Source organism: Oceanobacillus sp. M60, from assembly GCF_053839645.1.
The window spans coordinates 576,485-691,827 of the sequence record NZ_JBSSNH010000002.1 but is presented as its reverse complement, the minus strand read 5'-3'; the positions used below and the strand labels follow the sequence as shown (position 1 = coordinate 691,827).

119 protein-coding genes, 6 tRNA genes and 1 riboswitch (1 of these 126 cut by a window edge) are annotated in these 115,343 nt (G+C 39.5%); of the genes, 94 read left to right on the top strand and 31 right to left on the bottom strand.

Annotated features, from left to right (window positions below; translation table 11 throughout):
* The 9 genes from sigK to ACW0TQ_RS07580 form a co-directional block, all read right to left on the bottom strand.
* Positions 1–200 carry the 5' portion of an RNA polymerase sporulation sigma factor SigK gene (sigK, locus tag ACW0TQ_RS07620; protein ID WP_042534895.1) on the bottom strand. The gene continues 508 nt to the left of window position 1, outside the view, so the window shows 200 of its 708 coding nt (coding positions 1–200); the start codon lies at positions 198–200; its stop codon lies off the left edge, out of view.
* A gap of 227 nt (positions 201–427) precedes the next feature.
* Entirely contained in the window at positions 428–778 is a 351-nt protein-coding gene (mnhG, locus tag ACW0TQ_RS07615) for a monovalent cation/H(+) antiporter subunit G (protein WP_319022568.1), read from the bottom strand.
* The gene (locus tag ACW0TQ_RS07610) at positions 771–1,049 is read right to left on the bottom strand and encodes a Na(+)/H(+) antiporter subunit F1 (RefSeq protein WP_042534890.1); all 279 of its coding nucleotides are present in this window, start codon (positions 1,047–1,049) and stop codon (positions 771–773) included. Before ACW0TQ_RS07610 ends, mnhG begins: the two co-directional genes overlap by 8 nt.
* Positions 1,049–1,525 carry a Na+/H+ antiporter subunit E gene (locus ACW0TQ_RS07605; protein WP_193064668.1) on the bottom strand — a complete coding sequence of 159 codons (477 nt, stop codon included), beginning with the start codon at positions 1,523–1,525 and terminating at the stop codon, positions 1,049–1,051. Before ACW0TQ_RS07605 ends, ACW0TQ_RS07610 begins: the two co-directional genes overlap by 1 nt.
* A 5-nt stretch (positions 1,526–1,530) precedes the next feature.
* Positions 1,531–3,015 carry a Na+/H+ antiporter subunit D gene (locus ACW0TQ_RS07600; protein WP_042534886.1) on the bottom strand — a complete coding sequence of 495 codons (1,485 nt, stop codon included), beginning with the start codon at positions 3,013–3,015 and terminating at the stop codon, positions 1,531–1,533.
* Positions 3,008–3,346 (bottom strand): Na(+)/H(+) antiporter subunit C, encoded by a 339-nt coding sequence (locus ACW0TQ_RS07595; RefSeq protein WP_212929077.1) that lies wholly within the window; start codon positions 3,344–3,346, stop codon positions 3,008–3,010. Before ACW0TQ_RS07595 ends, ACW0TQ_RS07600 begins: the two co-directional genes overlap by 8 nt.
* Complete coding sequence (locus ACW0TQ_RS07590; protein ID WP_379542619.1) at positions 3,346–3,777, bottom strand: Na(+)/H(+) antiporter subunit B; 432 nt, start codon at positions 3,775–3,777, stop codon at positions 3,346–3,348. The genes ACW0TQ_RS07595 and ACW0TQ_RS07590 overlap by 1 nt, the downstream gene beginning before the upstream one ends.
* Positions 3,774–6,194, bottom strand: a complete 2,421-nt coding sequence (locus ACW0TQ_RS07585) for a Na+/H+ antiporter subunit A (protein ID WP_212929078.1) — start codon at positions 6,192–6,194, stop codon at positions 3,774–3,776. Before ACW0TQ_RS07585 ends, ACW0TQ_RS07590 begins: the two co-directional genes overlap by 4 nt.
* 422 nt (positions 6,195–6,616) lie before the next feature.
* On the bottom strand, positions 6,617–6,757 hold the full coding sequence (locus tag ACW0TQ_RS07580; RefSeq protein WP_193064671.1) for a sporulation histidine kinase inhibitor Sda: 141 nt from the start codon (positions 6,755–6,757) through the stop codon (positions 6,617–6,619).
* Between the two features lie 1,146 nt (positions 6,758–7,903).
* Here ACW0TQ_RS07580 and ACW0TQ_RS07575 point away from each other — a divergent pair.
* From ACW0TQ_RS07575 to ACW0TQ_RS07525, 11 genes are all read left to right on the top strand, one after another.
* On the top strand, positions 7,904–8,419 hold the full coding sequence (locus ACW0TQ_RS07575; RefSeq protein ID WP_341173061.1) for a YqeG family HAD IIIA-type phosphatase: 516 nt from the start codon (positions 7,904–7,906) through the stop codon (positions 8,417–8,419).
* Between the two features lie 3 nt (positions 8,420–8,422).
* On the top strand, positions 8,423–9,535 hold the full coding sequence (yqeH, locus tag ACW0TQ_RS07570) for a ribosome biogenesis GTPase YqeH (protein ID WP_341173060.1): 1,113 nt from the start codon (positions 8,423–8,425) through the stop codon (positions 9,533–9,535).
* A gap of 83 nt (positions 9,536–9,618) precedes the next feature.
* On the top strand, positions 9,619–10,464 hold the full coding sequence (gene aroE / locus ACW0TQ_RS07565; protein WP_193064673.1) for a shikimate dehydrogenase: 846 nt from the start codon (positions 9,619–9,621) through the stop codon (positions 10,462–10,464).
* A complete protein-coding gene (yhbY, locus tag ACW0TQ_RS07560) occupies positions 10,451–10,741 on the top strand; it encodes a ribosome assembly RNA-binding protein YhbY (RefSeq protein WP_042534873.1) in 291 nt (96 codons plus the stop codon). Before aroE ends, yhbY begins: the two co-directional genes overlap by 14 nt.
* A 101-nt stretch (positions 10,742–10,842) precedes the next feature.
* Complete coding sequence (locus tag ACW0TQ_RS07555; protein ID WP_455725463.1) at positions 10,843–11,412, top strand: nicotinate-nucleotide adenylyltransferase; 570 nt, start codon at positions 10,843–10,845, stop codon at positions 11,410–11,412.
* Positions 11,399–11,980 carry a bis(5'-nucleosyl)-tetraphosphatase (symmetrical) YqeK gene (gene yqeK, locus ACW0TQ_RS07550; protein ID WP_193064674.1) on the top strand — a complete coding sequence of 194 codons (582 nt, stop codon included), beginning with the start codon at positions 11,399–11,401 and terminating at the stop codon, positions 11,978–11,980. Before ACW0TQ_RS07555 ends, yqeK begins: the two co-directional genes overlap by 14 nt.
* Entirely contained in the window at positions 11,977–12,333 is a 357-nt protein-coding gene (rsfS, locus tag ACW0TQ_RS07545; protein WP_042534866.1) for a ribosome silencing factor, read from the top strand. Before yqeK ends, rsfS begins: the two co-directional genes overlap by 4 nt.
* 5 nt (positions 12,334–12,338) lie before the next feature.
* The gene (locus ACW0TQ_RS07540; RefSeq protein WP_332093758.1) at positions 12,339–13,085 is read left to right on the top strand and encodes a class I SAM-dependent DNA methyltransferase; all 747 of its coding nucleotides are present in this window, start codon (positions 12,339–12,341) and stop codon (positions 13,083–13,085) included.
* Between the two features lie 109 nt (positions 13,086–13,194).
* Complete coding sequence (locus ACW0TQ_RS07535) at positions 13,195–13,803, top strand: helix-hairpin-helix domain-containing protein (protein WP_042534862.1); 609 nt, start codon at positions 13,195–13,197, stop codon at positions 13,801–13,803.
* A gap of 25 nt (positions 13,804–13,828) precedes the next feature.
* Positions 13,829–14,407 (top strand): ComE operon protein 2, encoded by a 579-nt coding sequence (locus tag ACW0TQ_RS07530; RefSeq protein WP_042534861.1) that lies wholly within the window; start codon positions 13,829–13,831, stop codon positions 14,405–14,407.
* Positions 14,404–16,695, top strand: a complete 2,292-nt coding sequence (locus tag ACW0TQ_RS07525; RefSeq protein WP_455725462.1) for a DNA internalization-related competence protein ComEC/Rec2 — start codon at positions 14,404–14,406, stop codon at positions 16,693–16,695. The genes ACW0TQ_RS07530 and ACW0TQ_RS07525 overlap by 4 nt, the downstream gene beginning before the upstream one ends.
* Positions 16,696–16,778: 83 nt before the next feature.
* Here ACW0TQ_RS07525 and ACW0TQ_RS07520 read toward each other — a convergent pair whose 3' ends face one another.
* Entirely contained in the window at positions 16,779–16,913 is a 135-nt protein-coding gene (locus tag ACW0TQ_RS07520) for a YqzM family protein (RefSeq protein WP_040980284.1), read from the bottom strand.
* 369 nt (positions 16,914–17,282) lie between these two features.
* On the opposite strand from ACW0TQ_RS07520, the gene holA reads away from it, so the two are divergent.
* The gene (gene holA, locus ACW0TQ_RS07515) at positions 17,283–18,287 is read left to right on the top strand and encodes a DNA polymerase III subunit delta (protein ID WP_256704826.1); all 1,005 of its coding nucleotides are present in this window, start codon (positions 17,283–17,285) and stop codon (positions 18,285–18,287) included.
* 76 nt (positions 18,288–18,363) lie between these two features.
* Here holA and rpsT read toward each other — a convergent pair whose 3' ends face one another.
* Positions 18,364–18,624, bottom strand: a complete 261-nt coding sequence (rpsT, locus tag ACW0TQ_RS07510; protein ID WP_455725461.1) for a 30S ribosomal protein S20 — start codon at positions 18,622–18,624, stop codon at positions 18,364–18,366.
* A gap of 349 nt (positions 18,625–18,973) precedes the next feature.
* Between rpsT and gpr the strand changes: the two genes are divergently transcribed.
* From gpr to ACW0TQ_RS07455, 11 genes are all read left to right on the top strand, one after another.
* On the top strand, positions 18,974–20,071 hold the full coding sequence (gpr, locus tag ACW0TQ_RS07505; protein WP_042534857.1) for a GPR endopeptidase: 1,098 nt from the start codon (positions 18,974–18,976) through the stop codon (positions 20,069–20,071).
* Positions 20,072–20,194: 123 nt separating this feature from the next.
* On the top strand, positions 20,195–21,379 hold the full coding sequence (locus ACW0TQ_RS07500) for a stage II sporulation protein P (RefSeq protein ID WP_193064679.1): 1,185 nt from the start codon (positions 20,195–20,197) through the stop codon (positions 21,377–21,379).
* 33 nt (positions 21,380–21,412) lie between these two features.
* Positions 21,413–21,718: a hypothetical protein gene (locus tag ACW0TQ_RS07495; protein ID WP_042534855.1), complete on the top strand. Its 306-nt coding sequence runs from the start codon at positions 21,413–21,415 to the stop codon at positions 21,716–21,718.
* A 124-nt stretch (positions 21,719–21,842) separates the two neighbouring features.
* The gene (gene lepA / locus ACW0TQ_RS07490) at positions 21,843–23,651 is read left to right on the top strand and encodes a translation elongation factor 4 (protein ID WP_368900647.1); all 1,809 of its coding nucleotides are present in this window, start codon (positions 21,843–21,845) and stop codon (positions 23,649–23,651) included.
* A gap of 382 nt (positions 23,652–24,033) precedes the next feature.
* Positions 24,034–25,215 carry a radical SAM family heme chaperone HemW gene (gene hemW, locus ACW0TQ_RS07485; protein ID WP_042534853.1) on the top strand — a complete coding sequence of 394 codons (1,182 nt, stop codon included), beginning with the start codon at positions 24,034–24,036 and terminating at the stop codon, positions 25,213–25,215.
* Between the two features lie 76 nt (positions 25,216–25,291).
* Positions 25,292–26,323 (top strand): heat-inducible transcriptional repressor HrcA, encoded by a 1,032-nt coding sequence (hrcA, locus tag ACW0TQ_RS07480; protein ID WP_256704823.1) that lies wholly within the window; start codon positions 25,292–25,294, stop codon positions 26,321–26,323.
* 83 nt (positions 26,324–26,406) lie between these two features.
* A complete protein-coding gene (gene grpE, locus ACW0TQ_RS07475) occupies positions 26,407–26,967 on the top strand; it encodes a nucleotide exchange factor GrpE (RefSeq protein ID WP_042534850.1) in 561 nt (186 codons plus the stop codon).
* A gap of 42 nt (positions 26,968–27,009) precedes the next feature.
* Positions 27,010–28,851, top strand: coding sequence for a molecular chaperone DnaK (gene dnaK / locus ACW0TQ_RS07470; protein WP_212929081.1), 1,842 nt, complete (start codon positions 27,010–27,012; stop codon positions 28,849–28,851).
* Positions 28,852–29,034: 183 nt separating this feature from the next.
* Positions 29,035–30,168, top strand: coding sequence for a molecular chaperone DnaJ (gene dnaJ, locus ACW0TQ_RS07465; protein ID WP_042534846.1), 1,134 nt, complete (start codon positions 29,035–29,037; stop codon positions 30,166–30,168).
* A 105-nt stretch (positions 30,169–30,273) separates the two neighbouring features.
* The gene (prmA, locus tag ACW0TQ_RS07460; RefSeq protein ID WP_256704822.1) at positions 30,274–31,215 is read left to right on the top strand and encodes a 50S ribosomal protein L11 methyltransferase; all 942 of its coding nucleotides are present in this window, start codon (positions 30,274–30,276) and stop codon (positions 31,213–31,215) included.
* 16 nt (positions 31,216–31,231) lie between these two features.
* Positions 31,232–31,999, top strand: coding sequence for a 16S rRNA (uracil(1498)-N(3))-methyltransferase (locus ACW0TQ_RS07455; protein WP_256704821.1), 768 nt, complete (start codon positions 31,232–31,234; stop codon positions 31,997–31,999).
* 73 nt (positions 32,000–32,072) lie between these two features.
* Here ACW0TQ_RS07455 and ACW0TQ_RS07450 read toward each other — a convergent pair whose 3' ends face one another.
* Positions 32,073–32,870, bottom strand: a complete 798-nt coding sequence (locus tag ACW0TQ_RS07450; RefSeq protein ID WP_256704820.1) for a Cof-type HAD-IIB family hydrolase — start codon at positions 32,868–32,870, stop codon at positions 32,073–32,075.
* Between the two features lie 230 nt (positions 32,871–33,100).
* Between ACW0TQ_RS07450 and ACW0TQ_RS07445 the strand changes: the two genes are divergently transcribed.
* The 31 genes from ACW0TQ_RS07445 (at position 33,101) to ACW0TQ_RS07295 (ending at position 66,537) form a co-directional block, all read left to right on the top strand.
* A complete protein-coding gene (locus ACW0TQ_RS07445; RefSeq protein WP_455725474.1) occupies positions 33,101–34,306 on the top strand; it encodes a Bcr/CflA family efflux MFS transporter in 1,206 nt (401 codons plus the stop codon).
* A 424-nt stretch (positions 34,307–34,730) separates the two neighbouring features.
* A complete protein-coding gene (locus ACW0TQ_RS07440; RefSeq protein WP_455725460.1) occupies positions 34,731–37,286 on the top strand; it encodes an AAA family ATPase in 2,556 nt (851 codons plus the stop codon).
* A 216-nt stretch (positions 37,287–37,502) separates the two neighbouring features.
* Complete coding sequence (gene mtaB / locus ACW0TQ_RS07435; RefSeq protein WP_455725459.1) at positions 37,503–38,864, top strand: tRNA (N(6)-L-threonylcarbamoyladenosine(37)-C(2))-methylthiotransferase MtaB; 1,362 nt, start codon at positions 37,503–37,505, stop codon at positions 38,862–38,864.
* Between the two features lie 15 nt (positions 38,865–38,879).
* Positions 38,880–39,545: a deoxyribose-phosphate aldolase gene (deoC, locus tag ACW0TQ_RS07430; RefSeq protein WP_193063951.1), complete on the top strand. Its 666-nt coding sequence runs from the start codon at positions 38,880–38,882 to the stop codon at positions 39,543–39,545.
* 111 nt (positions 39,546–39,656) lie between these two features.
* Positions 39,657–39,833 (top strand): 30S ribosomal protein S21, encoded by a 177-nt coding sequence (gene rpsU / locus ACW0TQ_RS07425; RefSeq protein ID WP_019377991.1) that lies wholly within the window; start codon positions 39,657–39,659, stop codon positions 39,831–39,833.
* Between the two features lie 14 nt (positions 39,834–39,847).
* Positions 39,848–40,294 carry a GatB/YqeY domain-containing protein gene (locus ACW0TQ_RS07420; RefSeq protein ID WP_193063950.1) on the top strand — a complete coding sequence of 149 codons (447 nt, stop codon included), beginning with the start codon at positions 39,848–39,850 and terminating at the stop codon, positions 40,292–40,294.
* Positions 40,295–40,526: 232 nt separating this feature from the next.
* Positions 40,527–41,861 (top strand): NfeD family protein, encoded by a 1,335-nt coding sequence (locus tag ACW0TQ_RS07415; RefSeq protein ID WP_212929082.1) that lies wholly within the window; start codon positions 40,527–40,529, stop codon positions 41,859–41,861.
* 27 nt (positions 41,862–41,888) lie between these two features.
* The gene (gene floA, locus ACW0TQ_RS07410; protein WP_040980627.1) at positions 41,889–42,884 is read left to right on the top strand and encodes a flotillin-like protein FloA; all 996 of its coding nucleotides are present in this window, start codon (positions 41,889–41,891) and stop codon (positions 42,882–42,884) included.
* Positions 42,885–42,911: 27 nt separating this feature from the next.
* On the top strand, positions 42,912–43,463 hold the full coding sequence (locus ACW0TQ_RS07405; RefSeq protein WP_212929083.1) for a hypothetical protein: 552 nt from the start codon (positions 42,912–42,914) through the stop codon (positions 43,461–43,463).
* Between the two features lie 121 nt (positions 43,464–43,584).
* Positions 43,585–43,884, top strand: a complete 300-nt coding sequence (gene yqfC / locus ACW0TQ_RS07400; RefSeq protein WP_084612996.1) for a sporulation protein YqfC — start codon at positions 43,585–43,587, stop codon at positions 43,882–43,884.
* 114 nt (positions 43,885–43,998) lie between these two features.
* Positions 43,999–45,216, top strand: a complete 1,218-nt coding sequence (yqfD, locus tag ACW0TQ_RS07395) for a sporulation protein YqfD (RefSeq protein ID WP_455725458.1) — start codon at positions 43,999–44,001, stop codon at positions 45,214–45,216.
* 2 nt (positions 45,217–45,218) lie between these two features.
* A complete protein-coding gene (locus tag ACW0TQ_RS07390) occupies positions 45,219–46,190 on the top strand; it encodes a PhoH family protein (protein ID WP_042534828.1) in 972 nt (323 codons plus the stop codon).
* A 253-nt stretch (positions 46,191–46,443) separates the two neighbouring features.
* Complete coding sequence (locus ACW0TQ_RS07385) at positions 46,444–48,561, top strand: HD family phosphohydrolase (RefSeq protein WP_052485091.1); 2,118 nt, start codon at positions 46,444–46,446, stop codon at positions 48,559–48,561.
* Positions 48,561–49,025 carry an rRNA maturation RNase YbeY gene (gene ybeY / locus ACW0TQ_RS07380; RefSeq protein WP_042534826.1) on the top strand — a complete coding sequence of 155 codons (465 nt, stop codon included), beginning with the start codon at positions 48,561–48,563 and terminating at the stop codon, positions 49,023–49,025. Before ACW0TQ_RS07385 ends, ybeY begins: the two co-directional genes overlap by 1 nt.
* Positions 49,015–49,377 carry a diacylglycerol kinase family protein gene (locus ACW0TQ_RS07375; RefSeq protein WP_042534824.1) on the top strand — a complete coding sequence of 121 codons (363 nt, stop codon included), beginning with the start codon at positions 49,015–49,017 and terminating at the stop codon, positions 49,375–49,377. The genes ybeY and ACW0TQ_RS07375 overlap by 11 nt, the downstream gene beginning before the upstream one ends.
* Positions 49,378–49,393: 16 nt before the next feature.
* A complete protein-coding gene (locus tag ACW0TQ_RS07370) occupies positions 49,394–49,528 on the top strand; it encodes a hypothetical protein (protein WP_281422728.1) in 135 nt (44 codons plus the stop codon).
* Positions 49,529–50,059: 531 nt separating this feature from the next.
* Positions 50,060–50,962, top strand: coding sequence for a GTPase Era (gene era / locus ACW0TQ_RS07365; protein ID WP_455725457.1), 903 nt, complete (start codon positions 50,060–50,062; stop codon positions 50,960–50,962).
* A gap of 334 nt (positions 50,963–51,296) precedes the next feature.
* Entirely contained in the window at positions 51,297–51,458 is a 162-nt protein-coding gene (locus ACW0TQ_RS07360) for a YqzL family protein (protein WP_139089150.1), read from the top strand.
* A 121-nt stretch (positions 51,459–51,579) separates the two neighbouring features.
* Positions 51,580–52,326, top strand: a complete 747-nt coding sequence (gene recO / locus ACW0TQ_RS07355; RefSeq protein WP_256704813.1) for a DNA repair protein RecO — start codon at positions 51,580–51,582, stop codon at positions 52,324–52,326.
* Positions 52,327–52,709: 383 nt separating this feature from the next.
* Positions 52,710–53,588, top strand: coding sequence for a glycine--tRNA ligase subunit alpha (gene glyQ / locus ACW0TQ_RS07350; protein WP_042534818.1), 879 nt, complete (start codon positions 52,710–52,712; stop codon positions 53,586–53,588).
* A gap of 1 nt (position 53,589) precedes the next feature.
* Positions 53,590–55,665, top strand: coding sequence for a glycine--tRNA ligase subunit beta (gene glyS / locus ACW0TQ_RS07345; protein ID WP_455725456.1), 2,076 nt, complete (start codon positions 53,590–53,592; stop codon positions 55,663–55,665).
* Positions 55,666–55,931: 266 nt separating this feature from the next.
* Entirely contained in the window at positions 55,932–56,561 is a 630-nt protein-coding gene (ccpN, locus tag ACW0TQ_RS07340) for a transcriptional regulator CcpN (RefSeq protein WP_455725455.1), read from the top strand.
* Between the two features lie 30 nt (positions 56,562–56,591).
* Entirely contained in the window at positions 56,592–57,401 is an 810-nt protein-coding gene (locus ACW0TQ_RS07335; protein WP_042534812.1) for a pyruvate, water dikinase regulatory protein, read from the top strand.
* A 400-nt stretch (positions 57,402–57,801) separates the two neighbouring features.
* On the top strand, positions 57,802–59,613 hold the full coding sequence (gene dnaG / locus ACW0TQ_RS07330; protein ID WP_455725454.1) for a DNA primase: 1,812 nt from the start codon (positions 57,802–57,804) through the stop codon (positions 59,611–59,613).
* A 27-nt stretch (positions 59,614–59,640) separates the two neighbouring features.
* Complete coding sequence (gene rpoD / locus ACW0TQ_RS07325) at positions 59,641–60,756, top strand: RNA polymerase sigma factor RpoD (protein ID WP_042534808.1); 1,116 nt, start codon at positions 59,641–59,643, stop codon at positions 60,754–60,756.
* A 173-nt stretch (positions 60,757–60,929) separates the two neighbouring features.
* Positions 60,930–61,481 carry a hypothetical protein gene (locus ACW0TQ_RS07320; RefSeq protein WP_052485090.1) on the top strand — a complete coding sequence of 184 codons (552 nt, stop codon included), beginning with the start codon at positions 60,930–60,932 and terminating at the stop codon, positions 61,479–61,481.
* 81 nt (positions 61,482–61,562) lie between these two features.
* A complete protein-coding gene (locus tag ACW0TQ_RS07315; RefSeq protein ID WP_042534806.1) occupies positions 61,563–61,964 on the top strand; it encodes a c-type cytochrome in 402 nt (133 codons plus the stop codon).
* A 97-nt stretch (positions 61,965–62,061) separates the two neighbouring features.
* Positions 62,062–62,805 (top strand): tRNA (adenine(22)-N(1))-methyltransferase, encoded by a 744-nt coding sequence (locus ACW0TQ_RS07310; protein WP_455725453.1) that lies wholly within the window; start codon positions 62,062–62,064, stop codon positions 62,803–62,805.
* The gene (locus ACW0TQ_RS07305; RefSeq protein WP_455725452.1) at positions 62,777–63,895 is read left to right on the top strand and encodes a Nif3-like dinuclear metal center hexameric protein; all 1,119 of its coding nucleotides are present in this window, start codon (positions 62,777–62,779) and stop codon (positions 63,893–63,895) included. Before ACW0TQ_RS07310 ends, ACW0TQ_RS07305 begins: the two co-directional genes overlap by 29 nt.
* A gap of 423 nt (positions 63,896–64,318) precedes the next feature.
* Positions 64,319–65,632, top strand: coding sequence for a DEAD/DEAH box helicase (locus ACW0TQ_RS07300; protein ID WP_042534800.1), 1,314 nt, complete (start codon positions 64,319–64,321; stop codon positions 65,630–65,632).
* An 11-nt stretch (positions 65,633–65,643) separates the two neighbouring features.
* Entirely contained in the window at positions 65,644–66,537 is an 894-nt protein-coding gene (locus ACW0TQ_RS07295; RefSeq protein ID WP_339177971.1) for a deoxyribonuclease IV, read from the top strand.
* 117 nt (positions 66,538–66,654) lie between these two features.
* On the opposite strand, the gene ACW0TQ_RS07290 is transcribed toward ACW0TQ_RS07295, so the two are convergent.
* Complete coding sequence (locus tag ACW0TQ_RS07290) at positions 66,655–66,942, bottom strand: DUF2624 domain-containing protein (protein ID WP_193063938.1); 288 nt, start codon at positions 66,940–66,942, stop codon at positions 66,655–66,657.
* Between the two features lie 168 nt (positions 66,943–67,110).
* On the opposite strand from ACW0TQ_RS07290, the gene ACW0TQ_RS07285 reads away from it, so the two are divergent.
* Positions 67,111–67,479, top strand: a complete 369-nt coding sequence (locus tag ACW0TQ_RS07285; protein WP_052485089.1) for a DUF4190 domain-containing protein — start codon at positions 67,111–67,113, stop codon at positions 67,477–67,479.
* A gap of 98 nt (positions 67,480–67,577) precedes the next feature.
* Here ACW0TQ_RS07285 and ACW0TQ_RS07280 read toward each other — a convergent pair whose 3' ends face one another.
* Positions 67,578–67,904: a hypothetical protein gene (locus ACW0TQ_RS07280; RefSeq protein WP_193063937.1), complete on the bottom strand. Its 327-nt coding sequence runs from the start codon at positions 67,902–67,904 to the stop codon at positions 67,578–67,580.
* A 132-nt stretch (positions 67,905–68,036) separates the two neighbouring features.
* Here ACW0TQ_RS07280 and ACW0TQ_RS07275 point away from each other — a divergent pair, with 132 nt between their 5' ends.
* The 11 genes from ACW0TQ_RS07275 (at position 68,037) to ACW0TQ_RS07225 (ending at position 76,160) form a co-directional block, all read left to right on the top strand.
* The gene (locus ACW0TQ_RS07275; protein WP_042534791.1) at positions 68,037–68,672 is read left to right on the top strand and encodes an NfeD family protein; all 636 of its coding nucleotides are present in this window, start codon (positions 68,037–68,039) and stop codon (positions 68,670–68,672) included.
* A 278-nt stretch (positions 68,673–68,950) separates the two neighbouring features.
* Positions 68,951–70,579, top strand: coding sequence for a Na/Pi cotransporter family protein (locus ACW0TQ_RS07270; protein WP_455725451.1), 1,629 nt, complete (start codon positions 68,951–68,953; stop codon positions 70,577–70,579).
* A gap of 418 nt (positions 70,580–70,997) precedes the next feature.
* Positions 70,998–71,072: transfer RNA gene (locus tag ACW0TQ_RS07265), tRNA-Asn, on the top strand.
* Position 71,073: 1 nt separating this feature from the next.
* A tRNA-Met gene (locus tag ACW0TQ_RS07260) sits at positions 71,074–71,150 on the top strand.
* Between the two features lie 31 nt (positions 71,151–71,181).
* A tRNA-His gene (locus ACW0TQ_RS07255) sits at positions 71,182–71,257 on the top strand.
* A 16-nt stretch (positions 71,258–71,273) separates the two neighbouring features.
* Positions 71,274–71,350 (top strand) — tRNA-Ile (locus ACW0TQ_RS07250).
* Between the two features lie 12 nt (positions 71,351–71,362).
* A tRNA-Ser gene (locus ACW0TQ_RS07245) sits at positions 71,363–71,455 on the top strand.
* A 53-nt stretch (positions 71,456–71,508) separates the two neighbouring features.
* Positions 71,509–71,581 (top strand) — tRNA-Phe (locus ACW0TQ_RS07240).
* Between the two features lie 269 nt (positions 71,582–71,850).
* Positions 71,851–72,462: a superoxide dismutase SodA gene (sodA, locus tag ACW0TQ_RS07235; RefSeq protein ID WP_042534787.1), complete on the top strand. Its 612-nt coding sequence runs from the start codon at positions 71,851–71,853 to the stop codon at positions 72,460–72,462.
* A gap of 101 nt (positions 72,463–72,563) precedes the next feature.
* The gene (locus tag ACW0TQ_RS07230; protein ID WP_341173047.1) at positions 72,564–73,841 is read left to right on the top strand and encodes an MFS transporter; all 1,278 of its coding nucleotides are present in this window, start codon (positions 72,564–72,566) and stop codon (positions 73,839–73,841) included.
* A 201-nt stretch (positions 73,842–74,042) separates the two neighbouring features.
* Positions 74,043–76,160 (top strand): peptidoglycan D,D-transpeptidase FtsI family protein, encoded by a 2,118-nt coding sequence (locus ACW0TQ_RS07225; RefSeq protein ID WP_455725450.1) that lies wholly within the window; start codon positions 74,043–74,045, stop codon positions 76,158–76,160.
* Positions 76,161–76,256: 96 nt separating this feature from the next.
* On the opposite strand, the gene ACW0TQ_RS07220 is transcribed toward ACW0TQ_RS07225, so the two are convergent.
* Positions 76,257–76,886: a hypothetical protein gene (locus ACW0TQ_RS07220; RefSeq protein ID WP_455725449.1), complete on the bottom strand. Its 630-nt coding sequence runs from the start codon at positions 76,884–76,886 to the stop codon at positions 76,257–76,259.
* A gap of 12 nt (positions 76,887–76,898) precedes the next feature.
* A complete protein-coding gene (locus ACW0TQ_RS07215; RefSeq protein WP_042534783.1) occupies positions 76,899–77,129 on the bottom strand; it encodes a hypothetical protein in 231 nt (76 codons plus the stop codon).
* A 380-nt stretch (positions 77,130–77,509) separates the two neighbouring features.
* Between ACW0TQ_RS07215 and rpmG the strand changes: the two genes are divergently transcribed.
* From rpmG to ACW0TQ_RS07175, 8 genes are all read left to right on the top strand, one after another.
* Complete coding sequence (gene rpmG / locus ACW0TQ_RS07210) at positions 77,510–77,659, top strand: 50S ribosomal protein L33 (RefSeq protein ID WP_040985278.1); 150 nt, start codon at positions 77,510–77,512, stop codon at positions 77,657–77,659.
* Positions 77,660–77,728: 69 nt separating this feature from the next.
* The gene (locus tag ACW0TQ_RS07205; protein ID WP_368900657.1) at positions 77,729–78,298 is read left to right on the top strand and encodes a 5-formyltetrahydrofolate cyclo-ligase; all 570 of its coding nucleotides are present in this window, start codon (positions 77,729–77,731) and stop codon (positions 78,296–78,298) included.
* 94 nt (positions 78,299–78,392) lie between these two features.
* Complete coding sequence (locus tag ACW0TQ_RS07200) at positions 78,393–78,563, top strand: hypothetical protein (RefSeq protein WP_175297070.1); 171 nt, start codon at positions 78,393–78,395, stop codon at positions 78,561–78,563.
* A gap of 209 nt (positions 78,564–78,772) precedes the next feature.
* Positions 78,773–80,320, top strand: a complete 1,548-nt coding sequence (locus ACW0TQ_RS07195) for a rhomboid family intramembrane serine protease (protein WP_455725448.1) — start codon at positions 78,773–78,775, stop codon at positions 80,318–80,320.
* A 138-nt stretch (positions 80,321–80,458) separates the two neighbouring features.
* Positions 80,459–81,904 carry a spore germination protein gene (locus tag ACW0TQ_RS07190; RefSeq protein ID WP_042536315.1) on the top strand — a complete coding sequence of 482 codons (1,446 nt, stop codon included), beginning with the start codon at positions 80,459–80,461 and terminating at the stop codon, positions 81,902–81,904.
* 67 nt (positions 81,905–81,971) lie between these two features.
* Positions 81,972–82,184 (top strand): YqgQ family protein, encoded by a 213-nt coding sequence (locus ACW0TQ_RS07185; RefSeq protein WP_042534778.1) that lies wholly within the window; start codon positions 81,972–81,974, stop codon positions 82,182–82,184.
* Positions 82,177–83,136 (top strand): ROK family glucokinase, encoded by a 960-nt coding sequence (locus ACW0TQ_RS07180; protein ID WP_455725447.1) that lies wholly within the window; start codon positions 82,177–82,179, stop codon positions 83,134–83,136. The genes ACW0TQ_RS07185 and ACW0TQ_RS07180 overlap by 8 nt, the downstream gene beginning before the upstream one ends.
* 220 nt (positions 83,137–83,356) lie before the next feature.
* On the top strand, positions 83,357–85,297 hold the full coding sequence (locus ACW0TQ_RS07175; RefSeq protein ID WP_193063933.1) for an LTA synthase family protein: 1,941 nt from the start codon (positions 83,357–83,359) through the stop codon (positions 85,295–85,297).
* A gap of 584 nt (positions 85,298–85,881) precedes the next feature.
* Here ACW0TQ_RS07175 and ACW0TQ_RS07170 read toward each other — a convergent pair.
* Positions 85,882–86,055 carry a DUF2759 family protein gene (locus ACW0TQ_RS07170; protein ID WP_084612994.1) on the bottom strand — a complete coding sequence of 58 codons (174 nt, stop codon included), beginning with the start codon at positions 86,053–86,055 and terminating at the stop codon, positions 85,882–85,884.
* A 142-nt stretch (positions 86,056–86,197) separates the two neighbouring features.
* Here ACW0TQ_RS07170 and ACW0TQ_RS07165 point away from each other — a divergent pair, with 142 nt between their 5' ends.
* Entirely contained in the window at positions 86,198–86,827 is a 630-nt protein-coding gene (locus ACW0TQ_RS07165; protein ID WP_042534771.1) for an MBL fold metallo-hydrolase, read from the top strand.
* An 87-nt stretch (positions 86,828–86,914) separates the two neighbouring features.
* Here ACW0TQ_RS07165 and ACW0TQ_RS07160 read toward each other — a convergent pair whose 3' ends face one another.
* From ACW0TQ_RS07160 to comGA, 8 genes are all read right to left on the bottom strand, one after another.
* Complete coding sequence (locus tag ACW0TQ_RS07160) at positions 86,915–87,157, bottom strand: DUF2626 domain-containing protein (protein WP_040985302.1); 243 nt, start codon at positions 87,155–87,157, stop codon at positions 86,915–86,917.
* Positions 87,158–87,310: 153 nt separating this feature from the next.
* A complete protein-coding gene (locus ACW0TQ_RS07155; RefSeq protein WP_193063932.1) occupies positions 87,311–87,679 on the bottom strand; it encodes a hypothetical protein in 369 nt (122 codons plus the stop codon).
* The gene (gene comGF, locus ACW0TQ_RS07150) at positions 87,651–88,118 is read right to left on the bottom strand and encodes a competence type IV pilus minor pilin ComGF (protein ID WP_193063931.1); all 468 of its coding nucleotides are present in this window, start codon (positions 88,116–88,118) and stop codon (positions 87,651–87,653) included. The genes ACW0TQ_RS07155 and comGF overlap by 29 nt, the downstream gene beginning before the upstream one ends.
* The gene (locus ACW0TQ_RS07145) at positions 88,069–88,407 is read right to left on the bottom strand and encodes a hypothetical protein (RefSeq protein ID WP_042534765.1); all 339 of its coding nucleotides are present in this window, start codon (positions 88,405–88,407) and stop codon (positions 88,069–88,071) included. Before ACW0TQ_RS07145 ends, comGF begins: the two co-directional genes overlap by 50 nt.
* A complete protein-coding gene (gene comGD / locus ACW0TQ_RS07140; RefSeq protein WP_193063930.1) occupies positions 88,391–88,822 on the bottom strand; it encodes a competence type IV pilus minor pilin ComGD in 432 nt (143 codons plus the stop codon). Before comGD ends, ACW0TQ_RS07145 begins: the two co-directional genes overlap by 17 nt.
* A complete protein-coding gene (gene comGC / locus ACW0TQ_RS07135) occupies positions 88,809–89,114 on the bottom strand; it encodes a competence type IV pilus major pilin ComGC (protein WP_042534761.1) in 306 nt (101 codons plus the stop codon). The genes comGD and comGC overlap by 14 nt, the downstream gene beginning before the upstream one ends.
* 12 nt (positions 89,115–89,126) lie before the next feature.
* Positions 89,127–90,167 (bottom strand): type II secretion system F family protein, encoded by a 1,041-nt coding sequence (locus ACW0TQ_RS07130; RefSeq protein WP_042534758.1) that lies wholly within the window; start codon positions 90,165–90,167, stop codon positions 89,127–89,129.
* The gene (gene comGA, locus ACW0TQ_RS07125; RefSeq protein WP_193063929.1) at positions 90,136–91,134 is read right to left on the bottom strand and encodes a competence type IV pilus ATPase ComGA; all 999 of its coding nucleotides are present in this window, start codon (positions 91,132–91,134) and stop codon (positions 90,136–90,138) included. Before comGA ends, ACW0TQ_RS07130 begins: the two co-directional genes overlap by 32 nt.
* A gap of 148 nt (positions 91,135–91,282) precedes the next feature.
* On the opposite strand from comGA, the gene ACW0TQ_RS07120 reads away from it, so the two are divergent.
* A complete protein-coding gene (locus ACW0TQ_RS07120) occupies positions 91,283–91,477 on the top strand; it encodes a YqzE family protein (RefSeq protein WP_042534755.1) in 195 nt (64 codons plus the stop codon).
* Positions 91,478–91,482: 5 nt separating this feature from the next.
* On the opposite strand, the gene ACW0TQ_RS07115 is transcribed toward ACW0TQ_RS07120, so the two are convergent.
* A complete protein-coding gene (locus ACW0TQ_RS07115) occupies positions 91,483–92,274 on the bottom strand; it encodes a YqhG family protein (RefSeq protein ID WP_042534751.1) in 792 nt (263 codons plus the stop codon).
* The gene (locus ACW0TQ_RS07110; protein WP_455725446.1) at positions 92,258–93,922 is read right to left on the bottom strand and encodes a DEAD/DEAH box helicase; all 1,665 of its coding nucleotides are present in this window, start codon (positions 93,920–93,922) and stop codon (positions 92,258–92,260) included. Before ACW0TQ_RS07110 ends, ACW0TQ_RS07115 begins: the two co-directional genes overlap by 17 nt.
* Positions 93,923–94,082: 160 nt before the next feature.
* Positions 94,083–94,172, top strand: a riboswitch (glycine riboswitch).
* A gap of 234 nt (positions 94,173–94,406) precedes the next feature.
* Between ACW0TQ_RS07110 and gcvT the strand changes: the two genes are divergently transcribed.
* The 3 genes from gcvT (at position 94,407) to gcvPB (ending at position 98,394) form a co-directional block, all read left to right on the top strand.
* On the top strand, positions 94,407–95,510 hold the full coding sequence (gene gcvT / locus ACW0TQ_RS07105; RefSeq protein WP_455725445.1) for a glycine cleavage system aminomethyltransferase GcvT: 1,104 nt from the start codon (positions 94,407–94,409) through the stop codon (positions 95,508–95,510).
* An 81-nt stretch (positions 95,511–95,591) separates the two neighbouring features.
* Positions 95,592–96,941 (top strand): aminomethyl-transferring glycine dehydrogenase subunit GcvPA, encoded by a 1,350-nt coding sequence (gcvPA, locus tag ACW0TQ_RS07100; protein WP_455725444.1) that lies wholly within the window; start codon positions 95,592–95,594, stop codon positions 96,939–96,941.
* Positions 96,934–98,394: an aminomethyl-transferring glycine dehydrogenase subunit GcvPB gene (gene gcvPB / locus ACW0TQ_RS07095; protein ID WP_455725443.1), complete on the top strand. Its 1,461-nt coding sequence runs from the start codon at positions 96,934–96,936 to the stop codon at positions 98,392–98,394. Before gcvPA ends, gcvPB begins: the two co-directional genes overlap by 8 nt.
* Positions 98,395–98,486: 92 nt before the next feature.
* On the opposite strand, the gene ACW0TQ_RS07090 is transcribed toward gcvPB, so the two are convergent.
* Complete coding sequence (locus ACW0TQ_RS07090) at positions 98,487–98,861, bottom strand: rhodanese-like domain-containing protein (protein WP_042534741.1); 375 nt, start codon at positions 98,859–98,861, stop codon at positions 98,487–98,489.
* A 476-nt stretch (positions 98,862–99,337) separates the two neighbouring features.
* Here ACW0TQ_RS07090 and ACW0TQ_RS07085 point away from each other — a divergent pair, with 476 nt between their 5' ends.
* Together ACW0TQ_RS07085 and ACW0TQ_RS07080 are read left to right on the top strand one after the other, a co-directional pair.
* Positions 99,338–101,902 (top strand): vitamin B12-dependent ribonucleotide reductase, encoded by a 2,565-nt coding sequence (locus tag ACW0TQ_RS07085; protein ID WP_455725442.1) that lies wholly within the window; start codon positions 99,338–99,340, stop codon positions 101,900–101,902.
* A gap of 94 nt (positions 101,903–101,996) precedes the next feature.
* Entirely contained in the window at positions 101,997–102,506 is a 510-nt protein-coding gene (locus ACW0TQ_RS07080) for a GrpB family protein (RefSeq protein WP_455725441.1), read from the top strand.
* Between the two features lie 284 nt (positions 102,507–102,790).
* Here the strand turns inward: ACW0TQ_RS07080 and ACW0TQ_RS07075 are convergent, their stop codons facing one another.
* Positions 102,791–103,564, bottom strand: a complete 774-nt coding sequence (locus ACW0TQ_RS07075) for an ABC transporter permease (protein ID WP_455725440.1) — start codon at positions 103,562–103,564, stop codon at positions 102,791–102,793.
* Entirely contained in the window at positions 103,551–104,525 is a 975-nt protein-coding gene (locus ACW0TQ_RS07070; protein ID WP_042534732.1) for an ABC transporter ATP-binding protein, read from the bottom strand. The genes ACW0TQ_RS07075 and ACW0TQ_RS07070 overlap by 14 nt, the downstream gene beginning before the upstream one ends.
* 691 nt (positions 104,526–105,216) lie before the next feature.
* Here ACW0TQ_RS07070 and mntR point away from each other — a divergent pair.
* Both mntR and ACW0TQ_RS07060 read left to right on the top strand, forming a co-directional pair.
* Positions 105,217–105,636, top strand: coding sequence for a transcriptional regulator MntR (mntR, locus tag ACW0TQ_RS07065; RefSeq protein ID WP_042536314.1), 420 nt, complete (start codon positions 105,217–105,219; stop codon positions 105,634–105,636).
* Positions 105,637–105,774: 138 nt separating this feature from the next.
* Complete coding sequence (locus tag ACW0TQ_RS07060) at positions 105,775–106,665, top strand: patatin-like phospholipase family protein (protein ID WP_042534728.1); 891 nt, start codon at positions 105,775–105,777, stop codon at positions 106,663–106,665.
* A 146-nt stretch (positions 106,666–106,811) separates the two neighbouring features.
* Here the strand turns inward: ACW0TQ_RS07060 and ACW0TQ_RS07055 are convergent, their stop codons facing one another.
* On the bottom strand, positions 106,812–107,195 hold the full coding sequence (locus ACW0TQ_RS07055) for an SA1362 family protein (protein ID WP_042534726.1): 384 nt from the start codon (positions 107,193–107,195) through the stop codon (positions 106,812–106,814).
* 284 nt (positions 107,196–107,479) lie between these two features.
* On the opposite strand from ACW0TQ_RS07055, the gene ACW0TQ_RS07050 reads away from it, so the two are divergent.
* The 11 genes from ACW0TQ_RS07050 (at position 107,480) to ACW0TQ_RS07000 (ending at position 115,211) form a co-directional block, all read left to right on the top strand.
* Positions 107,480–107,986: a YqhR family membrane protein gene (locus ACW0TQ_RS07050; RefSeq protein ID WP_042534724.1), complete on the top strand. Its 507-nt coding sequence runs from the start codon at positions 107,480–107,482 to the stop codon at positions 107,984–107,986.
* Positions 107,987–108,067: 81 nt separating this feature from the next.
* Positions 108,068–109,129, top strand: coding sequence for a M24 family metallopeptidase (locus ACW0TQ_RS07045; protein WP_042534722.1), 1,062 nt, complete (start codon positions 108,068–108,070; stop codon positions 109,127–109,129).
* A 21-nt stretch (positions 109,130–109,150) separates the two neighbouring features.
* A complete protein-coding gene (gene efp, locus ACW0TQ_RS07040) occupies positions 109,151–109,708 on the top strand; it encodes an elongation factor P (protein ID WP_042534720.1) in 558 nt (185 codons plus the stop codon).
* 228 nt (positions 109,709–109,936) lie between these two features.
* Positions 109,937–110,890 (top strand): stage III sporulation protein AA, encoded by a 954-nt coding sequence (gene spoIIIAA / locus ACW0TQ_RS07035; RefSeq protein WP_042534718.1) that lies wholly within the window; start codon positions 109,937–109,939, stop codon positions 110,888–110,890.
* The gene (gene spoIIIAB / locus ACW0TQ_RS07030; protein ID WP_042534717.1) at positions 110,859–111,371 is read left to right on the top strand and encodes a stage III sporulation protein SpoIIIAB; all 513 of its coding nucleotides are present in this window, start codon (positions 110,859–110,861) and stop codon (positions 111,369–111,371) included. Before spoIIIAA ends, spoIIIAB begins: the two co-directional genes overlap by 32 nt.
* A 33-nt stretch (positions 111,372–111,404) precedes the next feature.
* The gene (gene spoIIIAC, locus ACW0TQ_RS07025; protein WP_042534715.1) at positions 111,405–111,605 is read left to right on the top strand and encodes a stage III sporulation protein AC; all 201 of its coding nucleotides are present in this window, start codon (positions 111,405–111,407) and stop codon (positions 111,603–111,605) included.
* An 11-nt stretch (positions 111,606–111,616) separates the two neighbouring features.
* Complete coding sequence (gene spoIIIAD / locus ACW0TQ_RS07020; RefSeq protein ID WP_042534713.1) at positions 111,617–112,009, top strand: stage III sporulation protein AD; 393 nt, start codon at positions 111,617–111,619, stop codon at positions 112,007–112,009.
* A gap of 79 nt (positions 112,010–112,088) precedes the next feature.
* Positions 112,089–113,258, top strand: a complete 1,170-nt coding sequence (spoIIIAE, locus tag ACW0TQ_RS07015; RefSeq protein WP_042536313.1) for a stage III sporulation protein AE — start codon at positions 112,089–112,091, stop codon at positions 113,256–113,258.
* Between the two features lie 6 nt (positions 113,259–113,264).
* The gene (gene spoIIIAF / locus ACW0TQ_RS07010; protein ID WP_226895092.1) at positions 113,265–113,891 is read left to right on the top strand and encodes a stage III sporulation protein AF; all 627 of its coding nucleotides are present in this window, start codon (positions 113,265–113,267) and stop codon (positions 113,889–113,891) included.
* Positions 113,888–114,526: a stage III sporulation protein AG gene (spoIIIAG, locus tag ACW0TQ_RS07005; protein ID WP_042534710.1), complete on the top strand. Its 639-nt coding sequence runs from the start codon at positions 113,888–113,890 to the stop codon at positions 114,524–114,526. The genes spoIIIAF and spoIIIAG overlap by 4 nt, the downstream gene beginning before the upstream one ends.
* 13 nt (positions 114,527–114,539) lie before the next feature.
* Positions 114,540–115,211, top strand: a complete 672-nt coding sequence (locus ACW0TQ_RS07000) for a SpoIIIAH-like family protein (protein ID WP_084612991.1) — start codon at positions 114,540–114,542, stop codon at positions 115,209–115,211.
* Positions 115,212–115,343: the final 132 nt, after the last annotated feature.

Here is a 115,343-nt window from a genome sequence, read left to right as displayed (position 1 = left end):
TTAACCAGATGGGCTACGAGACGGAGATTATGTTCAATCAGTTTGTTTCTGGCTTCTTCATCTCCTTCCTGCATCAATTGGATGTATTTTGCTTCTTCCTTAGGGGATAGTGGCTGGGGGAAAGACTGGTTCTTGACATACGAGACGAAAAATAAAGCTTCTTTAATAAACAGTCCAAGTGCAGATAATATCATGGACAAATCCCATCACCTCCAAGAGTAAGCATCTTTCAACCTTCTAGGTAATTGCCTATAGCCTATTCTTATGTGTGGAAGAAGAAAAACGTGTCTGTCCATACAGAATGGAAAAGCTAAAAAGGAGAAAATAATTTTATTTTCCTGGCCAATTCGGGATTTTTATAAGGGAACGATTTATATAAAAAGCTCCAATTTCTCTTTAACAGGAGAAATCGGAGCTTTTATTTCATTTAATTTGATTGGTTTTGATCTGTATCGTACATTTCTTTTAAATCATCGGTTATTGTATTTTTATCGAGTTTTACTCCATTCCGGTAAGCTGATCTTGTAACCATCAGACTGGCTACCGGAGCTGTCAGGAATAAGAACAGAATAGCTAATAATATTTTTGCGTTCATTTCGCCCTGGGTTAAAAAGTGGATAAATACAGCCAGCATAATAAAAATAACACCTAACGTCGCACTTTTACCGGAAGCATGTGCACGACTGTAGACATCCTTTAGCCGGAGTATACCGATGGCGCTCACTACGGCAAAAAATACACCAATGACAACAAAGACAGTTACAATTGTTTCAATCATCGCGGTCAATGACAACACCTCTTTCCAGGAATTTTGAAAGGGTCAAGGTCCCGACAAAACCCAAAATAGTAAGTACTAGAACAATGTCAGAGAACACGGATGTGTCTTGTAAAATCATCAGTATCCCGATAAAACCGACAAGCAGAACACCAATAGCATCCAACGCCAAAATTCTATCCTGTGTAGACGGACCAATCATAACACGGATAAACAATAAAACGAGGGCGACGGAAAGTGCACTCAATGCAACAATCAAAATTGTATCAAACATTATTTCGTCACCTCCATGATTGCTTTTTCAAAAGAGTCCTGGATATCCTTGATCATAACTTCTTTATCTGGCACATCGATTGAATGTACATAAATGGTTTTGCTGTCATCTGAGAAATCCATGGAAATCGTTCCAGGAGTCAAGGTGATCAATGCTGCCAGGATAGAGATTTCAAAGTCTGATTCTAAACGTGTTCTGACAGCAACAATTCCAGGCTGATGATCTTGCTTCGGATTAAGCACTACTTTTACAACATCAATATTTGCTTTGATTAATTCAATCATAAACAAATAAATTAATTTCATAATCGCCCAGACTTTTTTTAAATAAAAATCAAACTTTAAGAAACGTCGTATAACAATTAAAATTAAAATCCCAATGAAATAACCGGAAAGAAAACTTACGAATGTATACTCATTTTGTAAAAACATCCAGAGTATCGCGAGCAAAACGTTTATTAATATTTGAAATGGCATAGCAACTACTCCTTCAGCACAGATTCAATATAATTTGTAGGATTCATAATATCTTCTGCAACTTCCATCGAATAGGTGAAAATTGGTTCCGCTGCAAATCCTAAAATAATGGTAAGTGCAACAAGCGGTAAGATCGGCAGTAACAGTTTTCCTACGGGAATCTTTGCTTGTGCCGCTGTATGCTTCTGCTTGCCCCAAAAAGCGTAACTGAAAATTTTCATCATAGAAAATAAGGTCAGAAGCCCAACCAGGAGCGCTACCGCAGAAATGACATACTGTTGTTCCTCAAAGCCCGCTAATATTATCGGGAACTTACTGAAGAACCCGCTTAACGGCGGAATACCTGCTAAGGAAATGGCAGTGATAAAGAACAGCCAGGCAAGCCAAGGATGGGTTCCAATCAATCCACCCATTTTCTTTAAATCGGTTGTTCCCGTAATTTTCTGTGTTGCTCCAGCAAATAAGAAAAGTGCTGTTTTTACAATCATGTGATGCGCAATATAGTAAATGGCGCCGGCAACAGCCAAAGGAGTAAAGATACCAAGCCCCATCACCATATAGCCGACCTGGCTGATAATATGATAGGAGAGAATCCGCTTGAAATCAAATTGCGATACAGCTCCAAGAACTCCGAATAACATGGTAAAACCGGCAACCGTAACAATTAATCCTTTGTGCGTAAAGCCTGTATCATGATTAAAAATAACAGTAAATGTACGGATAATCGCATAAATACCTACTTTGGTCAACAGACCCCCGAATAAGGCTGCTATAGCAGCAGGAGGACCGTAATAGGATTTCGGAAGCCAAAAATAAAGTGGGAATAAGGCTCCTTTAGAAGCAAAAACAATAAACAGCATAATAGCTACTATATTGAGTGCGCCAGTCTGATCTAATTCCGAAACACGCTGGGCGATATGCGCCATATTCATTGTTCCGGTAATAGAATAAATCCACGCTATCCCTACAATAAAGAGGGCGGATGCAAAAATGTTGATGATTACATACTTAAAGGACTCTCTTAACTGATAGCCTGTCCCTCCATGAACAATCAATCCATAAGAGGCAATCAACATTACTTCAAAGAATACAAATAGATTAAATAGATCGCCTGTTAAAAAAGAACCGTTGACCCCAATCATTAAGAAAAGATAAAGTGGGTAGAAAAACTGCTTTTCACGGTCTCTTGCGATTGTCTGGAAAGCAAAGAACAAACAGACGGTACCTACTAAAGTAGATAGAAGCAGCATCAGTGTTGAAAGTAAATCTGCAACAATAACAATTCCAAAAGGTGCCTCCCAGTCGCCGACTTCCAATACGAGCGTTCCATGCTGGTACACATAAATGGCTAAGTAAACGGAAAGTGCCAGTAAAGCAAGCATTGTAATTCCGCTTATCACACGCTGTATCGTGTGTCGTTTGTATAAAAGTATAAGTATAGCGCCGATTATAAAAGGTATAATAACCGGCAGAATAATTACATTACTCATCAGCAGAACCCCTTAATTCTTCTAAATCGTCTGTTTTATGCACTTTATAGGTTCGATAAGACATAACTAACAATAAAGCAGTAACAGCAAAAGCAATAACGATGGCTGTCAGTACCAGCGCCTGAGGCAGCGGATCTGTATATGCTTCTGCTTCAAAACTTAAAACAGGAGCAGCACCGCGCTGCAGCCCGGACATCGTTAATAATAAAAGATGCACGGCGTGAGAAAGTAATAATGTAGCTGCAACAACGCGGAGCAGGTCTTTAGACATAAACAGATAAATTGTTACGCTAAAAACAATTCCTATGACAATTGACATTAATAGTTCCATTATTTATCATCCTCCGCAATCGTCAGAATAATTGCAAGTGCACTGGCCAGTACAACAAAGTAAACACCTAAATCAAAAGGCAGTGCGGTGGTCAATTCAACTTCTCCCAGGATTGGCAGTCTAAAATAGTCAAAGAATTGTTTTAGATAAGGAAAACCAAAAACCATAGAGACCACACCTGTTACACTGGCAAAAAGTAACCCGATGCCGATTATTTTTATATAATCAAATCGAATGACCTTCTTAATGGAATTTAAGCCAAATGAGAGGTACAAAATAAGAATGGCACTTGCAGTCATTAGACCTCCAATAAATCCTCCGCCAGGGCTGTTATGACCTGCGAGCAGTAAATAGATAGAGAAGGAGAGGACAATCAAAATAATGAGCCTGGTCAATGTCTGCAGCATCATATTATTTGGTTTTTTCATCATACGTCCTCACTTCCTTTAAAACGTAATCGTATTAAACTGACAACAGTTAATACCGCTAAAGCGACAACAAGCACTTCCAGCATGGTATCAAGACCACGGAAATCCACCAGGATAACATTTACGATGTTATATCCTCCAGCTTCTTCCTTGGCATTTTCAGTATAGTACTCGGAAATCGAAGAATAATTTGCCTCTTGTCCCAATGAAAATGCAGATAGGGAACCAAGTGTAATCATCAGCCCAAATCCAATGGAAATGATTAATTTAACAGCCTTCAATTTTGGAGGTGTTTTTACCTTCTTCAATTTCGGCAAGTGATAAAAGACAAGCATAAACAAAATAACGGATACGGTTTCGATAAGCAGCTGCGTCAACGCTAAATCCGGAGCTCGGAACAGAACAAATAATAGAGCTACGATAAAGCCGCTGACACTTGTTGCGATAATTAATGCTACCCGATTATTAATAAACGGAATAACAATAACAGACCCGATAAATACTGCAATGACAAACCATACGTAAATTGGCACCGGTGATAAATCAAGCGATTGGATCGCCGGTAAATTATAACGGTACATCGTATAGGCCATTATCAATATGATAAATGTACACATATAGATGAAGTAATCTCTTAACCTGCCTGTCATCTGGATACGTGTTAGCCATTGAGACCCTTTTACTAAGCCGTCATATCCATAATCATAGGCGTAGTTGAACAAATCACGTTCCCCGCGGTAGAATGCGGTATTTTCCCATTTTTTAAAGGTCATAAATAAGATGACACCCAATACCACCACACCGATTGTCATCCATAACTCTGGTGCTAAAAAGCCATGCCAGTGAGTGATGTGTACATCAAAAAACTCTCCTGGAGAAAGAATGCCGGGTGCGATAGCTGCCATAGCAGGCTCGATAATGGAGTACGCTAACAGATTAGGGAAAAGCCCGAATACAACAACAAGAACAGCGAGTATGATAGGGCTGATCAGCATACCGATCGGAGCCTCATGCACATGTTGTACTTTTAGCTTACTGCTATCGAATTTACCCATGAATGTCTTCGAAAACATCAGGATACAATATAAGAAGGTAAATACGCTGGCAATCCAAGCAATAATCGGAATGATAAATCCAAATGTTTCTAAATGGAAAATACCGTATTCCGTCACATTCAGCATCCCTGTCAAAAACATCTCTTTACTTAAAAAACCATTAAATGGAGGCAATCCTGCCATCGAAGCCAGTCCAATAAGAGAAATGGTTGCTGTAATAGGCATAATAGTCATTAAACCGCCCAGTTTACGGATATCTCTTGTACCTGTCTCATGGTCAACGATTCCGGCTGCCATAAACAGACTTCCTTTAAAGGTTGCATGGTTAACCAGATGAAATACCGCTGCTAAGATGGCGGTCATGTATAACGCATTGTCCCCATCCTGAAAATAGAACGCAGCTGAGCCTGTCCCAAGTAAACTCATGATTAAACCGAGCTGACTTATGGTGGAAAAGGCCAGAATTCCTTTTAGATCCTTTTGCCGTACTGCTGAAATAGAACCCCATGTTAAGGTAACTAATCCGGCAATGGTAATAATCCAGAACCATTCTGGTGCACCTCCGAATACCCCGGTTAATCTGGCAACAAGATAAATTCCTGCTTTTACCATAGTTGCAGAGTGAAGATAAGCACTGACGGGTGTCGGCGCTTCCATTGCATCTGGAAGCCAGATGTGGAATGGAAATTGAGCCGACTTGGTAAATGCGCCTAGTAAAACCAGAATCATTGCCGGGATAAATAATCCGCTCGCCATAACAATGTCCGCATTTGCTATCAGCTCCCTGATACTGAATGTTCCGGCAATAACGTAAAGTAAAGAAAAACCAGCGAGCATGGATAATCCGCCGAAAACGGTGATATACATTGATTTTTGAGCACCATAAATAGATTTTTCTCTCGTATACCAGTAACTGATTAATAATGAAGAAGCGATACTTGTTACTTCCCAGAAAACATAAATAACAATTAAGTTATCGGAAAGAACGACTCCTAACATAGCACCCATAAACATTAAAAGATAGACATAGAAATTGTTTAACTTTTCTTTTCGTTTCGACAAATAGTAAATAGAGTAGAGAACAACGAGTGCTCCGATTCCTGTAATCAATAATGCGAAGAGCAGACTTAGACCGTCAACATATACGTTGAAGTTTATTCCGAGGGAAGGAACCCAGTCCAAATTATTTAAAATTGCTTCGCCAGATGATGTTCTAGGTATAAAAGATAGAAAATAAATGAATAGTACCAGAGGCAGAATCAAAACAAACCAGCCAGTATGTATTCTATTTAAATACTTATACAAGAATGGAATAAGTATGGCTGCGATAAACGGTGATAAAACAGCCCAGTGTAGTAACGTCAAAAGTAATTCCTCCTTTTACAAAAATAGCGAATTCCTTTTAACTGTAGAGCAAAATAAAATACTTTAAATATTCCTTCAGTTAAAAGTGTTCAAGTTCATTTCTAATGTTGAAAACAAAAAGCCTGCCTATTATGAATAAGAAATAGGGGTGGAAGCTTTCTTTTTACAGAGCACATAAAGGTTATTCGGTGTGATAATGAAGGGGGAATACCATGCTTTCTATTTGTTCTCCATCTCTTTACGGTTTTTTTGCACAAAGTTAGAGTGCTACATTTGATTATAACCTATTCAGAAGATGGATGCATACAAAAAGAATGTGATGATCAGGATGGAAAGCTTGTATTTTAAATAGGAAGAAACAAGGGAAAAAAGCGAAAAAAAAACTTCAATTTTTAAATTGAAGTTTGGGAAACAAGACAAAATTATACAGATTCTTTAATTTTATGAGATAGAGATCTTTTATGGATTTCTTCCTCAAACAAAGAAAGAAAATCAGGACTTAAGTTTAATGATATTGCTGTATAATATGATTCAAGTAATAGTTCGTCCGATAATGTTTCCACAATACAACCTCCTCAAGTGTCAGCATTTCTATTAAGTTAATAATAATTTAACACGTGTATCTTGTGTTAACAAGCTATAACTTATCTACATATAGTTGTATATAAGTTGTGTATAAGAAGGTGGGTAACCCTGCTTACTGTTGTTATTAAAACATTTTTATGTTGATAAAGTTATCCACAAAATCGAAAAATATCAGAATTTGTCGAACGATTTTCTAGAGATAGATGTATTTTTAGGGATCAGGCTGCATAGTTTCCGATCAACAAAAGAAAAAATTGGAAATCGCTGTCGATTAGGCGAACATTCCTAATGGAGGCAATAATTCTTTGAAACGCTAGTCAGTTGTAGTAGGATTAGGTATAATGTGATGTAGCATGAATACTCCCGCCACTTAATTTCATCTGAAATTTGAAGTGGGGGTTTCTGGGGTATCGACTTTACAAATGACGATTAAGCCCCAGTGGAGTTGACACATTGATGTGCTGAAAACATCCAACCCCGCTATCCCATTGGTCCTGCCTTTGGGATTACATTTCAGCCTGCTTGAGGTTCACAAGTTTGCCGCAGTGTAACTGGCTGGGACTGCGATTCGTCCCATCGAAGGGCTTTTGTAAGATTCCTACTTCAAGAATGGTGAGAACTCAAAATTCTAAGTAGGAGATCCAACAGCCAGTAACGACCCGATTCGTTCAACTAATATTCAGGGGGGGAAAGAACCCCTTGAATAAAGTTTCACTTTATGTGCCTTGGCTGATATGTTTGGCTTGAACATTTTATGTGACAAAGCAACGATTCTCGCCACAACCTTTTATTGGTTTAGTTTTCAAAGAACATCTTTCAAAAATATTATACCATGCAAACTTATGTTCGTAAATGTGGAAAAAGACGATTCAGTTCCTACCTACTTGGCTTCACTTTGTACATTCCGACGTACAAATGTTTTCGATGGGGTGAGTAATCGCAACCCCAGGACGTTGCGGCGTTAGCCTGCCTTGAGGTTGGGATTCCTTTCGCCTAATTATGATGGAGTTTCTTTATCTTGTATATGCGGCGGATTAAGTTAAATAACAATGTTTGTATAAGTAAAGTACTATAGTATGCAAGGAACAAATGTGTTAATTTATTGAAAATCTTGAGGTGTGTATATGTTTTCTAAATTTTTGCCTGATGAGCAAATTGATCAAATTTTTGACTTGAAACCAGAGAAATTAAGAGAAAAGGGAATCAAGGGGATTATCACGGATTTGGATAATACGCTTGTTGCATGGGATGTGAAAGATGCAACCCCTGATGTGATTACATGGTTTAAAACAATGGAAGAAAATGATATAAAAGTAACCATCATATCAAATAATAATCAAGAACGTGTCACCGTTTTTTCGGAGCCGCTTGGAACTCCCTTTGTATTTAGTGCCAGAAAGCCTTTGAGCAGAGCTTTTAAGACTGTTGCAAAGCAAATGGATTTGAAAAAAGAAGAAATTTTAGTCGTCGGTGACCAGGTGATGACGGATGTCCTCGGAGGCAATATGGCCGGATTCTATACTGTACTGGTCATACCTGTAGTGCAGACAGACGGAAAAATAACAAAGATTAACCGTTTTATGGAAAGAATAATTTTAAAAAGAATTAAGAACAAGGATAAGCATTATAAGGAGGAATAAGGTTTGGAGCAACATATTTGTCAAGGGTGCGGAAGTATTATTCAGACAGAGCATCCGAATGAAGCAGGATATGCGCCAGTCAGTGCATTAGAGAAGGACGTTATTTTATGTAAAAGATGTTTTCGTTTGAAGCATTATAATGAAATTCAGGATGTGTCGATAACGGATGCAGACTTTTTGAAAATGGTCAGTTCCATACGTGATAGAAATGGATTGATAGTGCATATCATCGATGTATTTGATGTGGATGGTACGCTATTAAGTAATTTGCCAAGAATCACGGGGGACAACCCGATTATTTTAGTTGGCAATAAGCTGGATTTATTGCCAAAATCAACAAATGAAAATAAGTTAAAACAGTGGCTGCGTCATGAAGCGAGCCAGCTGGGAATCAAAATAAAGGATGTTATATTGATTTCTTCTGTAAAAGGAAAAGGAATAGATGAGCTGAAGGAAAAAATAGAAGCGCATCGGTCTGGCAAGGATGTATTTATTGTTGGTGTTACGAATGTCGGGAAATCAACATTTATCAACCGTTTGATTAAGGAGTCAACAGGAGAAGAGGAGGCCATTACGACGTCTTACTTCCCGGGAACAACATTAGGATTTATCGAAATACCATTAGATGAAGATTCGTTTTTAGTAGATACACCGGGAATAGTTAATAAACAGCAGATGGCACATTATGTTTCTGAAAAAGAATTAAAAATGATAACACCCAAAAAAGAAATTAAGGCCAGGGTTTATCAATTGCAGGAACAGCAGACCCTATACATTGGCGGCTTAGTAAGGATGGATTTTATTAAAGGAGAGAAACAATCGTTTGTATGTTACTTCTCGAATGACTTAACGATTCACCGTACAAAACTGGAGAATGCGGATGAATTATACGAGAAGCATGCCGGGGAGCTGTTGTCTCCACCGTATAAAGAACAGTTGGAGAACTTCCCGCCGCTTACGGCACACAGCTTTAAAATGGAAAAAGGAAAAGTAGATATTGTTTTTCCGGGATTAGGCTGGATCAGTGTGCAGGGCGAGGGGGCTACGGTAGCAGCCCACAGTCCCAAAGGGGTTTCCGTAACCACTAGAAAATCCCTTTTATCCGGCCAGCAGTAAGCAGGTAAACTTCTGAGAGAACACAAAAATAATATCGGATCCAACTATTTATCATAGAGAGAAGAGAGACAGGAGGCGTACCGTTGAGTTTAAAATTGAAATTAATCGGTTATCCCATCAAGCATTCCTTATCACCTTGGATTCAGACTTCCTTTTTAGAGCGTTCCGGTCTGGAAGGTTCTTATAGATTGCATGAAATAGCAAGTAAGGAAATTTTTGGTGAGGAAATGAAGAAGTTGAGAGAAGAAGAAGTGAATGGATTTAATATTACGGTTCCTTATAAGCAAACAATTATTCCTTATCTGGATAGAATTGATATTACTGCGGAACGCGTGGGGGCAGTCAATACCGTTTCTTTGGAAGGAAATGAATGGGTCGGGTATAATACGGACGGAATTGGCTATGTGCAGGCATTGCGCGATAAGTTTCCTGATATGGACAGGAATATAGATGTTCCTATTTTAATACTCGGTGCCGGCGGAGCTGCACGAGGTATTTTCCATGGACTGATTCAGGCAGGCTATACGAATTTGACGCTTGCCAACCGGACGAAGTCAAAATGTGAAGATATTATGAAAGGAACCAGTGCTTCTGTTATCACGCTGGCAGAGGCTGAGAAAAACATTGCAGCATATGATGTTATTATTCAAACCAGCTCTGTTGGGATGGAGGAAGCAAAGCAAATCGTAGACCTGTCTAATTTAAAAGCAGGCACGATTGTCAGTGATATTGTATATCAGCCGCTTGTGACACAGTTTTTAAAGCAGGCAGCGGAAAAAGGCGGCCGGATTCATTATGGACATACGATGCTGCTTTATCAAGCACAGAAGGCATTTGAAATCTGGACCAACAAAAATGTCGACGTCACTGGAATGGATGAAGAGATGATAACCAAGATAAAAGGGGATAAAGCAGATGTTAACCAATAAACAAAAGCAATTTTTACGAAGTGAATCGCACCATATTAAGCCTATTTTCCAGGTTGGGAAAGATGGGGTAAATGAAAATATGGTCACACAAATCAGCGAAGCATTAGAGAAGAGAGAATTGATAAAGGTCAGTATTCTTCAAAATTGTGTAGAGGATAAACATGTTGTTGCTGAACAGATTTCTGCCGGCACGGAAGCAGAAGTGGTACAAATCATCGGCAATACGATTATTTTGTATAAAGAGTCAACGGACCATAAAGAAATTAAATTACCATAAACAGAGGCTGTTCATAAAACCGCCAGCGGTCATAATGGGACGAGTAATCCAAATGACGCTTCATGTTTGAAAGCATATTAATAATTTCAGAAGGTGAGTCTTTGAAAAAGATTGGAATTTTAGGCGGAACATTTAATCCGCCGCATATAGGACATTTATGGATTGCTGAAGAAGTAAGAATCCGAAAGCAATTGGATGAGATATGGTTCATTCCGACGCGGACACCACCTCATAAAGATACCGTCGTTTTGGATGCATCCCATCGCTTGCGGATGCTTCATTTGGCAATCAAGGATAATCCTTATTTTCAAGTAAACGCGCTAGAGCTTGAAAGAGAAGGGAAATCATACACTTATGACACGATAAAGGAACTGACGGCGGACTTTCCTGAGGCTGATTTCAGCTTTATTATCGGCGGGGATATGGTAGACTATCTGCCAAAATGGAATCGGGTAGAGGAACTAGTTCATATGGTTCGTTTTATAGGTGTATCGAGACCGGGATATATATTAGATACGCCTTATCCTGTGGAACGCTTGGAGATACATCCTTTGGATATTTCCTCTACCTTTATCAGAAATCGATTAGAAAAAGGGGAGAGAGTTCGTTATTTGCTTCCTGATGGTGTGATGAATTATATTAAGGAGAATCAGATTTATGAATATAGATAACCTGAAGGCAGATTTGAAGGAAAGACTGACGAAAGGAAGATATGAGCATACGTTGAGAGTAACTGATACAGCAGCAGAGCTTGCTGTAAACTTTCATGAATCCGTAGAAAATGCTACTATCGCTGCCTTATTTCATGATTACTGTAAATGTGATTCCTTAGAGGAAATGAAGCAAACCATTAAAACGAGCAGCGAACTTCCGGATTTGCTTCTTTCATTTCATCATGAATTATGGCATGGACCAGTTGCATCGGTCCGGATAGAAGAAAATTATGCGATTACGGATCAAGAGATAAAAGATGCTATTTACTTCCATACAACGGGAAGAGCGGATATGACAAAGCTGGATAAAATTATCTTTATCGCTGACTATATTGAGCCGTTCAGAAATTTCCCCGGGGTAGAGGAAGTGAGAGAGACAGCTAAGACAGATTTAACAAAAGCATGTTACCAGGCAGCAAAGAATACGGTTCGTTTCTTGATGGAAAGGGACAACACTGTATATCCTGACAGCTTTCATGCTTATAACGACTTAAATCAACACATTTTTGGAGGAATAAAAAAATGAATAATAAAGAATTAATACAAGTAGTTGCAGAAGCCTGCGATGATAAAAGAGCAGAAAATATTGTTGCCTTAGATATGAACGAAGTATCTTTAGTCGCTGATTATTTCGTGATTTGCCACGGAAGCAATGAACGGCAGGTACAAGCAATTGCCCGGGCAATCAAAGAAACTGCAGAAGAAAATGGAAAAGACATTAAAAGAATGGAAGGCTTTGAAGAAGCGCGATGGGTTCTTGTTGATGTCGGTGATATCGTTTGTCATGTTTTCCATAAGGATGAAAGATATTATTATAATTTAGAAAAATTATGGGGCGATGCGGACCGTATTGCGCTGAATATTACGCAGGAAGGGTAAGGAAAATGGTGTATCGAAAAATGGCTGCGGTCTATAATCGGCTGATGGATAATGTCCCATATGATGATTGGGTGGTTATGATTCAGCAAATGATAGCTCAGACAGAAAGACCAGTGCAGTCAATTATTGATTTAGGCTGTGGTACCGGAGTCATTACCCGGAAATTAGCTGCCGGAGGATATACAATGACGGGGGTAGACCAGTCCGGGGACATGCTGCATGAAGCGCAAAAGGATCTAGAACCTGCAGATGGTATCAGCTGGTTAGAAGCAGATATGACAAAGCTGGATGGTGTGGAGCAGCGTTATGACATGGCAATCAGCTGCTGTGATGTAATAAATTATGTAACAGACCTTCAAGCTGTAGAGCAAGCTTTTAAGAATGTTTATCAGTTGTTAGAACCAGACGGGATATTTTTCTTTGATGTCCATTCCATGCACACTGTAGAGGATATCTATATCGGCCAGACATTTTCCGATGTAATGGAGGAGGCGGCTTATATCTGGGAGTGTATCCCGGGAGAGGAAAAAGGAGAAATGTACCACCATGTTACCTTTTTCCATCAAGAAGAAGAAGACCGCTTTATTCGTTTTCAAGAAGAACATCATCAACGGACATTTCCGATAGAAGTATATAAAAATATTTTAAAAAATATCGGTTTTAAGAAAATCCATATCTATGCTGATTTTTCATTAGAAGCAGATAATTGGGATGAACAATCAGAAAGGATTTTCTTTTTGGCTGAAAAATAAGCTGCAAAAGTGTATTTTAATCTATTTTCTGAGGAAAAGGAGATTATCTTTCTTTGTCGAAATACTAAGTAAGAGGGTACTATTTTGACAAAGAAGGAGGTAATACCTTTTGTATTGGTTAAAGAAAAATAGTTATATTTTTATTGTGATTGCTGCTGTTATTATTTTTTTTATATTTATCAGCAAAGAAGAACCGTCCAGCCCGTTATCCGCCTCATTAATATCTTCAGATTTGGAAGAACCAACAGAAGCCCCGCTTACTGAGGAAACTCCGGCAGAACAACAAGCACGAACAGCAGTGGTCGATGTAAAAGGAGAAGTGATGCAGCCGGGAGTATATGAAATGGAACAAGGTGACCGGATCAGGGATATTATTGACCGAGCTGACGGGTTTACCGAAAATGCAGATATTCTACAAGTGAATTTAGCACAGGTTGTTCAGGATGAGATGGTTGTCTTGATACCTGCTGTCGGCCAAGAAGAACCTGCAGTGAATGCTCCTGCGGGGGAGCAGACAAATAACAATAAGATAAAAATAAATACGGCTTCCAGTGAGGAGCTGACCCAGCTTCCTGGTATCGGACCTGCTAAAGCGGAAGCGATTATTGCCCATCGTGATAATCATGGATTGTTTCAAACACCAGAGGATTTATTAGAGATTTCTGGTATTGGAGAAAAAACACTGGAGACGCTGATCGAGCATATCCAAGTGCCGTAGAAAATAAGGGAAAGAGGGGATCATCATGGAGAGAATTGCTTGGGATCAATATTTTATGGCGCAGAGTCATCTACTAGCTTTAAGAAGTACGTGTACCCGCTTAATGGTAGGCGCTACGATTGTCCGGGATAAACGTATTATTGCCGGAGGTTATAATGGAAGCGTTTCTGGGGATGTACATTGTATCGATGAGGGCTGCTACGTCATTGATGGACATTGTGTACGGACGGTTCACGCGGAAGCAAACGCACTGCTGCAATGTGCGAAATTCGGAGTGCCGACAGACGGCGCTGATGTATATGTTACCCATTTTCCCTGTCTGCAATGCACAAAACAGCTGATTCAAAGCGGTATTAAAAATTTATTTTATGCAGAAGATTACAAGAATCACCCTTATGCAGTCCAGTTATTTGAAGAGGCTGGCGTGCAGACACAAAAAGTACCGTTGGTTGATGCTGTAGTGGATACAAAGTTTGAAGAAAAGACTGCTTTTATACATGCGCTGATGGAAAAATTGGATGCATCCAATTTGACGCCGGATGAAACAGAGACAATAAAAGCCGATGCAGAGCGGCTGTTTTTTAATGAAGAGAGAAAGCAGTGAGGGGATATTGGCATTTTCCTGCAATTGCCGCCGTGTCAGCCATTTTATATCATTTATTGGATATGAAATGGCTGCTCCTTCTTTTTATACTCTGGCTCATTTGGCTCAAGCTTCTGAAAAAAATGAATGTCACCGTTTGGCTGGTTACAGTGTTCAGCTTTATCACCTTTCTATCTATTATTCCGATTATTCCCCAGACCGTCTATGAAGAAAGCTCGATAGATGCAGAAATTACCGGGAAAATCGAAGGAGAAGTAAAGCTTAGCTCCAAACAAATTCAATTCACCCTCCAACCTCTACAAAACTCCTCTAAACTTTTAGTTACGTATTTTCCTGAAAAGGATGAAGATTTTCGTGAAATTCCTCTTGAGCATGCTTTATTTCACGGCTCCACCTGCACCATTCAGCAAACAGTTGAAATTCCCCCTTCCAGTACAAATCCCGCACAATTTGATTTCCGTCAATTTTTACTGCAAAAACAAATTACCCATCAGGCTGTTTTAGAGGATTTTAATCAAATTAACTGTGCCGCTGAAAAAGGCATCCTTCCATTACTTTATAAGGTGAGGACAGAGCTGCTGAATGAAATGGAGGGTACTTGGAGTGATTATACTGCCCCGTGGATTAATGCTATCGTTTTTGGAGACACCTCAGCAATGGGAGAGCCTGTTACAGAGTTATTTCAGCGGTTTGGTCTCTCGCATATTATTGCTATCTCAGGCACCCATGTCACCTTGGTCATTGCTATTTTATATTTGATTTTAGTGAAAGGAAACCTGCTGACGAAAGAGAAAACACAGCTGTTTTTAATCCTGTTTCTTCCGTTTTACGCCATATTGGCTGGAGCGAATCCCCCTGTTCTCCGTGCTGCTTCAATGATGATTGGACTCCTTCTATTTCAAAAGTTTCGATGGAAACTGCCGTATTCCGATTTGCTGTGTATTATCTTTATGGTGTTTATTCTTTGGGATCCTTATATCATTTACCATATCGGATTTCAGTTTTCCTTCGCAGTAACCTTTTCCATACTTCTGTCTCAGGAATGGATCAGCAAGTCAAAATCACCTGTTTGGAAGATCTTTCAAGTGAGTTTTATTGCTCAAATGGCAATTCTTCCGCTCCAGATTTATTATTTCAATATCTTTCATCCGTTGTCTATTCTGATGAATCTGACAGTTATTCCTTATTTTACCTTCTTCGTCATCCCGCTTATGTACGTTTTTGCAGTTGTTCATTTTTTACCAGATAGTATGCTCGTCATATTGGATAAGCCTTTTACATTTATTCATGAAAGGGTTCTGGGAGCTATTGAATGGGTCGATAATACATTCGTTCCGCCTATGTATCTAGATCAGTTATCCATCTTCAGCGTCATGTTTTATTTTGCTTGTTTTTTCTTGTTTATGAAGTTTTTAGAGCGAAGACAGGAAAAAGCAGCTTGGATTGCAGGGGTTCTTTTAATCCTTCCAGTTTTAATGACGGCAGCCAAGCCGTATTTTCAGGAGGAAGGTATTGTGACCATGTTTGATATGGGGCAGGGGGATGCTATTTTAGTGGAAGCAGCAAGAAGAGAAGCAGTTGTTATGATCGATGCTGGCTCTGCTTTTCATTTTGAAGATATGGAACCGACCAGAGGAGTGTATAAAAATATTATTCGTGCTTATTTTCATCAGCGGGGGATTAAAGAACTGGATGCGATTATTGTTACACATGACGATGTCGATCACTTTGGGAGTGTCCGTTTTATTTTAGAAGAGGTAAGCGTAAAGGAATTAATGGTAAGCGCCTATTTTGATCCAGTGCTATTAGAAGAGTTCCAAGCAATTCAGCCATCATTAAATATAACGCAGATTGGATCAGGGGATGTACTGAACTTTCATGATGCTATTTCCTTTCAGGTATTGGCGCCGGATATAGATACGGGAAATTCAAATAACAATTCGATTGTTCTATATACAAATTTTGGCTTGAAATGGCTGTTTACTGGAGACATCAGCAAGAAGATTGAAGAAAAAATAATACATGATTATCCTGCACTGCAAATCGATATTTTAAAGGTGGCACACCATGGCAGTAAAACATCTACAGGAGAAGCATTTATAGAAGCGGTTCAGCCGCGTTTCGCTTTAATTTCAGCCGGGAGAAATAACCGTTATAATCATCCAAATGAAGAAGTATTGGACATATTAGAAAATAATGGAATTCAAGCGTACCGCACGGATGAGGATGGGGCGATTCAATTTTATTACACGGCGGAAGGAGGAACCTTTTCAACCTTTTTACCATAAAATAAAAATAAAAGAATAAACCTTACCGGACAACAAAAAAAGAAGAGATAGCATCCCTTCTTTTTGACCCTCTATCTCTTTTATTATTGACCAATTACGCTGATGGTAACGCCCACCGCAAAAATGATAAAGAAAAAGAGAAATGAAAAGGTAAATCCTTTAATGGAGTCTACAACATCGCTGCCTTTGTACTGCGGATCTTTTTCGAATTCGTTCAAGATATACCCCTCCTCTGCTCACTATTATAGTATAAATCATCCACATAAAAAAATCTACATTCTTTACATGATTCCTTCTTCTATATGGTAACAGCCAATTTTAGCAACAGTTGACATCTATAGTTTTTGCACAGAAGCGCAAATTATATATAAGCAAATATCGTTCTTAAAATTTGTTTCTAGAGCTTATTTTAAGGCGTTTAATATAGATGCTTCATAAAGGAAGGATGCAAAAGTCTTGCGGTTCTTCCTTTATTTTTTTGTTGCGTTTATGTCTGCTTCCTTATAGGATAAAAAGAGACGAGTTTATGCATGGAACATTCACATGCTCAGTATCGAAATAATGTCTAGATGGGAAGCGTAATATGCATGATGGACCAACTAAAAAAAATAAAAACTAATCAGATTCATCCGGTTTACTTTGCTTTTGGAACAGAATCCTTTTTTCTGGAACAATTAAAAGACCGGTTAGTAAAAACAGTTTTAGACGGAGATAAGACTAATTTATCCCTTTATGATTTAGAAGAAACCTCCATACAGGAAGTATTAGCAGATGCAGAAACATTTCCATTTTTCGGTGAACGCAAATTAATATTTGCCGCCAATGCTTCTTTTGTGAAAACAAAACCCGATAAAACACCGTTTGAACATGATTTAACGTATTTACAGGAGTATCTGCAAAATCCGCCTGAGTATTCGGTGTTATTGGTTATAGCGCCTTATGAAAAATTAGATGAGCGTAAAAAAGTAACAAAACAATTAAAGAAACTGGCGTCCCCCGTGGATTGTCAACAAGTAAAAGAAAAAGATGCAAGAAATTGGATTCAAAGTCTGATGAAGTCATATGAGATAGAAATTGAACAAGAGGCGATGGAAATATTGGAAGCAGAGGTCTCTAATAATATCCAGCTCCTGCAAAGCGAGATGGAAAAGCTGGCTCTTTATGTTGGAGAAAATGGGGTTGTTACAAAAGATATTGCACAGCAGTTAGTGTCACATACCCCGACCACTACGTCTATCGCACTTGTCGATGCAGTTATGAAAGGAAGTATTCAGGAAGCAATTCAAATTTATCAGGATTTAGAGAAAATGAACGAGGATCCAATTGCGATGATTGGACTGCTTGCTTACCAATTTCGTATGATTTTAAGAGTGAAGCAGCTGAAAAAGAAGGGGTATTCTCAATTTCAAATTCAGAAGCATATTGGCGCACATCCATATGTTATTAAAGTAGCAATGGCCAGAGAAGCTAAACTGCCCGAAGAGCGTCTGTCTTACATCCTTTGCCAGCTTGCAGAAACGGATGCCAAAATGAAGCAGGGACTGATGGAAAAAGGGCTGGCATTTGAATTACTGTTGATGGATTTAGTATAGTGAGCTGCGTTTCAAAAACATAATAAAAGGTGAAGTATTTACGGCAATTGTCCGTACTTACTTCACCTTTTATTTATTATGATGCGTTAACTTTTTTTGCTAAACGAGATTTTTGACGGCTAGCAGCGTTTTTGTGGATAATTCCTTTTTGAGCCGCTTTATCAATTTGCTTGTTCGCAGATTGGAATGCTGCTTTTGCATTTTCCACATCGTTTGCTTCTACAAATTTTTCTACACGTTTAATCTCCGTACGCATTTCAGAAAGCTGGGAAACGTTATTAGCGCGTTTCTTTTGGTTAACTTCTACACGTTTGATTGCAGATTTAATATTTGCCATGTTTATTCACCTCCTAAAAAGTATACGATTTTAAAAAACATGTTTTAGAGGTTGTTCAAGCTGAATTGCTTCTGAACATGCCCTTTTGTATGCTTTCATCAATTGTCTATATTCACAGTACGACAAGAGTATTTTACCAAAGCTACCTAATCTTTTCAATAGAATTGTTGCTTAATCAATAAATTGGTATGAATTTATTCCAGGCGTGCATGCTAAGAATGTTTGAAAACAGTAGTTTATCCGGTGAAATTTCCATCTAAAAATAAAGTGTAGAAGGAAAGCTTTATTTTTAGATAATGGAATTTTATTTTATCAGAATAAAGCATATTGAACAAAGGGGTGCGGTGTAATGAAAAATAGAGAGGATCATTTTCAAGTAAGAACAGACTTAGCTGTAGAAGCAAAGGATATGTATACGGAAAAGCAAGACAATAAACAGAAGGAAGTTGCGGGTGTCACATTTAAAGAAAGCACGATAAAGGATATAAATATTTCCTATGTGACGATTGATGAGGCAGGCGCTGAACAAATTGGGAAGAAGCCGGGGAACTATGTCACCATTCATACTGACGGTGTCAAAAAGCAAGATACAGAGAAACAGCATCAAGCAGCGAAGATTTTAGCAAAAGAGCTGGAGGAATTAATGAGAAAGCAAGACTTGCCTGATCAGGCCTCTTGTCTGATTGTGGGGTTAGGTAATTGGAATGTAACACCGGATGCTTTGGGTCCGATGACGGTAGAGAAAGTGCTGGTAACCAGTCATTTATTTCGTCTTCAGCCGGAATCTGTGGCAGAAGGATATAGCGAAGTAGCTGCGATTACACCGGGTGTGATGGGAGTGACAGGTATAGAAACCAGCGATGTGATTTTTGGGATTATCGAAAAATACCAGCCTGATTTCGTTATTGCCATTGACGCGCTAGCATCGAGATCTATCAGCAGAGTGAATGAAACCATTCAATTATCGGATACAGGTATACATCCAGGTTCAGGGGTTGGCAATAAACGAAAAGAAATAAGCCGTCAGACACTCGGTATACCTGTGATTGCTATTGGCGTGCCAACGGTGGTGGATGCAGTTACTATTACAAGCGATACCATTGATTACTTATTGAAACACTTCGGTAGAGAATGGAATGAAAGAGATGATCCATCTAAATCCTTAACTCCTGCTGGTATGAATTTCGGCTCGAAGCAGTTAACAGATGAGGACTTGCCTGATAAAGCACAGCGGGAAAAGCTGTTCGGCATTGTTGGCGGCCTGTCGGAAGAAGAAAAAAGACAGCTGATAATGGAAGTATTAACGCCGATTGGTCATAATTTAATGGTTACGCCTAAAGAGGTAGACGGCTTTATGATTGATATGGCTGAAGTGATAGCAAATGGGCTGAACGCTGCATTACATGAGACAGTAACGATTGATAATTTTTCAAGCTATTCCAGGTAGCCGTATGAAGCTTTAACATCCTCTATCAAGTCTATTTTTTCTTTTTACACGGTTCTACTTTCTCTAGTTTACTCATAGGTTGGACTATAGAGTTATTAGAGAAAGGTGGCATCGTGTATTTTTATGAAAAAAAATAACTGGAGCAAAATGGTACAAACCTTTTCTCGACGAAGCGGGCTTTATATTATATTTTTTGTCAGTATATTTCTTTTAATAAGTATATTAACGGCAGTCCAGCCTGCCTATCGATTTTCATCAGATACGTTATCGAATTGGACGAAGGAAATGGACAGTGCGATTTTTTATCATTTGATTACAATGGAAAATCGTGCTTATAAGCAGAGTTTTCCGGAAGGGGAAGCAGAAATACCTCAATTATCTGGTGTGTTTCTTGAGCTTACGTCTAATGTGAAACCAACAGATCCCAGGAGCTTTTTTGGTAATGAAATTCCAGGTTTTTCGATATTTGACAATCAATTATTAATGGCAAGTGAAAATGATTTTACTCATTTTCCGATTGAGTCCAATCCGCCTTTAGAGGAAGTATTAAGGGAAAGGGAAGCGGTGCTGACAGGTGAAGATGAGGAGGAGACAGGAGATGCAGAAGAAACGGAGGAAGAAACAGAGGAAACGGAAAGCGAGCAAACAACTGGAGACAGAGATGTTGTGTTTATTTATAATACCCACAACAGAGAGTCGTTTTTACCGCATTTGCCAGATGAAACAGACCCCAATAGCGCCATGCATGGGGAGATTAATATCACAAATGTCAGTGATCGTTTAGCAGAAGGTCTTAAAAGGAAAGGAATTGGCACACAAGTAGATAATACAGATTTCGGGGAGCTCCTGAATGAAAGAGGCATGGGATATCATCAATCCTACGAAGTCTCTCGGGATATTGTTGCGGAAGCAGTGGCCGGCAATCAGGAGATTCAATACATGTTTGACCTTCATAGAGACGCCCTTCGCAGAGACAAGACGACACAAACGATTGAAGGCGAAGATTATGCAAAGATTTTATTTGTTATCGGCACCGGGCATCCGGATTATGAAAGGAATCTGAAAGTAGCAACAGAGCTGCATGGATTGATGGAAGAAGAATATCCGGGTTTAAGCCGGGGAGTGTTCCAAAAGGACGGATCAAGCGGGAATGGCGTTTACAATCAGGATATGGCAGAAAATGCATTGTTGATTGAATTTGGCGGTGTAGATAACACGATGGATGAGCTGTATCGTTCTGCTGATGCCTTAGCGGAAGTATTCAGCGACTATTATTGGGATGCCGAAGCCGTTCAGTCTGATGAATAAGTATGTGAATATTCTTATGTAAGGAGCGATTTGATGCGAAATATTATTATATTATTATTGCTCGTCATCTTTTTTCTGAGCGGACTCGTATTTGGAATGCAGAAGAATGAGCCGGCTGAACAAACGGTATCCTCCGACACTCCTGCAGTTGAAGTAATAGAGGATGAAGCGCAAGATAGAGAGGAACAGGAAGAGATTATTGTTGCAGAAACAGATGTACTTGAAGGTGGAAATTATTCGTTGACCAACCGTACAGCAGCTACTATGGGAGGCATCGTCAAACAATTATTTGAAGTAATTGTATCCATCATGTATGGAATAGGAGAGTTGTTTTTTTAATCAACACCTAAGTTAATCATTGAATCTCAAGGCGTCAATTGCTATAATCAATGCTAGTAATTGACGCCTTTTGTTATGGGAAGAAAAATAGGGGCTACAGGAAAAACTTAGGAGTGTGCGTGAAATGACGAATAAAAAAAGAAAGGTCAGAAACTTTTCGATTATTGCCCATATCGATCATGGGAAGTCTACATTAGCTGATCGTATTCTTGAAAATACAGAAACCGTGACAAAACGTGAAATGAAAGACCAGCTGCTGGACGGAATGGATTTAGAGCGTGAACGCGGAATAACCATTAAACTGAATGCAGTACAATTAAAATATACAAACCAGGCTGGCGAAGAATTTATTTTTCATTTAATCGATACGCCAGGCCATGTTGATTTTACTTATGAGGTATCCAGAAGCTTGGCAGCCTGTGAAGGAGCGATTCTTGTCGTAGACGCAGCACAGGGGATTGAAGCGCAGACCTTGGCAAACGTTTATTTAGCGATGGAAAATGATTTAGAAATCATTCCGGTAATTAATAAAATTGATTTGCCGAGTGCTGATACGGAAAAAGTGAAAAAAGAGCTGGAAGATGTGTTAGGGATCGACGGCGATGAAGCAATTCTAGCTTCTGCCAAAGCAAATATAGGGATTGAGGAAATTCTGGAGCGTGTAGCAGAGGTTGTTCCAGAGCCCCCTGGAGAGGCTGAGGACCCGTTAAAAGCGTTAATCTTTGACTCGCTTTATGATACTTACCGCGGGGTTATCGCTTATGTTTGTGTGAAGGAAGGCTCTGTGAAAGTCGGAGACAAAATTAAGATGATGGCTACCGGAAAAGAATTTGAAGTGAATGAAGTCGGGGTATTTACACCGAAGCAGCTTGCCAAAAAAGAGTTGACGGTCGGGGATGTTGGTTATTTAACTGCATCGATTAAAAATGTCGGTGATTCAAGGGTCGGAGATACGATTACGTTGGCTGATCGACCAGCGGATACAGCGCTGCCTGGTTACCGCCGTCTGAATCCAATGGTATTCTGCGGACTATATCCGGTAGATTCTAATGATTACAATGATTTAAGAGAAGCGTTAGAACGTTTAGAACTGAATGATTCTTCCCTGCAATACGAAGCAGAGACTTCCCAGGCGCTTGGTTTCGGCTACCGCTGCGGATTCCTGGGACTGCTCCACATGGAAATTGTCCAAGAGCGTATTGAAAGAGAATTTGGTATCAGTTTAATTACGACTGCTCCAAGTGTTATTTTTGAAGTTGAGCTGACGAATGGTGATGTGTTTTCGGTTGATAACCCTTCTGAAATGCCAGATCCACAAGTAATTGAGGAAGTACGTGAGCCATACGTAGAAGCTACAATTATGGTTCCGAACGATTACGTCGGAGCAGTGATGGAAATTGCCCAAAAGAAACGCGGGAATTTTGTAGATATGCAATATTTAGATGATATTCGTGTAAATGTAGTCTATCATATTCCGCTTTCGGAGATTGTATATGACTTCTTTGACCAGTTAAAATCACAGACAAAGGGATATGCTTCATTTGATTATGAGCTGATCGGCTACCAGCCTTCCCGCCTTGTGAAAATGGATATATTGCTTAATGGCGATTCAATTGATGCGTTATCGCTTGTTGTCCACCGTGACTTTGCGTATGAACGCGGAAAGCAGATTGTTGAAAAGCTGAAGACACTAATTCCAAGACAGCAATTTGAAGTGCCGATTCAAGCAGCAATCGGTAACAAAATTGTAGCCCGTTCTAATATCAAAGCGGTACGTAAGGATGTAACAGCAAAGCTTTACGGCGGAGATATTTCCCGAAAAAGAAAGCTTCTTGAAAAGCAAAAAGAAGGTAAAAAGCGTATGAAGATGGTAGGTTCTGTAGAAGTTCCTCAGGAAGCGTTTATGGCAGTCCTGAAGATGGATGAGGATTAACTGCTGAAATAATCTATTGTCGCTATTAATTAATCCCGTTACCGTGTTTTCTGCCGGTTGCGGGATTTTTTAAAGAATAAGAATGCTTATAAAAATAGCTGTAAATAGCCGCTGCGGAAAAATACTACGCTTTCCATGGGCCCCGATCCGAGCTCATCTCCTTTAAAGAAGACTTGCTGATTGGCAAGAATATCGTGTTTTAATGACTAAGCGATGTTCTTGCCTTTGAATTAGGAGGTCACAGGCCGATTTTTCGTTTACATTGCGAGAGGACATAAAGTATTATAAAATAACTTCAGAAATAACAACTGGTGTTTCTGAAGAGGAAAACAAGAAAGAGTTATCTTATCTGTTTTTTTAACAAAGGAAGGAAGTTCAATCGATGCAAGTTCAGTCAGTATATATTCATATTCCTTTTTGCAAGCAGATCTGCCATTACTGTAATTTTGTAAAATACTTTTACATGGAGACGAAGGCAGATGCCTTTATAGATGCTTTAATAAAAGAAATAGACACAGCTATCCCAGGAAGGAAAAATGTCTTTCGGACGATTTATATGGGCGGAGGAACACCAACTGCTTTGTCGATGGAGCAATTGCAGAAGCTTTTTCAGTTTTTAAATGAAAAGTTTGACCTCTCCTCCTGCGAAGAATTTACAATCGAAATCAATCCGGGGGATATTGATACGGATAAAGCAAAATTACTTCACGGTTATGGTGTAAATCGAATTTCTTTTGGAGTTCAGGTAATGGATGATGAGATGCTTGAAAAAATCGGGCGCATGCATCGAGTGAAGGATGTTTATACAACAGTTGATATTCTTACACAGTCAAATTTCTCTAATATTAGCCTGGATTTAATTTATGCTCTCCCGGATCAAACCGTTGCCCACTTTGAAAAAACTTTAAAGGAAGCACTGCAATTCGGTCTGCCGCATTATTCAACCTATGCGCTGCAAATTGAACCGAAGACCGTGTTTTATCATAAACGGAGAAAAGGAGCCCTGCACCAGCCTCCAGAGGATGATGAAGTAGAAATGTATCAGCTGCTTCAGGAAAATATGAAAAAGCAGGGCGTCTATCAATATGAAATAAGTAATTTTGCCAAGCCGGGGTTTGAGAGTAAGCATAATTTAACCTATTGGAATAATGATTATTATTTTGGTTTCGGAGCAGGGGCTCATGGTTATTTACCGGGAAAGCGGACGGCAAATTATAAACCGCTGGGGACTTATATGAAGGAAATTAGCCGCAGCGGATCAGCAGTCGAACATTTTGAGGAAATAACCCTGCAGGATCAGATTGAAGAAGAATTATTTCTGCAGCTCCGAAAAGCAGAAGGGATTAATACAGAAGCATTCAGGGAAAGATATGGACTATCGCTGGATAAATTATATCAGGAAGAGTTACTTCAGTTAACAAACGATAAATTAGTAACTTACCATGATGGAAGCTATGTATTGACAAATAGAGGAATGCTTCTCGGGGACAGGGTTTTTCAGCAATTTTTATTATTGGAGAACTTTGAACAAAAAATAAAGGAAGTAAAAAGCCAAACGGTTTGACAAAAGAAATTGAATTTGATAATTTTATTATAGATTTAGCACTCAAAAGATGAGAGTGCTAACAGAGGTGATCATCATGTTAACAGATAGGCAACTTATGATATTGCAGGTGATTATTGATGATTTTATAGAATCTGCTAAACCGGTCGGCTCCAGGGCATTATCTAAAAAAGATACCCTGCCGTACAGTGCCGCAACCATTCGAAACGAGATGGCGGATTTAGAAGAATCGGGGTTTTTAGAAAAGACGCATACATCTTCTGGACGCGTGCCTTCAGAAAAAGGATATCGTTATTATGTTGATCATTTAATTGGTCCTGAAATCCATCAGCATGGACTGGGTATCATTGAAAGATTAACAAATAACGGGATATATGAGTTTGAACAGATTGTGCAGACGGCAGCAGAAGCCCTTTCTAAACTGACCAATTATACGTCTATCATTCTTGGACCGGAAATGTTTGAAGCAACCGTAAAGCAGATTCAGGTATTAGCACTATCCGATCAATCAGCAGTAGCGATTTTGGTAACAAACACAGGGCATGTAGAGCACCGTTCCTTTACATTGCCAAAAGGAGTTTCATCATCTGATATCGAAAAGCTCGTCAATATTTTAAATGACCGTCTTCAGGGCGTTCCGCTTTATCGAATTCCCAAGGTGATTCAAAATGAAGTAGCTTCCTTGATGATGAAATATATGAATGGAGTTGATTCTTCTATCAATTGGATTCGCACGCTCTTCACGCAAGAGCAGGCAGTTAAGCTTTATTTTGGCGGGAAAGCCAATATTTTAATGCAGCCGGAATTTAATGATGTGGATCGAATTCGTTCGTTTTACTCCCTGATGGAGCGTGAGGATGAAATTGTAAATCTCTTGAAAAACTCCAATCAAGGTATTAAAGTTTCTATTGGCCATGAAAATGAAGTGGAAGAGATTAAAGACTTGAGTTTAATTACTGCTTCTTATCACATTGGCGGCGGCCAGATGGGTACCATTGCACTGCTTGGTCCTACGAGAATGGAATATAAAAAAGTATTATCCTTAATGGAAAGCATTTCAAAGGAAATGACTGGTGCAATGGGGAAATGGTATAGTGATAAATCATAAGGAAAACAAGGATTTTAGTTTTCTAACTATATCTTCTATGGTATAGTTTTTAATTGGAAATTAGAAAAGAGGTGCCTGAGTAGATGTCAGAGAATGAAAAAAAAGAAGAAGCAATGCAAGAAGAACAGGAAATTGTAGAAGAGACAGCTGAAGAAGCAGGTACAGATGCAGAAACTGCAGAAGAAAATGATGCGTCAGAAGCTCAAATAGAAGCACTGAAAAATGAAAAAGAAGAACTGGAAGGCCGCATGCTTCGTTTGCAGGCAGAGTTTGATAATTATAAACGACGTACATTAAAAGAGCGCGAAGCAGATCGTAAATACAAAGCACAGGATATGGTTCAGGAATTGCTTCCTGTGATGGATAATTTCGAACGCGCGCTGCAAGTAGAAGTATCTGAAGAAAATAAGAGCATCCTGGAAGGAATTGATATGGTGTATCGTCAATTAAAGGATGTATTTACGTCACAGGGTGTTTCAGTTATTGAAACAGAAGGTGCTGACTTTGACCCGAATGTGCATCATGCAGTAATGCAGATTGAAGATGATTCTGTAGAAGCAAATAAAGTAGTGGAAGAGCTGCAAAAAGGCTATCTCTTAAAAGATCGGGTTATCCGCCCTGCAATGGTAAAAGTAAATAAATAATTAAAAAAAGTGTCGCAGAAGTATTGAAGGAGGAAATAAAGAATGAGTAAAATTATCGGAATCGACTTAGGAACAACAAACTCATGCGTATCAGTGATGGAGGGTGGCGAAGCAGTCGTTATCCCTAACCCGGAAGGAAACCGTACAACACCATCTGTTGTATCCTTTAAAAATGGAGAAAGACAAGTTGGGGAGGTTGCAAAACGTCAAGCAATTACCAACCCGGATACAGTTCAATCTATCAAACGTCATATCGGTACTGACTATAAAGTAACGATTGGCGATAAAGACTATACACCGCAAGAAATTTCAGCGATTATTCTGCAGCATATTAAATCCTATGCAGAAGATTATATTGGCGAAAGTGTAGATAAAGCAGTAATTACGGTTCCTGCTTACTTTAATGACGCAGAACGTCAAGCAACAAAAGATGCTGGTAAAATTGCTGGTCTTGAAGTAGAACGTATTATCAACGAACCAACAGCTGCAGCGCTTGCCTATGGTATTGATAAAGATGATCAAGATCAAACGATTCTTGTATATGACCTTGGCGGCGGTACCTTTGATGTATCTATCCTTGACATTGGCGATGGCACATTCGAAGTTGTTGCAACAGCCGGAGACAATCGTCTTGGCGGAGATGACTTTGATGAAGTCATTATCAAGCATATGGTAGAAGAATTCAGAAAAGAAAATGGCATTGATCTTTCTAAAGATAAAATGGCTGTACAGCGCTTGAAAGATGCTGCAGAGAAAGCGAAGAAGGATTTATCTGGTGTTGCACAGACACAAATTTCTCTGCCATTTATTACAGCAGGTGAAGCTGGTCCATTACACTTAGAAATGACATTATCACGTGCGAAATTCGATGAGTTATCATCTGATTTAGTAGAACGTACAATGAAACCGACTCGCCGTGCGCTTTCTGATGCAGGCTTGTCGAACAAGGATATTCATAAAGTTATCTTAGTCGGCGGTTCTACACGTATTCCAGCTGTACAGGAAGCAATCAAGAAAGAATTAGGTCAAGATCCTTCTAAAGGCGTAAACCCGGATGAAGTTGTAGCACTTGGTGCAGCAATCCAAGGCGGTGTCCTTCAAGGAGACGTGAAAGACGTATTATTACTTGACGTAACACCACTTTCTTTAGGTATTGAAACAATGGGCGCTGTGTTTACAAAACTGATTGAACGTAATACAACTATTCCGACAAGTGCATCTCAAACATTCTCTACAGCAGCAGATAACCAAACTGCAGTAGATATCCATGTACTTCAAGGTGAGCGTGAAATGGCGGCAGATAACAAAACGCTTGGCCGTTTCCAATTAACAGATATCCCGCCTGCACCGCGCGGAATGCCTCAAATCGAAGTATCCTTTGATATTGATGCGAATGGTATTGTTAATGTTAGAGCGAAAGATTTAGGTACAAATAAAGAACAATCAATTACGATCAAGTCTTCTTCCGGTTTATCTGATGATGAAGTAGATCGCATGGTCAAAGAAGCAGAAGAAAACGCGGATGCGGATAAAGCACGCCGTGAAGAAGTAGAGCTTCGCAACCAGGCAGATCAGCTTGTATTCACAACAGATAAAACATTAAAAGATTTAGGCGATAAGGTTTCTGATGAAGATAAACAACAGGCAGAAGCTGCAAGAGATGAATTGAAAGAAGCTTTAGAGTCTAATGACCAAGAACAAATTAAAGCGAAAAAAGAAGCTTTGGAAGAAAAAGTACAGCAGCTTTCTGCTAAGCTTTATGAGCAGGTACAACAAGAAGCTCAAGAAGCACAAGGAGCAGAAAATGCAGAAGGTCAGCAAGGTGACGATGTTGTTGATGCAGATTATACAGAAGTCGATGATGACGATAAAGAAAATAAATAATGAATAACTGCTGAATAAAAGTCAAAGTCAGGATTCTCTTGGCTTTGGCTTTTTTACAGACAGGATAGAAGCAAGATAGTGCTTACAGGTAAATTAGTTTGAAGCTGATATTCATTGTTGCCATAGACAAATGAATGATGATATGATTAAACTTATGCAATCAGAGTATCGGGAGTGAATAATTTGGCAAAACGAGATTATTATGATGTCTTAGGTGTGGATAAGGGCGCCTCAAAAGATGAGATAAAGAAGAGCTACCGGAAACTGGCTCGTAAATATCATCCGGATGTAAATAAAGAAGAGGGCGCAGCAGAAAAATTTAAAGAAGCAAAAGAAGCTTACGAAGTATTAAGTGACGATCAGAAAAAAGCACAATATGATCAATTTGGGCATGCAGGCGCACAGGGTCAAGGCTTCGGAGGCTTTGGCGGCGGTGGCGGAGCTCAAGACTTCGGTGGTTTCAGTGATATTTTTGATATGTTTTTCGGTGGCGGCGGACGTTCACGTGATCCGAATGCGCCACAGCAGGGCGACGATTTACAATATACGCTGATTCTTGATTTTGAAGAAGCGATTTTTGGAAAAGAAACCGATATTGAAGTTCCAAAAGAAGAAGAATGTGATACGTGTCATGGTTCAGGAGCCAAACCGGGAACAAAAGTAGACACATGCTCCCATTGTCACGGCTCGGGTCAATTAAATCAAGAACAAAATACGCCATTTGGCCGTGTTGTCAATCGCCGCGTGTGTCATTACTGTAATGGTACAGGGAAAATCATTCCTGAAAAATGTGAGACCTGTGGCGGTGCTGGAACAGTTAATAGAAAGAAAAAAATCCATATTGACATTCCAGCCGGTATCGATGAAGGGCAGCAAATCCGTGTAGCCGGCAAAGGAGACCCTGGGAAAAATGGGGGTCCAGCAGGGGATTTATTTGTTGTTATTCGTGTTCGTAAACATGATTTCTTTGTCCGCGAAGGTGACCATATTTTCTGTGAACTGCCACTTACCTTTGCACAAGCGGCTTTAGGCGATGAAATTGAAGTGCCTACGGTCCATGGGAAGGTTAAATTACGAATTCCTGCCGGCACTCAAGCAGGGAAAACCTTCCGCTTAAAAGGAAAAGGGGCGCCAAATGTTCATGGCAGAGGCCAGGGCGACCAGCACATTAAAGTAAAAGTAATGACGCCGACTAATCTGTCAGATAAACAAAAAGATTTACTGCGTCAATTTAATGAATTAGGCGGAAATGAATCCACCGATGAACAAGAGGATAATATTTTCCAGCGTTTTCGTAAAGCGTTCAAAGGAGACTAATCAGAGTGGTCCTCCAGCTTGTAGTTTTGATGATATTTTTTCAGATAAGCAGGCTGGAGGCATCTCTGTTTACATAGATATTTCAAAAGAACGGCGGTGTACAACATGAAATGGTCAGAGATTACGATTCTTACGACAAATGAAGCAGTGGAGCCTATTTCAAATATTTTGCATGAAACAGGTGCGAGCGGGTTAGTTATTGAAGATCCGTTAGATTTAAAGCATTTTGAAGGGGAAGGCTTTGGAGAAATTGTGGAGCTTAATCCGGAAGATTATCCGGATGAGGGTGTCCGTATCAAGGCGTATCTGCCGATGAACAGCTTTTTAGGTGAAACAGTGGAAGAAATTAAACAGGCAATCAACCAATTACTGCTTTACGATATTGATTTAGGGAAAAACGAAGTAAGCTTGAGTGAGGTTCATGAAGAAGAGTGGGCGAGTGCCTGGAAGAAATACTATAAACCGGTTAAAATATCCAATCGGATTACAATCACTCCAACTTGGGAGGACTATCAGCCGGTCTCTACGGATGAATTAATTATTGAACTGGATCCGGGGATGGCTTTTGGAACAGGGACCCATCCTACAACCATATTAAGTATTCAAGGTTTAGAAGCGTATGTGCAGCCTGATGATAAGATTATTGATGTGGGCTGTGGTTCAGGCGTCTTAAGCATTGCTTCGATTAAATTAGGCGCTGAATCTGTACAGGCTTTTGATTTGGACGATATAGCTGTTAAAAGCACCAATTTGAATGTGAAACTAAATCATCTTCAAAATCAAGTGACGGCGAAACAAAATAATTTACTTGATGGGGTAGACGGTCAGGCTGATGTCATTGTCTCCAACATCCTTGCTGAAATTATCGTCCGATTTGTAGAAGATGCTTATAAAAACCTTCGACCTGGTGGTCATTTTATCACTTCAGGAATTATTCAGAAGAAGAAACAATTGGTCCGTGATCGTCTGACAGAAGCTGGTTTTGAGATTATCTCTGTCAGTGAATTGGAAGATTGGGTTTCCATTGTTGCCAAGAAACCAGAATAAAAGTAGGTGATGGCTGATGCAGCGCTATTTTATTTCGAAAGAACAAGTAGAAGATCAGACAATCAAAATTACTGGAGAAGACGTGCACCATATCGCCAGGGTGATGAGAAATAAGCCCGGCGATGAGATTATTTGCAATACGGATGACGGAAAATCAGCGCTTTGTAAGATTGAAGAAATACATGAAACAGAAGTGCAGGCAGTCATCGAAAGCTGGTTGGATGAATCTGTTGAATTGCCAGTGGAAGTAAGTATTGCACAAGGAATTCCTAAGGGTGATAAATTTGAATGGATACTCCAAAAAGGAACAGAGCTCGGTGCAGCGAAATTTATTCCCTTTGCAGCGGATCGTTCTGTTGCTAAATGGGATGAACAAAAGTTTCATAAAAAAGCAAAACGTTTCGGTAAAATCATAAAGGAAGCCAGCGAGCAGAGTCATCGCAACCAGATTCCTGAGCTGTTACAGGTGATGCAGTTAAAAACATTGATAAAAGAAAGTGAAACCTATCATGTAAAGCTGTTTGCATATGAAGAAGAGGCGAAGGGAGCGGCAGGAAATACTTCTGCTTTTGCATCTGTATTGGATAACCTGTCTGATCATGACCGCATTCTGCTGGTAATAGGTCCAGAGGGTGGTATCTCTGCAGAAGAAGCTGCTAGTTTGAAAGGTGCCGGCTTCCAGCCAATCCGGCTTGGAAAGCGGATATTACGTACCGAAACGGCGGCGTTATATGCGCTTGCCAGTATTTCTTATCATATGGAAGAATTAAGGAATAAGAATTAAAAGGTAAACCAGCCTCTTTTCGGTTGTTTTACCTTTTTTCTTATATATCCATAATTTTAAGCCCGGCGATATGTCAATTCAGATAAGTTTCTATTATTTGCAGGACGCCGGATTCATCATTGGAAGGAGCTCTATGTTTAGCGGTCTTTTGCACTTCCGGGCTGCAGGTTTCCATTGCATAACTGTGTTCTGTTAAAGCCAGCATCTCTAAGTCATTATTGGCATCTCCAAAGGCGAGCAATTCATGCGGGGAGATATTCCATCTGTCTAATAATATGTTTAATCCGTTTCCTTTGTTTACTCCGGGAATAATCATATCGATACTGCCATGGCCGCTGGAAACCGCCTGCATCTCTCCTTGAAAGGCTTGATTTAATTGATAAACGATGTGACTGGTTTGATTGACTTCTACATTTAAAGCAAATTTAACAAACGTATCATTCGGCAAAGAATCAAAATGTTCCACTTCTTTTAATTGGTGATAATAATGCTTGGCAAATTTTTTAAAATCGTTGTCAGCGCTTTTTAAAATATATGCACTGTGTAATCCACATAAAATAAACGCTGCTTTATCTATGCTGTGTATTAAATAGTCAACCGCTTTTTGAACAAATTCATTAGGAAAGCTGTCGATTGTTTCCAGTTTAGGAGAGTCATAGATAATCGCTCCATTTTCCGCTACAAAATAAATGTTATCTTCTTTTCCTTTGAAAAAAGATGTTAATTGGGCGTATTGATTTCCGCTTGCAACAATAAATTTTATCTCATTTTCTTGAAGCTGCTGAAAAATACCGTCAAATCTTTTCCGGTCATAATTACTGCTGGAGTCTAAAAAAGTTCCGTCCATATCCACTGCAATTGCCTTTATCATTGGTAAACCCCCATTGTTTTTGATAGACTTGCATATACTGTTAGTTTATCATCTAATCATGACATACTCACTTGATATACTTTGCAACCATGCGTTCATTTAATAAATCAACTATTGTGTTTGAAAGATTTGACAGGCGCACCAGGAAAATATAAAATTTTACTGTTTAAAGTCATTTGCCATGACGCTGTTAGGAGTGAGAATGATTGAATTTTGAAAGAGAAAAATCGATAGAGCATAATCCTACGGGAGCAGCCCGATTAGGATTAGCATTGCTTCTTGGTCTGCTTGCTTTTTTAGGGCCGCTTAATATCGATATGTATTTACCTAGTTTTCCTGAGATTGCACGAGATTTAGACACAAGCGCTACACTCGTACAGGCGAGTTTAACAGCATGTCTATTGGGCCTGGCGATCGGGCAATTATTTGCCGGCCCGATCAGTGACGCTCAGGGCAGAAGGAAGCCATTGTTGATTGCTACGAGCCTGTTTGCGGTAGCATCCATACTATGTGCTTTTGCTCAAAATATTACCCTATTAATCGCCATGCGTTTTTTACAAGGATTGACTGCCTCTGCAGGGGTCGTTCTTTCCCGCGCAGTTGTACGCGATGTGTTCAGTGGACAGGCACTTACGAAGTTTTTTTCGTTATTGATGGTTATTAATGCGATTGCTCCCATGATTGCTCCGATGATAGGCGGTTTTATTCTGTCATTTGATTCGACCAGCTGGAAAAGTATCTTTTTCTTTTTAAGCGTGGTCGGACTGCTTACGGTTACCATTGTAGCTATAAAGCTTAAAGAGACGCTGCCGCCGCATAAGCGTATTCCAAGCTCAGCAGGAGCTTCGTTAAAAACAATGGGCAGTCTGCTGAAGGACCGTTCTTTTATCGGCTATGCCTTGGTGGTTGGTTTTATCCACGGGGGCAGCTTTGCTTATGTATCTGGAACGCCATTTGTTTATCAGGATATCTATGGGGTGTCCCCGCAGGTGTTTAGTGTATTATTCGGCATCAATGGGCTGGCAATTATCACAGGCAGCTTTCTCATCGGACGCTTCAGCGGGATTATACCAGAAAAAACGATGCTTCAGGCAGCGGTTGTCATTGCACTCACGGTAACATCCTTATTGCTTATCATGACCATTATTGAAGGACCTTTAGCATTGATTGTTTTATTCATATTTATTTATATGATTACAATGGGAATGATATTGACAAGCACCTTTACATTAGGAATGTCCAAGCAGGATCATCGTGCAGGAAGTGCCAGCGCCGTTTTAGGAATGCTGCCATTACTGCTTGGTTCTATTTTTTCCCCGCTTGCAGGTATTAATGAGTCTTCAGCAGTTCCGATGGGGGCAATCATATTTACCACCACGCTCATGGGCTCTATTGTTTTCTTTACCCTTGTTAAAAAAGATGAGGTAAAGGCATGATGGAAGAGCTGGATCTGGATAACATTTAAGTGAAGATGGAATAAGCTGTATCAGGAGAAGATTAAAACAGAGATAAGGCTGGTTTAAACGAGCAGATTTATCTCTGTTTTTATATGGTTAAATTGTATAAATTCTACTCAGTAAAGGAAAGGAAGCAGAGCTTGCAGTATACAGTTATTTCGCAAATATGGAAGAGAAGCCCTCTAGATATTTCTATGAGTAAATCAGATTAGGGTAAATAAAAAATATTGCTGATGAATATTTTTTATTTAGTTGTCTCTTCTTACTTGTATAAGCAGGTATACTAATATAACATACAAAATAAATAGTTATAATAAAAAATAATCTTTTTTTAGGCTGTCTTGGCATATGTCAGATGGCGAAAAATGAGAAAGTTAGAAAAATAGAAAAGCAGGTGTAATAAATGAGAAAAGTATGGAAGGTTGGCAAAGGATTTGGAAAAAAGCGTCTTGAAGATGCCATTATGAATTCTTCTAAAGGAGATACGATTCTTATTGAACCAGGCACTTATGATTTTCCGAACGGCTACAATATCTTTGAATTAGAGATCAAAGGGACGGGAAATCGGCCCGATGATGTTGTCTGTAATGGATTTTTTTCATTACAGAATAATGCAAAGCTTAATCTATCAAATCTTATGTTATTAGCGCCTCCAAAGATGAATGCGTTCCATATGACGGGAAATTCAAGTTTATTTTTGAAAGACGTTATCGCGCATGGTGAAGAAACTGGGCAATATCCAACCATTTGGTGCGTGAATTCCTATGTAAAGATTGTTTCATCAGAAATTTATTATAATCAAGATTCTCCGTATGGTATGTATATTCAGGAAGGTTCGAAGCTGGAAATGAATGCTGCGGTGGCAGATTCCATGTATGTCAGTCAATCACAGGTATATTTGAATAATGCAGTAATCCGGGTAATCCTGTATTTAGAAAACGAATCATTTGCGGAGGCTGCAGGGATGTTGGAATTACCGCGTATGAATCCAAATAAATATGCGCTTACGGTTTATTCTGGTTCTCGGGCTGACTTTGCGCTGGTTCAGAGCCCGGAAAATCATATGGAAGCAAATGTAGATGAAGGCTTATTGATTATTGATAAAATAGAATTAGGCGAGAATAATATATTTGATATTTATCATAATGACCAGTCTACAATAGAAGTAAATGGAGAGCGTGTCTTGATACATAATAGGGATGAAGATGTGAATCAGCAGGAAATAAATGCAAAAGGACAGCAGACGGAAGAAACCAATTCGAGTGATGAAGAAAGATATAAGCCAGAAGCAGACAGAGAGGAACAGAGCCTTGAGAGTGTGTCTGTCCAGCAGGAGGAGAAATCTGCGTTAGAGCAGCTTAATGACATGTATGGTTTAAAGGAATTGAAAAAGCAGATTAAGCAATTTATCAATACAATGAAGTTTAACCAATCCCGAAAAATGAAAGGGCTGAAGGCAGCCTCGCTTAATCTGCATTCGATATTTCTCGGCAACCCCGGGACAGGTAAAACAACAGTTGCTCGATTATTGGGAAATGTATTATATCAGGAAGGGGTTATTCCAAATGACAATTTTGTAGAGGCTACGCGAAAAGATCTTGTCGGGGTCCATATTGGGGAGACAGCTCCCAAAACACAAGCAGTATTAGACCGTGCTCGTGGAGGGATTTTATTTATTGATGAAGCATATACCCTGCATAGCTCTTCCGATAATGATTTTGGAGCAGAAGCTGTAGAGACCATTTTAAAATTTATGGAAGATAATCGTGGTGAAATAATGATTATTTTTGCTGGATATTTTGATGATATGCAAAATTTCCTCTCGATGAACAGCGGATTAGCTTCCCGTATTCCGAATGAGTTTGTGTTTGATGACTATTCCAGTTTGGAAATAGCTGAAATTGGTTATTTAGATATACTTGATCAGGATTATATCGTTGACGAAAAAAAGTATAAAGAAATAGTCATGAATCAATATAATCGGACAGTTGATGAAAGTAATGCAAGATGGGTTCGTAATTTCAATCAAAAATTAATGATTACAATGGCAAATAGGGTTATTGAAACAGAATCTGAAGATACACAGACCATTTTAAATGAAGACATAGATGCTTTAGTGGGAAATAGCAGCGAGGATAAAGAAGAAAAGGTGGAGGAATTATTAACCCAGCTGGACCATTTAATTGGGTTAGAAGAAATAAAAGAATACGTACATCGTTTAGTTAAACAAGTAAAAATTGATAAAATGCTCGCTGATGAAGGTGAATTATCTTTTAATCCAACCTATCATATGATTTTTGAAGGAAACCCTGGTACGGGAAAAACAACTGTAGCAAATATACTTGCTTCTTTATTCTATTGTTTGGATATTTTGCCGAGTAAAAATGTAAAAGTGGTGGATCGTGCCGATTTAGTAGGCTCCTATATCGGCCATACAGAAAAAAATACAAAGCGCATTATTAATCAGGCGATGGGCGGTGTTCTATTCATTGATGAAGCCTATCAGCTAACGAATAGTAGTGAGAATGATTTTGGAAAGCAGGCTGTGGAAACCTTACTCACTTATTTAGAAAATTACAGGGATAAATTTGTGGTGATTTTAGCTGGCTATACGAAGGAGATGGAAAAATTCTTAGATAGTAATCCAGGACTCCGCTCACGTATTCCAGAAAAAATTATTTTCCCTGATTATCATCCGGATGATATTGCTGCAATCGTTGAAAAAAATATTTCGAAGCAATGGCAGGTCGATTCCAATCACCTGCATAGCGTGGTCAGTGAAGTGTACCGTAACCTTCCGGAAGCAGAGAAGGCCAATGCAAGATGGGCCCGTAATTTCAGTGAAAAACTGATTCAAAATCATAAAATCTGGATTAGCGATCATCAGCTTTCTGGACAGGAGATAAAAAAGATCAGCCCGGAATTATTAGATCAGATGCTTGCAGCTTATTCTAAGTAATATAAAATAAAAAGATTTAGGAGAAAAGGTTACCGAGGTAGAAATGAAGCTGGTTAAAATTGTGCAGCAGCATTGTAATGAGAAAAGAAAAAAGCCCTTTTACCATACTTATATGGATGAAAGGGTCTTTTATATCGTATTTTTAAATATTTGTGATATCATTAAATACGGATAAACTAAAATTAACTGTGAATGAAATGAAAGGATGATATATAAATGGCTGAAAAATTGCCAAAAACAGTGAGCTTTCACACGCTTGGCTGTAAAGTAAATCACTACGAGACCGAGGGCATCTGGAGAATGTTTAAAGAGCAGGGCTATGAGCGGGTAGACTTTGATCATGATGCAGATGTGTATGTTATTAATACATGCACAGTTACCAATACAGGGGATAAAAAAAGCAGGCAGACCATCCGTCGTGCCATCCGAAAGAACCCTGACGCAGTCGTTTGCGTAACAGGCTGCTATGCACAGACTTCTCCTGGTGAAATCATGGAGATTCCCGGGGTAGACGTGGTTGTCGGCACACAGGAGCGTAAAAACATCTTCGCATATATTGAAGAGCATGAAAAAACAAAGGGACCTGTTAACGGCGTGTCGAACATTATGAAAAATCGTGTGTTTGAGGAAATGGATGTTCCAGTATTCACAGACCGTACACGGGCATCACTCAAAATCCAAGAAGGATGTAATAACTTCTGTACGTTTTGTATTATTCCATGGTCAAGAGGGCTGCTTCGTTCCCGAGAGCCTGAAAATGTTATTGCGCAGGCAAATAAATTAGTAGAAGCAGGATATAAAGAGCTTGTACTTACCGGAATACATACAGCAGGATACGGAGAAGATTTAAAAGACTATAATTTTGCGATGCTGCTGGAAGAACTGGAGCAGGTAGAAGGATTAGAACGTATCCGTATCAGTTCGATTGAAGCGAGTCAAATTACAGACGAGGTTATACGTGTGCTGGACAGAAGTAAAAAAATCGTCCGTCACCTGCATATTCCGCTGCAATCTGGTTCTGACCCGGTATTGGCCAGAATGCGCCGTAAGTATTCCACGGACTTTTACCGTCAGAAAGTAAAAAAGATACAAAAAGCATTGCCTGGACTTGCTATTACATCGGATGTTATTGTCGGATTCCCTGGAGAAACAGAGGAAGAATTCCAGGAGACCTGTGATTTCATTAAAGAAATCGGTTATTCGGAGCTACATGTATTCCCATTCTCCAGAAGAACCGGCACGCCGGCAGCAAGAATGGACAACCAGGTGGAAGATGAAGTAAAAGAAAGACGTGTGCATGCATTGATTACATTATCGGATCAGCTTGCAAAAGAATATGCTTCCAAATATCAAGACGAAGTGCTGGAAGTCATTCCGGAAGAGCATGCAAGTGAACAGGAAGAGAATCAGCTTATCGGTTATACAGATAACTATATGAAAGTGCAATTTGAAGGCTCAGCTGATTTGATTGGTAAAATTGTTAAAGTGAAGATAATAGAGTCTGGCTATCCTGTGAATAAAGGTGTTTTCGTACGTGTGATGGATCACGCGACACATGTTGCAGAAAAAAACGCATAAAAGGAGATAACAATCATGAATTTAGCATCTTATATTGACCACACATTATTAAAACCTGACTCGACAAAAAGTCAAATTGCAAAAATTGTCGAAGAGGCAAAAGAAAATAAGTTTGCATCCGTTTGTGTTAATCCGCATTGGGTTGTTTATTGCGTGAGTGAACTAAAGGATTCCCCAGTGAAGGTATGTACAGTCATTGGCTTTCCTTTAGGAGCTACGACGACACAGACAAAGGTTTATGAAACGAGAGAGGCTATCGAAAATGGAGCAACAGAAGTAGATATGGTTATTAATGTCGGAGAACTGAAGGCTGGCAACGAAGCATTGGTGAAAGCAGATATAAAAGCAGTTGTAGATACCGCAAAAAACAAAGCTTTAACGAAGGTCATTATAGAGACAGCTCTATTAACAGACGAGGAAAAAGTATTAGCCTGTCAATTAGCAAAAGAAGCTGGAGCAGATTTTGTAAAGACCTCGACAGGATTCTCTGGCGGCGGTGCAACCGTGGAAGATATCAGATTAATGCGGGAAACTGTCGGACCGGAGATGGGAGTAAAAGCATCTGGGGGAATCCGAGATCTGGAAACAACGGAAGCGATGATTGAAGCTGGAGCAACACGCATCGGTGCAAGCGCCGGAGTAGAGATTGTCTCTGGTAAAGAAGGAACTTCAGATTATTAATAAATAACCATTGACCGCTTAGCGGGATTATATTATAATTTAAAAAGGCATGAAAGTATGTTCATGCTCGCATTAAAAATGGTTTTGTGCTTCGGAGGGAGGGAAATTAGCATGTCAAATACAACTCGCGTTCGTAAAAACGAGTCTCTTGAGGATGCTCTTCGTCGCTTTAAGCGTAGTGTATCAAAAAGTGGTACATTACAAGAATATCGTAAACGTGAACACTATGAAAAACCTAGTGTACGCCGTAAGAAGAAATCAGAGGCTGCTAGAAAACGTAAATTCTAAAGAAGGTGTGACGTATGACGCTACTTGATCGATTAAATCAAGATATGAAGCAGGCGATGAAGAACAAAGATAAAGAAACCCTGAGCGTTATTCGCATGGTAAAAGCTTCTATTCAGAATGAATCGATTAAGCTTGGAAAAGATACTCTATCTGAGGACGAAGAATTAACTATTCTTTCGAGAGAAGTTAAACAGAGAAAAGATTCCCTCCAAGAATTTAAAAATGCTGGAAGAGAAGATTTGGTTGAAAAGACCGAAAAAGAATTGGAAATACTGGAGCAGTATTTACCAAAACAGCTTTCAGATGAAGAATTAACATCGATCATTCAGGAAACAATAAAAGAAGTTGATGCTGGCTCCATGAAAGATATGGGGAAAGTAATGGGCTCCGTGATGCCTAAGGTTAAAGGACAGGCAGACGGTACCAAAATTAAACAAATAGTAGAGCAGCAATTGCGATAAAGAAAACCAACCCTAAATCGGGGTTGGTTTTTTAATTTGTCCAGAAAATCAATGGCCGCAGTGAAACGAAGGGAAAATGAAAGAATCATTCAACTTGTCAAACTTAGATGAAGCTTTCTCTAACCTGAGGAGATATGGTACTATCAAAGTATACCCATCCACGAAAAATGAAACCTTTTAGGGATTACTTTCGTAAATATAGATAAGGTGCAGGAGGAGGGGGTGACTCAAGTTGAAAAGACATCGTAAGCGGTTAGCTGTATACATATTGTTTGTAACAGTTTTAACCATCGTATCCATATTTACTGGAACGCAGACAGAGGCTGAGCAGGGTGAAGGTGAAACAGTTTATATTGTTCCAATTGAACGGGAAGTGGAAAGAGGCCTGGAAGCATTTATTGACCGGGCTACCACAGAGGCGATGGAAAGCGGGGCAGATCATATTATTTTTGAAATCGATACGCCTGGCGGCCGTGTTGACTCTGCCGGACAAATTGGTTCGCATATCCAAAGTATAACTGTCCCGACAACGGCTTATATTGTCAATGAAGCATTATCTGCCGGATCTTATATTGCGTTGTTCTCTGATAATATTTATTTTAATCCGCATGCAACCATGGGAGCGAGCGGGATTATTAATCAAGACGGAACAGCAGCAGATGAGAAAGCACAATCTGCCTGGCTTGCGCAAATGAGAAGTGCTGCAGAATCAAATGACAGAGATCCTATTTATGCTGCGGCAATGGCTGATAACAGTATTGATTTACCGGAGTATGGAGCTCCTGAAGGACAGTTCCTGACACTCGGCCCGAGAGAAGCAGTTGAAGTTGGATATGCAGAAGGAATTGTTTCTAACCGTGCTGAACTTCTGGAAGAGCTTAATCTGTCTGAAGCAACGGTTGTAGAAACAGAAACTTCGATGGCAGAAGAACTGGCGAGGTTTTTAACGCATCCGGTTGTTATTCCTATTTTATTATCTGTTGCCAGTATCGGTTTGATTGTAGAGCTGTACTCTCCAGGTTTTGGCGTACCGGGAATATTAGGACTGGTATCCTTAGTATTATTCTTTTACGGGCATGTTGTTGCCGGATTAGCAGGCATGGAGGCGCTGCTGCTGCTTATTATCGGTATCGGTCTGATTGTAGCAGAATTCTTTGTAACCGGCGGGATACTGGGAGTGCTGGGAATAGCCGCGGTGATTGGTTCCTTATTCATGTCAGGGTATGATATGGTACACATGTCAATGAGCATAGGGATTGCCTTTTTAATTGCTGTGATTCTTGCTGTCATCTTATTTAGAAGAATAGGTATGGATAAAGGGGTTTTTCGCCATATTGTATTAAGGGACAGTACAGCAACAGAAGATGGTTATGTATCCTCCGTAAACCGTTTAGAACTTGTCGGACTTGAAGGGAACTCATTAACAGCGCTGCGCCCCTCTGGACTGGTAGAATTAAATGATGAAACAATCGATGTCGTGTCAGACGGCACTTTTGTTGACAAGGGTAAGAAAGTGAAAGTAATTCGTGTAGAAGGTGTTCGTGTCGTTGTTAGGGAAGTGAAATAATTATTATTGAAATCAGGAGGAATCAGCATGGACGAAAATATTTTAATGCCGCTTATTATTATTGCGGTCATCGTTATTGCTTTAGCTATTTTATTTACTTTTGTACCAGTTGCACTATGGATTAGTGCCTTGGCAGCCGGAGTAAAAATCAGTATCTTTACGCTCATCGGTATGCGCTTGCGCCGGGTAGTGCCAAACCGTGTTATCAACCCGCTTATCAAAGCGCATAAAGCCGGGATGAATGTGAAAACCAACCAGCTGGAAAGCCACTATTTGGCAGGCGGTAATGTAGACAGAGTAGTAAACGCACTTATTGCAGCACAGCGGGCAAATATTGATTTATTATTTGAACGGGCAGCTGCGATTGACTTAGCAGGCCGTGATGTATTAGAAGCGGTACAAATGAGTGTAAACCCGAAAGTAATTGAAACACCATTTATTGCCGGTATTGCAATGGATGGTATCGAAGTAAAGGCATTAGCCAGAATTACCGTGCGTGCCAATATTGACCGCTTAGTCGGTGGTGCAGGTGAAGAAACAATCATCGCCCGTGTCGGCGAAGGGGTTGTAAGTACCATTGGTAGTTCTAATGCACATACAGAAGTTTTAGAAAATCCAGATATGATTTCTCAAACCGTATTAAGTAAAGGTCTTGATTCTGGGACAGCTTTTGAAATTTTATCCATTGATATTGCTGATGTGGACATCGGTAAGAACATTGGTGCAATCCTGCAAACTGATCAGGCCGAAGCAGATAAGAATATTGCTCAGGCGAAGGCGGAAGAACGCCGTGCAATGGCGGTAGCACAAGAACAAGAAATGCTTGCCCGCGTACAGGAAATGCGCGCGAAAGTAGTAGAAGCCGAAGCAGATGTTCCGCTTGCATTAGCAGAAGCATTGCGTTCAGGCAAAATGGGTGTCATGGATTATATGAACTATCAAAACATTGATGCTGATACAGATATGCGTGATTCCATTGGTAAGCTTTCTACAGATAATAAGGATGACGACCAAAATAAGTAATTAAAATGAAAATAAAGGAGGGGGCATATGGACTGGATATTTGAAAATCTGTTTCTTATTATTATCATTATTTCTGGAATAGTTGCATTTCTGGGGGATTCTAAAAAGAAACAGGAAGAACAGAAAAAAGAGCAGTCTAGACCTCCAAATAAACAGGCGCCGTCAAGACAAAGACAGCAGCGTTCCCCGCAAGAAATGAGAACGAGACAGCAGACACAAAGACAGACACAAAGAAAAAGAGAGCAGCCTCGTGCCGAGCGTCAAGTCTACAGAGAGGGAGCACGTCCGGATATTTCTGCTGGAGGTATTGAAGAACAGCAGAGAAAACAGATGGAGCGGATGACAAATCGCTATCAAACCTCCTCTCAAGAAGATGTGGAAGACGCAAAGCAAAATTTCAAAGACTTGATTGTGGATCGCAAGGATGAAGCAGATAGCCCAGGAAAGAACGAAATGAAGAAGCGTGTTTCTGGAAATCTTGATGGAAAAGGATTAGTCAACGGTATTATTATGGCAGAGGTCTTAGGACCGCCGCGTGCGAAACAGCCGTATAGAAGTATCGTGCAAAGAAGAAAATAAAAGGAAATACAAACACCTTAATCGGCATTGTTATGCTGGTTAAGGTGTTTCTTTGTTTTTCCTCGTATCTAGTTCTGTTCAAAGCATTATTTACATATGTATCAATGAGGGGGGATCATCATTGAAAAAATGGCAACAAAGAATCCGTTCGCTTTTAATGGAGCAATTCTCTCTTCCATCCGATGTTGTTATGGAAATGCCGCGCATAACTATCATTGGACATTTGCATTTTTATATTGAAAATCATCAAGGCTTAGCACTGTATACAAATGAAGAGCTTAAACTAAAGGTAACAAATGGGTTTGTAAGCATTAAAGGACATTCCTTTGTGCTTAAAATGATGCTTCCAAAAGAAATTATGCTGGAGGGAACGATTTCTGAGGTAATTTTTTTAAATCATGAAGGTGAAAAAGAAGATTGATGCTTCCATATTTACAAAACTGATGGAAACTTCCTTTTTAGAAAACGTCTTTTGATAAGCGCAGCATGATTTTATGTAAAGTTCAGGATAGCAGATAAGCAATGGGAGGTTGAAATGAAAAAACAAAATCCGCCGTCGATACGTGCTTACGTTACTGTTCGTGTGAAAGGTGTCAAACCGGAATTATTTCTGCAAAAATGTGCCAGCAAGGGCATCCCTATTTGGGATGTAAAAAAAATAGATGCTGCGTGCTGTGAGGCTACAATTATGTTTAAAGATTTGGGAGCCTTAAGAAAGTTAAGGAGAAACTCTTTGTATAAAGTTTCCTTTGCCGGTCAAAAAGGCTTTCCTTTTTTTCTTTCGAGGCTCAGCCGAAAAAAATTCTTACTTGCTGGTATTTTTACTGGTTTTTTATTTTTTTTCATTTTGTCTAATTTATTATGGTCTGTTCATATCACTGGCGTGCCAAAAGAAATTGAAGAAAAAATAGAAACAGAGCTGGAGGCGTTTGGAGTGTATCCCGGTGTCTGGTTATTCTCTCTTGCTACTCCAAAAGATATCCAACGCCAGCTCTTAAATGAAGTTCCGGAGCTGCTCTGGACAGGCGTTCAGCTTCAAGGGACCTCATTGCATCTGGAGGCTGTTGAAAAAACGATTGTGGAGGAAATCCCCCCTGGAGAACCAAGAAATTTAGTGGCAACGAAAAAAGGCGTTATCACTAATATGTATGTTTCTAGAGGACGAGCTGAAGTAAGTGTGAATGATTACGTGGTTCCGGGGAAAATATTAGTGTCTGGTAAATTAAATACGGAGGAAGGAGAAGATAATACAGAAACGGAAGAAGACCCGGACAAACCAATTGCTGCAGAAGCAGAGGTGTTGGCAAATACGTGGTATGAAGTTCATGTCACTGTGCCACTTCAATACCAGACAGAAGAGATAACAGGAAATCAGAAAACGAAGCATTATTTGCGTTTTGGTGATGTACAGCTTCCATTTTGGGGATTTAAAAACCCTGATTATTCCCATTCACAAGAGGAGCGGAAAGAACAGCCCATTCATTTTTTAAAATGGGAGCTTCCTTTCTCTTATGTTTCCAGTGAAATTAGTGAGACAGAAAAAACAGATGAAGAGCGATCCAATGAGGAAGCAATTAAGGCAGGGGTGGAGCAGGCTAAAATACAATTATTAAATGAACTGGGGCCAGAAGCGACGGTATTATCAGAAAAAATTTTACATGAACATATAGAGCATGGTAAAGTTGAATTAGTCTTATATCTTTCGGTAGAAGAAAATATTGTAAAAGAAGAACTTATTATTCAAGGAGACTGATTATGCCCGAAAACTTAGTGGATATTGATTTACAATTAGAAGGTGCCAATGAAGCACTTGCTTTATTTGGTACAAATGATAAACATTTAAAACAGCTGGAAGCTTTACTTGATGTAGACATTATATCCAGAGGCGAATCCATCCGCGTTTCTGGAGAGAATCAAGCAGTGCAGTTAGTACAAGAGATTCTGCTGACTATTTTAAGCGTTATCCGGAAAGGACAGACAGTTTCGGAACGGGATGTTGTCTATGCTGTAGACTTGGCAAAAAAAGGTAAGATAAAACAGTTTGAAACGTTATTTGAAGATGAAATTACAAAGAACTATAAAGGAAAGTCCATTCGTGTAAAAACACTTGGACAGAAACAATATGTCCAGGCAATCAAATCAAAGGATCTTGTCTTTGGCATAGGCCCGGCAGGAACAGGAAAAACGTACCTGGCTGTGGTTATGGCCGTTCATGCGATGAAGAACGGACTGGTGAAAAAAATTATCTTAACTAGGCCGGCAGTCGAAGCCGGTGAAAGCCTAGGGTTTTTGCCAGGTGATTTAAAGGAAAAGGTAGATCCTTATTTAAGGCCATTGTACGATGCTTTGCATGATGTATTAGGCACAGAGCATACAGCTCGTTTAATTGAAAGGGAAACGATTGAAATTGCGCCGTTGGCCTATATGCGGGGCAGAACCTTAGACGATGCTTTTGTTATTTTAGATGAAGCCCAGAATACAACACCGGCTCAAATGAAAATGTTTCTGACGCGCTTAGGGTTTGGCTCGAAAATGATTATTACGGGAGATATGACACAAGTAGACCTCCCGAAAGGTATCGTATCCGGATTAAGGGTTGCTGAGCGGATGCTTAGCCCAATCGAAGGCTTAGCCTTTGTTCATTTGCAGGCTGCTGACGTAGTGCGCCACCCACTCGTTCAAAAAATAATAAATGCTTACGAAACAGAAAGTGAGAACGAAGGGTGAGACAAAAGAATGTCTCATCCTTGTTGTTCATCATAAAATTAATCTCTGATTAACGTTTAGATATCCATGCTGCATATGGACAAAGTTTTTCAAAGGCTTTTTAGAGCTAATGATGGAAAATTAAGTAAAAATATCAGGTGAACAGTATGTGACTTTGTTGTTTTGCTATGATCAAGGAATTCACTTAATTTTAGATAATTTCATCCCAATCCGTTGGATGGAAGTGGTAAAATAAAAAGAGGAGGTGAAGGTGTTGAAAAAAAGATGGAAGAAAATACTTCCTTTTTTTAAAAATAATCGAAAATACTTTATTGCGATTGTCCCGGCTCTTATTATAGGAGTACTTGTTTTTCTGACGTTATTAGATAATGTACGTACAGATACATATGATATTCAGCGTTTTGCTGTTTCTGAAGAGACAATACGTTCCCCGATAACGATTGAAAATAAGCAAGAAACGGATCAGCGAATCAGGGAAGCAGTCAATGCCGTTCCTGATCGGTACAGCATTTCCGAAGAGGTGACAGAGGAGCGATTAAATTATGTAAACGAAATTTTTGACGCTGTATTAACCATCATCGCGGAACATGATGAAGGAGCTTTAGAAGAGGTATATGAAGAAGAAGCAGTTGAATTAAGAGCGTTACTATCGGAAGAAATTCGTTCAGAAATTTCGGAAGATGTGCTCATTTCCTTGCTGCAGCAGCCGGAAGAGGACTTGGAAGAAGCGGGGGCAGTATTTTCCGAGAGTTTGGAAAGCGTATTAGAGCAAGGTATCAGAGCAGAGAATATTCAATCTGGAATTACCAATATAGAGCGTGATTTAGCTTATTCGGAAATGAATGAAGGTTTACAGGAAGATTTAATGGAGTTAGCAGAATTTGCGGTCGTAGAAAATGCTTTCTTTGACTATGAGGCAACGGCTCAAGAGAAGAAGGACGCCGCAACACTTGTGGATCCTGTTGTTATTCGTGCCGGTGAAACCATTGTTCGCGAAGGCCAGACCATTACAAATGAAATCTACGAGCAGCTGGAGCTGGTAGGCGTATTATCACAGGAGGGCAATATTTACCCAATTCTGGCGTTGGGATTTTTGGCAGCGATAATTGCATACTTTTTCGGGATGGAATGTCTGCAAATTGCAAAAGATAAGAAATGGAACCTTCTGCCGATTGTAGCTGTTTCCCTGTTAAGTGCACTGGCTATTTTTGTTATGAAAATCCAAAGTTATTTCTTTGACCAGTCAAATGCACTCTATTTGGTAACACCTATTGCAGCTATTGCTATTTTATTAAAAGTATTAATCGGCGATCGTTCAGCAGTACGTCTCAGTATCTTATATGCAATTTTAGCAGCATTTATGTTTAACAGTTATATTGCCGGAATGCTGCACGTCGAAGCGGCTATCTATTTCCTTTTTTCTCAGCTCGCCGCAATTGTGTTAATGAAGAAATTAAGTGAACGCCTTGTTATTTTAAAAACAGCGATTGGACTGATTTTAATTCATTCTGCTGTCATTATCTTATTTCTATTCCTGTCCTTTGAAAAATATACGTGGTTCGATGTCTTTTTATACCTTGGTTTAGGGATAGTTGCAGCTTGCCTTTCAGCTATTTTGGCAATTGGATTATTGCCGTTGTTCGAAAGCTTTTTAGGTATATTGACAGATATGAAACTCCTGCAATTATCTAATCCTAATCAGCCGCTGTTAAAACGGCTGCTGGTGGAAGCGCCGGGAACGTATCATCATTCGGTAATGGTAGCCAACATTAGTGAGACTGCCTGTGAAGCGGTGGGAGCAAATGGTTTGCTGGCACGTGTGGGCGCTTACTATCATGATATTGGCAAAACTGTGCGGCCGGCCTTTTTCATTGAAAATCAGATGCCAAATAAAAATCCACATGATAAATTGCCGCCTAAGGAAAGCGCAGATATTATTATTCGCCATACAACTGATGGAGCAAATTTGTTAAAGGCGCATAAAATGCCTAAGGAAATCATTGATATTGCGAAGCAGCATCATTCGAATTCTTTAGTGCAATTCTTCTATATGAAAGCAAAGGAGCTGAATTCGGAAACAGAGGAAGCAGATTTCAGATATCCCGGGCCGAAGCCGGAAACAAAGGAAACGGCGATTGTCTGTATTTGTGATTCTGTCGAGCCGGCAGTCCGTTCCTTGCAGGAACCGACACCGGAGACGATTGATTCCATTGTGTCATCGATTATCAATGGCAAAATTTCAGATGGACAATTAGATAACAGTCCTTTAACATTAAAAGAGTTAAAAATCATTCAACATACGGTTTGTGATTCTTTGAAAGGAATTTTCCATTCTAGAATTCAGTATCCGAAGAAGGAAGGGGATAAATAATGCTTATTGATTTTCAGGATGAAACCAATGCTGTGTCTGATGAACATAGAGCGCTTGTCGAAAAGCTGCTGACCTTTGCCGGAAAAGAAGAAAAAACAGCTGCTGAAGCGGAAATTTCAATCAGCTTTGTGGATAATGAACAAATTCAAGTAATCAACAGAGATTATCGGGATAAAGATAAACCGACGGATGTTATTTCATTTGCAATGCAGGAAATGGAAGACGAAGAACTTGAAATTGTTGGCGAAGGGCTGCCGGTTGTACTGGGAGATATTATTATTTCGATAGATAAAGCCAAAGAGCAAGCGGAAGAATACAATCACAGCTTTGAGAGAGAGCTGGCCTTTTTAGCGTTACATGGATTCTTACACCTGCTTGGGTACGATCATATGAATGCAGAAGATGAGAAGGAAATGTTTCAGAGACAAGACGAAATTTTAGGTGCATTTGGCATTGAAAGATAAGAAAAGAGTTGTTGGATTCCGTTATGCTTGGGCAGGGCTGAAAACGGTGGTGAAAAAGGAGTCGAATTTCCAGCTGCATCTTGCCGCTATGACGATTGTAGTTGCAGCAGGCTTCTTTTTCCATCTTTCTCTCATCGAATGGGCGGTTATTTTATTAACCATTGGTTTAGTGCTTATCACTGAAATGATAAACAGTGTCATTGAGCGGGTCATGGATTTTATTCAGCCGGGTTATGATGAAAGAATAAAGGAAATAAAGGATATTGCAGCTGGTGTTGTCCTCGTGACGGCGCTGATATCCGTTGTAGTCGGAATACTTATTTTTGGTCCTAAAATAATGCAATTTATATAATAGTATGATAAAAATAATGTTTATTGAACGATTATCCAGCTTTATAACGTTATTAGCAGATGTGGTTGTCATCAGGCCTTTTGCCGGCAACCGTGTTGCGTTAATGCAGTTAAGAAAGTCTGAAATTAACTGTCAAAAGGGAGGAGCTTGACCAAGCTCCTCCCTTTTTGTAATTCATTGTATGATTGTTAAAGGTTTTGTCGATATAGTGAAACTAATTAAAAAATGTAGTATGATAGGAAGTAAGCAAACAATGAATACTCCCGCCACTTCATTTCTAAAGAAATTGGAAGTGTGGGTTTCTGGGATGTCGACTTTCAAGATGACGATTAACCGCCAGTGGAGTTGACACATCGGTGTGCTAAAAACACCCAACCCCGCTATCCCATTGGTCCTGCCTTTGGGGCTACTTTTCAGCTTACCTGAGGTTCACACATTTGTGTGCCTTGGCTGACATATTTGGCTTGAACATTTTACGTGGCAAAGCAACGATTCTCGCCACAACCTGCAATGTTCAGTTTTCAAAGAGCGTCTTTCAAGAACATTATAACATACGAACTTAAGTTCGTGAATGCAAAAAGGCGATTCATCTCTCATTTACTCATTGGATTTTACCCTGCACATTCCTTGAGGTTGGGAGTCCTCTCGCCTAATCAAGAATAGAAATTCGGAGGAAAACAGCATGACAAATAATTTCAAATCAGGCTTTATTGCTATTATAGGCAGACCAAATGTTGGAAAATCAACATTCATGAACCGGGTGATTGGTCAAAAGATCGCTATTATGAGTGATAAGGCACAAACAACACGAAATAAAATACAAGGTGTTTTGACAACAAAGGAATATCAAATGATTTTCATTGATACACCGGGAATTCATAAACCGAAGCACCGATTAGGAGATTTTATGGTACAGGTGGCAGAGAATACCTTGAATGAAGTAGATCATATTTTATTTATGATTAATGCGGATGAAGGTTACGGCCGCGGGGACCAATATATTATTGATTTGCTTCAAAAAATAAAACAGCCGGTATATCTGATCATTAATAAAATCGATAAGATTCAACCGGAAAAGCTTATGCAGCTGATTAATCAATATAAGGATTTTTATGAATTTGAGGAAATTATTCCTATTTCTGCATTGGAAGGGAATAATGTAGATCATTTACTAGAGGTGCTCGCTAAGCAATTGCCGGAAGGTCCGCAATATTATCCGGAAGATCAAATCACGGATCATCCGGAAAGGTTTGTTATTTCTGAGCTTATCCGCGAAAAAGTATTGCATCATACGAAGGAAGAGATTCCGCATTCGATTGCCGTTGTCATTGAAAATATAGAGAAGAACGAAAATGATAAATTATTGGTACAAGCAACGATTGTTACGGAAAGAAGCTCTCAAAAAGGTATTTTGATTGGCAAGCAGGGCGGTATGCTGAAAAAAATCGGCCAGCAATCACGCTGCGATATCGAAGCATTGCTTGGGTCTAAGGTATATTTAGAACTTTGGGTGAAAGTGAAGAAGGATTGGAGAAATAAACAGAATCAATTACATGAATATGGCTTCCGGCTTGATGAATATTAAAAGATATGGCAGACCGGATACGCTGTTTTGATTCGTTTTTTGAATATCCTCTTAAAGATGGTAATATTTTATACTAATGAAAACGTCAAATCGAACCAACCTATAAAAGAAGCGGGGCATTCATGTCAGGCTGTCCTCTTTCGTCAGAAAAACGTCTTATTCGTTAAAGGAAGTCTTAAAACCGGATTTCGTATTCTTAGAATCCCTTCTGCAGTAAAGTCAAAGCTTTAGAAAATGCTTGGTTGCACTTGAGAAGTAAATAGAAAAGTTTTTTCTTTTCTATTTGTGATGAGTCAGTTACAGCAAAAAAATAATTAGAAAGGTGGGGTTTCTTGTGTTAGATGCAACATGGAATTTGTTTTATCAAACAGGAAACATTGAAACCTATTTATTATTAAAAGAACTAGAGCAGCAAGGACAATTAAGTCAGGAAAAAAGACAAAATGAAAATACCCAATCTTCTATGGGTGACGGTATAGATTTGCCATCTTTGTAACCATGTCGCTTGAAGCATGATAATTCCTGCGATAAAGTGAAGCTTATTCAGCCGGGGATTTTTCATCTCCCTGAAGGAATTTAGTGAAACTGTGATAACAAATGAGGGCGGGTGATTTTACGTGCTGGAACAGATAGATGGTATGGTATTAAAAACAAAAGATTATGGTGAAACACATAAATTAGTGACTATCTACAGCGGAAAGTTTGGTAAATTCCAAGCTCTGGCAAAAGGTGCAAAAAAACCAAAAAGTCGAATGGCTGCAGTTACTCAGCCATTCGTTTTTGCCCGTTTTTTTGTTTATCTTGGAAGCGGATTGAGTACGATTCAACAGGGAGAATTATTAAACTCCCATCGTAAGATACGCGAGGATTTTGTGAAGACGGCTTATTGCTCCTATATTGCAGAGCTTACAGATAAGCTGCTGGAAAACCAAAATATAGATCCGTACCTATTCGATCAATTTCAACAGACTATAGCTTGGATTGAAGAGAATGATCAGGCTGAAATCCCGATAATGATGTATGAATTAAAACTTTATAAAAAAGCTGGATTCGCTCCAGTGTTAAATCAATGTATCAATTGCGGGTCGACGCAGCAGCCTTTTGTGTTTTCTGTAGTGGAGGGCGGTTTCCTGTGTCCGAAATGCCGTCATCTGGATCTGGAAGCAATCGAGCTTGCGCCGAAACTGGCAAAGCTTCTCTATCTCTTTTCTGAAGCAGGATTAGAGCGTATCGGAACAATTCAAATGAAACCGGACAATGTGAAAATGTTTCAGGCTATTTTAAAAGCTTATTATGAACGCTATGGCGGATATTATATTAAATCCCGCAAGTTTCTGGATCAGCTCGATTTGTTTAAGAATTAATTGACAAGCTGCAGGGTAATGGAGTATGATTTGTACATAAATTAACGTATTTTAATTTTATACAAGTTGATAATTACATGATAACTGCAATGATGAAGAGAAGTACGGAAGCATATTCTGTAATAAGCGAGTCCGGGATTGGTGCGAGCCGGATGTATAGAGGCTTTTGGAAGGAACTTCGGAGCAGTATGAAAAAGAGGCTCTTGTTATGGAGAGCAAGTAGGGTGGAACCGCGGTTTAAGCCGTCCCTATGTCTGTCGTTCAAGCAGACATAGGGACGGCTTTTTAGGTTTTCAGCTGATAGCGTGGCTATAATGAGGTTTTTTATCATCACCAAAGGAAATACTTACAGTAAATTTCGATCCATTAAAGGAGTGGAGTAAATGAATATTCAAGAAATGATTTTAACATTGCAAAATCATTGGTCAGATCAAAATTGTATTTTAATGCAGGCATATGACACTGAAAAAGGTGCAGGAACGATGTCTCCTATGACATTGCTGCGAAGCTTGGGACCAGAGCCGTGGAATGTTGCCTATGTAGAGCCTTCCAGACGACCGGCGGATGGCAGATATGGGAAAAATCCGAATCGTCTGTATCAGCATCATCAATTTCAGGTAATCATGAAGCCATCTCCTGAGAATATTCAGGAACTGTATTTAGAGTCCTTGGAAAAATTAGGGATTGATCCGCTTAAGCATGATATCCGCTTCGTAGAGGATAACTGGGAAAACCCGACGCTTGGCGCAGCCGGTCTGGGCTGGGAAGTATGGCTGGACGGGATGGAAATCACACAGTTTACCTATTTCCAGCAAATCGGCGGTTTGGAAGCAAATCCGGTAACGGTCGAATTAACATACGGGATTGAGCGGTTGGCTTCATATATCCAAGATAAAGAAAATGTATTTGATTTAGAGTGGAATAATGGAGTGACTCTTCGTGATATTTTCTATCAGCCGGAATATGAGCATTCTGTCTATACATTTGAAGCATCCAATACGGATATGTTATTTGATTTATTTACGAAATATGAACAAGAGGCCAAAGCAGCCATGGAGAAAGGGCTTGTCTTCCCGGCATATGATTATGTTTTAAAATGTTCACATACCTTCAACCTGCTGGATGCAAAAGGGGTTATTTCTGTAACAGAAAGAACAGGCTATATCAGCCGAATTCGTAATCTCGCCCGCAGTATTTCAAAAATTTATGTACAAGAACGTGAAAAATTAGGTTTTCCGATGTTGAAAAAGGAGGCAAACTAGAGTGGCACAGGATGTATTGATTGAAATTGGATTAGAGGAGCTGCCTGCTCGATTTATAGATGATGCAGAAGCACAAGTATTGGATAAAACAATCAAATGGCTGGATGAACAGCGCATTTCCTATTCGTCTGCTGTCTCCTTCTCAACGCCGCGAAGATTGGCTGTCCTTATAGAAGAAGTGGCAGAAAATCAGGTATCCATAGAAGAGGAAGCAAAAGGACCTGCTTTAAAGATTGCCAAAGATGATGAGGGAAATTGGACAAAGGCCGCGCAAGGATTTACCAGAGGTCAGGGAAAAACAACCGATGATATTTATATCAAAGAGGTCAAGGGAACTTCCTATATCTATGTAAAAAAATTCATCGAAGGAAAAACAGTGCAATCGTTACTCCCGGAATTTAAGGATATTATTGAGTCCATCACATTTGGGAAAAATATGCGCTGGGCAAATGAAACATTGCGCTACGCCAGACCGATCCGCTGGCTGGTAGCACTTTATGGAAATAAAGTGATTCCTTTTGAGATTGCGCATGTGAAAACAAGTAATTTCACCTACGGACATCGTTTTCTCAGCGACAAGCTGACCATAGGGGAACCCAAGCAATACGAACAGCTGTTAAATGAGAATTATGTCATTGCAAATGCTGAAAAACGTAAAGAGAAAATTGTAGAGCAGCTGGATACACTGCAAACCAAAAATGGATTTCAGATTCCGGTGGATACAGAGCTTTTAAATGAAGTGAAAAACCTTGTAGAATATCCGACTGCTTTCGTAGGCAGTTTCGCAGATTCTTTCCTTGCTCTGCCCAAAGAAGTACTTATTACGTCTATGGCCGAGCACCAGCGTTATTTCCCGGTAGAACGAGACGGAGAGCTGCTGCCTAAATTTGTAGGAGTAAGAAACGGTGATGATTACGAATTGGAAACCGTCATCCGGGGAAATGAGAAGGTACTTCGCGCGCGTCTTGCGGACGCAGAGTTTTTCTTTGAAGAGGACAAAAAACTTTCAATTGATTTCTTCCAGGAGAAGCTGACCAGAGTTGTATTTCAGGAAAAGCTGGGTACGTATACAGACAAAGTAAACCGGGTTAAAAAAATTGCGAGTCATTTAGCTGAAGAACTTGCTTTAAAAGAAGGAAAAGAGATTGCCCGAGCTGCAGAAATCAGCAAATTCGATTTAATGACCAATATGGTAAATGAATTTACGGAATTACAGGGCGTAATGGGCGAGAAATATGCTGCATATTTTGGAGAAACAAAGGAAGTTTCTCAAGCCATACGTGAACATTATTTACCAAAACAGTCTCACGGTGAACTCCCTGCAACAACAGTCGGCGCCGTACTGAGTATTGCAGATAAGATGGATACCATTGCCGGCTGTATCAGTGTCGGACTTATCCCGAGCGGTTCACAGGATCCATATGGTTTACGAAGACAGGCAACGGGAATTTTACGTATTTTGCAGGATCAGCATTGGGATGTGACAGTAGAATCACTCATTAACTATACTTTATCTGTATTAGCGGATGCCGGTTTAACTGTAAATGCCTCTGCGAATGATGATTTGCGCACATTTTTTGGCTCCCGTGCTGCCTATTTGCTCCGTGAAGAGAACGTAGAATCAGATATTATTCATGCAATTACAGACAATCAGCTTGGCGTATTTCATTTTGCAGTAGATAAAGCACATGTTTTATCTGTGAAAAAAGCAGATGAAGCTTTTAAAAACTCACAGGAGGCGCTGGTGCGTGTTCTGAATCTGGAAAATAAGGTAGAGGATAAAAACCATGAAGCAGACGCTGCGCTTATCCAAACAGAATCAGAACAAGCATTATACGATGCTGTGAAATCTGTGAAATCAAATTATGCTGCACATTTAGAGGCACAAAACAGTGAAGCGGCATTACAGCTTCTTGCGGATCTTGCTGATAATATCCACGCATTCTTTGATCATAATATGATTATGGACGATAATGAAGAAGTAAGAAAAAATCGTCTATCTATGATTCATGAGCTTTCTATGCTTATTTTGCAATATGCGGATTTACGAAAAATAGCGTGGAAGCAGCATGCATAGAAATATAGGAAGACTTCTGCGATGACGACAATTAATCTAAACAATTTTACACTTTCTTCATTTTAGAGGATGTTTAAAAAGGTTTTCTCTCTTAAAAAAAGGTTTTTTAGTGAATAGAGTCGAATAGTAATGAAGGTACCATGCTTTAAATATGAAAAGCATGGTACATTATCCTTCAATATGCCAAATTTGATGCAGCTGATATCTGGAAAGCATCCTATTTATTATTTATTTGCAAATAATGCGGCAGTTTAGGTGGTGAAAAAGTGGACTTATCGAAAAGACAGCAGCGGATTATAGAAATAGTAAAAGCAGACGGTCCCATCACGGGGGAGCAAATAGCGGACCAGCTGGCGCTGACCCGGGCCACATTGAGACCGGACCTGGCTATTCTGACGATGGCTGGTTTTTTAGACGCACGTCCTCGTGTTGGCTACTTTTATACAGGTAAAACAGGTTCAGAATTGCTGACAGAAAAGATAAAGCGGTATAAGGTTCATGAATTTCAGCAGGTCCCAGTAGCTGTAAATGAGAAGGTATCAGTATACGATGCAATATCAACGATGTTCTTAGAAGATGTCGGCACACTTTTTGTTGTCGATGAAAATTCATGCTTGGTGGGAGTTCTTTCCCGAAAGGATTTGCTGCGTTCAAGTATGGGCAGGCAGGACCTGAACTCTATCCCTGTACCGATTATTATGACAAGAATGCCTAATATAACTGTTTGCCGAAAAAATGACCTGCTGGTCGATGTAGCTCATCAGCTTATATCCAAGCAGATCGATGGTGTCCCTGTAGTAAAAGATACCGAAAATGGTCTAGAGGTTATCGGCCGTATTACAAAAACAACGATGACGAAACTGTTGGTTGAATTAACAATGGAAGATACAATATAATTTTTTAGGTGCTAAGGGGAGGATGTCGAGATGAAGGAGCAGCAAGTTATTTATGTGTTATCTGATTCTGTTGGAGAAACGGCCGAGCTGGTAATTAAAGCAGGCTTAAGCCAATTCAAAAGCGGGGATTATAAAATTCAGCGTATTCCTTATGTAGAAGATAAAGGAACGATTGATGAATTCTTACAACAGGCAAAATTGAATTCAAGTCTTATCGGTTTTACACTGGTTAATCCAGAATTGCGAGCGCATTTAAACAAGCGTGCAGCTGAACTGGATATTGAAGCAATTGATATCATGGGTCCGACTATGGACGCCATGGAGCGTGTTTTTAGTGATCAGCCCCGTTTAGAGGCAGGACTTGTTCATAAACTGGACGAAGATTATTTCAAAAAGATTGAAGCGATTGAGTTTGCTGTTAAATACGATGACGGGAGAGATACGCGGGGCATCACCCGTGCCGATATCGTATTGATAGGTGTTTCCAGAACCTCCAAAACGCCACTGTCTCAATTCTTGGCACACAAACGCTTTAAAGTAGCAAATGTTCCGATTGTTCCAGAGGTAGACCCGCCGGAAGAGCTGATGATGGTCGACCCTAAAAAATGTATTGGTTTACGTATCTCTTCAGAAAAATTGAATGGCATTCGGAAGGAACGTTTAAAAGCGCTGGGACTGGGAGATCAGGCAACGTATGCAAATGTAAGCAGAATTGAACAGGAGCTCGAATTTTTTAATGATGTCGTTGAAAAAATTGGCTGTCCTGTTATTGACGTGTCTCATAAAGCAGTGGAAGAAACAGCAAACCAGATTATTAGAATGTGGCAAAGCAGACAATAATAATCATTTTAAAGCTTTGCAAGAGATATAATAACAGTATATTTTCAGGATAAAAATGGTAGGAAAAGCATTCTGTACGCAACTCTCACGGAATGTTTTTCTTTGTTCCATAGATTTATATACAAATTAATAGAAATCTATTAAAAAATATATTATAATGGTAAATCGTATGAGCAGATTTAAATAAAATGCAATTTTAATCATAATTTGCTCTGAAAAAGAAGGAATCTATGTATCCTTTGTAGAATCTATGTTAAGGCTATTTTTTTTGAGAATAAGAAAAAAATATGTCGAATCATGAAAAATGGAGCAACTAAGTTTAAAAAGGAGGATTTTGCATAATCTCTCTAAAATGTGTTTTAGCATCCTATAAAATCAAATAGAATAGTTGGTGGTAAACATGGCTAATCAAATACCTGAACCAATTATTGAGGAAGTGAAAAAAACCAATGATATTGTCGATGTCATTGGAGAGTACATTCAATTAAAAAAACAAGGTAAAAACTATTTTGGTCTATGTCCCTTTCATGGCGAAAATACACCCTCATTTTCAGTTACCCAGGATAAACAGATTTTTCATTGCTTTGGCTGCGGAAAAGGCGGAAATGTATTCTCGTTTCTAATGGAAATGGAAAATTTCACATTTTATGAGGCGCTGAAATATTTAGCTGACCGAAGCGGTGTAGAGCTGCCGACAGCATCCATTCCCAAAGAAACTTCTTTATCAGAGGAAACAGAGCAGATGCTCTCTGCGTATGAATGGTTGACAAAATTATATCATCATCTCATAAAGTATCAAAAAGATGGGAAGGATGGATTAGAGTATCTAAAAAGCCGCGGGCTTACGAAGGAGACGTTAGAAGAATTCCAAATTGGATATGCTCCGGATAAGCGCGATTTCACAGCGAAGTTTCTTACACAAAAAGGATATTCTAAACCATTGCTTTTGAAAAGCGGTATTTTAGCAGGAAACGATAATAATGAAGTCATCGACCGTTTTCGCGGCAGAATTATTTTCCCTATACGGAATGCATTGGGGCGCACTGTCGGTTTTGGCGGCAGAGCAATGCATGATGACAGCGGTCCGAAATATTTAAATAGCTCGGAAGGCGAACTTTTTCAAAAAAGTAAGCTTTTATATAATTTTGACTTGGCAAAGCGCCATATCCGAAAAGAAAATGAAGCTGTTTTAATGGAAGGCTATATGGATGTTATTTCTGTTTATCAGGCTGGCGTGAAAAATGTAGTGGCTACGATGGGGACCGCTTTGACAGAAACGCAGGCAAAGCTTTTAAACCGCTATGTCGATACGGTTATTATTTGTTTTGATGGGGATAGTGCAGGGATAGAAGCCCGTTATAAGTCGGCACTTCTATTGCGGTCGGTCGGCTGTGATGTCCGTATTGCCAATTTGGATGCAGAGGAAGACCCGGACAGCTACGTCCGGGAGCATGGAGGCGAAGCTTTTAAAGAAAGGGTTCTGCGCACAAGTGACAGTTATATGAGTTTCTTCATGCGATATCAGCGCAGACACTTCAATCTGCAGCTGGAAAGTGAGCGTATTGAGTATATCGAGCGCGTTTTAAAAGAACTTTCTATGATTGAGAGTGCGCTGGAACGGGAATATTATATTCAGGAATTGCATAAGGAATTTGATTTGTCTGTAGATACCTTGATGAGCCAGCTGGCTCAGTATCAGAAAAGCCAGCCTTCCGCGAAGGATAATCAGCGTGATAAGAGTTATACTAAGCCATATGTACCTGCAAATAAGAAAAAGTTATTTCCGGCATATGTTAATGCTGAAAAAAGAATTTTATCCTATATGCTTCAGGATGCCTATATAGCTGAAAAAGTACAATATGAGCTTGGAGCGGGATTTAATGTAAATGACCATAAAATTGTTGCAACACATTTATATGCTTTTTATGAAGAAGGTAATTCACCAGATATTAGTTTATTTATGGAGAGACTGTCTGATGAACATTTAAAGAATCAAGTCATTGAATTGGCGATGTCCAGCGATGTCCAGCATAGTACAGAGGAAGAAATCGATGACTATCTGCGAATGATTCATCGGGAGGCGGATCAAAGTCCGGCGAAAAAAAGCTTAAAAGAGCAGCAAAGGAAAGCGGAGCAGAAAAATGATCCATTGGAGGCTGCCCGCTTGGCAATGGAGTTAATCCGGCTGCAGAAGCAAAATAACGAAAAATAATTCAACAATTTGGAAGGAGGGGGACTCATGGCCGAACAAAAACCTTCGCATATGAAAGAACCCGAACTGACATTAGAGCAAGCAAAAGAAAAATTGGTTGACATGGGTAAGAAACGCGGTACACTTGCGTATGAAGAAGTGGCTGACGGTTTATCTAATTTTGACATGGAACCCGAACAAATGGATGAGTTTTATGAGTATCTGGAAGAACAGGGTGTCGATGTGTTAGGTGAGTCTGAGGATGACCCCGAGATGCAGAAAATCGCAAAAGAAGAAGAAATCAACCTGAATGATCTCAGTGTTCCTTTAGGGATAAAGATCAATGACCCGGTCCGTATGTATTTAAAAGAAATCGGCAGAGTAGACCTGCTTTCTGCAGCAGAAGAAATTGAACTCGCTTCCCGAATTGAAGAGGGAGATATCGAAGCAAAGAGAAGGTTAGCGGAAGCCAATCTTCGTCTCGTTGTCAGCATCGCAAAACGCTATGTTGGACGGGGGATGCTTTTCCTCGATTTGATTCAAGAAGGAAATATGGGTCTGATCAAAGCTGTTGAGAAATTTGACTACCGCAAAGGGTTTAAATTCAGTACCTACGCAACCTGGTGGATTAGACAGGCAATTACCCGTGCAATCGCGGACCAGGCCCGTACCATTCGTATCCCGGTTCATATGGTGGAAACCATTAATAAATTAATCCGTGTACAGCGCTCTCTGCTGCAGGATCTGGGACGTGAACCGACACCGGAGGAAATCGGCGAAGAAATGGAATTAAGCCCGGATAAGGTGCGCGACATTCTAAAAATCGCTCAAGAACCTGTATCTTTAGAAACACCAATCGGAGAAGAAGACGATTCACATCTAGGTGATTTCATTGAGGATCAGGAAGCAATCTCTCCATCCGATCATGCAGCTTACGAATTACTGAAAGAACAGCTGGAAGATGTATTAGACACATTGACAGACAGAGAAGAAAATGTGCTTCGTCTGCGGTTTGGATTAGATGATGGAAGAACGAGAACACTTGAAGAAGTAGGGAAAGTATTTGGGGTAACCAGAGAACGTATCCGCCAAATCGAAGCGAAAGCATTACGTAAATTAAGACACCCAAGCCGAAGCAAGCGATTGAAAGACTTCCTTGATTAAGGTGTTATACTGAAATAAGTTCATTCTGAATACTGGAATATGCAAGTTCCCGTTTAACGGCTTGCGTATTCCAATTATTGTTTTATATGAATTCATAAAGAATATTCAAAAGTCCATAAAATAAGATTTTGCTTTTTTTAACATTTAAATGGTGACGCTTCCGGGGTGGGTTTATGAATAATCATGAAAAAAACCAATTGATTATCCAGGAAATTTTAAAGTGGAAAGAGAATCGTTTATTGCCGGAAGAACAATGTGATTTTTTATTAGCATTATATACTAAAGGCGGAGAAATAGAAATAACCAATAAAAATAAAAATTGGCTATCTACATGGAAAAAGCTTCATTTTACCATGATGTTGATGATATTGGTAAGCGTTATCTTTTTAGATTATTATTATCAATTAGCCGGCTCTGTCGGGGCAGGTATTTTAAGTTTTGTTTTCTTTATAAATATTCTAATCTGGTCAGGAACTGGAAAGAATGCATCACGACGTTATCGTTATTTATTTATATCTATTCAATTGTTATATGTGTTGCAGCTTTCTATTTGTATAATGGATACTTTTGGATTAGGAGCTTATAATAATTTTATGATTACTGCCAATGGCATTGGATGGATTGTTTTTGGATATTTGAAAAAGCTGCCTGTTATTCGTTATTTGGGAGCAGCTTTGACTATAGGAATCATCACTTTTGTCGTTTTTTTTAAATATCTTGGATAATCCTTTAAAAATTTTTAGATTTCGAGTAAACTAATAGTAGTATTAATTTATAATATTTGGATTACATAAGGAGGAAGCGTAATGAAAAAGAATCCGGTTATACCATATGCAATTATTGCCGGGCTGGGGCTGATAGCTGTCATTATTATTTCTGTAATTGGTATTGATCAAAGACAGGCTATTCAAGATGCTGAAGAAAATGGTGGAGAACAGACAGAAGAGGCAGAAGGAGGAGAAGAAGGCGGCGAGTCTACCAGTGCTGATGCTGGAGAAGAGGTTTTCCAATCCAATTGTGCCAGCTGTCATGGTCAAGATTTAGCAAGTGGTTCTGCTCCTGATTTAACACAAGTTGGAAGCACTTATTCTCAAGAAGAAATTGCTGATATCATTGAAAATGGAACTGACGGAGGCATGCCGGCTTTCCCTCAACTTGCAGGTGAAGAATTAGATGCACTCAGCGAGTGGTTAAGCGAGCATGAATAATATATAATAAAAGAAATGAAAGCTTTCTGATTCGTACAGAAAGCTTTTCTTATTGGAGAAATACAGAAAAGAACTGTCTTTAAAAGGAGAACAAATAATGAACCAGAATGTCACCCTATCGAATCGTTTGAAAATAGTTGCTGAATATCTGCCTCAGGGAGCGCATTTCGCAGATATTGGTTCAGATCATGCATATCTGCCTGCCTATGTCTGCCAAAGAGATAAAACAGCAAGCGCTATTGCCGGAGAAGTGAATCAAGGGCCTTTAGACAGCGCCAAAAAAACAATTCGATTTCATCAATTAGAGGAACGAATCGATGCCCGTTTAGGAGATGGTTTATCTGTCATAAATGAAGGTGAGGTCAAACAAATCGTCATTGCAGGGATGGGCGGAGGATTGATTACTTCCATCTTAGAAAACCATGCTGCTATTGCTAAATCTGCTGAACGAATTATTGCACAGCCTAATGTAGACGCAAGAGCAGTCAGACGATGGTTTGATCAAAATGATTTTATACTGAGAGCAGAAGAGATTGTGGATGAGCAGGGACATATCTATGAAGTGCTTGTTGCGGATCGTTATACAGAAGCCTCTTCACCATACAGCGATAATGAACTGAAGAAGGGCAGGCAGCTTTTATTAGGTCCCTATTTAATGAAAGAGAAGAATGCTGCTTTTATTAAAAAGTGGTCACAGGAAATAATGAATATCGAACAAATCATTTTGCAAATGCAGCAGGCAAAGCAAATAAATCATGAGAAAATAGCTGATTTCCAAACAGAATTATACTGGATGAAGGAGGAACTTGATCATGAAGGAACAAACGACGAAACACGCTGATTTTTTTCGGATTATGGACAGCTGGGCACCGAAAAGTTTTGCCTATCATTGGGATAATATCGGTTTACAGACTGGACGGTTTCATGATACGACATCTCAAATTCTGATTACACTGGATGTGACGGAGGAAGTAGTTGATGAAGCAATTGAAAAAGGGGCGAATTTGATTATTGCCCATCACCCTTTGCTGTTTCAGCCTTTAAAACAGATTAATGTCGATCATCCGAAGGGGAGAGTGGTACAAAAGCTTTTAAAAAACGATATAACGGTCTTTGCTGCACATACCAATCTGGATATCGCCGAGGGTGGTGTAAATGATTTATTAAGTGACGCCCTTGAATTGAAAAATAAAGAACCCTTAGAAGTGTTAGAACAAGAGTCGCTGCTTAAAATTGTTGTTTTTGTTCCAGAGTCGCATGTACAGGAATTACGGGATGCTCTGCATCAGGGCGGAGCTGGCCAAATCGGCGATTACAGTCATTGCACCTTTCAAAGCGCCGGACAAGGGACTTTTCTTCCGTCAGAGCAGGCTGTCCCGTATATTGGCGAGCAGAATGAAATGACTTTTGTCGATGAGAAGAAGCTGGAAGCCGTTGTTCCTAAGAAAAATCTAGCCAGGGTGATAGATGCTGTTATTTCAGCCCATCCTTATGAAGAACCGGCTTATGATATGTATCCATTGGAAAATAAAGGACAGTCGATTGGAATCGGACGCTTTGGTGTCCTGGAATCCCCGGTTTCAATGAAGGCATTCATTGAAACGGTGAAAAAGAATTTAGACATGCCTCGCGTGCGTGTTTCTGGTAATATAGAAAAGAATGTAAAAAAAGTTGCTGTCCTGGGAGGAAGCGGGGAGAAATATGTCAGTCATGCGCTCCGAAAAAAAGCGGATGTATATATTACAGGAGATATGACATTTCACGCTGCTCAAGATGCAGAGCAGATGGGACTGACAGTCATTGATGCCGGTCATTATATCGAGAAGATAATGAAAACAGCAACCAAGGAAAAACTTATACAGGAAATACCTGCATTCAGGTCAAAGGTTTATGTATCAGAAGTAAATACAGACCCGTTCGTATTTATGTGAAATAGATAGTTAAATGATTTATTTGAGTGATAAGCATTTTAACCAGCATAGTATTTTTGAGGTCTCCCTCTATAACACGTGGTAGAAAATATCATAGGCTGGATATTTATCACGGAGAACTGTCCGTAAAACTCCCGCCTTAAAATAAAACGTAAAAATAAATGTATTTAGGCGGGAGATAACGGATGCTAGCTCCCTGAATCACTCAACTAACTCTCAGTGGGTGAAGAATATAAACCAATGTTGTCAGGTTAATGAATTTTATGTTTGTTATAAATAGGTAGTAAAAATCTAACTAGCGTAGTATTTTTCCGTAGCGGCTGGCTATTAACCTGAGAGCGTTGGAAGAACAAAAACTTCCGCTGAGTGAAGTTTCATTTTATTTCAACTTATTATAGAAAAGATTTCAAAGGAGGGAAACAGATGGAAAAAACATTTGCAGAACTATCCCTGGATATGGATATCCAGGATATTATTCAAGAATTGGATTTTAGAAATCCGACTGCAATCCAAGAAAAAGTGATACCTGCTATCTTGGATGGAAAAAGTGTTATTGGTCAATCCCGGACCGGTTCCGGCAAATCGCATGCATTTTTATTGCCGATGTTTCAACAGCTGGATGAGAATCAAAAAAAAGTGCAGTTTGTAATTACTGCGCCAACAAGGGAACTGGCAACACAGCTTTACAATGAAGTAAGGAAAATCATTACAATTGCGGATAAGACAGAAAAATGGACAGCCAAGCTGCTTGTCGGCGGTACCGATAAACAAAAGGCAATTGAGAAATTAAAAACACCGCCAATGATTGTGGTGGGGACACCAGGGAGAATTTTAGATTTGGTAAAGGATGGAGCATTATCCATCTATAGTGCGGAATCGTTTGTGATTGACGAGGCGGACTTGATGCTTGATTTAGGCTTTATTGAAGAAGTGGATCAATTATTAGTACGCGCGAAGCAGGATATTCAGCTGCTGGTCTTCTCGGCAACTATTCCACAGCGCTTACAGCATTTCTTTAAAAAATATTTAAGAAATCCGGAATATATTAAAATGGAAGAGCATTTTTCTCCGGAAACGATGGAGCATCGGCTTATTCTGAAAAAGCATCGGGATGAAGCGAAGATTATTTGGGATATTTCCAAGACAATCCATCCCTATTTAGCGCTGGTATTTACAAATGGGAAACAACAGGCTAATGAGCTGGCAGAAGCGCTTGGAGGCTATGGCTTGGATGTTGGTGTCATTCATGGCGGTCTGACGCCCCGGGAGAGAAAGCGTGTATTGAAAGAGATACAGCAGCTGCGCTATCAATACGTAGTCGCAACAGATTTAGCTTCAAGGGGAATTGATATCAAAGGTGTCAGCCATGTAATTAATGCCCAGCTTCCAAAAGAAGAGCATTTTTATATTCATCGTGTCGGCAGGACAGCACGAGCCGGACTAGAGGGCACAGCAGTCAGTATTTACAGCGAAGAGGACGCCCGTTTAATCGAAAGATTGGAGCAAAAGGGACTCACGTTCTCGTTCGTAGAGGTTAAGCAGGGTGAATGGACCGAGGATAAATCCTGGAATGAAAGAACACGCCGGAAAACTGAAGACACAAGTAATGACCGGGAAGCGTGGAAGCGCGTAAGAAAAGCAAAGAAAGTAAAGCCGGGCTATAAGAAAAAACAAAAGCAGCAGCAACAGCAAATTAAAAGACAGCTGACAAAAGAGCAAAACAGAAAGAAGCGTTAGGAGGAATAAATATGGTGAAAATCGGTTCTCATGTTTCAATGAATGGTAAGAAAATGTTATTAGGATCCAGCGAAGAAGCTGCTTCCTACGGGGCAAATACCTTTATGATTTATACAGGCGCACCGCAGAACACAAGAAGAAAGCCGATTGAAGAATTAAATATTGAAGCTGGATTAGAACATATGGCATCTCATGGAATAGCTGACATTGTTGTGCATGCGCCGTATATTATTAATATCGGCAACACGGTAAAACCGGAGACATTTGAATTGGGCGTTAATTTTCTGCGGAGTGAAATCGAACGTACCGAGGCTCTGGGGGCAAAACAAATCGTACTTCATCCGGGAGCGCATGTGGGGGAAGGCCCGGACAAGGGTATTCCGAAAATTATCGAAGGATTAAATGAAGTGCTTGAACAAAAAAATGATGTTCAAATTGCATTAGAAACAATGGCTGGAAAAGGCTCCGAAATGGGCCGTACATTTGAAGAACTGGCTGAAATTATTTCTGGTGTTACGCACAATGAACATCTCTCTGTTTGTTTGGATACATGTCATATTCATGATGCAGGCTATGACGTCGTCAATGATTTTGATGGGGTATTGAATTCATTTGATAAAATCGTCGGATTAGACCGTCTGAAAGTAGTCCATGTCAATGACAGTAAAAATGACCGCGGAGCTCATAAAGACCGTCATGAAAACATCGGTTTTGGCTACATTGGCTTTGATGCCCTCCACAAGGTTGTTCATCATCCGCAGCTTAGCGAGCTTCCTAAAATCCTTGAAACACCTTATGTAGGCACAGATAAGAAAAATAAAAAAGCACCGTACAAGTATGAAATAGCAATGCTGCGCGAAGGTGATTTTCAAGAGAATTTAAAGGAAATCATTATGGAAGGCTAGTCCCGTATAAAATCAAACTTTATTCAGCGGGGGTTTATGGTCAATTAACCATGATAAATTAAGAAAGATGAGCACCCTATATATGGGAATGCTCATCTTTTTTAATTTCAGCCGGTTTTAGTTTTCAAATAAATGCTCCATCCCATATGATTTAATGACCTCATCCATTAACTGCTGTGCTGCTGCTGCTGTTTTCTGATCCGTGATTTTTGCAAGCTCCATCATAAAGCGGTCACGATCTGCCTGGTCAAATGGATTAGGTGCAGAAGTTCTTAAATAATGTACAATCTGGTCTGCTTGTGTACGTGTGATAGCAAAGCCGTATTCGGCACTATAATGTAAAATTTCATCTGGGGTTAATTTACGCAGTTTATTTTTAATCATTTCTTTGATAAAGAAAGACATATCATCCCTCCTTTTGAATATCCTCTTATTTTCTTCCATCATGTAAATATATGCTGACAACAAAAAGATTATACCATTCTTTGCTAAAAATTCCGCATGATACCTGTATGAAAACCTGTAGATTCCGTATGCTAATCATATAATTCTAAAGTATAAGGAGTTTATCTCATGAATGATAATGATAAAGACAAACGTATACAGGATATGCCGAACCATGGACAAAGACCACAGCATGAACATACAAATGAACAGTTAGACAGCAAAAGAATGGAAGAATTTTCAACAGAATTAACCGATGCCAACCTGTTGGAATTTGAAGATGAGAAAAGCTTTAACCCGGGGACAATATATGGATGGGGAAGTATCATCTTAGCAATTATTTCATTTTTTACCTGGCCGGTTATTTTAGGAGCCGCCAGCATTGTATTCGGGTTTGTAGCACGAAGCAGAGGGACAAATATTCTTGGTATTATCGGAATTATAGCAGGAGCTCTTTCTTTGATTTCCGCTTTTTTCATTATCCCTTTCTTTTCCTAGGCGGCATTTCTGAGCATTAAAATTATTTAGCAAAAAGCTGCATTTCATAATAAAAAGCAAGCATTCACTTTGAAAAATAAAGCGGATGTTTGCTTTTTCTAATGCTCCTCTTGAAATTGTGGGAAATAGTAAACTTCATGTACATGGATGTCATTGGAGGAGATGTTCGGGTTCAATGATTCAAAAGCCTTTAAAATAATCTCAACAGAGACAGTGTTGACCGTTATGGTTTGGATTTCTTCTGTAATACTGAGAACCGTATCTCCAGGATTTACTTTTACCGGAACAGCTTCAAAAGGAGGCAGTTCCAAATTTTCATTATTTGAAACGGAGGTTGTCCCGTCTGAATGAGCTAAGTCTTGAAAAATACTGACTGCAACTAATATAATAAACGTAATCAGGGAAATTCTACGCAAAAATTCCATAAAAAATCTCCTTTAATGAAACTATTTTCTTTCCTCATACGTACATATAATATAGAAGAGGATGTCAAAAAAGTCCTTCTTATCGTTTTTATATATGCATGATAAGCAGGGCAACGAGAGGGTGTGAATGGTATGGACGTGGTTGAATTACAATGGGTTGGATTTCTTGCCTTATTTTTTGGAACTTTATTTATATTAGGTGAAATGTTTGTAAATATGCGTGGTATATTTGGTGTATTAGGGCTGGGATTTATAACTGTTTATTTTACGGTATACACAGAAACCAATTCGGTCTTACTCATGTTTATTATATACTTCCTGGGAATATTACTGATTATTATTGATGGCAAAGTGTTGAACGATGGAACCTTGGCTACAATTGGACTGGTTTTGATGATCGTTGCCGTTGCATTGCCGCAGCCGGATTTTGCAAACGGTCTTTATGCGGTAATCAGTATCGTCATTGGAGCATTTTCATCTCTGGCGTTTTTAAAAGTATTTAAACGGAGACAGATGTGGACGAAAATCGCTTTAATGGACCAGCTTACAAATGAACAGGGCTACAGCTCGCTCAGTAAAGAGTATGAAGCTTTGCTGGGAGAAGAAGGCGTTGCGCTGACCGATTTTAGACCTTCCGGTACGATTGAAGTGAATAAAAAACATTACAGTGCTGTATCTGGCGGACGCTGGATTAAAAAAGGAACGCCGATTAAAGTAGTGGCAGTGGATGGAACCAGTGTCCGGATAGAGGAGCTTAAAGAAGATTAATTAATAGTTCGTAATTAAATAGAATAACCCTGAAACAGGATTCATTTCATAAAGCTGGAGATGAATCCTGTATTTGTATGCGATTGGTCCTAATATTATACATATTTTCATGAAAAAAGCAGATACTAAGCATCCCTTTCTATTCGAATGTAAACAAATATTAAATCTATGTAAATTTTTCATCAAACATGTTTACATTCTCTTTAGAATCATCAATAATGAATGAGGCGCAAAATTCTACAAAAGTTTACATAAGAGGTAGAAGGGATGAAGTTTTCGTGGATATCGATGTTCAAAGTTTAATTATTGAATTTCTCGGAGGAATCGGCATATTCCTGATGGGGATAAAAATGATGGGGGACGGACTCCAAAAATCAGCAGGAGATCGTCTGCGGGATATTCTGGACCGGTTTACAACCAATCCTTTCCTGGGTGTGCTTGCTGGGATTATTGTAACTGTGCTTATTCAGAGCAGTTCAGGAACTACTGTTTTAACTGTAGGGCTTGTTAATGCCGGTTTTATGACATTAAGACAGGCAATTGGTGTGATCATGGGGGCGAATATCGGTACAACCGTAACAGCTTTTATTATTGGAATAGATGTTGGGGAGTATTCGTTATTATTTTTAGCCTTAGGTGCGTTTACAATCTTTTTCTTTAAGAAGCAAAAAATTGTAGCGGTAGGACAGGCGATATTCGGTTTTGGAGCTCTGTTTTATGGGCTTGAATTAATGAGCAGCGGGATGACACCTCTCCGCTCTTTACAGGCATTTCAAGATTTGACAGTTTCTATGAGCGATACACCAATTCTTGGAGTAGTTATTGGTACCGTATTTACTGTAATTGTACAAAGTTCATCAGCAACCATCGGTATTCTGCAAGGATTATTCGCACAGGGTGCAGTTGACTTAAAGGCAGCTATTCCTGTATTATTTGGCGATAATATCGGTACTACCATTACAGCTGTTCTTGCAAGTATAGGTACATCTGTCGCTGCCAAACGAGCTGCCTATACACATGTAACGTTTAATTTACTAGGTGCGATTATTTTTATTATCTTGCTTTATCCGTTTACTCAATTTATTTACTATTTACAATCCAGCTTAAGTTTAAACCCGGAGATGACAATTGCCTTTGCGCATGGAAGCTATAATATCGCAAATACGATTATTCAATTTCCATTTATCGGTGCTTTGGCATGGCTCATTACGAAGCTGGTGCCTGGAGATGATGTCATTATTGAGTATAAACCAAAGCATCTGGATTCTATTTTCCTTCAGCAGTCTTCCTCGCTGGCACTGGGCCAGGCTAAGATGGAAGTCGTCCGTATGGGGAAATATGCGTATCAAGGTTTAGAGGAAACCCACAGTTATGTCACTACGCAGAATCCGAAAAATTCCGAGATGGCTCTGCAAATTGAAGGAGCGCTGAATAATCTGGATCGTAAAATAACGGAGTATTTAGTGGATATCGCTTCTACCAACTTAACAGAACCGGAAAGTATAGAACATACCAGCTTAATGAGTACAATTCGTGATATTGAACGAATTGGCGACCATTTTGAGAATGTGGTTGAACTGGTGGACTATAAAATGTCCAACAAAGTTTCGCTGACAGATCAGGCAATTGAAGATCTCAACAAAATGTTTGATTTAACGTATATGACAGTTAAACAGGCTGTTGAGGCTTTAGAGGCAAACGATAGGGAAGCGGCTTTAGAAGTTATTCAAAAAGAAGACCAAATCGATAAAATGGAGCGGAAATTCCGTAAAAACCATATTATCCGTATGAATGAAGGCACTTGTAATGGATCAGCAGGAATCGTTTTTGTCGATATCATAAGTAATTTAGAACGAATTGGCGATCATGCTGTAAACATTGCTCAGAACGTCTTAGGAGACCATTAAGGATGATCTGATATAAAAGGGCTCTATCTGTTGTAATGAAGCGGATAGAGCCCTTATTTCATCTATTTCGGGATAAAAGGGGAAGAGAACGCTTTTAACGTGATAACTGCTGGTCATTGTTATGCAGCGCGGAGGTGCATAATTTATCAACAGCATTTATGGAACATCTGATTATTTTGAAGCATGCATATTAAAAAGAGGGGATAACAGATGCGATAGAAATACAGCTTTTTCTATATATTACCGGAAATGAAAAAAGTTTTTATAAGTTTTTGTTGAAATATGTTATATTACATGCTATTATAATTCTTGCAGTCAACTTCTGATAAAAACTTTTGCAACACCGCAAAAAAAGTTGTTGACATAATCAACAGAACATGATAAATTATATTTTGTTGCTAATTAAAACAAACATTATTCCACAGTAGCTCAGTGGTAGAGCAATCGGCTGTTAACCGATCGGTCGTAGGTTCGAATCCTACCTGTGGAGCCATGGCGGTGTAGCTCAGCTGGCGAGAGCGTACGGTTCATACCCGTGAGGTCGGGGGTTCGATCCCCTCCGCCGCTACCAAAAAATATATACATACATTTGCTATTTCATGGCGGCCGTGGCGAAGTGGTTAACGCACCGGATTGTGGCTCCGGCACGCGTGGGTTCGATCCCCACCGGTCGCCCCATTCAATAATAGTAAAAGGACCCTTAGCTCAGTTGGTTAGAGCTATCGGCTCATAACCGATCGGTCGCAGGTTCGAGTCCTGCAGGGTCCACCATTTATTCTGTCTGGAGGTATACCCAAGTCTGGCTGAAGGGGTCGGTCTTGAAAACCGAGAGGCGGGTCAAACCGCGCGGGGGTTCGAATCCCTCTACCTCCTCCATACATATTTCACAACAGAATGATGGAGAGCTTTTATATCAAAGCTCCATGTACGGCTTGGTAGCTCAGTCGGTAGAGCAGAGGACTGAAAATCCTTGTGTCGGCGGTTCGATTCCGTCCCGAGCCATCTAAAAAACAAGCGCAAAGCTTGTTTTTTTGTGTGCTTTTTTCAGATTTTGCAAGCGGAATCTGATTCTTTTTATAAATATTTTGTTGTTTCTTTAAGGGAAAAAAGTTTCCCTAAATCAAAATGAGATAGTCAATAATATGTAAACGGTTATTTAATAAGGAATGTTTGATACATATCAGTGCAAAATATTTGCAAGAAATTCTTACCTTTGATAACGTATAAGTTGTAGAAATAAAATCATCATTTATTTTAAGGAGGAGTTACACATGGCAAAATTTGAATTACCGGAATTACCTTATGCATACGATGCATTGGAACCATCTATCGATAAAGAAACAATGAACATTCACCATACGAAGCATCACAACACCTACGTTACCAAATTAAATGATGCATTAGAAGGACATGAAGATCTGCAAAACAAATCAGTTGATGAGCTTGTGAGGGACTTAAATGAGGTTCCTGAAAGCATCCGTACTGCTGTACGCAACAATGGCGGCGGACATGCTAACCACAGCTTCTTCTGGAAGACTTTGTCACCAAACGGCGGCGGAGAACCAACTGGCGAGCTGGCTGATAAAATCAACAGCAAATTCGGTTCTTTTGACAAATTTAAAGAGGATTTTGCAGCTGCGGCAGCAGGACGTTTCGGTTCTGGCTGGGCATGGTTAGTATTAAACAATGGCGAGCTTGAAATCACAAGCACTCCAAACCAGGATTCTCCATTAACAGATGGTAAGACGCCACTATTAGGATTAGATGTATGGGAGCATGCATATTATCTTAAATATCAAAACAGACGCCCGGACTATATTTCTGCATTCTGGAATGTTGTTAACTGGGATCAAGTAACAAACAATTACGAAGCAGCAAAATAAAGAATAATTATAAAAGCTTGCAGATAACTTTATGTTTCTGCAAGCTTTTTGTATAGATACGGCTCCTTCGCTAAAAATAAAAGAAGAAGGAGTCGTTTTCTATGCAATTACAACAGCAGTACAGAAGATATAAACAACAAAAAGATGAATATCGGGATCTTTGGATACTCTTGCTTATCGGCGCTTTATATGCAGCAGGAATCTTTTTATCAAATACATTTGTTAATGTGTACCTATGGAAGCAATCCGGAGATTTTTTTGTGATTGCTAATTATCACTTGGCAAGCTATGTATTCCAGGCATTATCTTTTATTTATGCTGGAAAATTATCCAAAAAAATCGATCGCATCATTATATTGCGAATCGGAATTCTTTTTTTATGTTTCTTTTTTCTGTTCGTTCTTTGGATCGGCGAGCTGGCTGCATATTATAATTTTATACTCGGTTGTTTATTGGGAATAGGGTACGGTTTTTTTTGGTTAGCTTATTATGTACTGACCTTTGAGATTACCGAACCGGATACAAGAGATTGGTTTAACGGCATTTCCGGCACACTGACCTCGTTTGCAGGTATGGTTGGACCGTTGCTTGCAGGATGGATGATTTCAAAAATGGCTGGGGATTTTGGTTATACCGCTATTTTTATCATTTCCTTAAGCCTGTTTATTGCTGCCATTATTGTAAGCTTTTTTATTATACGAAAGGGAAGCAGAGGAAGCTTTGCTTTACCTGCTGTCATCAATGAAAGAAAGAAAAATAAAAATTGGAAGCGTATTTTACATGCTCACTTTTTTCAAGGGCTGAGAGAAGGTATTTATGGTTTCTATATTACCATCTGGATTTTTCTTGTTACGAACAGTGAGCTTATTTTAGGGGTTTTTAATTTATTTCTTTCAGGATTATCCATTATTTTTTATTTTGTTGCTTTAAAATGGATTCAACCTGCATTAAGAAAAAAAGCCATTTTATTTGGCGGAATCTTACTGTTTGCTTCTATCTTTATTATTATTTTTGAAATGAGTCTGTTCTGGTTGATTGTATACGCGGTGATTATCGGAATTGCCTTCCCAATTCTGACCGTTCCGTATCAATCCCTGACCTATGATGTAATTGGCAGAGCACGGATGGTCAGCGAGAGAAGAGTGGAATACATTGTAGTCCGGGAAATTTATTTGAATCTGGGAAGAATTGCTTCGATTGCCGTGTTTATATTTGGCATGTTCCTATTTCCGCATGACGTGATTATCCCTGCTTTACTGATTATATTCGGCGCTGGACATGCCATCATCTATTTTTGCATCCGGAACATTTTTATTGGACCGTCAAAAAAACAAAAAATCGCATTAAAAGAAGATTTTACGGACGAAAAAAGTCGCTAAATGTGGTAAAATCAAACAGTGGTCTTTATTATAACTTGAACGATTATAAGCGGAAGATAATTGTGCCCCGAGGGGCGGAGTTTCTTTTTATAATTTAAAGGTTTAAAAAGATGCACATAAATGATTCATTGTATATACTTTTAAACGAGCTATACAGTTTAATGCGATGCAAGTTCAAAATAGATGTGAAGGAGGAGAAAAGTGGTAGACAAGAAGAAAAAGAAAAAACGGGCTCAGCTTCCCGTTCGCATGAATATTCTTTTCTTTGCTATCTTCTTATTATTTTCTGCACTCATACTTCAGTTAGGTGTTGTTCAAATTCTAAACGGGGAAGCTTATCAGGACGAAATTGAGAGAACCAATTTAGATACGACAAGTATACCTGTGCCCCGGGGGAAGATTTATGATACAAACGGGAAATTAATTGTAGATAATGAAGCGATGTATTCCATTACGTATACGCCTCCCAAGGGTGTGCAGGCGGATGACCGTCTGAAAGTAGCGGAAACATTGGCACAATATATTGATATGAGTGACGACCAATATATTGATCGAATAACAGACAGAGACAAAAGAGAATATTATTTATTGTTACATCAAGAAGACATAGAAGAGCGATTAGAGGAAATTGATACAGAAGAAATGGACAATTCTGAGGTTTATAATGCGACGCTGGATTTGATTACGGATGAAGAAATTGAAAATTTTTCCAGTGGTGAATTGGAAATTATCGCAATCAAAAAAGAACTCGATAAAGCATATGCGCTAACCCCTCAAATTGTAAAGAATGAAGAGGTTTCCGCAGAGGAATATGCTTCTGTAGCGGAAAATCTGGATAAATTGCCTGGTATTAATGCTACAACGGATTGGAATCGTGTCTATCCAAACGGTGATACATTAACAAGTATTTTAGGCAGTATCTCCAGCCAGGAGCAGGGAATTCCGGCAGAGGATATGAGTGCTTACCTGACGAAGGGATACAGCCGGAACGATCGTGTCGGCAGGAGCGGGCTGGAAGAGCAGTATGAGGATTTTCTGCGCGGGCGTAAAGAACAGATTCAATATACGACACGCCAAAACGGGTCGATTGTCGGTTCGGAAACCATAGTAGAGGGAGAACGAGGCAAAGATCTGGTGTTAACAACAGATTTAGATTTTCAGCAGGAAGTGGATGAGATTTTATTAGATGAGTTTCAGTCCATGAAAGCAAAAAGCCCTTATGAAAATCGATTTGCAACCAATGCGTATGCTGTGGTTATGAATCCGAAAACAGGAGAGCTGCTTGCTATTTCCGGTCTGAACTATGATTCGGAGAAGAATGAGTACAGTGATGCAGCATTTATGGCTTTAGCCAATGCGCATGAGCCTGGTTCCAGTATTAAAGGAGCAACAATTCTTACTGGTTATGATTCGGAGGTAATTTCACCGGGCGATGCTTTCAATGATGCGCCGATGAAGTTAGCTGGAGCGCCAGTGAAAAAATCTGTTTCAGCAATGGGAACCGTTAACGATTTAAGTGCTTTAGAAAGGTCATCCAATGTTTACATGTTCTATGTTGCTTTACGGTTAGGGGGAGACTATCGTTACCCAATGCCGCATAATGCCAGCTTGAGCATAAATATAGGAGAAACCTTACAAACGCTGCAAAACTATTTTAATCAGTTTGGCTTAGGAGCATCTACGGGGATTGATTATCCATATGAAAGTACCGGCGTTAGAGGGGAAGCCCCGGATAACCCTGGTAATATTCTTGACTTTGCTATTGGCCAGTATGATACGTACACAACCCTGCAGCTTGCACAATATGTATCAACAATTGCCAACGACGGCTACCGTGTCCAGCCGCATTTCTTAAAGGAAGCGCGTGATCCAATCGCTTCTTTAGATGAGCTGGGGCCTTTGTATTATTCCAAAAACACATCGGTAATGAACCGGATTGAAATGACAAATGACCAAATCAGCCGTGTGCAGGAAGGATTCCGTCTTTCCTATCAAGGATCACAGGGAACGGGAAGCGGTTTTTTTGCGAATAAATCCTATAATCCGGCAGGAAAAACAGGAACAGCGCAGTCATTTCAGTATGTAGACGGCCAGGAGTTTGCCCTTAATAATTTAACATTAGTCGGCTATGCGCCTTATGATGATCCGGAGGTTGCTTTTGCCGTGGTTGTACCGTATGTTGGAATTGGTGAAGGAGACCAGGTCAACCTGAAAATTGGTGAACGTATTTTAGATACGTATTTCGAAATAAAAGAAGAGCATGATGAAGATGCGGAAGGTGATTCTTCCGAAGACAGTGAAACTGAAAACGAAGAATAAAAAAACTTCTGCCCGTAACGGGTGGAAGTTTTTTTGTGAATCATTTAAAAAATGAGCAGCTCCCGGATGGAACAGCTCATTTTAAATTTGATGATTTTATTCGGAATACGTGGTGATGACATCGCCAATTTCGCTGAACGACATCTCGCTATCGATTTCATAGGTTCCAGGTATGACACTGCCGCTTAAATCATTATCATCCAGATAATCATTAAAGTCCCACGCGTCATCAATAATACCTGCATCTTCTAAAGCATTACTGATAGTGGAAGGCGGTGCGCCGTCCTCCAGTGTGATTTCTACTTCAATCACATCAGAATCCTCGGATGCTTCGTCATCTTCATTGCTTTCTGAGTCGTTATCATTACTATCTTCGTTCTCATTGCTTTCTTCATCATTACTATCTTCATTGTTACTATTTTCTTCTTCATCTGTGCTATCATTTTCATCCGAATCGTTGTTTGAATCGGAATCTGCTTCTTCGTTTCCGTTTCCTTCATCTGCATCGGAATTTTCTTCTTCCCCATCTTCTCTGCCAACGCTATAGGCAATGTATTCATCCTGAGTCAATACGGCATAACCTTGATCTTCCAAAACCGAAATCAATTCTTCCGGCTCGGTATCCTTCAGATTGCCTGAGGATTGACCGCCAAAAAGATAAATAGCGAGAAGCAGGGCACCGCTGGTTAATAGACCGACAGCAAACGCTCTTACATGTTGTTTCATGATAATACTCCTCTAATTATTATTTTTAGGTTGAGACGATACAGCGTCGTCAGATATATTTTGAGGCAATAATTCTTCTTCTAAAACAGATACTTTCTTTTTCAGCTGATATGTATCTTGCATTGTTGTAATAGACAATTGTTCAAGCTGACTCTCTACTTCTTCCAGACGATCGTTAATAAAGAATGACAGGATAAATAGAACAATTCCAATGACGACAACTGCCAAAATGGCAACTAACATTTTTAATTCCCTCCCTTTATGAGGATGTTCAAAAGCCTTCAAATGTACGCAGCGTAATAGGTCCGCGTTTACCCGTCGCAGCGGCTGCATTAAGCTGACCACATTGCTGTGATTACTCGTCCCGCCGAATACCATTGGAAACTTTTTGAACACGCACTTTATGTATCATTTATAGTTATACCATAAATTAAAAGAAGTGACTATGCTAAAAGCTGGAGAAATCTTGATAAACGTCTGCTTTAACTTTAATAAATCAATGTATGAAAAGTTTTCGGATTCTTTGAAGAAACATTCTTGATAAATTGAAGAAACTTTGATAATATAATTAAAGTCTGTACAGTTATGTAAAAAGGCAAGTTGAAAAGTTTGGAGGGATAGATATGCGCGTAAATATAACGTTAGCTTGCACGGAAACAGGAGATCGTAACTATATTTCTACAAAAAACAAACGTAATAATCCGGAACGTATTGAGCTTATGAAATACTCACCACGTCTTAAAAAACATACCCTACACCGTGAAACTAAATAAGCATTCATAAAAAACTCTTATCTGATATTATTGGATAAGAGTTTTTTTATCTATGGAGGTGGATTTCTCATGTCAGAAAAAAAGATGCTGCGGCAGCATATGCTGACGTATATAAGCGGATTGTCGGAATTTGAACGGAAAAATATAGAAGAAAAACTGCAGAATCAATTAGTGGCAAGTCCTGTGTTTCAGCAGGCTGCGACAATAGGCATCACAATCTCCACGGCTCAGGAGTGGGCTACATCTTCCATCATGGAAAAGGCATGGGAGGAAGGAAGGATAATCGCTTCCCCTAAATGTATTGTGAAAACGAAAGAAATGCAATATTATGTTTGGAATCAGCTCGATCAAATCGAAGCTGGCTATGCCGGGATAAAAGAACCTATTCCAGAAAAAACGACACCTATAGCGCCTGCTGATATCGATTTGCTGCTGGTGCCTGGTGTTATTTTTGACAAGGACGGCTATCGCATCGGTTATGGCGGCGGGTATTATGATCGTATGCTGGCTGATTATAAGGGTGTAACGATTTCACTGTGTACGGAAAAGCAGCTAGTTGATCGTATTCCAAGAGAAAGTCATGATTTGCCTGTAGAGCTGATTATAACAGAAAAACGAACTATAAAAACTTCCAAATAGCATATCTGATGTATAAGATGGCTTTCTTCGTTGACAATAAAAGATGTAAAAGAGGTTGTTCAAAAAGGGTACTATCTCGAAGGAGGTCAGGAAAATGATGCGCTTTATCTTTGTATTTGCGATGCTGCTATCCATTGCATTCCTTTTTATGAAATGGAGGTACCGCATTTTAAACAGCATGTTAAATTGGAAACAGGGGAGAAAGTACCTGGTACCGCTGCTTGGTAATATGATTTTGTGGAAAAAGAAAAAGGAAATGGTTTAATTTCTAAATCACCATTTTTATTTTCTTCACCATTCATCTGCATGCTCCCTCTTTGTCGGCGAATCGAAACGAGAGCTTACTCAGGATGGTAAGACAGGTGTGCTTTACGAATCTGTTTAAAAATTATCTTTGCACCCTGGTTTACTGCAAACGGAAAATTGTACCTGATTATAAATATTTGGTATGCTTCAAAGAGGGGAGGATGATTTATGGACATACCTATGCAATATCGGGCGTATGAGCTGGTGAATAAATTAACAACACAAGGTTTTCGAATTATTGCCGGTGACTATAAAACGGATGAAATCTGGCTGGAGCGCAAAGCTGACAGAAAATCCGCTATTATTCGAGTGAAACCGCAAACGTTTGATTGGTCGAATCACCTGCGTCAGGATTCGCAGATTGCCTACCAGCAGATGCAGCGGATCAGGCAGGCTATTGCGAGCTCAAATGCTGTCTTCTATTCAATTTATATCGCAGAAGAACTGCCGGTGGATGATTGGGAAGACGTAAAGCACCCGCGGGGAGAAGGAACAAAGAAAGCTCCAAAGATGCATACATATTATCTTGCTGAAGCAAATGAAGAGGAAGAAATCAGTCAATTAAACCATGATCTACATATTTCATTATCTTCGGATAGAGAAAAGTATGTAACAGAAACTGATAAAGAAACTGCCGCAAAGCGCATGAAAGATGTTTTATTTCAAGAAATACAGGAAGAAATGGAGAATCGTAAGAAAATATTTTCATTTTCGAAACCGTTGTTTACATACATATTGATTGCTTTCAACGTACTCATTTTTATTTTTCAAATAACCAGCGGAGAAATGGAGAATACACAGCATTTAATTGATATGGGGGCAAATTTTAATCTGCTTGTCATGGAAGGAGAATGGTGGAGATTCTTCACATCGATGTTTTTACATTTAAATTTTCTTCATTTGATGATGAATATGCTTGCTTTATTCTACCTTGGCGCAGCCATTGAACAGATATTCGGGAGGATCCGGTTTCTTTTTATTTATTTCCTGGGCGGTTTAACAGGTTCTATTGCAAGCTTTGCTTTTTCTATCAATGTGTCAGCAGGGGCATCGGGTGCTATATTCGCTCTGTTTGGCGCACTTCTCTTATTTGGGTTGATTTATAAGAAAATCTTCCTTCAGACAATGGGCTTTAATATCATGCTTATTTTAGGGATAAACCTTGTGATTGGATTTACTATTCCTGAAATCGATATGGGAGCGCACCTTGGCGGACTGGCCGGCGGGTTTTTGATTGCTGCAGCAGCCTATGTCCCATACAAAAAAAATAAAAAGAATCAGCTGCTTGCTTTGGTTGGTTTTGTTGTGCTAAGTCTTGGATTGTTTATTTATGGCTGGTCTTTCAATTCTTCATCTCCAGAGTTGAAATTAATTGAAGTAGAGATGCAATTAGAAGAGAATCATTTTAACGAAGCCATTTCCATTGCAACAGAAGCTTTGGATGATACGAATGATGAGACGCTGATACCCTATTTCCTTTTCCATCGTTCGTTTGCGTATATTCAAGAAGGAGAGTATACAGATGCTGCAGAGGATTTGGAAGAGGCTGTTCAATACGACCATAGACTGCCGCAAATGTACAATAACCTGGCCGTTTTATATTCAAGGCAAGGCGCAAGTACCGCAGAAATCGAAGCTATTATTGATGAAGGCTTATCTCATTTTCCAGATGATGAAGAATTATCCAAGCTGAAGGATGATTTGCAACCTTACTGATTAAAAAACCAGACTGCTGAACGTGAATGGCAATCTGGTTTTTTAGTGTGTTTTAAATGATGTAGCATGTATAGATTTCATCTGGTGATATAAACTATCTACATCCTATGATATAAGGTGATAAAATTGACCAATCAGATGAAAAAAGTAGCTTCAAGTTTAGAAACCAATGTTTCTTATCTAAAGTCTTATCTGGGAGTGGATAAAAGCTTCGACATAATTAATTTAGACTTAAACTATGCCGGGAAGGATATGGCTATGTTTATGGTCGACGGGTTTGCAAAAGACGATATCATGCTTTATATTATGCAATCGCTGCAAAGGCTTCAGCCGAATGAGCTGGATACCGATACATTACGAAAATTAATGAAGAGAGATATTCCCTATATTGAGCTGGAAGAAATGAAAGAAATGGATAAAATAGTCGATTTTATCCTTTCTGGAGCCACTGTTTTATTTGTGGATGAAATGGATAAGGCAATTATCATTGATGCAAGAGAATATCCGGCAAGGTCTCCAGAAGAGCCTGATTTGGAAAGGGTTGTCAGGGGCCCCCGTGATGGATTTGTGGAAACCCTCGTATTTAATACGGCATTAACCAGGCGCCGGGTCAGAGATCGCTCCTTAAGAATGGAGTTTACACAGGTAGGCAGACGCTCTAAAACAGATGTGGTTATCAGTTACATAGAAGATATAGCTGATTCCAGACAGGTGGAGAGGCTGAAAGAGTTACTTGACGGCATAGATACAGACGGGCTGCCAATGGCAGAAAAGTCGATTGAAGAATTTTTTAGCCGCCGATATTGGAATCCCTATCCGGCGGTCCGTTATACCGAGCGGCCTGATACAGCCGCTTCTCATCTGTTAGAGGGTCATATCGTGCTTATTATTGATGGCACTCCCAGTGTGATGATTACGCAGACAACATTCTGGCAGCATTTGCAGCATGCAGAAGAATATCGTCAAAAACCGAGTGTCGGAGCGTATTTACGAATTGTTCGGTTTATTGCCATTTTTTTTTCTCTTCTCCTCCTGCCGTTATATTATTTATTTTCAGTACAGCCGGAGCTGCTGCCGGCAGCATTTGATTTTATCGGACCGGAAGATTCAGGTGTTATTCCATTGCTGGTTCAATTTTTAATCGCCGAGCTGGGCCTAGATATTTTAAGGATGGCATCGATTCATACGCCATCAGCACTGGGAACGGCTCTTGGCCTGGTTGCTGCAATCATGATTGGCGAGGTTTCGGTAGAAGTCGGCTGGTTTTCCCATGAGGTGGTTTTATATATTGCGACGGCAGCCATTGGCTCGTATGCCACGCCGAGCTATGAATTAGGGATGGCCAACCGCCTTGTCCGCTTATTTTTATTATTTACAACGGCTTTGTTCGGTGTCGGCGGATATGTTGTCGGTGTAACCATTTGGCTGTTATTTTTAATAAAAATGAGAACGTTGGATACGCCTTATTTCTGGCCGCTGGTTCCATTCTCCGCAAAGAATATGCGTGATACCTTTATTCGTTTTCCATTACCAGAGAGACATCTGCGTCCATCCATATTACGGCCGAAAGATCCAGATCGTTGATTCGATTTGGGTCTTTTTCGCATTTCCCATTTTCATGCCCTTTTGGTATAATGTTTTTGGTGATAGCATGGAGAATATACACGATGTACGAAAACTGCTGTTGAAGTTTGGTACTTTTATTTATACAGCAGATCGTTTAGGTGATTTAGAATTAATGATAATGGAAATAAATGAACTATATGAATGGAAATTGATCAGTGTAGAGCAATTTCAACAAGCGTTATTGCTTCTGAAAAAAGAGATAAGAGAATATAAAAAGGGGACGGAAAACAATGAGTGAACTATTAGCAGGCGTAGATATCGGCGGTACGACCGTTAAAATTGGATTTATTACAAAAAATGGAGACATCATTGAAAAATGGGAAATCCCTACGGATTTAACAAATGAAGGGGTCCATATCATTCCAGATATTTGGGCAAGCATTGAATCAAAATTACAGACGCCGTCATTCAAGGATGCTTCTATTAAAGGAATTGGCGTCGGAGCACCGGGCTTTGTAGATGCGCATGCCGGTATTATTGCAGAAGCTGTAAATATTGGCTGGAAAGATATTCATTTAGCGGAAGAGCTTGAAAAACTGGCGAACGTTCCCGTTTATGCTGAGAATGATGCCAATATTGCCGTATTAGGAGAGAACTGGGTCGGTGCAGGGAATCAATCCAGAAATTTAATTGCCATCACACTTGGTACAGGGGTTGGAGGCGGAATTATCGCAAATGGGTCCATCTTAAATGGTGCCAATGGAATGGCTGGTGAAATTGGCCATATTGAAGTATTAGAGAATGGTTATTTATGCAACTGCGGTAAAAGAGGATGCTTAGAAACTATTACATCAGCAACAGGCATCGTCAGACAGGGAATGGAAAAGGTGCAGACAAATCCGGACTCCAAATTGGCGAAATTATTTCAATCAGAGGGAAGTATTACCACGCAGCATATTTTTGAGCTGGCAAAAAAGGGAGACCAGGCTTCCAAGGAGATTATTGACTATACCGCAGATGTTTTAGGTAAAGCGATGGCAAATATGTCAATGATTATTAATCCTTCCAATATTTTGATAGGCGGCGGTGTTTCCAATGCAGGGGATTATTTAATCGATGCTGTTACAAAAGCATTCAGAAAACACGCACTGCCAAGGATAAGCGAGGTATGTACGATTAAAGTTTGTCAGCTCGGCAATGATGCAGGCATTATCGGCGGAGCGTATCTGGTATATGAAAATAATAGTTAATTGATTTTCAGACTTGATTTTTTTAGATTATCTACTAAAATAGTAATTTATGAACGGGTATTAAAATAAAATGATTTAATGTGAAACCTTTTGCTTGCCAAATCGTATGAAAAAGATGTAGAATTCATTAATTGTAGGTTTACATTAGTCTATAAAATGGGAAGAAGTATGTTAAAGGATAAACTCGAATTCCTGTTTTTATTATTTAGGAGAGGATATAATGAAACGATTTAAAAAGCCAAAGATACCGCTCTATGTCATAGCGGCGTTACTTCTTGGCCTGAAAACGTATATTGTCTATCGATTTGTATTTAATATTGAACTTGATAACTCCATGCAGGAATTAATTCTGTTTATTAATCCATTTGTGTCAGCATTCTTAATACTGGCATTAGGGGTCTGGTTTAAAAAGTCTTCCAGACAAATGAAATATATTCGGTATGCGATGCTGGCGATGTCACTGATTGTCTGGGCAAATCTGGTATTCTATCGCCAATTCACAGACTTTATCACCATCCCGCAATTATTTATGGGAAGCAATATGACAGATTTAGGATCCAGTATCTTAACTTTGATTAAGCCATGGGACCTTTTCATTTTTGCTGATGTGGCGATTGTCTGGTATATAAGTAAGAAATTTGCAGGAAGTTTATCTGTCTTGTACCCTAGAAGTGGAAAAGTCGGTGTTCTGGCGTTTTCATTAGTTTTACTTGCAGGTAACTTTTTCTTAGCAGAAATGGAAAGACCGCAGTTATTCACCCGTGGTTTTGATCGCGAATATTTAGTGAAAAATATCGGGCTGCTTAACTATCATGTATACGATGTAGTTGTTCATTCTAAAAATGAATCACAGCGTGTTTTTGCTGACGGAAATGAAATTCCTGAAATTCAGGAATTTATAGAAGAAAATGTAGATCATGAGCGCAGTGAAGAGATGAATGGTGTTGCGAAGGATAAAAATATTATTTTCCTTAATGCAGAATCATTGCAGCATTTTGTGATGAACAGTGAAGTTAATGGGGAAGAGGTTACGCCGTTCCTGAATGATTTAGCTCAAGATGAGGATACGTATTACTTTGATAATTTCTATGAACAAACTGGTCAGGGAAATACATCTGATTCCGAGTTCTTAGTAGAAAATTCATTGTACCCGCTGTCCCGCGGTGCTGTATTCTTTACCCACGGAGGAAATGATTATCATTCCTTCCCGGAAATGATTAAAGAAGCCGGTTATACTTCTTCCGTATTGCATGCGAACAACAAAAGCTTTTGGAATAGAGATGCTATGTATGACAGCTTAGAAATCGATGAATTCCTTGGTGAGGAATCATACGATGTCACACCAGAAGATTCTGTAGGATGGGGTTTGAAAGACAAACCGTTCTTTGAACAATCTATCCCGCTTCTGGAGGATTTGGAAGAGCCGTTCTATTCCAAAATGATTTTACTGACAAATCACTTCCCGTTTGAATTAGATGAGGAAGATGCAACAATTGATAAATTTGATTCCAATTCCAATACACTGAACAGTTATATCCCAACTGTCCGTTATATGGATGAGGCAATTGAAGAATTCTTTGATGAATTGAAAGAATCCGGTATGTATGAGGATTCCATTATCGTCATTATGGGTGACCATATTGGAATCAGCGCAAACCATAATAAAGCGATGGCCCAATATTTAGATCAGGATGAAATTACTCCGTATGATCAGGTGCAATTGCAGCGTGTACCATTATTTATCCACATCCCTGGAGACGGTAATGGCCAAGTAATGGATGAGATTGCCGGTCAAATCGACTTGAAGCCAACCATGTTGAACATGCTTGATGTCGACCCTGGCGAAGATATCTATTTCGGTAATGACTTATTCAGTGATGACAGAAAAGACTATATCGCATTACGTAATGGCGATTTTGTCAGTGATGATTATGTAAGTACAGCTGGAATCTGTTATGACCGCGAAACCGGAGAGCCAATGGATCAGGCCATTGAAGAAGAGACTGATTCTGAGGAAGAAGCAAGTGAAGAATTAGAACAAGTAGAAAGTGCTTGTGACTCCATTCAAGAACAAGTGGATACAGAGCTTTCTTATTCCGACTCCATCATATACGGAGACTTATTCCGATTTGTTGATTTTGGAGATGAGGAAGAAGAATAATAAAAACGATGCAGGTGATGAGCGCCTGCATCGTTTTTTCTGTATCAATTAATCAGCTGTTTCTATTGTTGTATTTTTGCTTTACAAATAATCTAATAAAATAAACAAAAACGGTTGCTATAAATGCAATATTAAAGAATCTCGGCTCTTTCATAAAAGAATAAATAAAAACACAAAGAGTGATGAACATAATGATGCTGCCCAGCAGATCTGCTTTAGAAAGTCGCATTTAATCACTCCTGGCATCGTATTTATAATTACTTGCAAATGAGTATGTATAAAAGTGAAGATGCCTTAATCAGGCTTATTTTGCTTCCTGTGGTATTTTTTATTTTTACTATTTGGAGAACAGGCTTTTTTAAGATAAGAAAAATCAGGAGCACTATTAGACTTTTAAAACACAGTGTTGTTGTTAACGAGATATACGCTGCGGGAAGTGGAGTGTAGTTCTGAATCCTGATATTACTCACTTCATGAAACCCGTTGAAGCGGCCGCCACCAACTTTTTAGATACTTCTAAAAGTGCAATAAAAAACAGACTCCTTTCATGTTATGCAACATAAAAAGAATCTGTCCGTTTCGTTTTAGCCTGTAATTTCTGAAATAATAGTCGCGATGGAGAAGAATCCAAAGACAACTGCAGTCAGAGCAGAAAATAACAGCGCCAGTATATTTTTATATTTCAACTGACGAATCACGGATACGACCGCTAATAGTGCAACTGCTAAAAATATAACTCCTAATATAATATGGCTCATCCGAAATTTTCCTCCTTTTCAACGTAATTATTCTTGTGTAAAAAGTCAGTATTTAATACTATGTAATTATCGTTAAACTATTTATATTTTATAGTATTTCCAAGTGTTTGTCGAGTTATTATAAAAGAATGGAGAGATAGGTATGGAAATTATTGCGATGCCGGTAGGTTTAGTCCAGGCAAATTGCTATATCGTTTACAAAAAAGAAGAAAAAGATGCTTTAGTTATCGACCCCGGCGGTGAACCGGAGAAGATTATTGCTGCCATTGAAAAACATCAGCTGAACGTGAGGGCAATATTACTGACCCATGCTCATTTTGATCATATCGGCGGTTTGGAAGGGATTCGGGAGTTTACAAATGCACCGGTTTATCTTCATAAAGCTGAATGGGATTGGTTAGGGGAGCCTAAATTAAATGGATCAGCTAAATTAATGGGTCAGCCTGTAACTGCGCAAGCGGCAGATAAAGAATTAGAAGAAGGACCATTGGAAGCTGGCGGATTTTTCATGGAGGCATTACACACCCCTGGTCATTCGCCGGGAAGCATCAGCTTTGTTTTCCCTGAAGATAATTTTGCTGTTTGCGGAGATGTCCTGTTTCAACAGGGGATTGGAAGAACAGATTTAGTCGATGGAGATATAGATATTCTTGAGCATTCGGTAAGGGAGAAATTATATCGTTTGCCGGAGGATCTGACGGTTCTTCCCGGACACGGGCCAGCAACGACAATCGGCTATGAGAAGAAAAATAATCCTTTTTTTCCGGCATAGAAAGGTAGTATCTTTATTGCGGGGACCAAAATTAAATAGAAAAAAGACCATCTATAATCCAATACAGATGGTCTTTTTTCGATGTTTTTAATGTCCAAATCCAGGTACCAGGATAAACTCAGAATACCAAGTATATCCAACAATAAATACCGTACAATATGCACCAAACAGATACATGTACATACGTTCAGACAGCTTTAAGTAACTCAGTGTAAGGAAAAACGCCGTTTGAACCAGGAATAATAGTGCAGTATTCAGCATGTCACCTACATAAAACATAACTGTAAAAATACCTGTCCAAAAGGCAAGAACACGAAACATGCGGTCCATGTCTTCCCCCTCCTTTATAGGTAACGTTCTCATAGTTATTATATACGAGCAAGAAAGGATTGTAAACGATTCTTAAAGATATCATGCCCAATTAGCATAGATTTAATTTCAAAACAATGAAAAATCATTCACATTAATGCTGAATCTGTCCTTTTATACGTAAGGGCGGGATAATCGATAAGTATGATTGCTCTCTGTCGGTTTGATTAAAAAAACGATATAAATTGTATTGTTTCTTTCTTTGTGAAGTGTTATGGTAACATCTCCTTGAGGAAAAACATAATCAGTCTGATAGGGAAAAGAAATCTCATCATCACCTGTTTCGTTCCGTAATTGCTGATATGCCATTTGAAAAAGTGTTTCTATTTCTATATGATACAGCTGGTTTTGAGCGACAGCTTTTGACGTATGGTAATGATAAAGCAAAAAATGGATTGAAAGAAATACAATAAGAATTACCCAGACGACATGAAATAATAAAAACCCTTGCTGATTATGGATAATTGTAAATCGTTTTTTCATAAACGTCACCTGATTCTTTGGTAATGGTTAAATAAATGGCGTTTGCATGTTCTTCAAACGTAATATCAGCAACCTGACGAAGATAAATTTCATGGCCTAATCCATTTACCTGCCTGCGTACCGTATTATTGTAGAGGCTGACGCGGGCTATACTTTCTGTATGGTCGTTTCGATCGGCAGCACGGATATATAATTGATTATTCGCTACATGCGCAGAAGAGGAAGACATGACATCATAGTGTAATTGAGTGAAAAATTGTTGTACAGATAAGGCTTCCGTATTTGTTTGTTTCAGCTGCAATGCAGACAGAGCGTAAGATACAAAAGGCAGTGTTAATACCAGGACGGTCATAGCAACGAGCATTGAAATGAATGTAAAACCTTTTGTATTACTCCATAATCGCGTAAAGGCATTTACTCTCTTTTTTTTGTTTTGCATTAGTCCATTCAGCACATCCTTTCAGGTACTCACCTTCCAGCGAAAAAGAGAAGGCTGCAGGCGTCTGATATGGAGTTACGGTGTAGTAGTCCTGAAAAGGTGCCGCTCCCGCCAGCACGCCCTGCATGTCATCATGTAATTTACTTGTGATTTGTACTTTTTCAATGGAATTGTACTGTTCTTTGGCAATGATGGAGAGAAGCGGCAAAAGTATCGTGAGCATGGAGAATAGAAGCAGGGATGCGATTAAAGTTTCAAATAAGGTAAACCCTTTATCTTTTTTCCACATAGTATCTGCCTTTCCCTAACGGAAATACAATCTGATAAGGCTCTCCTGCCAAGCTTACTCGAATCGTCTGGGGGTTTTTTATAACCCCGCTGATGTAGAATTCAACATTTTTGGGAAATGAGGTTACTAACGAAAATTGAGCCGGATATTCCCGCTTGATTTCTCTGAATCGATCAAGCACAATGCTGTAGCTGTCCGGGTTAAACTTTAGTACATATGGGATATCGTTTTCCTGCGTGCCTGCTGTGCTTTGCAAGTAGAGCACATCCATTTCTAATGTATCAAAAAAATGCTGCAGCTCTAATTTTTCTATTTGCTCCACCTGCTGCCTTGGAATGAGTAAAAGAATAATCGACAGGATGGATAATGCGAATAATGCCTCAATCAGTGTAAACCCTCGTTCAGTTTGAAGCATTTACAACACCATTAGAAATGGAGAGCTCATTTCCGTTTGAGCATGTCCGCTGGTCTTCGGTGATATAATCAGCGCTTACCAGCTGATTCATACTGGAAGGTAAATTGCCTGTATCAATATGATAAGCATCTGCCTGTGCTTGTACGACAGAAATTAATGCATCACAGCCCTTCGAGTGAACATCCCCTGTTTTCTTTCCCAGATTCGGTATAATTAAAATCATTATTACCGAGATAACCATTAAAACTATCAACATTTCAATCAGTGTAAATGCTTTTGAACTTTTTAACATAAAACCGCTCCTTTACATTGTATTCATCAATTCAAACATAGGCGACATCAGACTAACGTAAATCAATATGATAAATGCGCCGATAATTGAGAAAAAAACCGGTTGGATATAAACAATGCTTTTTTGAAGCCGCTGATACATGGTATCAATCGAAATATCTGCATAGATAGCTAAATCCTTCGCCAGGCTTTTCGCATCCATATTAGAGGATAAAATATCCGTCAGATGACTCTCTAAAAATTCCATTGTTGTTAACAGTCCGTGAATGGTTCTTCCTTTAAAGTATTCCAGCTGCATCTGCTTCGCGTAATAAGAAATAATCGGGAGCTTAGTCTGCCGGGACATATAATTTAATAATTCCTTCATCGGCATTCCGGTTTGCAGGAGAGAGCTGTATAATGCGGCAAAGTGGAAGGATGTTTGTCTTTTTACGTAAGAGCGGTAGAGAGGCACTCGTTTATATATAGACAGTTTTGTTTCTAAAGAGATATTATTTCTTGAAAATAGCCAAACAAGTACAACAAGGGTGGAAAAAACAAGAAGAATTAGGAGAGAATATCCGAGCCATGCAGAAAGAAAAATAACAGTCTGCAGCAGCATGGGAAGCTCACCAAACATCAGCTGCTGGAAGGAAGGGATGACGCGTGAATAAATAAAAAATAACAGCCCGCTGAAAATTATCATTAATATAAGGGGATAACGCACTGTTTGCTGAAATTTACGAATGTAGTGAACGCGTTGCTGAAATAATTGATAGCAATGCTCGATTCGTTCATAAATATCTGCTTTTTCCCTTACTACAAAAAGGTAAGAGACAATGGAATGGTGGAAACCAGCCTGATCCATTGCTTCATCCAGCTGCTTTCCCGCTTCCAGATTACTTAAAACCTGTTTGGAAATGTGTTCTAACTCACCGTAATATTTCATTGCATCTAAGGAATGGACGAGGGTAAGGCCTCTGGAAAGCATGCGCTGCAAAACATGTAAAAATTGCAGCTGGGTGGTAATCGTTAACCTTTGATTATTGGGGAGAAATCGTTTCAGTAAAGCCATAAGCAAATGCCTTTCTTTGTAAATTTTTAAATTGCTGCTTTTCCGGGAGAGCTTGCAGGCTGCCTTCAATGGCTTTTGTCAGGTGGACGCCTTCAATCAATTCTCCGATAGCACTCCGCTGCTGTTTATTCTTTCTTCTGATTGGAATAAGGCGCAGAGCACCTACTCCAATCAGAATCTGATGAAGATCGGCTGTTTTGATACCCATCTCTTTCAAACGAAAAATCGTACCGACAGCATTCTTTGCATGCAGCGTACTAAGGACGAGGTGACCGGTCAGAGCAGCCTCTACGGCAAAGTGCGCAGTTTCTTTATCCCGTATTTCCCCGACCATCAGAATATCAGGGTCATGACGCAACGCAGCTTTTAATCCCGCTTGATAGGAAATACCTGCACGCTCATTTATTTGAACTTGCAGAATTTGCTTTATTTTTCTTTCGATGGGGTCCTCTAAAGAAATGATTTGACAAGGTCTTTCTTTCATTTCCGTTTCTAACAGGGAATATAATGTAGATGATTTCCCGCTTCCTGTTGCCCCGGTTATCAGGATAAGGCCCGATTCATGGCTCATCCATCTTCGCATTTGCTTTATTTGTTTTGGAAAAAGAAATAAATAATCCAGCGGTAAAGTGTCATTTTGAGGAAGAATCCGGATGGCAATCGTTTCTTGCTGATAATGAGGAAGGGTTGAGATACGAAGTGCATAATCTTTTGATTCGAAACTCCAGATCATCGTACCTGCCTGAGGCTTTCTGCTTTCACCGATATCCATATTCGCACTAAATTTAAAAAATGTTCTTAAAAGCTGATATTGCTTTGTTAAAATGGTCCGGATGAAGGTACGTTTTCCGTGGATGCGGAAGTAAATTTCTGTTTCCTGCTCATAGGGATAGAAGTGGATATCGGATGCATGCTGCTTCGTGGCCGACTGAAAGAGATCGTCAGATAATTTTGTGACGTGATTCATTAGCTCACCTCCTTTACAACTATTTCTGACATAACTTATAATTCGACATTCTTTTTAAATGTCCTTCTTTTTATCAAAAAAGAATAGAATTTTTTTAATTGTTTAAACTAAAAATAGAACGGTCTTCAAAAAGGAGCGATGATAGAGTATGAAAAGCAATGACTATATCCGTTTTCTGACAGAAGAAGCGGTGAAATACATGAACTTATCTTCAGAAGAAAAAGCAGAGCGCAAACAAAAAAAGAAGAAATCATCTTATCCGATCTATGGTAACAAATGGCTGGGGGTTATTCCTTTTTCCATTCAGTCCTGGTACCATGAAAGAAAAAATAGCCGGGATTAATCCGGCTATTTCTCATTCATTGTGGATGCAGTTAAGTAAAAAATCCCTCCGTTAATCACTTGAAATGTAATCATTGGTTTAAACCGCTTCTCCAATGCTTCTAATTCTTCTACATGCCTTGGATGATCAAGTTCATCCGCATAAAAATGCTTTAAGGTAGCTTTTTCCGATTCCAGCTGTTTGATAGATGCAGCAGCCCATGCGTTATCCTGGTTTTGAACATGTTGTAATAAAACGTTTTGAATACGGAGAAATCCGCTTTTGGGATTAATCATCGGCGTCAGTGTATAACAATAATCGGATATGGCTCTATCAAGCGGGATACGTTCTAAATAATCCATCATATTTAAAGCCATATGTCCATGAAGCAGCTGCAGGCCGACTGAAAATATTTCATCCCTATGCTGGACACCACGATAGCTGATTTTTATATTGACTACAAGCCAAGGATACAGGGGAGTGTTTTCCGATGTGCGGACCTCCTCAAATAATCTGGTATAACGTTCTTTCTCCGTTAATTTATTAATAATTTGATGCAGTCTCGGACTCCCAAAATGAATCCATTCCCCTGGTTCACTCGCTTTCTCTTTGTCCGTAATCAGACGCAGCGCCTGGGGCTCTCCTTCCCGGCCGATTTTTTTAATGTAATGCCAGTAGAAAGGGCGGTTCATTAATTCTTTATCCATTTCCTCGGTAAGCTGGATATGGATTTGTCCCTCATCCTTAGAAAGAATGGTACAATGTTTGGTTTCAAAATAGCTGGTTAGAAAATCGGATAAATCAATTTGCTGTTCCATCTCTATATTGCTCCTCGTTTTGTATTTCCTGGTTTGCCTGCTCCATCACGTATTTCAAGTTATCAAGCTTAATACGAACTTCTCCGGCTGAAGTGGATTCCTGATAGATAGATTCTATTTCTTTCTCCATACTATCTACTTTTAACTCTGCTAAAATGGCATCTAAATTACCAATTACATTCTCAAACAAGTTTATTTTTTCGTAAAGCATGGACAATATATGCTCTTCAATCGTCTGTTTAGTGACAATGTTGTAGATATGCACATCTGATTCTTGACCAAAACGATGAATACGGCCAATTCGCTGCTCTAAGCGCATCGGGTTCCAAGGTAAATCATAGTTGATCAGATGATGACAAAATTGCAGATTAATTCCTTCGCCGCCGGCTTCGGTAGCAATCAGAACCTGTGCATGATCCCTAAATAATTGCTTCATCCAATCTTTTTTTCCTCGTTTAAAGCCGCCGCGAAAAGGTACCGAAGAAATACCATGTTGCTGCAGATACCATTGCAGATAGTACTGTGTAGCGCGATATTCGGTAAAAACAATCACTTTTTCACCATTCAGCGATTTAATCAGATTGGTTAATTCCTCCGCTTTGGGATGCTGCTCCAGCTGTTCAATGTTTCCGATAACTTCCTGAATAGCTTCATGATTTCCATCTTGGTCTAATTTCAGTAAAGAGGTAAAGCAAGCTTCTCTGGAAGAACAGAATTCACGTAAATAAGTGATTTTAGCAAAGGATGCCATTCCAAAAGACAGCTCCATTAATTGATGGTAAACCTTGTGATAGCTTTCTGGAAGAGAAGTCAAAATGGTTTGGATTTTTCTTTTAGAATTGTTTAAGCTGGTATCTTTCCTTGTATTACGGACCATTACCTGCTGGACAAGCTTCTTCAGATAAGGATCCTGCTCCATTTTTTTGCGGTCCTTTCCATATTTCTCTGTAAAACTTTTATAATTCCCTAAATGTCCAGGCTTTAAAAGGCTGACAAGATTAAATAATTCTAACAGCTTATTTTGTACCGGCGTAGCGGTTAATAAGAGACAATACTTTTTCTTTAATTCCTGGACAAACTGGTAGTTTTTTGTCTGCTCATTTTTTAGTTTATGAGCTTCATCCACCAGGATAAAATCATAATCTATATCTAAAATAGCCTCCCGATGCGGAGAACGCTTGGCGGAATCGATGGAAGATATAATAATTGGATTATCGTCCCAGCTGTAATTTTTACGATAGGCAATGGCAGGAATGAGAAATTTTTCGTTTAATTCTTTTTCCCATTGATTTACGAGAGAAGCCGGAACAAGAATTAATGCTTTTTTCACCAGCCCTCTTACCATATATTCTTTTAGAACCAGCCCTGCTTCAATTGTTTTTCCAAGTCCTACTTCATCCGCTAAAATGGCCCGGCCATGCATCGTTTCAATTACTTGTTCAGCAGCTTGTAATTGATGATCTAAAATATCCAGATGCGGCAAATATTCCAGCGCCTGCAAGCCATTGAAAGAAGGGCGCTTTGTTAGATTTGCAGCCTGATATGCCATACGAAAAAGCTCCCAATTTGTTAAATTATTTTCATCACGAAAGGCTGACTCTAAGCCGGTAATGAATTGATTGTCTTGTTGAATTTGAATAGAATCCATTTATTCGATGCACATCCTTTCGGGTAAAATATGGTTTTTCAATTACTTTTTTAAAGAGTTATGATATACTTTTGTCAAATAGATTTTCCTGCTAACATAATATATGATGAAGGATTATATATCCTTTAGTATAACCAACATGAATATATTCAATCAGCGGATGAATACAAGGGGAGAGCTTACAGTTTATGTAACGCCGAAGGAGCAAGTTAAGAGCGAATCTCTCAGGCAAAAAGACTCTTGTAGGACGCTACTCTGGAGAGCGTTTATAGGCATCAGCTGTCTATAGACCACCCACGAAGCAAATATTCACATGATGAAGACCGTTTTCTTTGTGAATATGCAACTTTCTGGTTTGCGGACAGAGACTTCTTTTAGGAGGAGTCTCTATTTTTGTGCTTAAAATCAATTTTTAAAAAAATCACCAGCAAATGTTATAAGGATGTTCATGTATTTCAATCAACCTTAGTGAGGAGAGAAGCAGATGAGTGAATTAAAGCGTACACCGATTTTTCCAGCTTATGAAAGGGTTGCCAAGACCATTGATTTCGGCGGATGGGATTTGCCGGTACAGTTTTCAGGTATTAAAGAAGAGCATGAAGCGGTCCGGACAAAAGCCGGTCTGTTCGATGTGTCCCATATGGGCGAGGTTTTGGTGAGCGGTCCGGAAAGCGTCCATTTTTTACAGACGATATTAACAAATGATGTAACAAAGCTAGTGCCAAACAAAGCACAATATACGTTTATGTGCTATAAAAATGGAGGAACAGTCGATGATTTAATTGTATATATGCTGGCTCAAAATGAATACTTGCTTGTTGTAAATGCTGCTAATACGGAGAAAGACGTTGCCTGGCTGCAGGAACAAAATAATTTCAATCCGAATGTTACCATAAAAAATGTTTCGGAAAATTATGCGCAATTAGCTTTGCAAGGACCAAAAGCGGAGCAGATTTTACAAAAGATTGTAAAAGAACCGCTTCAAGGTATCTCTTTCTTCCGTTTTAAAAAGGATATCGAAGTGGAAGGAATAGAAGGAAAGGCCCTCATCTCCAGAACTGGTTATACAGGCGAAGATGGTTTTGAAATTTATCTTGATTCTGAAAATGGCAAATATTTGTGGAATATACTGCTTGAAAAGGGAAGGGAAGAAGGCATCCAGCCAATCGGTTTGGGAGCAAGAGATACACTGCGTTTTGAAGCGAATCTTGCTTTATACGGGCAAGAGCTGTCAGTTGATATTTCGCCATTGGAAGCTGGTTTAGGTTTTGCTGTGAAGCTGAATAAGGGAGTAGACTTCATCGGAAAAGAAGCACTTGAACAGCAAGCTGCTAATGGAACGGAAAGAAAGCTTGCAGGAATCGAAATGATTGATAAGGGCATTCCAAGACACGGCTATCCAGTGTACCAGGGAGAGAGCGAGATTGGTTTTGTTACTTCCGGTACACAGTCACCTACACTAAACAAAAATATTGGGCTCGTACTGATTCAATCTGATTCCGCAAAGATTGGAGCAGAGGTGGAGGTTCAGGTCCGAAAGCGCCGCTTAAAAGCGAAGGTGGTCGAGACACCGTTCTACCGTAGATAATCATCGTACATTTTCACAGGAAAAAGAGTTCGGGGAAAAAAGTTTCACTTTATTAGTGCAGTAAAATAAGGGGGAGAAAAGATGGAGTTTCGTTATTTACCGATGACCAGGGAAGATAAACAAGAAATGATGGAGACCATAGGGATAGAGGATACGGAGGAGCTGTTTGCAGATATCCCAGGCAGCGTTCGTCTCCAGAAGGAATTGGAGTTAAAAGAACCAAAGAATGAATATGCATTGATGAAGGAATTAACAGCGATGGCAAATAGAAACACATCCACGAAAGACGTTGTATCCTTTCTTGGGGCAGGTGTATATGATCATTACACACCTTCCATTGTTGATCATGTCATTTCGAAATCTGAATTTTATACAGCATATACACCTTATCAGCCGGAAATTTCCCAGGGAGAATTGCAGGCAATTTTTGAATTTCAGACAATGATCTCTGAACTGACAGCTTTACCAATCGCAAATTCTTCTATGTATGACGGAGGTACGTCTTTAGCAGAAGCAGTAAATCTGAGTGCCGCCCAGACCAAACGTAAGAAAGTGCTGGTATCAGACGCCGTCCACCCTGAATATCAACAGGTTATTCATACGTACGCGAAAGGACAGGAAGTTGAAATAATTCCGATTCCATTACAAAATGGAAAAACAGATCTCGTCCATTTGGAGGAACTTCTGAATGAGGATATTGCGGGTGTTGTCGTCCAATATCCGAATTTTTTCGGGCAGATAGAGCCAATGGAAGCAATCCAAAAGCTGTTAGAAAATCAAAAGAAGACCATGCTGATCGTGTCCAGCAATCCGCTCGCCCTCGGCTATCTGACTCCGCCGGGAGAATTTGGTGCGGACATTGTAACCGGCGACACGCAGGTATTCGGGATTCCAGCCCAATTTGGCGGACCGCATTGCGGATATTTTGCAACAAGTAAAAAATTAATGCGCAAGGTTCCGGGACGTCTGGTCGGTCAGACAAAGGATGAAAATGGAGTCAGAGGCTATGTGCTGACGCTGCAGGCACGGGAACAGCATATTCGACGTGACAAGGCAACTTCCAATATATGCTCCAATCAGGCGCTGAATGCATTAGCAAGCTCTGTTGCGATGAGCTCTATCGGCAAGCATGGGATACGGAAAATGTCCGAAATGAATATGCAAAAAGCCCGTTATGCAAAGAAGAAATTGAAAGAAGAAGGTATTTCGATAGTTTATGATGGCCCATTCTTCAATGAATTTGTCATTCAGTTAAATCAGGACATTACTAAAGTAAATGCTGCATTGCTTGAAAAAGGAATTCTTGGCGGTTTTGATTTGGGAAAAATCGACCCTTCCTATCATGGTCAGATGCTTGTGGCTGTGACAGAAATTCGTACAAAACAAGAGATAGACCAACTTGCAAAAGAATTGAGGGATATGCATGGCTGATAAAAATTTTCCATTATTATTTGAACGCAGTAAAGAAGGGAGAACGAGCTACAGCTTGCCGGAATTGGAAATAGATGCCTTTGATTTAGAGGAAGAATTAGAGGACGTCTATATTCGCAAAGAACCTCCTAAGCTGCCAGAAGTAAGTGAACTGGATATTATTCGTCATTACACTGGGCTGGCATCCCGCAATTATGGGGTAGATTCCGGGTTCTATCCCCTTGGTTCCTGCACGATGAAGTATAATCCGAAAATTAATGAAGACATTGCGCGTCTGGAAGGCTTCAGTCATATTCATCCCTATCAAGATCCAAACACGGTGCAGGGTGCTCTGGAGATGCTCTATGATTTGCAGGAGTCATTAAAAGAAATTACTGGCATGCATGAGGTTTCATTACAGTCAGCTGCCGGTGCGCAGGGAGAGTGGACTGCATTAATGATGATTCGTGCTTTTCATGAGGCCAATGGGGATTATAACCGTACAAAAGTCATTGTACCGGATTCTGCCCATGGAACCAATCCGGCGTCTGCAGCAGTAGCCGGGTTTGAAGCAGTTACCGTGAAATCAAATGAAGAAGGATTAGTGGATCTGGATGATTTGCGGCGGGTTGTCGGGATAGATACAGCAGCCTTGATGCTTACCAACCCGAACACGTTAGGATTATTTGAAAAAGATATTTTAGAAATGGCAGAAATAATACATGATGCCGGCGGTAAGCTTTACTATGACGGCGCTAATTTAAATGCGATTATGGGTTATGTCAGACCGGGAGATATGGGATTTGATGCAGTACATTTAAATCTTCATAAAACGTTCACAGGTCCGCATGGCGGCGGCGGTCCAGGCTCAGGACCGGTAGGAGTCAGCGAAGAGCTGGCAGCATATTTGCCAAAACCATTAATTATTAAGGAAAAGGACTCGTTTCGCTTTGATTATGACAGACCGCAGTCTATCGGCCGGATAAAACCGTTCTATGGGAATTTTGGTATTAACCTGCGTGCGTATACGTATATTCGTACGATGGGAGCAGAGGGCCTGAAAAAGGTCAGCGAATATGCCGTACTCAATGCGAATTATATGATGCGTCAGTTAGAAAAAGTATTTCAACTGCCTTATCCGCAGCATTGTAAGCATGAATTTGTACTGTCGGGGAGCATTCAGAAAAAACTTGGCGTCCGCACATTAGATATGGCGAAAAGGCTGCTGGATTTTGATATTCATCCACCTACCATTTATTTTCCGTTGAATGTGGAAGAAGGCATGATGATTGAGCCTACTGAAACAGAATCGAAAGAAACGCTCGATTCCTTTATTGATATCATGACCCGTATAGCAAAAGAAGCAGAAGAAGACCCGGAAACTGTACAGGAGGCACCACATCATACAATTGTGAAGCGGATGGATGAAGCAACCGCTGCACGTAAACCAATCCTGCGGTACGAAGAATCGTAAACCATCATAAAAGCTGATTCAGAGGTTATGCTCTGAATCAGCTTTTATTTTTAGCCCAATTAACAGCTTTCACAAAATGGAAAACAAAGGCTTTATTTTTTCATTTTAATCTTTCCAGTCCATTTTTTAAATCCGCCTTTAAGCTGATAAATTTCTTCAAATCCTTTTTTATGCAGGAGCTGCGCAGCTCTTGCGGAACGGCTGCTGTTTTGACAATACAGGTAGACCGGCTTGTCCTTTCTCAATTCCACAAGTCTTTGCTTCATTTGCGTTACCGGGATATTACGCGCTCCGAGAATATGACCTTTATCAAATTCCTGCGGCTCACGTACATCGATCAATTGTGCTTTGCGGTAGCCTTCTACAAATTGATCTTCTGTCAGTACATTTAAATAAGTGCGTTGTCTATAGTAGCGAAAAATAGTAATCGCAAGCAGAACAACTAAAGCAATGAGTAAAAATGTCATTTTGTTTCCCCCGTCTATCTTTATATTCTACACTCTTATTATATGGGCAGCGTTTTTATTTTTCAAAGTTTTTATTTTGCAGACGGAAAATCATCTGAAAGTAAGGGTTAACACCAGAATCTATGGTTGGAAAATATAGTTAAATGAGATAAAAGCAACTCGCTGGCGTAGTGTATTTCCGTAGCAGTCGCTGGCAGCAAATTTATATCTACTATGTTACTCATAGATTTTGATGAAGAGCTAAAAATAATAATCAACTTTCAGGCTGCAGATATTATGTTTAGAAAAAAGGGGTGTTTCTAGTACGCTTTAAGGGAATAAAAAAAGTAATCAGCGCTTGTATGAAAGGTACTTGCTTTTCTGATAATTAACTATATATTGTGTCAGAATAATGAATTGGATACTATATATTGTTTTGTGAAGAAGAGTTATGATAAACTAATAAGTAATCAATTGCAAGACAAGGAGCGATAACATTGACTATCCATTTAGAGTCATTAAGGCAGGTTAATATCGGGGCGCTTAATGAAGATATAAAAAAATTTGAAGCAGTGCATCCAATTACCAAAGAAATGCATATCACCCATCAAGGCGTGTCGAGATTGGTCATGCTGGATCGGTATGCATATAAAGATACAGAGAAAAAAACATTAAAAAAAGGTGATTTTGTTGTCTTGACCGTAAAAGCAGACCCTAAATTTCCCGCTCGGGGTCTAGGATTTATTATAGATATTAATTGGGAAGAAAACAAGGCGGAAGTAGCTGTCGAATCCGATTATGTCGGGGTTTTGGATAAGGAAGAAGAACGGGAAAGCGGGATGATCACGCGTTCACTCGATGTTATCGAAAAACCGTTGGAAATTTATTATGAACAAATTGCCAAAAGAAATGCGACCGGTCTTTCAGAAGTAGAAGAAACCGAAGAAAGAAAGGCCAAATCATTTGATGCCTTTTATAACCAATTGGCTTCTATGAATTTTATCCCGGCGGGCCGTGTGCTATATGGAGCAGGCGCTGAAACCGATGTAACTTATTTTAACTGTTATGTGATGCCTTTTGTAAAAGATTCGCGCGAAGGTATTTCCGATCATCGTAAACAGGTAATGGAGATTATGTCACGCGGCGGCGGTGTCGGCACGAACGGTTCCACATTAAGACCGCGAAATACACTGGCCAGAGGGGTCAACGGAAAATCTTCAGGAAGTGTCTCCTGGCTGGACGATATCGCCAAATTGACGAATCTGGTTGAACAGGGCGGTTCCAGACGCGGTGCACAGATGATTATGCTCGTTGATTCTCATCCGGATATTGTGGAATTTATTATCTCAAAAATGCAGAATCCGCGTATTTTACGCTATTTAATAGAAAATACAGAAGATGAGCAGATGAAGCAGCTGGCAAATGAGAAGTTAAAATTCACCCCGCTGACAGAAACAGAATTTGATTTGTACCAGGGAATTGTCAATTATAAAGCCATCCCCGGCCAAGGCGGGTTCACAGATGCTGCCATGAAGCAGGCAACGGATTTATTGCGTGATGGCGGAACGTATTCCGTCCATAATTCGGATTTCCTGGCAGGTGCAAATATTTCTGTCTGTATTACAAAGGAATTTATGGAAGCCGTGGAAAAAGACGATTACTATGAGCTGCGCTTTCCAGATGTAGAAAATTATACACTGGAAGAAATGAAAGCCTATAATGAACAATGGTATGAGGTAGGCGATGTCCGTAAATGGGAAGAAATGGGCTATGGCGTTCGGGTTTACCGGAAAGTGAAAGCAAAAGAACTGTGGAACTTGATTAATATTTGTGCAACATACTCTGCAGAACCGGGCATTTTCTTTATAGATAATGCCAATGAAATGACAAATGCAAAAGCGTATGGTCAGCAGGTTGTTGCGACAAACCCTTGCGGTGAGCAGCCGCTTGCTCCGTTTTCTGTTTGTAATTTGGCTGCCGTCAACCTTGCTGAAATGGCAGATAAAGATACCAAAAAGGTAAATGTAGAAAAATTAAAAGATACTGTAGAAACTGGCGTGCGGATGCAGGATAATGTAATTAACGCAACGCCATATTTCTTAGAAGAAAATAGAAAACAGGCTTTAGGAGAAAGACGTGTCGGCTTAGGCGTGATGGGACTGCATGATTTATTGATTTATTGTGAAACAGCTTATGGCTCAGAAGAAGGAAATAAGCTGATTGACCAAGTGTTTGAAATCATGGCAGCTACTGCTTACCGCACTTCAATCGAGTTGGCGAAAGAAAAAGGAAGCTTTCCTTTCCTGGTGGGTGAAACAGAGGAAGAAACAAAAACGCTCCGTGAACGTTTCATCCAAACGGGATATATGCAAAAAATGCCTGCAGACATTCGGGAAGGCGTATTAGAGCATGGTATCCGCAACTCGCATCTGCTGACTGTTGCTCCAACTGGAAGTACAGGCACGATGGTCGGAGTAAGCACAGGACTGGAACCATACTTCTCCTTTTCTTACTACAGAAGCGGACGATTAGGTAAATTTATCGAAGTAAAAGCGGATATTGTGGAAGAATATTTAAATGAACATCCAGAAGCAGCGGATAAAGAGCTGCCGGAGTGGTTTGTAACCGCAATGGACTTAAGTCCGGAAGCGCATGCGGATACACAATGTGTGATTCAGCGCTGGGTGGACAGCTCGATTTCCAAAACAGTAAATGCACCAAAAGGATATACCGTTGATCAGGTAGAAAGTGTTTACCGCCGTCTGTATAAGGGCGGTGCCAAAGGCGGTACGGTCTATGTGGACGGAAGCAGAGATTCGCAGGTCTTAACCTTAAAAGCAGAGGATAACCAAGTAGGGGAGCAGACAGAATTATTCCCGGATGAGAAAGAAGATAAAAAAATTGTTCTTATGGACACCATTCAGGAATTAGATAAAACAAATGTAACAATCGGATCTGAGGTAGGAGATACCTGTCCAGTCTGCCGAGAAGGCAGTGTAGAAGATATCGGCGGATGTAATACGTGTACCAGCTGTGGTGCTCAATTGAAATGTGGATTGTAAGACATAAAGAGTGGTTCTGTTTATAAACAGAACCCTCTTTTTTGGTATATAATACAGTTTGATATATAAAATCTATGTACAGGGAGAGGTTTATTTGAAAATCCGTCTGTCTGAATACAACGAAAAATGGATTGAAATGTTTGAAAATGAGGTGCGACTTTTAAGTGGAGTGTTTGGAAGTGAAATAATAAAATTTGAACATTTCGGAAGCACCGCAGTCAAAGGAATGAAGGCAAAGCCTGTTATTGATATGATATGCATTGTTAAAGATATCAATAAAATGGATGCTTTCAATGATCAGATGCGTCTGCCGCGATACGATGTTGCTGGAGAGTGGGGAATAAAAAATAGACGATTATTCCGAAAGAGCGGGGAAAACAGAACACATCATATTCATGTTTACCAATATAATAATCCCGAAGTTGAGAGACACCTAGTATTCCGAGATTATTTAAGGAACCACCCTATTGAAGCAGAGAGATATAGTAATTTGAAAGAAGAACTGGCCATAAAATACGATGATACTACTTTTTACAGTAAAGCAAAAAGAACATTTGTAGAGCGGGTAGAACAGCGGGCATTAAATTGGTTTAGGAATAAGTAAATGCGCATAAATTAATCAAGGAGTTGTAGGGTCATTGATTGCCCATTGCTTCTGTCTGTCCTATCAGCTTTATTGCATATTTAATCGGAATAAAGGTGAAAAAGGAAATAAAGTCTATTTCGCCTGCAGCTGATTATTCTTCCATAACCATCTCTTTCATCGTTAATACGCTTAAAAATAAGCTGAAAATAAATCGGAATATTTAAAAAATAATTATGAAAGTTAGTAATCATCCTGCTGATTATAAAATCAGACAGGATGCTTCATCAAGATTTAAACCTATATCAATACTGCCCCAACAATCCCTTTTTCATCGCCATGCGTTCACAGTATTTAAAAAAGAGCAGACCAGCGATAAAATAGACGAGAGCATTTAAAAATAAAATTAACAGCGGCAGCCAGCCGATATCCATCAAAGTCTGTCCGTCGATCATGATATCTCTGACTAAATCAACGCCAATAACAAAAGGCAGAAAATACATAAGAGGGGATGCAGCAAGCGGAATAAAGGTCAGCCCAGCCAATAAAAATTGCAATATCTGCAGGAAGGCTTGAATTTGTTTATAAATAATGGCCAGCCCGCCGACCATTAATCCGACGCCATACATTCCGAAAACAGTTAATACAAAGACAGGGAAAATAGATACAATATCAATATTAAGCCATTGTCCTGCTGTCAGCATGGTAATAACCAGTAAAATAGAAATAATGATTCCGTAAATAATTGTACTGGCAATCAGCCTTGTGCTTAAAATACGCCAGATCCCCATCGGTGACATCGACAATTGTTCAAGCGTTCCGCGAATGGCTTCATTTACAATTTCGAAACCAAACATTTGAATGACGCTAAGTGCCAAAAACCAGAAGATATAGTTAACAATCACAAATTGAATATTCGCATCCTGTGTTGATGGATCCCCAAAAAAGTGTATTACTCCAAATAAACCTAAAAAGATAAAATAAAAGGTTAAAACAAGGGCAAGAGTATTTGGTAAATAACGCTTCAGTTCCAAGTATTCCTTTCGCAGGTTTGCTCGAAATAGATTAATCCACAGCATGTTGAAAGTCTCCTTCAATAATTTTTAAAAATACTTCATCAAACCGAATCGATTTTCGGTCAATCGAATCAATTGGTGTACGGTTCAATTGTAATACTTGAAAAATCTGATAAATATCCTCGCTTTTCTCAAGCTGTACAGTAAGATAGCTGAATAGTTCGTCCTCTACATAATCATTTGCCGGAAAACGGGCGGAAATGGCTTTTTGCTGATCTGGTGACAAAGCTTCATTTAAAGTCAGTCTGTAGGAGCGTACTTCAAACAGTTTTATCAGTTCATCGACGCGCTGATCGATAACGACAGTTCCCTGATTAATAATAACGGTGCGATCACAAATATCCTGAATCACTTCCATGTCATGAGAGCTGATGATAACGGTACGCTGATAATTTTGAACAATGGATTTCAGGATTTCTCTAACCTCCAATCCGGTTTGCACATCTAAACCAAGCGTCGGTTCATCTAAGAGCATGACTTCCGTATTAGCAAGCATCGCTACAGCTATTGCTAATTTTTGCTGCATCCCGCGGGAAAGCCGGTTTACCAACTCATTCTCTTTTTCCTTCAAACGGAATATTTGCAGCAGTTCATCGATCTCTTCTTTAACTTCCTTTCTTGACCTTCCTCTGTTTCCGGCAAAATACTCCAAGTTCTCTCTCACCGTAAGCCGCCAATATAAATTACGGTTGCCCTCCAGCACGGCGCTGATATGATGTAACGATTCTAAGCGTTTCGCGGTATTAGGTACTCCTTTTATCTTTATTTCGCCGCTGTCCGGGTATAACAAACCGCATATTAATTTGATCGTAGTCGTTTTTCCGGCTCCGTTAGGACCAAGCAGACCAAGAATCTCTCCTTTATAAACATTAAAATCAACGTCTTTGACCGCTTGAACAATTTCTTTTGATTTTCTTTTCCGGTAGCTTTTATTTAACTGGCTGATCTCAATTATCTTTTCCACGTTATCCCTCCTCTTTCTGAAATAATTGTAGCAATTAGCAAAAATCCGAACAACAATCCATCGAAGGAAATAACCTCCGTCTTTAGACGTATCTGAAGGAATATATGCTAATTTGTTCAAGAATAAGAATGTTAATAAAAAAGCTGAAAATAGCCGTTCAAACGGGTTTCATGGGGGAAATAATCTTAGGCCACAGAAATACACTTCGCCTTCCGTTGGGCCTGAGCTCATTTTCTTTAAAGAAGACTTAGCGATAAGCGCAGACAGAGCTATAGTTGGGACTGGAATTGCGGTTACTTGCCCATCCAAAAGCGTCGCTAGAATTTGGATTATTTCTTTGTAAAAAAGCTAATAAAACATAATTCTTCTTTGATGGGAGCGAAAGGAAGCCGATTTCTGCGGGAAAAGCAACAGGTGAAGACCCCGCGGAAAGCGACTTCCCGGAGCGGACATCTCCTTGGCAAGAAAACGGATGTTTTAAAGAACAAGTGAAGTCCTGTTTTTTTCTTATTGCCTGCTGCAAAGGATGCAAGCGGAAGTGAATATACAAATAAAGGATAATAACTTGAGTTTTATAAGGAAATCAGCTATTATTAAATTAGAAAAAAAGTTTCCTTTGATAAAAAAAATTAACGTTCTTATTGAAGGTGTTCACGTTTCTCTGTGGCAAAACATAGAAAGGAGCTTTTTTATGCCTACACCGAGCATGGAAGACTATATTGAAATTATTTATAATTTAATTGAAGCAAAGGGCTATGCCAGGGTTTCATCGATTGCAGAAGCATTAGAAGTGCACCCGTCCTCTGTGACAAAGATGGTCCAGAAATTGGACAAGGATAATTATTTAGATTATGAAAAATACCGCGGTTTTGTACTGACATCGAAGGGGAAGAAAATCGGTGAACGGCTTGTCTTCAGACATGATCTGTTAGAAAATTTTCTGGAGTTAATCGGAGTGGACGAAGAACATATATATAATGATGTAGAAGGTATAGAGCATCATCTCAGCTGGAATTCGATTGACAGGATAGCAGATGTGGTTGCTTATTTTAAAGAAGATGAACAGCGGAGAAAAGATCTGCAAAAAATAAATGAAGTTAATAAAACGTAACCGGTTATTCTCAGGAATGACTGGTTTTTTTGATGCGGTTTAACTGGTCATTTCTTCATCTTCAGGTGCGAAAAAGCATAATAAACAAGCTGATAGACGTATAAATCAATAAGCACCTATAAGGGATGGAGCGATGTCATGAAAATTGATGCTGTATTTTCTGGCGGGGGAGTGAAGGGGTTTGCATATGTCGGCGTGTTGGAAGCCTGGGAGGAGAAAAATTTGCAGGTGGAGCGTGCAGCTGGAACTTCTGCAGGAGCTATTATAGCCGGGCTTTTGGCAGCAGGTTATCATTCTAAGGATATTAAAGAATTAATGAAAACATTGGATGTTCAGAGTTTAGCTGATCCGCCGCTGTTATCCAAATTATTGCCGGCTACAAAGTGGTTATTTCTGTATTTTCAATTAGGATTATATAAAGGGGAGAAGCTGGAAGCATGGCTGGGAGATGCATTATCCAAGCGGAATATATATCGGTTTGGCGATTTAAAACCAGGTGTGTTAAAGGTAGTTGTCAGTGATTTATCGCTTGGTAAATTGGTTGTAATCCCAGATGATTTAGAAAGAGTTTATGGCATTCGTCCAGATACGTTTTCGGTAGCCGCCGCTATTCGGATGAGCGCCGGGTTTCCTTATTTTTTTATGCCGAAATCCATACAGGGTAAAAATAAGCAAAAAAGCATTATCGTAGATGGGGGATTGCTTAGCAATTTTCCATTGTGGATTTTTTCAGAAGCAGAAGAGAAGCAGGTACGTCCTGTCATCGGTGTAAAGTTAACAGATTCTTCCACATCTGTAGAGCCGCGTCAGATTCGAAATGCGCTCAATATGTTTCCTTCCCTTTTCACAACAATGAAGCAGGCGCATGATAACCGATATATTTCCAAGCATCAAGCAGATCATATTATTTTTGTCCCCACCCCTGAACAGAATTCCATGAATTTTAATATAACAGAGGAGAACAGAGAGAAGCTGCGTCGGATTGGAAAAGAATCCAGTGAAAAATTTTTGCGTAAATGGAGTGGTTAATTATTATTTTTCAGAGGTACGTAATGGATAAAGCGCGTTCGAATGGGATAATATTCGAACGCGCTTTATTGTGGGAAATGGGAGAATATAAAAAAGGAGCTTAGAATCTAAGCTCCTGCAAGGGTCTGCTCTATAATAATTTATTTCTAAGAAGAAACACGGTTCTTTTTCTTCGCTTTATTTCCTTCGATAACACGCAAATGACTTGCTCTTTTAGGATTTCTTTTCTTTTGGTTTGCTTTCTGATAGCTGGAACCAGCCGATTTCACAGCCTGTTTATGACCGTACTTGGATTTAGATTGTTTTACTGCCTGCTTATATTTTTTCATGTTGTCACGCTGTCGTCCGGAAGGCTGCCTATTGCGTATGAGAAAGAAATAAACCAATCCAAAAATAGCTGCCCCTATCCCGATAGAAATCAATAGTCTTGAAAGAAATGCAACGGTATTTCCAAATAGCTGTGTAAATAAACCGAAAGCTGCAAAAGCAATAATCAAATAAACAAAAATAGATACTGCTTTATTTCTCAATTGAAATCCTCCTTTCTCACACATTATTTATACTTCTATTTTACCATATCATGCTGCAGGATGCCTGTGAAGGAGCTTCTGCCAATCCGCTAATATATATCGGTCGGATGATTATCCGAGATACTCGAAGGCTGGACAGAAATCACGTTATCCTGTGGAAACTGTTTGCTTGTTAATTAATTATTCCCTCTTTCATAAAAAATATTCCCGCAGATTAACAGAAAGATTATTTCTTCATACGAGTTTCATGATTTGGTCATACTAGAGAGTGGAGGTGTTTATTAATGAGGCGCTTATCAAAAAAACAACAAATAAATGATAATGAGGAATCTGTATTAAAAAAATCGATGTACACAGGATTTGTAGGCGGGGTTGTATTCAGTTTACTTGCAAGTGTAATGTATTACTTTAATTTTTTGGAGGTCGCACCAAAGTTTTATCTGCTGACTTCCTGGGTATCAGAAGGATGGACAAACACGTGGCTCGGTATCTTCTTTACAACGATTCTGGCTGGGGTAGTTTCTCTGCTCACCGCGTTTGTATATTATATGATTTTCAGAAAAATAAAGTATATGTGGGTGGGAGTTATATACGGCTTTGTCTTATGGGCTCTTATATTCCTTTTATTCCGTCCCATATTTAACGATATTCCTGCTGTGACGGAATGGAATTTGAACACCTGGATAACAACCATCTGCTTATTTATTTTATATGGCACATTTATTGGCTATTCCATCTCCTATGATTATATGGATTCGCAGCAAACCGAAGACATCATAAAGAAAAGCTAGGATTTTTCTGTGATTATTCAAACGCATCTATATATGATAAAATACTTATGATACTTGAGATTTTGGAGAGGATGAAACCTTTTGACGAAATTGGACCGCTTACGTGAAAAACTGGAAGAAAACAAAGCAGACGCCATAATTATTGACAGTCCGTATAACAGACGTTACCTGACTAATTTTACTGGCACAGCTGGAACAGCATTGATTACTGCAGATAAGGCTCTATTTATTACAGATTTTCGTTATACAGAGCAGGCTGCTGAACAAGCGGCAGCATTTGAAATTATAGAGCATAAACAAGGAATGATTCAGGAAATTGCGAACCAAATCGACAAGCTTGGTGTAAAGAGGCTGGCTTTTGAGAAAAATTATACGACTTACAGTCAATTTGAAACATATCAAAATCAATTTTCTCAAGAGTTGATTCCTGTAGAAGGAATTGTTGAGGCACTACGGATGATTAAAACCCCTGATGAGCTGGAAATTATGAAAAAGGCTGCGAAAATTGCAGATGACGCATTTGCGCATATTCAATCATTTATCGAGCCTGGAGTGAAGGAAATCGATATCTCGAATGAATTAGAGTTCTTTATGCGCAGACAGGGAGCGACTTCTTCCAGCTTTGATACCATTGTAGCGTCCGGCTTACGTTCTGCTCTGCCGCATGGGGTGGCATCTGATAAACAAATGGCAGAGGGCGAACTGGTGACACTGGATTATGGTGCATTATATGAAGGGTATTGCTCTGATATCACAAGAACGGTAGCTGTTGGAGAAATTTCTGCGGCGCTGCGTGAAATTTATGATATAGTATTAGAGGCGAATCTTCGTGGAGTTAAAGGAACAAAAGCTGGCATGAGCGGGAAAGAGGCAGATGCTTTGACCAGAGATTACATTACGGAAAAAGGATATGGCGATCGTTTCGGTCATTCGACAGGTCATGCAGTGGGAATGGAAGTTCATGAGAGCCCAGGATTGTCGACTCGTTCTGAAGCAATATTAGAACCGGGCATGGTCGTAACGGTAGAGCCGGGTATTTATGTTCCAGGGGTAGGCGGCTGCCGCATTGAGGACGATATCGTTATTACAAAAGACGGCAATGAGCGATTGACCTTTGCTCCCAAAGAATTAATCCAATTATAAAAGGGTACAGGAGGAAAAAATATGATTTCAGTAAATGATTTTAAAACAGGTTTAACTATTGAAGTAGACAATGATATTTGGCAGGTTATTGAATTCCAGCACGTAAAACCAGGAAAGGGAGCGGCGTTTGTACGTTCAAAACTCCGTAATTTACGTAATGGAAATATTCAAGAAAAAACGTTCCGCGGCGGCGAAAAGGTAGAAAAGGCGCATATTGAAAATAACAAAATGCAGTATTTATATGCTTCTGGCGATGCGCATGCATTTATGGATACAGCGTCATATGAACAAATTGAAATTCCAGAAAGTCAAATTAAAGATCAATTGAAATTTATTAAAGAAAACATGGAAGTTTCTGTGGTCACCTATCAGGGTGAAATTATCGGAGTAGATCTTCCAAATAACGTAGAGCTTACGGTAACAGAAACAGAGCCTGGAATTAAAGGGGACACAGCGAGCGGAGGTTCCAAACCGGCTACGTTAGAAACCGGACATATTGTACAAGTTCCTTTCTTTGTTAACGAAGGAGATGTGCTCGTTATTAATACTGCGGATGGGAAATATGTTTCCAGAGCATAATTTAATAAACACAAGCAGTTTGCTGAATCTTCGGCAGACTGCTTGTTTTTTTATGTAAAAAAATAAATGACGGGCTTCAGCTATTTTTTGAAATCCCTTTGTTATCACTCCTCCCTCTTTCAAACCTTTCAATAAAGAAAAAGCTCTCAGGGCATAATTTCATTTTAAAAACATATATCTCTAAGTAAAACAAGCTGATTTTGTATTTTCAAAAAGCGGGGTTTTAGAATGAATGAGATTTTACGACTTTTTCCGCCATCTTTTCAGGACCGGATAGACGGTCTTATAGGTCATCGCTGGTCACAGCTTCAAGAAATTCGAGTACGTATTCATCAAAAAATAGAATTTATTTTCGACTCAGCTGTTTGCTGGCTGGACGAGCCGTTGCCACATAAGAAAGAAGCTGTTTTTATTCTGAACCAGCTGAGTGAATATTCGCTGTATCGGCTGGAAGAAGAGCTGCGTAATGGGTTTATAACCATTGAGGGCGGCCATCGTGTCGGTATTGCAGGAGGTATTATAACAGCGGATCAAAAAGTAAAAGCGATTCAGCCTGTTTCATTTTTTAATATTCGTATTGCCAAGCAAAAAAAAGGCTGTGCAGATATGCTGATGCCTTATATCTATGATGGGATATACCATCACACTATGATTCTTGGAGCACCGCAATCTGGAAAAACAACGGTAATACGCGATATCTGCAGGCAAATAGCCAGTCAATCTGCTACGGGCCGCTCTAAAAAAGTAACCATCGTGGACGAGCGTTCCGAAATAGCAGCATCCATCCGCGGTGTTCCGCAGCATGATATAGGGATGAGAACGGATGTGTTAGATGCCTGTCCGAAAGCAGAAGGGATGATGATGGCGATTCGTACGTTATCTCCCGATATTCTGATTGTCGATGAGATTGGCACAGAAAAGGATGTGGAGGCGATTATCGAAGCATCCCAGGCAGGTGTGAAGGTTATTTGTACAGTGCATGCAGGAGATATGGCTGATTTATACCGCCGCCCTATTATGCAAAAAATAGTTCAGGAATTAATTTTTGAGCGTTACCTGCTGTTAGGGCAGGGAAAAAAAATCGGAAAGCTAGCTTGTGCCTTTGACAAAGACGGGAATCCGATCAGTTTTAAGCAAAGAGGTGGTGAAGGTGAAGTGGATTGGCGTGCTGCTTTTAATTAGTATGTCTACAGTACTTGGCTGGGAATGGGGAAGATCATTAAAACAGCGGCCCAAGCATATTCAATTATTATTGCAGTCGCTTCAGATTTTAGAGGCGGAAATGGTATACAGCCAGGTCCCATTACAAGAAGCATTTCAACTAATCAGTAAGAAACTGCAGGGTCCGACTGCTTTATTTTATCAGGAGCTGGCTGAGGAGCTGGAAAATAAAGAAAAAGATTTTGATGAGATATGGGAAGAATGTGCGCAAAGGTTAATTGGACAATCTGCGTTGCAAAAAAGCGATCTGGAGATATTGCTTCAGTTTGGCAGAACACTGGGACAGCATGATATTGAGCAGCAGAAAAAACATATAAAATTAACCAATCTCTATTTAGAAGAGCAGTGGAAAAATGCCACAGAACGTTTTCAAACGTATGGAAAGCTGTCAAACGTGCTGGGACTTCTGTGCGGTATCTTTCTGGCACTATTGTTTATGTAATGAAATGAGTGGCATCAGGGAAGGAGCAAGTACATGTTTGTGGATGCATTGATACTATTTCAGATTGCTGGTATAGGCATAATTGTAGCGCTTATCCATACGATTTTAAAACAGATGGGCAAGGAAGAAATTGCCCAATTTGCTACGTTGATCGGCTTTATACTTGTTCTGCTCATCGTGGTGAACGGACTCTCAGATTTATTTCAGCAAATCAGATCTGTATTTCTATTTTAAGGAGATTGGATATGGATATTCTCCAGATTACGATTTTAGGTGTACTCGCAAGTATATTATATATCCTGGTAAAAGAGGTACAGCCTTCGCTTGCTTTTTTAATTATTCTTATTACGGGTATTGTTATCTTTTTCTCCATCATTCAGCAAGTCCAATTAATATTTGAAACCATTCGGAAGCTGGGCGACCAGGCGAATGTGCAAGGACTTTATTTAACAACGATTTTAAAAATTATCGGTATTTCTTATATTGCTGAAATCGGAGCTCATCTGACGAAGGACGCCGGTCTGAATTCTGTATCCAAATACATTGAATTAGCAGGAAAAATATTTATTTTACTGCTTGCTGTTCCAATTATTACTGCGGTAATCGAAGCGATTATCGGTTTTATCCCTAATGTTTGATTGGCGAAAGAAAATGAAGCCGGGAAAGGGAGTATCCAGATTGTCTAAAAGACCTGTCAACTTACTCCGAATACTATGTATGCTATTTATCGCTCTTGTTATTAGCCAAGGAAATTCAGCAGTTGTCCAAGCTGAGGATGCTCCAATGACCGAAGAGGAGGAGGAAACCCTTCAAAACTCTTTATTAGATGAGATTTCACTGGATGAAATTCAATCCTATTGGGACCAGCTGATCATGGAGTACGGAGATAACTTACCTGATTTACAAAAAATCAGTATCTATGAATGGATTAAAAATGGAAACAGCTTCTCCATTCAAGATATTCTGATGCATTTTTTGCGCTACCTCCTCCATGAGCTGATTATCAACGGAAAACTTTTAGGGACTCTTTTAATGCTGACCTTATTTGCTGTTGTGCTCCAGTCGATTCAATCTGCATTTGAGCAGACAACCGTCAGCAAGGTTGCTTATTTTGTGGTTTTTTTAGTCCTGTTGTTTATCGTACTGAATAGTTTTTATCTGGCAACTTCATATACAAAAGATGCGATTGATACGATGCAAAGCTTTATGATTGCACTGCTGCCTCTGGTATTGGGAATGATGGCGAGCTTTGGCAATGTGATTTCTGTTTCTTTCTTTCACCCGATTATTATATTCTTTATTCATTTTAGCGGTGTATTTATTTCAGCCTTTGTTTTACCTTTATTATTTCTTTCCGCCATGCTGATTATTATCAGCAGTTTAAATAGTCATTTTAAAGTAACGCATTTGGCCAATCTCTTTAGAAACGTTGCTGTAGGCAGTCTGGGAATTTTTTTAACTATTTTCCTGGGGGTTATTTCTGTTCAGGGGACTGCGACAGCAATCCAAGACGGAGTAGCAATGAAAACAGCTAAATTTGTAACAGGAAATTTTATACCGGTATTAGGACGGACATTTACCGATGCTGCGGATACCATTCTTAGTGCCTCCCTCATTTTAAAAAATGCTGTCGGCATGATTGGCCTGTTTATTATTTTGTTTATTGTCGCTTTCCCGGCTTTGAAAGTGGGAGTCATTGCAATAATTTATAAACTGGCGGCAGCAATATTACAGCCGATTGGCGGGGGCCCGATCGTGCAATGCTTAAATACAGTAAGCACGTATATTTTATTTATCTTAGCCTGTTTGCTGGCAGTCTCCCTGATGTTCTTTCTTGGGATTGTCATCATTGTCGCAGCAAGTAATTTAACCGTCTTACTAAGATAGGGGTTGATGAGAATCGAAATATTTACAGACTGGGTGACACAGATTATTTTATTTATCATTCTGGCCTCCGTAATCGATTTGCTTGTGCCGGCAAATCATCTGCAAAAATATGTGCGGCTGGCGATTAGTTTAATCTTGATTTTGATTCTGCTTCAACCTGTTTTTTATTTGTTTAATACGGATATAAATACTGCTATATCAAGCTCAATGAACAAAATAGAAAGTCAGTTTCAAGGACAGCCTTCGATAGAAAATCAAATAGATTTAGAAAAAAAAGAAATAGAAAGTGGACAAGATGCATATATTTTAGAACAAATGGCTATTGAATTGGAAAAAATAGCGGCAGAACCATTAAAAGAGGAATTTAACGCAGAGATTGCCTCTATTGATTTCCAATTTTCTGTAATGGACTCCGTATCCTACGAGGAGCTGACAGAGGTCATTGTTTATATAACAGAATCAGAACCAGGGGAAGGAGCGATGAACACGGTTGAAGATGTGGTTATTGAATGGGGCAATGAGGAGGAAACGCATTCGGAAGAGCCATTACAAGAGATGGAGGCCAGTTTAAAAGAAATTTGGGAAATTGAGGATAAAGAAATAACGGTCTATTGGGAAGGAGAGGGATTTTGAAAAATAAACTGACTCACTTTTTAAAACAGACCACGGATAGCGAACAAGCTTCGGGGAAAGAAAAAAAGCAGCCGTCTAAAAAAATAGGATTTATTGTTATTTTAGGACTGGTGGGAATTTTATTTATGATTATCAGTAATGTATTAAAACCGGAAGAGGAGGTTCAGCCCGTGCCTTATGACGATTCACAGCTGGAAATTTCGGAAGAAGCGGCTTCAGAATCGGCAGGTGGTGAAGTAGAAGACCTGGAGAATGAGTTAGGCGAACAATTATCCAGCATGCTGAATCAGATGGATGGTGTTTCAGAAACAGAAGTAATGATCAATTTAGAAGCAACAAGTGAGCAGGTCTATGAAAAAAATAGAACAACAGGTAAACAGACGACAGACGAAACGGATCGTAACGGAGGTTCTAGAGTGGTTGAGGATCAGACGGATGATCATCAGGTCGTGCTTTATCGTCAGGGCGATCAGGAAACACCTTTATTGGTACAAACCAAACAGCCGGAAGTACGGGGCGTATTTATTGTAGCACAAGGCATGGAAAGTCAATCGATGAAAAGTCAAGTCATTGAAGCAGTATCCAGAGTATTAGATGTCCCTTCACATAAAATCTCAGTGATGCCTAAAAATTAAGGAGGTAGAATGTATGTTAAAAAAACAAACAGTATGGTTACTCACGATGTTAAGCTTGATGGTTGTTTTAAGTGTCTATTATATCTTTTCAGCAAATGGGAATGATTTAGCTTTTGTGGACGATGGGCAGGACGCAGCTTCAGAGGATGTGGTTCCTGCAACCCAATCTGAGGAAGGAATTGAAGTGGATAATATAGAAAATGTAGACAGCGATGAATTGTTTACAACCATCCGTATGGAAATCCAGGATGAACGCAGCCGGAAGAAAAGCCAGTTAACGGATGTAGTGGCTTCTGCTAATGCATCAGCTACTGAAAAAGATGAAGCATTGCAAGAAATAGATGGCTTAGAGGAATTAGAAACGAAAGAATTGATTCTTCAGGAGCAGCTGCTGGCTTCTACGGAATATGAGGATGTACTTGTCCGTTCCAATAATGGAAAAGTTCATATCCATGTAAAAACCGAAGAATTGCCTGTAACAGAAGCAGCGAATATCATGCAAATGGCCCGTGATGAATTTGGAGAAGATGTCAAAGCAGAAGTTAATTTCCAGCCAACTGCTGAAACGACAGACATGGAAGATACAACGGAAACAGAAGAAGCAGCCGAAACAGAAGAGACAGAAGAAACGGGAGAAGTCCAAGAAGGAGAAGAATCAGAAGACACAACCGAAACGGAAGAGTAAAACAACAAGCCAGCAGCCCGCCTTGGGCTGCTGGCTTTACAAATGTAAAAAACAAGTTTATCCCAACATTAACAGGCATTAACTGTTATAATAATAAAAACAGCTTTTCATCCAGTTAATACAGATTTGATT

Excerpts from the sequence above, each read along its gene's own strand:
- mnhG (WP_319022568.1), bottom strand. The coding sequence starts at position 778 with ATGATTGAAACAATTGTAACTGTCTTTGTTGTCATTGGTGTATTTTTT.
- ACW0TQ_RS07610 (WP_042534890.1), bottom strand. The coding sequence starts at position 1,049 with ATGTTTGATACAATTTTGATTGTTGCATTGAGTGCACTTTCCGTCGCC.
- ACW0TQ_RS07605 (WP_193064668.1), bottom strand. The coding sequence starts at position 1,525 with ATGCCATTTCAAATATTAATAAACGTTTTGCTCGCGATACTCTGGATG.
- ACW0TQ_RS07600 (WP_042534886.1), bottom strand. The coding sequence starts at position 3,015 with ATGAGTAATGTAATTATTCTGCCGGTTATTATACCTTTTATAATCGGC.
- ACW0TQ_RS07595 (WP_212929077.1), bottom strand. The coding sequence starts at position 3,346 with ATGGAACTATTAATGTCAATTGTCATAGGAATTGTTTTTAGCGTAACA.
- ACW0TQ_RS07590 (WP_379542619.1), bottom strand. The coding sequence starts at position 3,777 with ATGATGAAAAAACCAAATAATATGATGCTGCAGACATTGACCAGGCTC.
- ACW0TQ_RS07575 (WP_341173061.1), top strand. The coding sequence starts at position 7,904 with ATGTTTTCTAAATTTTTGCCTGATGAGCAAATTGATCAAATTTTTGAC.
- yhbY (WP_042534873.1), top strand. The coding sequence starts at position 10,451 with ATGTTAACCAATAAACAAAAGCAATTTTTACGAAGTGAATCGCACCAT.
- yqeK (WP_193064674.1), top strand. The coding sequence starts at position 11,399 with ATGAATATAGATAACCTGAAGGCAGATTTGAAGGAAAGACTGACGAAA.
- rsfS (WP_042534866.1), top strand. The coding sequence starts at position 11,977 with ATGAATAATAAAGAATTAATACAAGTAGTTGCAGAAGCCTGCGATGAT.
- ACW0TQ_RS07540 (WP_332093758.1), top strand. The coding sequence starts at position 12,339 with ATGGTGTATCGAAAAATGGCTGCGGTCTATAATCGGCTGATGGATAAT.
- ACW0TQ_RS07530 (WP_042534861.1), top strand. The coding sequence starts at position 13,829 with ATGGAGAGAATTGCTTGGGATCAATATTTTATGGCGCAGAGTCATCTA.
- holA (WP_256704826.1), top strand. The coding sequence starts at position 17,283 with ATGATGGACCAACTAAAAAAAATAAAAACTAATCAGATTCATCCGGTT.
- rpsT (WP_455725461.1), bottom strand. The coding sequence starts at position 18,624 with ATGGCAAATATTAAATCTGCAATCAAACGTGTAGAAGTTAACCAAAAG.
- gpr (WP_042534857.1), top strand. The coding sequence starts at position 18,974 with ATGAAAAATAGAGAGGATCATTTTCAAGTAAGAACAGACTTAGCTGTA.
- ACW0TQ_RS07500 (WP_193064679.1), top strand. The coding sequence starts at position 20,195 with ATGAAAAAAAATAACTGGAGCAAAATGGTACAAACCTTTTCTCGACGA.
- ACW0TQ_RS07495 (WP_042534855.1), top strand. The coding sequence starts at position 21,413 with ATGCGAAATATTATTATATTATTATTGCTCGTCATCTTTTTTCTGAGC.
- lepA (WP_368900647.1), top strand. The coding sequence starts at position 21,843 with ATGACGAATAAAAAAAGAAAGGTCAGAAACTTTTCGATTATTGCCCAT.
- hemW (WP_042534853.1), top strand. The coding sequence starts at position 24,034 with ATGCAAGTTCAGTCAGTATATATTCATATTCCTTTTTGCAAGCAGATC.
- hrcA (WP_256704823.1), top strand. The coding sequence starts at position 25,292 with ATGTTAACAGATAGGCAACTTATGATATTGCAGGTGATTATTGATGAT.
- grpE (WP_042534850.1), top strand. The coding sequence starts at position 26,407 with ATGTCAGAGAATGAAAAAAAAGAAGAAGCAATGCAAGAAGAACAGGAA.
- dnaK (WP_212929081.1), top strand. The coding sequence starts at position 27,010 with ATGAGTAAAATTATCGGAATCGACTTAGGAACAACAAACTCATGCGTA.
- prmA (WP_256704822.1), top strand. The coding sequence starts at position 30,274 with ATGAAATGGTCAGAGATTACGATTCTTACGACAAATGAAGCAGTGGAG.
- ACW0TQ_RS07455 (WP_256704821.1), top strand. The coding sequence starts at position 31,232 with ATGCAGCGCTATTTTATTTCGAAAGAACAAGTAGAAGATCAGACAATC.
- ACW0TQ_RS07450 (WP_256704820.1), bottom strand. The coding sequence starts at position 32,870 with ATGATAAAGGCAATTGCAGTGGATATGGACGGAACTTTTTTAGACTCC.
- ACW0TQ_RS07440 (WP_455725460.1), top strand. The coding sequence starts at position 34,731 with ATGAGAAAAGTATGGAAGGTTGGCAAAGGATTTGGAAAAAAGCGTCTT.
- mtaB (WP_455725459.1), top strand. The coding sequence starts at position 37,503 with ATGGCTGAAAAATTGCCAAAAACAGTGAGCTTTCACACGCTTGGCTGT.
- deoC (WP_193063951.1), top strand. The coding sequence starts at position 38,880 with ATGAATTTAGCATCTTATATTGACCACACATTATTAAAACCTGACTCG.
- rpsU (WP_019377991.1), top strand. The coding sequence starts at position 39,657 with ATGTCAAATACAACTCGCGTTCGTAAAAACGAGTCTCTTGAGGATGCT.
- ACW0TQ_RS07420 (WP_193063950.1), top strand. The coding sequence starts at position 39,848 with ATGACGCTACTTGATCGATTAAATCAAGATATGAAGCAGGCGATGAAG.
- floA (WP_040980627.1), top strand. The coding sequence starts at position 41,889 with ATGGACGAAAATATTTTAATGCCGCTTATTATTATTGCGGTCATCGTT.
- ACW0TQ_RS07405 (WP_212929083.1), top strand. The coding sequence starts at position 42,912 with ATGGACTGGATATTTGAAAATCTGTTTCTTATTATTATCATTATTTCT.
- yqfD (WP_455725458.1), top strand. The coding sequence starts at position 43,999 with ATGAAAAAACAAAATCCGCCGTCGATACGTGCTTACGTTACTGTTCGT.
- ACW0TQ_RS07390 (WP_042534828.1), top strand. The coding sequence starts at position 45,219 with ATGCCCGAAAACTTAGTGGATATTGATTTACAATTAGAAGGTGCCAAT.
- ybeY (WP_042534826.1), top strand. The coding sequence starts at position 48,561 with ATGCTTATTGATTTTCAGGATGAAACCAATGCTGTGTCTGATGAACAT.
- ACW0TQ_RS07370 (WP_281422728.1), top strand. The coding sequence starts at position 49,394 with ATGTTTATTGAACGATTATCCAGCTTTATAACGTTATTAGCAGATGTG.
- era (WP_455725457.1), top strand. The coding sequence starts at position 50,060 with ATGACAAATAATTTCAAATCAGGCTTTATTGCTATTATAGGCAGACCA.
- glyQ (WP_042534818.1), top strand. The coding sequence starts at position 52,710 with ATGAATATTCAAGAAATGATTTTAACATTGCAAAATCATTGGTCAGAT.
- ACW0TQ_RS07335 (WP_042534812.1), top strand. The coding sequence starts at position 56,592 with ATGAAGGAGCAGCAAGTTATTTATGTGTTATCTGATTCTGTTGGAGAA.
- dnaG (WP_455725454.1), top strand. The coding sequence starts at position 57,802 with ATGGCTAATCAAATACCTGAACCAATTATTGAGGAAGTGAAAAAAACC.
- rpoD (WP_042534808.1), top strand. The coding sequence starts at position 59,641 with ATGGCCGAACAAAAACCTTCGCATATGAAAGAACCCGAACTGACATTA.
- ACW0TQ_RS07320 (WP_052485090.1), top strand. The coding sequence starts at position 60,930 with ATGAATAATCATGAAAAAAACCAATTGATTATCCAGGAAATTTTAAAG.
- ACW0TQ_RS07315 (WP_042534806.1), top strand. The coding sequence starts at position 61,563 with ATGAAAAAGAATCCGGTTATACCATATGCAATTATTGCCGGGCTGGGG.
- ACW0TQ_RS07310 (WP_455725453.1), top strand. The coding sequence starts at position 62,062 with ATGAACCAGAATGTCACCCTATCGAATCGTTTGAAAATAGTTGCTGAA.
- ACW0TQ_RS07305 (WP_455725452.1), top strand. The coding sequence starts at position 62,777 with ATGAAGGAACAAACGACGAAACACGCTGATTTTTTTCGGATTATGGAC.
- ACW0TQ_RS07300 (WP_042534800.1), top strand. The coding sequence starts at position 64,319 with ATGGAAAAAACATTTGCAGAACTATCCCTGGATATGGATATCCAGGAT.
- ACW0TQ_RS07295 (WP_339177971.1), top strand. The coding sequence starts at position 65,644 with ATGGTGAAAATCGGTTCTCATGTTTCAATGAATGGTAAGAAAATGTTA.
- ACW0TQ_RS07290 (WP_193063938.1), bottom strand. The coding sequence starts at position 66,942 with ATGTCTTTCTTTATCAAAGAAATGATTAAAAATAAACTGCGTAAATTA.
- ACW0TQ_RS07285 (WP_052485089.1), top strand. The coding sequence starts at position 67,111 with ATGAATGATAATGATAAAGACAAACGTATACAGGATATGCCGAACCAT.
- ACW0TQ_RS07280 (WP_193063937.1), bottom strand. The coding sequence starts at position 67,904 with ATGGAATTTTTGCGTAGAATTTCCCTGATTACGTTTATTATATTAGTT.
- ACW0TQ_RS07275 (WP_042534791.1), top strand. The coding sequence starts at position 68,037 with ATGGACGTGGTTGAATTACAATGGGTTGGATTTCTTGCCTTATTTTTT.
- sodA (WP_042534787.1), top strand. The coding sequence starts at position 71,851 with ATGGCAAAATTTGAATTACCGGAATTACCTTATGCATACGATGCATTG.
- ACW0TQ_RS07230 (WP_341173047.1), top strand. The coding sequence starts at position 72,564 with ATGCAATTACAACAGCAGTACAGAAGATATAAACAACAAAAAGATGAA.
- ACW0TQ_RS07220 (WP_455725449.1), bottom strand. The coding sequence starts at position 76,886 with ATGAAACAACATGTAAGAGCGTTTGCTGTCGGTCTATTAACCAGCGGT.
- ACW0TQ_RS07215 (WP_042534783.1), bottom strand. The coding sequence starts at position 77,129 with ATGTTAGTTGCCATTTTGGCAGTTGTCGTCATTGGAATTGTTCTATTT.
- rpmG (WP_040985278.1), top strand. The coding sequence starts at position 77,510 with ATGCGCGTAAATATAACGTTAGCTTGCACGGAAACAGGAGATCGTAAC.
- ACW0TQ_RS07205 (WP_368900657.1), top strand. The coding sequence starts at position 77,729 with ATGTCAGAAAAAAAGATGCTGCGGCAGCATATGCTGACGTATATAAGC.
- ACW0TQ_RS07200 (WP_175297070.1), top strand. The coding sequence starts at position 78,393 with ATGATGCGCTTTATCTTTGTATTTGCGATGCTGCTATCCATTGCATTC.
- ACW0TQ_RS07195 (WP_455725448.1), top strand. The coding sequence starts at position 78,773 with ATGGACATACCTATGCAATATCGGGCGTATGAGCTGGTGAATAAATTA.
- ACW0TQ_RS07190 (WP_042536315.1), top strand. The coding sequence starts at position 80,459 with ATGAAAAAAGTAGCTTCAAGTTTAGAAACCAATGTTTCTTATCTAAAG.
- ACW0TQ_RS07185 (WP_042534778.1), top strand. The coding sequence starts at position 81,972 with ATGGAGAATATACACGATGTACGAAAACTGCTGTTGAAGTTTGGTACT.
- ACW0TQ_RS07180 (WP_455725447.1), top strand. The coding sequence starts at position 82,177 with ATGAGTGAACTATTAGCAGGCGTAGATATCGGCGGTACGACCGTTAAA.
- ACW0TQ_RS07175 (WP_193063933.1), top strand. The coding sequence starts at position 83,357 with ATGAAACGATTTAAAAAGCCAAAGATACCGCTCTATGTCATAGCGGCG.
- ACW0TQ_RS07170 (WP_084612994.1), bottom strand. The coding sequence starts at position 86,055 with ATGAGCCATATTATATTAGGAGTTATATTTTTAGCAGTTGCACTATTA.
- ACW0TQ_RS07165 (WP_042534771.1), top strand. The coding sequence starts at position 86,198 with ATGGAAATTATTGCGATGCCGGTAGGTTTAGTCCAGGCAAATTGCTAT.
- ACW0TQ_RS07160 (WP_040985302.1), bottom strand. The coding sequence starts at position 87,157 with ATGGACCGCATGTTTCGTGTTCTTGCCTTTTGGACAGGTATTTTTACA.
- ACW0TQ_RS07155 (WP_193063932.1), bottom strand. The coding sequence starts at position 87,679 with ATGAAAAAACGATTTACAATTATCCATAATCAGCAAGGGTTTTTATTA.
- comGF (WP_193063931.1), bottom strand. The coding sequence starts at position 88,118 with ATGCAAAACAAAAAAAAGAGAGTAAATGCCTTTACGCGATTATGGAGT.
- ACW0TQ_RS07145 (WP_042534765.1), bottom strand. The coding sequence starts at position 88,407 with ATGTGGAAAAAAGATAAAGGGTTTACCTTATTTGAAACTTTAATCGCA.
- comGD (WP_193063930.1), bottom strand. The coding sequence starts at position 88,822 with ATGCTTCAAACTGAACGAGGGTTTACACTGATTGAGGCATTATTCGCA.
- comGC (WP_042534761.1), bottom strand. The coding sequence starts at position 89,114 with ATGTTAAAAAGTTCAAAAGCATTTACACTGATTGAAATGTTGATAGTT.
- ACW0TQ_RS07130 (WP_042534758.1), bottom strand. The coding sequence starts at position 90,167 with ATGGCTTTACTGAAACGATTTCTCCCCAATAATCAAAGGTTAACGATT.
- comGA (WP_193063929.1), bottom strand. The coding sequence starts at position 91,134 with ATGAATCACGTCACAAAATTATCTGACGATCTCTTTCAGTCGGCCACG.
- ACW0TQ_RS07120 (WP_042534755.1), top strand. The coding sequence starts at position 91,283 with ATGAAAAGCAATGACTATATCCGTTTTCTGACAGAAGAAGCGGTGAAA.
- ACW0TQ_RS07115 (WP_042534751.1), bottom strand. The coding sequence starts at position 92,274 with ATGGAACAGCAAATTGATTTATCCGATTTTCTAACCAGCTATTTTGAA.
- ACW0TQ_RS07110 (WP_455725446.1), bottom strand. The coding sequence starts at position 93,922 with ATGGATTCTATTCAAATTCAACAAGACAATCAATTCATTACCGGCTTA.
- gcvT (WP_455725445.1), top strand. The coding sequence starts at position 94,407 with ATGAGTGAATTAAAGCGTACACCGATTTTTCCAGCTTATGAAAGGGTT.
- gcvPA (WP_455725444.1), top strand. The coding sequence starts at position 95,592 with ATGGAGTTTCGTTATTTACCGATGACCAGGGAAGATAAACAAGAAATG.
- gcvPB (WP_455725443.1), top strand. The coding sequence starts at position 96,934 with ATGGCTGATAAAAATTTTCCATTATTATTTGAACGCAGTAAAGAAGGG.
- ACW0TQ_RS07090 (WP_042534741.1), bottom strand. The coding sequence starts at position 98,861 with ATGACATTTTTACTCATTGCTTTAGTTGTTCTGCTTGCGATTACTATT.
- ACW0TQ_RS07075 (WP_455725440.1), bottom strand. The coding sequence starts at position 103,564 with ATGCTGTGGATTAATCTATTTCGAGCAAACCTGCGAAAGGAATACTTG.
- mntR (WP_042536314.1), top strand. The coding sequence starts at position 105,217 with ATGCCTACACCGAGCATGGAAGACTATATTGAAATTATTTATAATTTA.
- ACW0TQ_RS07060 (WP_042534728.1), top strand. The coding sequence starts at position 105,775 with ATGAAAATTGATGCTGTATTTTCTGGCGGGGGAGTGAAGGGGTTTGCA.
- ACW0TQ_RS07050 (WP_042534724.1), top strand. The coding sequence starts at position 107,480 with ATGAGGCGCTTATCAAAAAAACAACAAATAAATGATAATGAGGAATCT.
- efp (WP_042534720.1), top strand. The coding sequence starts at position 109,151 with ATGATTTCAGTAAATGATTTTAAAACAGGTTTAACTATTGAAGTAGAC.
- spoIIIAA (WP_042534718.1), top strand. The coding sequence starts at position 109,937 with ATGAATGAGATTTTACGACTTTTTCCGCCATCTTTTCAGGACCGGATA.
- spoIIIAC (WP_042534715.1), top strand. The coding sequence starts at position 111,405 with ATGTTTGTGGATGCATTGATACTATTTCAGATTGCTGGTATAGGCATA.
- spoIIIAD (WP_042534713.1), top strand. The coding sequence starts at position 111,617 with ATGGATATTCTCCAGATTACGATTTTAGGTGTACTCGCAAGTATATTA.
- spoIIIAE (WP_042536313.1), top strand. The coding sequence starts at position 112,089 with ATGCTATTTATCGCTCTTGTTATTAGCCAAGGAAATTCAGCAGTTGTC.
- spoIIIAF (WP_226895092.1), top strand. The coding sequence starts at position 113,265 with ATGAGAATCGAAATATTTACAGACTGGGTGACACAGATTATTTTATTT.
- ACW0TQ_RS07000 (WP_084612991.1), top strand. The coding sequence starts at position 114,540 with ATGTTAAAAAAACAAACAGTATGGTTACTCACGATGTTAAGCTTGATG.